We start from the raw sequence: 84,934 nt of genomic DNA on the forward strand, positions 1-84,934 counted from the left end.
CAAGGTTGTCAAGTCTATATCCAGACCTGATTTTTTAATTGAATTATCCAGCCTTAACAAGTTATCATTCAAGAAAATGACATTGCCTCTAAAAACTCGGCAGACTTCATATATACTTAATCCGTGATTTAAAATATCTTCGGAATATTCTTTATTATCTATCGGTCGGTTGTTAAATAGCATCATAATTTATCTCCTTAATTATTGCGGTGCAAATTTATGGTTTAAAACGATTATATAGACAGAAATGTTTATAAAAATCATATTTGTAACTTTCGATTATTTGCGCTACTTTTGACTATGATATGGAAGCAGAAGAACAAATAGAAAGAAGCGAGCATTTTTTGCGTGAAGTGGTTGAAAAAGAAATTGCTAAATTACAAGGTGTCGGGCTGTCATACATGCAGTTTGTCATCATGGGGCAGGCTATTGAGGTGTTGGGGAGTTTTTTGGATAACAAACCTATGAAGGCCAAGGGACAATCGGCCAAACGTTTTTCTCTTGCCGTGAAGAAATTGTTCGGGGGACGTTACCGCCAATTGAATGACAATTCTTTCCTGTATGATAAACTACGCAACCAAATGACTCACACGTTTATTCCCGGTGGGGATTTGATTCTATTGAATCAATCGGAAAATACCAACGGGTATAAGCATTTGCAAATGACCAACGGGAAATTGGTGTTGATATCAGAGATTTTTTACGAGGATATATGCAAAGCATGCGAACGCTTGCTGGAAGCGTTGAAAAGTGGGGTTTTACCACCTAAAAATATTGCTTATTAGTTATGGAACAAGAGAGAATCATATTGATTGGAGCGGGAAACGTGGCACATCATTTAGCGGCAGCCTTATTAAAAGCAGGGGAGAATTTATGTCAGATATACAGCCGCACGCTTGAATCCGCCCGCCTGCTGGGAATGAAAACGGGAATAGCCTACACGGCAGAAATGAGCGAGATTTATCCCGATGGAGATATTTATATATTTTGTGTAAGTGATGATTCGTTAGCGTCTTTGTTAAAGACAATTAGAATTAAAGAAGAAGCGTTGTTACTACATACTTCCGGAAGTTTGCCGATGGATATACTCAAGCCTTACTCAAAGAATTACGGTGTACTATATCCGGTTCAGACTTTTTCGAAAAAAAGGGATTTGGATTTTGATGAGATTCCTTTGTGTATCGAGGGGAGTTCCCCGAATGTTTTAGGAAAAATCAAGATGTTGGCAGAGAAGTTATCCGGTAAAATATACGCGATAAATTCTATGCAGCGCAAAGAATTACACCTCGCTGCCGTTTTTGCCTGCAATTTCCCGAATTATTTGTATAGTGTGGCGGGAAAATTGCTGGAAGAACATGGATTGTCATTTGCGATGTTGCGTCCGTTGATATTCGAAACAGCGCACAAAGTGATGTTGTTGACGCCGGAAGAAGCACAAACCGGACCTGCAAGACGGGGAGACGAGGGAATTATGAATATGCACAAGAGCATGTTGAAGAATAATAAAGATTTATTGAAGATATACACGTTATTGTCGGACGGAATCAAAGAGGCGCAAGTGAAAGAGGGAACGGATGATTCGAAAGCATCTCCCGCGGAAAGCGTGGATATGCCGACATTATGGTAGATAAAATTAAAATGATATAACATGAAACTGTTCAAAGAAGAATTGAAAAAAGTGGAAGCTTTCGCATTTGACGTGGATGGTGTTTTCTCTCGTCACGAGATGAACATAACCCCGGAGGGAGATTTGGTACGGACATCTTGCACGAAAGACGGTTATGCCATGATGTATTGCGTGAAAAAAGGATATCCCGTGTGTATTATTTCCGGTGGTTATGCTCCCGGGGTAAAGGAACGTTTTAACAAGTTGGGCGTTACGGAAGTCTATTTAGGGGTGGCAAACAAGGTGGAAGCGTTGAACGAGTTTCTCGAAAAATATAATTTGAATCCTGAAAACGTGATGTATATGGGGGATGATATACCAGACTACAACGTGATGACGATAGTGGGAATGCCTGTATGTCCGGCAGATGCTTGCGAGGAAATCAAATCGATTTCACGCTATATATCAGATACCCCGGGTGGATTGGGATGCGTGCGTGATGTTGTAGCCCAAGTACTGAAAGCCAAAGGGGAATGGATGGATACCCAGTGTCACGTGAAATGCATGTAATGACAAATAACTGACGTATGTTGGAAATTTTCAAATTAATACGATTAAGAACAATCGCTTTCACGGCATTCACGATGTATGCCACGCGTTATCTGGTTGTTCTGCCTGTCTTGAACAAGGAAGGCTTCTCGTTACAAATGCCGGAACGTGATTTTTCGCTTCTGGTGATTGCCGTGTGTTGTCTGGTATCGGCTGCTTACGTGATAAACGACTATTTTGATACCAAGGCTGACCGGATTTCGGGTAGCAGGCATGTGATTGTGGGGAAAACAATCAGTCGTCGCACTGCTATCACGCTTCATACCTTGTTGAACGTGGTTGCCGTGGGGATAGCGTTTTATCTCGCGCAAAGTATTCAGCATAGTGAAATCGTATTTCTATTTTTGATTATTTCCCTTATTCTATGGTTTTATTCTTCCCGCTTCAAAAAGTATTTTATATGGGGTAATTTATGCGTTGCCTTTTTGGCGGGATTGATTCCTTTGACGGTTATCACGTTTGAAATACCGCTGTTGAGTGACGTGTACTCGGATGTTGTCGTGAAAAACCATGTCGGATTTGCTTCGGTATTCTATTGGACACTTTGTTTCTCGTATCTTTTGTTCTTTAACATGTTGATATACGAGATCAACAAGGATATTTACAGCGTGAATGGCGATCGGGCAGAAGGAATCACTACAATACCCGTGAAATGGGGAATTTCTGCCACGCGAACTTTATTGACAGGATTGACGATACTGGTAATTTCTTCCTTGATTGCGTTTTTCTTGTGGAAATTCTCGGAAAGTGTGCTTGCCGGAATATATATGGTAATATTTCTAATTTTACCTTATATCGGGTACGCGCTGGTTATCCGCCGCGAGGGATGTATGAAAGTTCAGTTACGATTGATTCGGACACTTATGGTTTTATGCATGTTGCTGAGTCTGTTTGTTCATACAACGCTTAAATAATTTATGACAGAAATGCACTCTATAAAGAATTATAAACTTGTATTAGCTTCCGCGTCTCCCCGAAGACAACAATTAATGAAAGATGCGGGGTTTACTTTCGAGGTTAGATTAAAAGATGTAGAAGAAAAATATCCGGACGGGTTGGCTTTGGAGAAAGTTCCTGAATACTTGTCACGGGTGAAAGCCGAGGCTTTTCGAGATGAATTAAAACCCGATGAAGTGTTGGTTACTGCCGATACTGTAGTTTGTATTCATGATAAAATACTGGGTAAACCTACCGGTCGGGAAGATGCCATACGTATGTTGCAGGAATTGTCCGGTGCCCGTCATTTGGTGGTGACCGGAGTTTCCGTCACGACATGTACCGAACAATTGTCTTTCTCGTCTTTTACAAATGTATTTTTCAAAGCGCTATCTATCGAAGAAATAGAATATTACGTGGATACATATAAACCTTTTGACAAAGCGGGAGCTTATGGTATACAGGAATGGATTGGTTACATCGGTATCGAACGTATCGAGGGATCGTTTTACAATGTCATGGGACTTCCGGTGCAGAAGTTGTATGAAACGTTGCGAATGTTACAATTCTAAATATATATAACTATTTAAAATACCAGTAAATGAGAAAAATTACATTATGCTTCTTGGCTTTCATTCTGATTGCCTTACCGGGTTTTGCTGATGAAGGGATGTGGATCCCGATGTTGTTGAAAAAATACAACATTGAAGACATGCAAAAGGCCGGTTTTAAACTAACTGCTGAAGATATTTACGATATCAATCAGGCTTCGTTGAAAGATGCCGTGGTTGGATTGGGAAGAGAGGGGTCGCCTTTTCAGCATTTCTGTACTGCGGAAATCGTGAGTGACCAAGGATTAATGATAACCAATCATCATTGTGCTTTCGGAATGATACAAGCTCATTCGAGTTTGGAACATAATTACTTGCGTGACGGTTTTTGGGCAAAGTCGTTACAAGAAGAGTTGATGAATCCCGGCACCACGGCTTCAATCCTTGTGCGAATGGAAGACGTGACGGATAAAATCAATGCCGCATTGAACGATAATATGTCTGAACAAGAACGGGCAGAGAAGATAAAAGAGATTAGCCGTAAGTTGGAAGCCGAAGCTGTTAAAGGCACAAATTTACAAGCAAATATCAAACCTTATTTCAACGGGAATCAATATTTCATGTCTATTTTCAAAATCTTCCGGGATGTACGTTTAGTAGGTGCTCCTAACTCGGCTATCGGCAAATTCGGCGGGGACACGGATAATTGGACATGGCCTCGTCACACGGGTGATTTTTCCGTTCTCCGTATTTATGCAGGACCGGATAATGAACCGGCAGCGGTTTCACCGAATAATGTTCCTTACAAACCGGCTAAATTTTTCAAAGTTTCTGCACGGGGTGTGAAAGAAGGTGATTTTACTATGGTATTCGGTTATCCCGGAACAACGAACGAGTACTTGACTTCTTATGCTATCGACCAGATAGCGAACGTGGAAGACCCACACAAGATCAAGATTCGGACGGCAAAACTGGACGTGATCAATGCAGCTATGGAGTCTGACGAGTTATTACGTATTAAATATGCCGCTAAAGCTGCCAACGTGGCTAACGCATGGAAGAAATGGCAAGGGGAGATTAAGGGATTAGATCGTTTCAACACGGCGGATAATAAACGTGTTCTGGAACAGAATTTCAATCAATGGGCACAAGCGAACGGGAAATCTCAGTATATCGGTTTGACCGATCGTTATAAAGAATTATATGCAGCCCGCGAGGAATATATTCTTGCCGCGGCTTACGCGATGGAAGCCGGATTAAACGGTGCTGAAGTGATAGGTCTGGCCCGGAATATAAAGGGGGCTTTGGAGTATTTTGACAAAGCTGAGGACAAGGATAAGTTCAAGCAAACGATAAAAGATTATGTGACGTCCTTTTATAAAGATTATGATCCTGCCACGGATGAACGTATTCTGGTTGAAATGCTTAAATTGTATAATAACAAGGATTTAGGAGAGCAATGGATTCCGGGAGTGATTCGTGATATCAAAGGAAATAATTACGAACGCCATGCGGCAGATGTTTTCAAAAAATCCATTTTTACTCATGAAGAGCGCTTGTTGGCCTTCGTGGATAAATTGAACGCCAAAACGGTTAAAAAGCTCGAGAAGGATCCGATTTATCAAATGATGGAAGGTATTCAAAACTTACGTTCCGAAAAAATCAATCCCGAGTTAAGTCGTATAGAACGGGAGCTGGTTACTCTGAATCGGTTGTGGATGGCCGGTTTGATGGAGATGCAACCCGATAAAGTGTTCTATCCGGATGCTAATTCCACGTTACGAATTGCTTACGGTAAAGTGTCCGGTTACAAGGCTTTGGATGCCGTCTATTACACGCCGTATACCACGTTGAAAGGGATTATGGAAAAGGATAACCCGAATATCTACGATTATGATGTACCTCAAAAATTACGGGATCTTTACAAGAATCGGGATTTCGGTCCGTACACGCAAGACGGGGAAGTACCGGTTTGTTTCATTGCTACCAATCATACGACGGGCGGTAACTCCGGTAGCCCGGTATTGGATGCCGAGGGTAACCTAATCGGTTTGAATTTTGACCGTGCATGGGAAGGTGTGATGTCGGATATGCAATACAGTCCGGAAATCTGTCGGAATATCGCGGTTGACATTCGCTTCGTGCTTTTCATCATTGACAAGTACGCCGGGGCAAAACATCTGATCGAGGAGATGGAGATCATTCGGTAGAGGTTTGCAATATACTTGCTTATAAAGTCTGTAAAATCAGTATATTTTGATTTTACGGACTTTATAGTTTTATGTAATCGGCTATAATTATTATAAGACAATAATTATCTTCGCGTATTGAGTATAAATATCGTCTTATGGTACTAATCAATAATTCCTTTGTGTTTATTGGCAGACAAGAGTTGTACTGAAAAAGATCTTTAGTTTATGATATATAAAAACGAAATCATATTACAACCTCTGTTTAATGAAGATATACCCTTGTTTAATAGTTGGCTGAACAAGGAATATATCTACAAATGGTTGTGCCCGAATGGAGAAGAACAAAGAGAGGCTTGGTTGGATGAAGTAAATAATAGAAATGGTAAGTATGATTTTATAAAACATTTTATTATTCACTATAAGGATAGGAAAATAGGGTATTGCCTTTATGCTGATTGTTTCTTTCTGAAAGATTTAGAGGAAGAAGGTTATGATTTTGAGAGCTTGTATAGAGACGTTGTCGAAGAGGACCACACTTATGAAATTGGTTATTTGATTGGTGAAGAAGAGTATCTGAATAAAGGTATCGGCAAAATAGTTATTCAGAAGTTAGAAGAAAAAATCATTGAAGTTGGTGGGCGTGAAATATCGGCAGACCCTTCTGAAGAAAACACGTTCTCGATAAAGGCTTTGTTAAGTAATGGGTTTTATAAAAAGAATGATGGAGATTATAGAAAAATAATTATCGAAAGAGATTCCGGAGAGGCTATAAAAGTCATGAGCGGAAGAAAAATTCTTCCGCTCATGACTAGGTTAAAAGTGTAGTATAGATTATCTTTTATGCCAGTCGTTTGTTTACAACGTCCCAATTGATAATATTCCAATAATTCTCGATGTATTTCGGGCGAGCGTTCTGAGTGTCCAAATAATAAGCGTGCTCCCAAACGTCGATGGTTAATATCGGTTTCTTGCCATGTTTCAATGGGGTATCGGCGTTGCTTGTTTGCATGATTTCCAATTTTCCGTCTTTGTCGACAACCAACCAGCCCCAACCCGAACCAAATAAGGTAGTGGCTGCTTTGGCAAACGCTTCTTTGAAAGCATCAAAGTTCCCGAACGATTTATCTATCAATTCTTTTATTTTTCCGGTAGGAGCAACCTTTGCCGCATTATGCGGTTGGAATGTTTCGAAATAGAAAATATGGTTGTAAGTTTGTGCGGCATTATTGAATATTCCGCCCTCTGATTTGATCACGATACCTTCCAGACACATTTTTTCAAACTCGGTTCCGGCAATCAGGTTGTTCATGTTCGTGATATAGGTAGCAAGGTGTTTACCATAGTGGTATTGAATCGTTCTCTCGCTAATATAGGGTTCTAATGCATTTTCCTTGTAGGGGAGAGCAGGTAATTGAAATTTATTATCTGCACCTCTTTTGTTGATCATATCAGATGATATCAACACGTCTAAATCTTTAAATTCTTCTGGTTTCATATCCTTATGTTTTAAATTAAACTGTCTTTAAATTTAGTAATTCTAATGGATAGAAACGATAAGTTATAAAAAAAGTTTCATTAATCGGAAGATATTTTTAGAGAATATGAAGATAAAAATGGAAAGAAACCAATAATATAGAGGGGTATCCGACGAAAATACTTAAAAACAAATAATTTAGGAGAAATGCTTAGGAATATATAAAAATGCTATGAAGCGTTTGGAATTTTAAAATTTTCCCCGGCATGTTAGTGGCCGGGGAAAAGTATGAATTAGCGTTTAAGAGTTGTTCCGATTTCGAGTGTTGTAGTTTTATTTAAAATCGTTTCAACAGCCGTAAGAATTAGTTGCTCCTCCATTGATAAATCTAAGTTAAGTCCCTTTACCAAAGATAATAGAGTCTGAATATATGTTTTATCAATATAAAGAGTCAGAGCAGCTGTTCCTATCTCGTATTTTAAACTAATGGCAGGCATCATAGCTATATCTTTTCCTACAAGCGCACTAAGTTCATCTTTATTTAGCGTAACATTAATTGTTGATTTTTGTACAACGTATGTAGCACTCAACTCTTTACTTGCTCCATCTATTTTCATCAAGACAGTAAGTTCCTTCTTAGAATCAAAACGAATTCCCATGAAATATTCTCCCATTTTTTCATTTCCCAAGTCAATAACCATATTGGTGATTTCTTCTGGAGTCATAGGATCCATTCCGGGTATTGAAATGCTCTCTTCTGAATAATCGAAAACAAAATGAGTTTTATCAAACTTCCAAGTCCCTGAAAATTCTGCGGGGATATCATCGTCATCATCATCGTTACAAGATGAGAAACTCACACACGCTGCAAATAACACAGCTACTAAATACATTAATTTGTTTTTCATACTAGATTAATTAAAAGATTTGTCATTTAAATTTTAATGGTTATCGATGCCCCGAATCGTGATGGAGCTCCGGATTGACCGGAATTCAGGTATTCGGGTAAGTTTTTGCCTACCGGACTGTTGAACATGTAGCAGAAAAAGGCTTTATTCAAGATATTTTTCCCCCACACGTGAAAGTCTATGTATTTCCCTGAAACGCCAAAATTCATATTCCACAAGAAATAAGGATTTTGTTTCAAGGTATTTGCTTCGTCGAAATATTGTTTGCCAAAACCTGTCACGGAAGTCGTTGCCATGAAAGACTGAAATAAAGGTGTTTTCACTTTCTTTTGGTAAGAGAATCCCGTGTTCAACGTAAATTCCGGAGCCATCACGATTTTATTACCCTCGTATGCTTTAGTCAAATGGTGATAGTACTCGGAATTACTGTACCCTGATGAAAGAAAATAGGTGAGGTAAGGCATGCATTCCCATGTCAGATCCATTTCCGCACCGAAACTACGTGCATCTCCGGCGTTCTTTATGATCGGTCCCATCATCTCCATCACGAAGATTTGCTGATCTTTCCAATCAATATAAAAAATAGCGGCATTCACGTTGAAACGCCCGTTTTGGCTGAAATACTTTGTCCCGATCTCGTAATTCCAAAGGGTTTCCTTATCATACTCCAATTTTACGACCTGCGAGGTCATATCATTCGCTATGATATTATAGCCTCCCGCTTTGTATCCCTTGGCTATGCTGGCATAAGCCGATAGTTGCCCGTTCCACTTTTTCAACACGGAGAATTTCGGTAGCCAAGCGCTGTACGAGTTATCTTCCTCCCAATCATGGAACCCAGAAAAGCTGTTTGCCCCGTGGAATAACAAGCTATCCCTGTAATCGAGTGATGCCTTCTCGTAATCGTATCGTAATCCCACGGTGACAAATACACCGGGAAGCAGATTTTTTAGAGTGACTTGCCCGTAACCCGCGATACCCCACGTACTCGTGTTATTGTAATACAACGTTTTATCCAAATCCAAGGGGAGCAATAAATGGCGTTCAGTCCCGAAAGTAGCCAGATAATCGTTCGTCAGATCTTTGTAGAAACCGAATGTCCCGACAGTCCAATCCAATTTTTCACTCTCGGTGGACTGGTAATTGATCTCTTGTGTAACCAAGTTCTGCTTTGATTTTTTCCCGTTTCGGAACACGTCATGGAATGTAAAATCGGCATCCAATTCCTGCTTGTCTTTTGTCCATGAATAGGAGGTAATCCAGTTTAATGCCGTTCGGTCAAAAGTTTTCCGTGCGTTCACGTGGGCGGAAGCCAAGTCCCGTTTGTAAGAAGCATCGGCATCATAATTCACCCGGTAGCGATGTACTTTCAGTGAATCAATAGCATGATAGGCGTATCCGTCATCAAAACTATGATTATAATTTATGCCTAAAGCCACTTGCCAAGTATCATTCGTGTGTAATTGTCCTTGATAGCGCAAGTTGTAAGAATCAGATTTATTGGTTTTTCCTCCCGTGAAATCGTTCTTGAAATACCCGTCTGTCCGGTTGTAAGAAAAAGACAATTTATTGTATATTACATTCCGGACGGGCAGATTTGCCGTTACCATGTAGTTCTGGGAGTTATAACTCGAAACCCCGGCTTTTGCCTGCAGGGTGAATTTCGAGGCGGGGGGATTGGTTCTGATATTTATCAATCCGATAATACTATTTCTCCCGTACAGAGTGGTTTGCGGACCTCTCAGTACCTCGATCTGTTTAATATCATATAGATCGAAAATAAAGGCGTTCTTGTCAAAGACCGGAACTCCGTCCACGTATAAGCCCACGGGCGGCGTTCCCGAAACGGTTCCTATTCCGCGCACGTAAAGCGGGGTGGAGAGTTTTAACCCACCTTCCTGCATGTAAAAATTGGGAATCATACCCGACAGATTACGCAAATCCGGTGTATTTTCATTCAGCAGATTTTTTCCCGAAATAACACTAAGCGCAACGGGAATCTCGCTGATAGACAATTCTCTTTTCTCGGCGGTGATAGTCACTTCCTGCAATTGTTTGATAGCGCTGAAAGTGGTATCATCCGACTGCATTACCTGTGAACGTTGGGCTGATAAAGAACCGCAAATTGTCATAAATAGCAAAGAGCTATATAATTTTCGCATATTTTTATCAATGATTAAATTGTTTGACGTGTCAATCATTTGTCCTAAGTTAAATACATACGGACACAATAAAATACAGACACGTCGGGGGTGCCCTTAACGTTTTCAAGGTTAGACACGGAGCCTTGGATTCCGCGGGGGGAGTATAATATAGTCGCTCCGGACTATCAATATGCGGGATAAATATTTTCTTGACTTCGGTTTTTGTTTGTTTTTCGTGTACCTCCTGATAATGGAGTACGTGATTACCGGTTAAATTATAAAAATGAACAGTGTTCCCCGGAAGCGCTTCCGGGAGCTTTGTTTGGTCTTTCGGGTAGAAACACACCACGAAAAAAGCTGAAACAAGCAAGTAGACAAATATATTGACCGATGGTCCTATGAAAAACATGATGCAAATCTATAAAAATATTTCAAGTGTAATACAAAAAGTTGAATATTTCAATGTATTCGTAATAAGTATTGTTTCTAGTGTTTATCAATAGTTATTTCGGGGTTATCCTTGCTCAACTTACTTACAAATCAGTTTTAATACCCTTACAAGTACCCCGCTTAGTGGTGTTGTAAGCGGGGTATAAGTATTTTGTAAAGGGTGTGAGGTTTTATTACCCGGGGATAACCCTAGATTAAGGTTGGATAATCCATTGGTAAGCAATATACTTATTTATCTCTGTTGAACAGAAGCGTGAAACGTTAAAATTGGAATGGTTCTAAATTATAGTAAAATCAACAAGAAGATGTTGCGATTATAAAAAAGATGACGATATTTGCACTCGATATAATTTTGTAACAATTACAAATTAGCAATGAGTACAATTCAAGACACGAGAGAGTACATGCTACAATATGATATTAAACCGTCCGTACAACGAATGGCTATCATGGAATATCTCATGAAGAATAGGGTGCATCCCACGGCTGACGAGATATACGGGGCTTTGTACCCGATGATGCCTACTTTGTCGAAAACGACCGTGTACAATACTATGCGGTTGTTCATGGAGCAAGGTGCGATAAAAGCTCTCGTGATTGATGAAAAGAATGTTCGGTTTGACGTAGACACGAGCGATCATGCTCATTTCATGTGTTTAGGATGCGGGTGCGTGTACGACATCCCGATCGAGAACCGGGAAGCAATCGTGTTGGACGGGGTAGGAGAATTGCTCATCACGGAAACACACCTTTATTATAAAGGGTATTGCAAAAAATGCGCGGAAGAAAAAGGAAAAATCATATAATTAATTCATTAAAAAGAGTGCGTTATGAAAAAATTTATTTGTACAGTATGTGGCTATGTTCACGAGGGAGATGAAGCTCCGGAATTTTGTCCTCAATGTAAACAACCGAAGAGCAAATTTAAAGAATTGGTAGAAACCGAGGGAGCGTTGACTTTTGTTGACGAGCATCGTTTAGGCGTTGCCAAAGGCGTTGATCCGGAAGTTTTGGAAGGATTAAGGGCTCACTTTAACGGGGAGTGTTCTGAAGTCGGGATGTACTTGGCAATGAGTCGTCAAGCTGATCGTGAAGGTTACCCGGAGATCGCTGAAGCATTCAAACGTTACGCGTGGGAAGAAGCAGAACATGCTGCCAAATTTGCCGAGTTGTTGGGAGAATGTGTGTGGGATACCAAAACGAACTTGAAAAAACGTATGGAAGCTGAGGCAGGAGCCTGCGAGGATAAAAAACGGATCGCTACTTTAGCTAAAAAGTTGGACTTAGACGCAATCCACGATACCGTTCACGAGATGTGTAAAGACGAGGCGCGCCACGGGAAAGGGTTTGAAGGACTTTACAACCGGTATTTTAAATAATCAAGGCAAAGCCTTGACGTTGCAGGTTACAGGTTCACAAGTTACAAGTTGTCTTATAAAACTTTTAATTTGTTGATTTGTAATTCATAACAAAAATCTATTTGGTAACTCGAATAGATTTTTGTTTTTTTTATACTTTGCTAGTGTAACTTTGCTTATTCACTCTCCGTATCACAAAGCAAATTCACTTAACATGGAAATTGTATGAGAACTTATAGATGCGAAGACGTCACTTTAACAGATAAAGGCATAGACAGCAAAGGATGGTTGTGTAACCCACAAGAAAAAGGGAGAAAACCGGCAATCATAGTTTTAGGACCCAAAAATACGTCAAATACCCCGGTATCATTACAATATGCCACTAGACTGGCAAATTACGGTTACGTTGTATTGGGGTTGGAAGAAACTCAAAACGTGAGAGCCGCTATTGATTACTTGAGTTTAAAGGACGAGGTTGATCCGGATAAATTATACGCTATCGGTATTTGTAACGGTACCAACGAGGTGTTGGCAGGTACGGAAGCGGATAAACGATTAAAAGCGATAGCCCTCGTGTCCGGTTGTTACAAGCGGAAAGAGGCTTCCAAAGTAAAAATACCTACCATTGTTATTCATGGCGGTGAAAACGAGAAAGAATATCAAGCGGCTCAACGCGTGTATGACACGATTCGAGCGGAAGAGAAGCTAGCGATTTGGGAAGGTTCTGTGACTCATGCCCAATATTTTGATGATCCGCTCGTGCTGGACAAAACTGTCCGTAATGTATTCCGTTGGTTTAAAACACATTGACAACCACACTATATATTTCGAGGGGCTGCAATTGCGGCGCCTCGATTTCATTCCCACCACTTGTAAAAATGATGAACAGCCCCGTGTCCATGCCCGATCCGGTAATTCGCGGCAGCTTCTATTGCCCCATGCAAGTAATTAATAGCAGCTTGCACGGCCTCTTCCATGGAGTAATCGTGAGCGAGATACGCGGCAACGGCGGATGATAGTGAACATCCCGTACCATGCGTGTTCACCGTATTGATTTTTTTCATGGTGTAACGGTATTCCCGATCGTTCTTGTAATCAACCAGCACATCGGTTATTTCTTCGCATTCCAGATGTCCTGCTTTCAAGAGAATATTGCTGGCTCCGATATTCTTCATTTTAGGGATGGAAGCGTACAGGTCTTCCTGCGTGTTAATCTTCATTCCGGACAGTATTTCAATCTCGAACGTGTTCGGGGTAATCACGGAGGCAAGCGGGAAAAGTTCCTGTTGAAGCACTGCAATGGCCTCCCGTTGCACGAGAAGATCGCCGGAAGTGGCTACCATAACCGGATCGACCACGATATGTTTTACAGGATAATCCTGCAATACTTTTACTATCGCGCGAATGACATCAACAGAATGTAACATACCGATTTTCACTGCATCAGCACCGATATCATCCAGACAAGCCCGTATCTGTGCTTCAATAACATGAACGGGGAGAGGCTCTATCGCTTTCACTCCCACGGTATTTTGAGCGGTTACGGCAGTTATGGCAGTCATGGCAAAACAACCACAAGCGGAGATCGCTTTCAAGTCGGCTTGAATTCCGGCTCCGCCACCGCTATCCGAACCGGCTATGGATAAAACTCTTTTATAAGTCTTCATCGTAATTTGAATAATTAGAATGGTCTGGCGTACAGGATAAAGATAGCCGGACGTTTGTTGATGTCCGGTTTAACATGTTTCCAGTCCTTGATTTGCATTGTTTTTATATACTCGTTTTCTGTCGTGATATCACAAGCTACCGTGAGGCGTGTCACGGGAGAGAGAGAAGACACGATATCCTCGAATAGTTGCAGGTTGCGATAGGGTGTTTCAATAAATATCTGGGTACGGTTTTCTGCCGCGGATTGCTTCTCGTAAGTTTTCAGACTTTTTACTCGTTCCGAACGATTGACGGGAAGATAGCCGTTGAAAGAAAAATTCTGACCGTTACACCCGGAAGCAATAAGCGCGAGCAGGATGGAGGAGGGACCGACAAGCGGCACCACTTGGTAGTTGTGGCGATGTGCCAGCGCTACCAGTTCTGCCCCCGGATCAGCGATACCGGGACATCCGGCCTCTGATATAATACCCACGTCGTTGTCTTTCAAATAAGGTATATACGCCTCAATATCCTTGATGTCCGAATGTTCGTTCAAATCCAGAAAAGTCAGTTCATCGATGTGAATTGTTTTGTCTATTTTTTTCAAGTATCGACGGGTGTTTTTGACATTTTCCGTGGCAAAAATCCGGATACTTTTGATCGTGTCGATCACATCACGGGGAATAACCCCCTCGACTGTTGTTTCCCCTAGCAAATTAGGAAGCAAATATAATTTTCCCATAAATAAAATGTTTGCGGCAAATATACGGGATTATTCCGAATCTTATTAATTTCGCGATAAATAGTTGTGAACGGATGAAAGTTACGATACTAGGAAGTGGAACTTCGCAGGGCGTGCCTGTTATCGCTTGCGAATGTGATGTTTGTCGCTCGACCGACGAACACGATAAACGATTGCGGAGTTCCGTAATGATTGATATAGAGGACAAGAAATTAATCATTGATGCCGGACCCGATTTCCGGACCCAAATGCTGCAAGCGCAAGTGAAGGACGTGAGGGCATTACTGCTGACACATGAACACAAGGATCATATCGGGGGATTGGATGATATACGGGCATTTAACTGGGTGAAACAAGGTGGGGTTGACGTCTATTGTAATTATTTGACCATGAAAGCTGTTCGTAAAGATTACGATTACGCTTTCGCTAAATTCAAGTACCCGGGAGTCCCGGAAATGAATATACACGTGGTGGACGAGGAACCTTTTCTGATTGACGATATCGAGGTTATTCCGATCACGGTCATGCATTACAAACTGCCGGTCACGGCGTTTCGTATCGCTAACTTCGCGTATGTTACCGATGCCAATTATATCCCGGAGGAAAGTATGAAGAAACTGGAAGGGGTAGAATATCTTGTAATCAACGCCCTGCGGAAAGAGCCGCATCTATCGCATTTTACCTTGGGACAAGCTTTGGAGGTGGTGAAACGACTGAACGTGAAGCAGGCATACATCACGCATATCGGACATCAAATGGGGTTACACGGTGACGTTTCGGGTGAATTACCGGATAACGTGAAGCTGGCACACGATATGTTAGTTTTTGAATTGTGAATATTGCGGGGAAAAAATTTCCTTTAATTCATCGTTTTTATTACATTTGTGGGATTTTGGGAATAATGAATTAAAAGAGTAATTTAATATTATAAATGGAAAACGTCGGAGAAAAAATTATTAAGATCAACATCGAGGAGGAGATGAAATCTTCGTACATTGACTATTCAATGTCGGTGATCGTGTCGCGTGCATTGCCTGATGTTAGGGACGGTTTGAAACCGGTACAAAGAAGGGTATTGTTTGGAATGAGCGAATTAGGTGTAACATCCGGTAAGCCATTCAAAAAGTCAGCGAGAATCGTGGGAGAGGTACTCGGAAAGTATCATCCTCACGGGGATAGCTCGGTGTACATGGCAATGGTGCGTATGGCTCAAAGATGGTCTTTGCGTTACCCGTTAGTAGACGGGCAAGGTAACTTCGGGTCAGTGGACGGGGATAGCCCTGCTGCCATGCGTTACACGGAGGCTCGCTTAATGAAGATTTCTGAAGATATTCTGGCTGATTTGGATAAGGATACGGTAAACATGATACCGAACTTTGACGAATCGTTGAAAGAACCGAGTGTTATGCCGACCAAGATACCTTTATTATTAGTGAACGGAGCTTCCGGTATCGCGGTGGGTATGGCAACGAATATGGCACCTCATAACGTAGGTGACACGGTGGACGCTATTTGTGCTTATATAGATGATAACGATATCGAAATTGATGACCTGATACGGATAATCAAAGCCCCGGATTTCCCCACGGGAGGAACGATTTACGGGTACAGCGGGGTACGGGAGTCCTACCACACGGGAAGAGGACGTATTATCGTGCGTTCCAAAACATCTATTGAAACGACTCCCCACGGACGGGAAAAAATCATTGTGCATGAAATCCCTTACATGGTGAATAAAGCCGAATTGATTTCCCGTATTGCCGATTTGGTAAATGAAAAGAAGATTGACGGTATTTCGAATATCAACGACGAATCTGACCGGAGTGGTATGCGTATCGTGATTGACTTGAAAAAAGACGCAATAGCCAACGTGGTATTGAATACCTTGTTAAAACATACAGCTCTTCAAACTTCTTTTGGGGTAAATAATATTGCTTTGGTTGGAGGACGACCCCGACTATTAAACTTGAAAGATTTGATACGTTTGTTCGTGGAGCATCGCCATGAAGTGGTAATTCGCCGTACGCAATTTGAATTGAAACAAGCGGAAGACCGGGCTCATATTCTGGAAGGATTAATTATAGCCAGTGACCATATAGATGAAGTTATCCGTATTATTCGCGCATCCAAAACGCCGGATGAGGCGAGAAATACTTTAATGGAAACTTTCTCTTTAACGGAAATTCAGGCACGGGCCATAGTGGAAATGAGATTGCGCCAATTAACAGGGCTTGAACAGGACAAACTGAGAGCGGAATACAATGATCTACTCAAGTTAATCGAGCACTTGAAGGAAATTTTGGCTAGCGTGGAACTGAGAATGCAAATCATTAAAGATGAACTTTTACAAGTAAAGGCTCAGTATAATGACGAGCGTAGAACCGATATCGTGTACGCATCCGAGGAGTTTAACCCGGAAGATTTCTATGCAGATGAAGCAGTGGTTATCACGATTTCTCACATGGGATATATCAAGCGTACCCCGCTTTCCGAGTACAAGGTACAAAATAGAGGAGGGGTAGGGTCCAAAGGTTCTGCGACTCGTGACGAGGATTTCCTCGAACACATGATTATGGCGACAATGCATAATACCATGTTGTTCTTTACCGAAAAAGGAAAGTGTTTCTGGCTGAAAGTTTGGGAAATCCCGGAAGGCTCGAAACAATCGAAAGGTCGGGCAATACAGAATCTGTTGAATATAGAGCCGGACGATAAAGTAAAAGCATATATCAACACGCTGGATTTAAAAGAAAACGACTATATTAATAGCAATTACATCGTGTTATGTTCCAAGCGGGGTATTGTCAAGAAAACCACGCTGGAAGCCTATTCTCGTCCGAGAGCAAACGGTGTGAACGCGATCACGATTAAAGACGGGGATCAACTATTAGATGCCAAGTTGACTAACGGTGAAAATGATATCATGATAGCCGTGAAATCTGGTAAAGCGATTCGTTTCCCGGAAGCAAAAGTGCGTCCCATGGGTAGAACGGCATCCGGGGTAAGAGGTATCACTCTGGATAGTGAAAAAGATGAAGTGATTGGCATGATTTGTGTTGAACCTGACAAAGCAGACGTGTTGGTTGTTTCAGAAAACGGATATGGAAAACGCTCTAGCATAGAAGACTATCGAATCACGAATCGAGGTGGCAAGGGTGTGAAAACCATTAACATGACAGATAAAACGGGAGAATTAATCGCACTATTGGATGTTACGGATGAAGATAACTTGATGATCATTAATAAATCCGGCTTGACTATCCGACTTGACGTGAGTACGCTGCGAGTTATGGGACGTAACACTCAAGGAGTGAGATTGATTAATTTGCGGAACGATGACGCTATAGCCGCTGTCGCTAAGGTTTCAGCTTCAAAAGAAGAAGAGGGACAGGAAGAAGGGCAGGAGAGTACGAATGTAGAGGAAGCCGGAGAAAACAATGAGGAATAATTATTTACAAATAATATCTAATTGGAACACAAATTTTAAACGTATGAGAAAACTAACTTTTATCATTGCCCTTCTGCTTTGCGTGAATGTGTCTTTCGCGCAAATGGGAAAAGTGACATCTGCTGTTAGCTTTTACACGCAGGGAAAGCTAGATAAAGCAAAAGAGCTAATCGATGAAGCTATCGGACATGAGAAATGTGTAAACAACCCGAAAGCACACTTCGTGAGAGGACAGATCTATCAAGGTATCTTCGAGAGCCAAGATGAAAACTACAAGAAATTATCTAAAGACCCGCTTCCGATTGTTTGGGAATCTTTCCAAAAGGTAATACAATTGGATGATAAGAAGAAATTTGAAAAAGACTTGAAGGCTCAATTTGCCAATCTTGTTGTTGACTTCACTAATCAAGGTATCATATGTTATAACGAAGGTACCAAAGTGGAAGAAGCACAAGGAGCTGAAGCGGCTAAAAGTTATTTCCAAGCAGCCTTCGATAATTTCAAAAAGACTTTGGAGCTCAATGTTTCTCCTTATGGAACACAGAAAGTGGATACTGCCGTGATCTATAACGCGGGTGTTGCCGCTCATAAAGCCGGTAATGTGGATGAAGCTATCGAGTATTACAAAAAGTCTATGGAATTGGGTTACGAGGCAAACAGAATTTATGCCATGTTAGCCAGTATCTATTTAGGCAGAAGCCGCGAAGCCAAAGAAGCCGGGGATTCAATTACCGCTAAAGCAATTCAAGAAGAAGCAGTCAAGTATTTGCAAGAGGGGCACAAATTATTCCCGAATGACGAATACATGTTGATAGAGCTTATCAATTATTATCTGATGGGAGATACCCCCGCAAAAGCTGAAGAATTTTTGGATGCAGCAATCAGACTGGAGCCGAATAAACCTGATTATTACCGTGCTAAAGGTCAATTATACGAGAAAATAAACCAACCTGATAAAGCAGAACAAATGTATATCAAGACGTTGGAATTGAAACCGGATGATTTCTTTGCACAGTATAACTTGGGAAATATCCAGTTGAACCGCGTAATCGAAGCACACAAGGTTGTTATGGATATCGTTGATGTTAAGGAATATAACGCAGAACTTGCCAAGATTATGGATCAATACGAGGCTGTGGTTCCTTATTTTGAAAGAGCTTTAGAATTACAACCGAACGACAAAAATACTTTGATTACTTTGAAAGAATTGTATTATCGTTTGCAAGCTAGTAAAAAGCAATATGAAAGCAAGTACAACGATACAATGTCTAAGCTTAACAACATGTAATACAGCTATATAAAAGAAGAGGGAAAACATCCCTTTTCTTTTTTATACATATCGCTTATCATAATGTCAATTATAAAACTATTATATAATAATCTTTTTTTCTTATTTGGGTTCTTCATTCTTCAAACTTGTTATTATATTTGTAAGTTAAAATGAGGAAATTCTAAATACCTAAGAAACAAGATTCATGCAAAACAAAGTGGTGATTATTACAGGTGCATCTTCCGGTATTGGTAAAGCGTTGGTTTATGAATTTGCCAGATGCGGAGCCAAAATTTCCATGGGTGCCAGAAATACAGAGGAATTGAAAAAGATTGAGGATGACCTGAAAGCAAGCGGAACGGAAATTATTTCCGTACAGACGGACGTCACCCGTGAAACGGATTGTAAAAATCTGATAGAGAAAACTCACGAGCGTTTTGGCAGAATTGATGTCCTTGTGAATAACGCGGGAATTTCCATGCGTGCTCTATTTGAAGACTTGGAAATAGATGTTATACGTCGTTTAATGGATGTCAATTTTTGGGGAACCGTGTATTGTACGAAATATGCATTACCTTATTTATTACAGACAAAAGGCAGTTTGGTAGGTATTATCTCCGTGGCAGGCTTCCTCGGTTTACCGGGAAGAACCGGATATTCAGCCAGTAAATTTGCTGTCCGCGGGTTCTTGAATACGTTACGTGTCGAGAACTTGAAAAAAGGTTTGCACGTACTTGTTGCCGCCCCGGGATTTACGGCATCCAATATTCGTAAAACCGCTTTAGTTGCTGACGGTAGTCAACAAGGTGACAGTCCAAGAGCCGAAAGTAAAATGATGAGTGCTGAACGATGCGCTCAAATCATTGTAAATGGAGTTGTTAAGCGGAAACGTGAAATTATTATGACATTGGTTGAAGGAAAAATATCCGTGTTTTTGAGTAAATGGTTCCCTAGCTTGCTGGATAAACTTGCTTATGGTCATATGGCAAAGGAGCCGAACTCTCCGTTCAAATAACAAGTTAATTATCTCATGAGGTTTGTTGTTGTTGTAATTATTATTTTTGCCCTATCCCAGAATACACTTTTTGCACAGGAAAAGACGGACTCTCGGGTTATAACGGTACGTCCATCGTATATTTTACCGGTCAAACATACTCGAGCAGACTCTCTTTATCACACAAAACCTCAGATAAGATACGCGTATAAACAATTGAAAAACACTCATATAGGTAATCCTGCGACTCGATACGCTCTGGAGAATCTAAAGAAAGAGCGATTAAAGTACTATGAACTCAACCGGGCAATTAATACGTTGAGAGATTATGCTGAAAACGAGCATATTAAATATATGCTCGATTACGTGAGGAGTTATTTCAAAACAGTACAGGCAAAGGAAGAAGCTATCAAAAGAATACAGGAACGCATATCGAAAGATAGTATTGATTTTTACAAACAACATCCGGACTTGGATTCATTACGCTTGTTGGACTCAGCCCGGTATGATATATTTCTAAACCCGAATTTGGAAGCGCTTGTAGCATTTATGGAACAGGATGAAAACTACCAATGGATGAAAGAGAGAAGTCGTGATTCTGTTCTGGTTTCCGTGTTGGGTGTATCCAATCGTTCTAAAAATATTTGGTTGAACACGGGACGTACGGAGTATCATCGTTTAATGACAGAAAATTTCCGTGGGGATACGATTAGCGGTTGGATAAAAACCCTACCTGATGGTAAACAGATGAAGTTCTTTTTGGATGGAGATGTTTATCAAACCAAGAAATTTGCCATATTGCAAGAACCGCGCGAGGAACCGTTACTCGTGGCATCCGATTCGAGCTATTTTGTTCTCGCCGAGATGAAGATCGGGACACTCGAAAGACGGCATTGGACTTATTATTCCGATGTCACGTTGTCTTTCGGACAAGGTTTTATTAGTGACAATTGGGCAAGTGGAGGTGAAAGTTCTCTTTCTATTCTCTCTGATTTAAAGTATTTTATTAATTATAAAAAGAAAACCACGACATGGGAAAATTCATTCCGTTACCGTTTGGGGGCGCTGAAAAGCGGAAGCGAGGAATTGAGTAAAAATGAAGATAAATTAGAGATACAATCAAAAGTCGGTGTAAAAGCTTTCAGACATTGGAATTATGCCACGCAGTTTGATCTGAATACTGTTCTGTTTAATTCTTACAATGCTTCGGATCGGGAAACCGTGATTGCCAATTTTTTGTCACCTTGTAATTTTACGTTATCTTTGGGTTTGGACTTTAAACCCAAGGATAATATTTCATTGTATCTCTCTCCTATTGCCGGACAATGGGTATATGTACGGGATACAAGTAAAGTGGATGTAACCCGGTATGGTATTGAAGCCGGGAAAAGATATAAAAGTGATGCCGGTGCCAAGATAGAATTGAAGAACAAACATTCTCTCTTCAATTTTCTTGACATAGATAATCACTTGATGTTATTCTCAAGTTATTACGAGCAGCCGGAAAAACTGACGGTTGACTGGCGTCTGACATTGAAATTCAAGATAAATTATTTCATGCAGACTTCGATATATGCCAACGCGGTGTATAATCAAAACGATTCGAAAAAAATACAGTTTAAAGAAACATTGAATTTAGGAGTACATTTTAGATTTTAGCATTATGATGAACTTTGATACTTGTGAGATAAATAATATCGTGATTCACGATATCGGTAATAAATACGAGGATGGTCAAATACGCCTTTCCGAGTCATGTTTTCTGCCGGATGATGCGGACGTACACAACCTATTGAAAAGTTATTTCCTCTCCCCTTTCAAGAAAGACGCTTATTATCGTTTTGCACCCGTGGAGGACGACTTGTATAATAACTTGGTATATAGTACTGTAAGTTCTGTTTTTGAAGATGAATCCAATCTATATGAGGCTTCCGTGAATATCGCGCAACATTTGTTTGACCAATCCAATCATCCGAATATCAAGGCGGGAGAACTCTATATGGTGCATTTCAAAAACTGTGTGTTGGAAGAAGGTCCTTGTGATGCCGTTGGTATCTTCAAGTCCGAAACAAAAGATACTTTCTTGAAAATTATTCTTAATGAAAATAGTTACCAGCTTGAAAGCGAACGAGGAATTAATATCAAGAAATTGGATAAAGCCTGTCTGGTATTCAATGTTGACGGGGAAAACGGTTATCGGGTAAGCATTCTCGATAAAACGAACTCCTCGGAAGCTGTTTATTGGACAACGGATTTCTTGGGGTTGGAACAGTGTGATGATAACTATTTCCAGACATCCAACTACTTGAAACTTTGCAAAGATTTCGTGCAAGAGGTTTATAATCAAGAAAATGATATCCCGAAAGCAGACCAGATTGATATGTTGAATCGCTCGATAGATTATTTTAAAAAGGCGGACGTGTTTAACGAGAACCTTTTCAAGGATGAAGTTGTCAATGATCCACAGATAATCAATGCTTTCGAAGATTTCAAAAATTATTACGAGGAAAAGAACGAATTGTCTTTAAAAGACCAGTTCGATGTTTCCAACAGTGCGGTTAAAGATGAAAAGAGATTCTTCAAGCATATATTGAAATTGGATAAGAATTTTCACGTGTATATACACGGGCAAAAGAAATATATTGAAAAAGGATATGATTCCGCCCGTGATATGAATTACTATAAATTATATTTCAGGGAAGAAAACTAATTATGAGTAAGATAGTAAAAAGAATTCTTGTATTTGTTATAATAATCATGGCGTTAGTGGCTGTCATGGGTGGAATCGGTTATTATTACGTGTTCTCCCCTAATACTGTCGTGACAGATGATGGAATTCTTTATATCCGGGATAGTAATTCTGTCGTTCAAGTGTTTGAAACACTGCAAAGCCGGGGATACATCAAGAATCCCAACACCCTCAGTAGCGTGGCGAAACTGAAGAAGTTTTCTTCTTCTGTAAAATCCGGAAAATATAAAATCCGTGATGGAATGAACAACAACGAACTGGTTAATATGTTTCGGGCGGGAAATCAAGTTCCGGTTCATTTTACCTTTAATAATATGCGGACTATTGAAGAGTTTGCCGATGAAGCTCAAGAAAAATTGGCTGTTTCCAAAGATGAATTAATGGCTTTACTGACAGATTCGGACGTTCTCGCGGAATTAGGGTTCAATTCGAATACCATTTTGGCGATGTTTATTCCAAATACGTACGAGATTTATTGGAATATCCCGGCCATGGATTTGCTAAAACGGATGAAAAAAGAATATGCCCGCTTCTGGAATGAAAACCGTATGGCAAAAGCCAGAGAAATAGGATTAAGTCCCGAAGAGGTGATCACGTTAGCTTCAATTATAGAAGAAGAGACTGTAAAGGCAGAAGAATACCCTGTCATCGCCGGAGTTTACATGAACAGATTAAACAAAGGAATAAAATTAGATGCTTGTCCCACGTTGAAATTCGTGCTCGGTGATTTCACGATCAGCCGTATTCTGGACCGTCATATGCAAATAGATTCTCCTTATAATACTTATATGTATGCCGGACTGCCCCCCGGCCCTATTCGTATGGCTTCAATAAAAGTTATAGATAGTGTTCTGAATTACCAGAAACACGATTATTTATTCTTTTGCGCGAAAAGTGATTTTTCCGGCTACCATAATTTCTCCCGTACACTTCGGCAACACAATGCCTATGCCCGGGAGTACCATCGAGAGTTGAATAAACGCAAGATATGGAAGTAGAAAGAAAATCTAAAATTGAGGATTTCTTTGTAAATCCAAACAAAAGTGCTAACTTTGCGGGCGATAAAATAATTTTTATTAGATTAATGTATTAATAAACAATCAGTTATGTTGAATCATTACGAAACCGTTTTCATCACAACTCCCGTTTTATCTGAAATACAGGTAAAGGAAGCGGTAGAAAAATTCAAGGCTGTTATTACCGAAAATGGAGGTAATATCGAGCATGAGGAGGCTTGGGGTCTACGCAAGCTGGCTTATCCAATCCAAAAGAAGACGACAGGTTTTTATCACTTGTTTCAATTCGAAGGAGAAGGAACTTTAGTTGATAAACTGGAGACTTCTTACAGACGAGACGAAAAAGTGATTCGTTTCTTGACGTTCAGATTAGACAAGTATGCTTACGAGTATGCATTGAAAAGAAGAGCAAAAAATCAAGTAAAACAAGAGGAGAAATAAGCCATGGCACAGAACGAAAGTGAAATTAGATATTTAACCCCCCCAACGGTTGAAATCAAAAAGAAAAAGTACTGTCGATTCAAAAAAGCAAAAATCAAATTTATCGACTACAAGGATCCGGAATTTTTAAAGAAATTCTTGAACGAACAAGGCAAGATTCTTCCCAGAAGAATTACCGGAACTTCTGTAAAGTACCAAAAGAAAGTAGCAACCGCAGTGAAGAGAGCAAGACATCTTGCTTTGTTGCCCTACTTAACCGACTTGATGAAATAATTTTAAGGAAGGAGGACACAAATGGAGATAATTTTATTGACAGATATAGCAAACTTGGGACATAAGGATGACATCGTTGATGTTAAGCAAGGTTACGGTCGTAACTATCTTATCCCTCAAGGCTATGCTATTTTAGCAACCCCTTCAGCAAGAAAAGTTGTAGCGGAAAACTTGAGACAAAGAGCTCACAAAGAAGCTAAATTAAAAGCTGAAGCAGAAGAATTAGCAGCACAATTAGCAGAAGTAAAACTTACCATCGGTGCTAAAACCAGCTCTACCGGTAAGATTTTCGGTTCTGTAAACAGTATCATGATTTCTGAAAGTCTGAAAGAGAAAGGATTCGATATCGACCGGAAGAAAATCGTACTGAAAGACGTAAAAGAAATAGGAACTTACACCGCTCTTATCAAACTTCATAGAGAAGTAAAAATTGATGTAGAGTTCGAAGTAGTTTCCGAATAAATTAAAACAAGTCATTAACAAGACTTAAACGCATTTCCAAACATATTCCAAACGCTAAAAGCACCCCTCAAAGGGTGCTTTTTTTGTGAGAAAAGTCGTATCTTTGTAGATATTTTGGAAGGACAGATATGAGTAAGCAGAGAATAGAGTTGAAAGGAATACGGGTGCATAACCTGAAAAATATAGATCTTGACATTAAATTGAACCAGTTGGTGGTTATTACCGGGGTTTCCGGTAGCGGTAAATCATCACTGGCTTTTGATACGTTATATGCCGAAGGACAGCGGCGTTACGTGGAAAGTCTTTCTTCGTATGCGCGCCAATTTCTTGGAAGATTGAATAAACCGGAATGCGATTACATTAAAGGTATCCCCCCTGCCGTTGCCATCGAGCAGAAAGTAAACACATCGAACCCGCGTTCAACGGTGGGAACATCCACGGAACTTTATGACTATATTAAACTTCTGTATGCCAGAATGGGGAAAACCTTTTCACCTGTTTCCGGTGAAGAAGTAAAACGTCATAGCGTGGATGATATAAGCCAGTATATACTGGATCAAGACATGGAACAGACCGTCATTATCATGGCAAAATCCAAAGACATGACGGACGATGGACTTCCTCTCTTGGTCAGTCAAGGATTTTCGAGAATTAAATACGGGGACGAATTTATCCGTATTTCCGATTTGATTGATAAAAATGAATCACTTGATCCCGGCAAAGAGATTTTTCTAGTGATAGACAGGCTTCGGATAAGCCATGAGAAAGATACCGTTTCAAGAATCAAAGACTCTATAGAAACCGCTTTATACGAGGGTAACGGAACTTGTTACGTGGAAATAGACGGAAAGATAAAGTCTTTTTCGAATAAGTTTGAAGCCGACGGAATCACGTTCCAAATCCCGACAATAAACACGTTCAGTTTCAATTCTCCTATCGGGGCTTGTCCCAGATGTGAGGGATACGGGAAGATTCTAGGAATTGACGAAGATCTTGTGGTACCTAATAAATCTTTAAGTGTATATGATGATGCCGTCATGTGTTGGCGGGGAGAAAAAATGAGCGAGTGGAAACACTATTTCATCAAAAACGCACACAAGGTAAATTTTCCCGTGCATACCCCCTATTATGAATTGACAGAAAAAGAAAAAGATACCCTTTGGAATAACGAGAGTGGTATATACGCGTTCTTCGAGTATCTTGAATCCAAAAAGTTCAAAATACAGAACCGCGTGATGATTGCGCGTTATACCGGTAAAACAAAATGCCCGGTATGTCATGGAACCCGATTAAAAAAAGAAGCCACTTACGTGAAAATAAACGGTAGGGCAATAACGGAACTTGTAGATATGCCTATCACGGAATTGAAAACATTCTTTGACACGTTGGTACTTTCCGAACACGATCAAGTTATTGCCGCTCGTGTGCTTCCGGATATTCATAACCGGATTAATTTCTTACTGGATGTAGGATTGGGATACTTGACTCTTAATCGGTTATCTTCTTCTCTGTCCGGTGGTGAGTCACAACGGATTAACTTGGCAACCTCTCTAGGGTCGGCCTTGGTCGGTTCTTTGTATATTTTGGACGAACCGAGTATCGGACTTCACTCTCGCGACACGGATCGCTTGATCAACGTGTTGCATCGTCTTCGGGACTTGGGAAACACGGTCGTTGTCGTGGAGCATGATGAAGATATTATAAAATCTGCCGATGAAATTATTGACGTGGGACCATTGGCCGGACGTTTAGGCGGTGAAATTATTTTCCAAGGTTCGTTGAAGGAACTAAAAAAAGCGAATACATTAACGTCAGACTATATTTACGGGGAAAAAACGATTCCTGTGCCTGCCGTCAGAAAGAAATCGGAGCGCAAAATTGTACTTACTGGGGCAACAGAAAACAACTTGAAGAATATTGATGTCACGATTCCTTTGGGCGTGATGACCGCGGTAACCGGAGTAAGTGGTTCCGGGAAAAGTACATTGATTAAAACGATCCTCGTTCCCGCCCTGAAAAAATACTACGGTGATTATTCCGATCGTACCGGGAGTTTTAATAAATTATCCGGTGATATTGATATGATACGCGGGGTTGAATTTATAGATCAAAATCCGATTGGTAAATCCTCTCGTTCCAATCCGGTGACTTACTTGAAAGCATGGGATGATATCCGGAAAATATACGCGGACGAGAAACTTTCAAAATTAAACGGTTTCAAACCGGCACACTTTTCTTTTAACGTACCGGGAGGACGATGTGAAGAGTGTCAAGGAGAAGGTATTATTAAAGTTGAAATGCAATTCATGGCGGACGTTTACCTTGAATGCGAGCATTGCAAAGGGAAGCGTTTCAAGGATGAAGTGTTGGAAATCAAGTACAAAGACAAGAACATCTACGATATATTGGAAATGACGGTAAACCAAGCTGTCGAGTTTTTCTCTTCCGGGACAAGCCATAGCGAACGGAGTATCGTGGCGAAACTGCAAAAATTAGTCGATGTCGGGCTTGGGTATATCAAGTTGGGACAAGCTTCCAGTACATTAAGTGGTGGAGAAAGTCAGCGGGTAAAATTAGCTTATCATTTGAGCCAAGAGAATGCTGATCCTACCCTTTTCGTGTTTGACGAACCCACGACAGGTCTACACTTTCATGATATCCACAAACTGATGGACTCGTTGAATGCCTTGATAGACAGGGGGCACACGGTACTGATTATCGAGCATAACATGGACGTGATCAAATGCGCTGACAACATTATTGACCTTGGTCCCGAGGGAGGAAGTGAAGGCGGATACCTCGTGTTCGAGGGGACTCCCGAAGAATTGGTGAAATGCCAAAATTCGTACACGGGTAAATATTTAGCAGAGAAATTACAAGAGAAATGATTATAAATGAAAATTACTGGGAAATATTGAGTAAATGAAAAAGATTATAGATTTCACGGTCAAAGAAAACCAAAGGTTGAACGATGATACCATCTTATTGGTATTACATTCACCGGAACTCCCGGAGATAAAACCGGGACAATTTGTCAATGTCCGGGTAGACCATTCTCCGTCAACCTTTTTAAGAAGACCGATATCCGTACATGATGTAGATAAAGAGCAGGGATTACTTTATCTTTTCATCAAGATCGTGGGATGCGGCACTTCAACCATGGGAGAATTGCAACCCGGAGAGAAGTTGAATGTTATACTGCCTTTGGGTAATAGCTTCACTATACCTTCTTCTGGTAGACCATTATTAATTGGTGGCGGTTGTGGAGTAGCTCCTATGTTACATCTTTCTCGGGAAATGAAAGCCCGGGGATTATCTCCGGTAGTTTTAATCGGGACTCGCACTAGTAAAGATATTCTTCGTAAGGAGGAATTTGAAAAATACGCCACGGTTTATTACACGACCGAGGATGGTTCTTTCGGGGAAAAAGGATACGTGACACAACATTCAATATTGAATGAAACATTTGACAGTATCTTTTGTTGTGGTCCCGAAGTGATGATGAAAGCAGTTGCCGCTTATGCTAATTCCAAAAATATAGAGTGTGAGGTGTCTTTGGAAAACACGATGGCATGTGGCATCGGGGCTTGTTTATGTTGTGTGACAGACACGAAAGAAGGCAACAAATGCGTGTGTACGGAAGGTCCTATTTTTAATATAAAAGACTTGAAATGGCAGATTTAAGCATCAATATCAACGGTTTATCTTTAAAGAATCCCGTGCTTACGGCATCCGGGACTTTCGGCTACGGAACAGAATTTCAAGATTTTATTGATCTTGAACGTTTGGGAGGATTTATCGTGAAGGGTACAACTCTCAAGCATCGTGAAGGAAATCCTTATCCCCGTATGGCGGAAACTCCTTCCGGAATGTTAAATGCCGTGGGATTGCAAAACAAAGGTGTCGATTATTTTATAGAACATATTTACCCGACTATCAAAGATATCAAGAGTAATATTCTTGTTAACGTTTCCGGCTCTACTGTCAGCGATTACGTGGCAACGGCAGAGAAAATCAATGAATTGGAAAATATTCCCGGGATAGAATTGAATATCTCTTGCCCGAACGTGAAAGAAGGCGGAATGGCTTTCGGTACCTCGTGTGCATCTGCATCCGAAGTGGTGAAGGAAGTTCGTAAGGTTTATAAAAAACACTTGATGGTGAAATTGTCACCCAACGTGACTAGTATTCAAGAAATTGCCCTCGCGGCGGAGAGCGCCGGAGCGGATTCCGTTTCTTTGATCAACACGCTTATGGGGATGGCAATAAATGCCAAAACGAGAAAACCGGTTTTGAGTACGATAACCGGGGGATTAAGCGGACCATGCGTGAAACCCGTGGCACTCCGGATGGTATGGCAAGTTGCCAAAGCTGTTAAAATTCCGGTGATAGGTTTAGGTGGAATTTGTAGTGCAACCGATGCCATCGAATTTCTACTTGCCGGAGCATCCGCAATACAAATCGGAACGGCGAATTTTATTGACCCGACTGTGACAATCAAAGTGATTGATGGGATTAATGAATACCTCGACCAGAACGGTTTCAAATGCTTGAGAGATATTATCGGTTTAATTTAACTTGACTCTCTTACATCTAAGTTGATTTCTGTAACGCTTAGATGTAAGAGAAGTCTTTATTTCTCGTAATCTTCAAAACTCCCGTCTTCAAAAAAGAGAACAATCCGTTTAATTTTCTTTGTCGGAGATTTGGCAATCGCTTTACCGATAATTTCTATTTCTGTTTTCTTTTCTTTTTCTTGAATCGGGGTGTCTGTTTGTTTTTTAGGCTCATCCAAATCAAATAAGGTAGGTTCCTCGGAAAAATGATTATTCTCTTTTTTAGAGGAGGAAGTATACATGGAGCCATTCCCGGTTATCAACCAACCTAAATCTATATCCGGAAAAGTTTTTGCAATATTATTGATAATATCAAATCCCGGTTTATTTCTTCCGGCTAGAATATGAGAGATCGTGGAGGCATTCACTCCAATCAGAGCGGCAAATTTAGTTGCGGTTAATCCTCTTTGCTCTATAATTTGATTTAATCGTTCTTGCATAACTCCCTCCTTTTGTAAAATTCCACATTACAAATGTAATGCTTCTTGTTGAGTTTTCAAAATTACATTTGTAATGGAGTGTATTTACAAATGTATTACATAGAATGAGGAGTAAGAATGTAATAACTGGATTATATTTATATTACTCTAATAAACAATTAGTTCGATTGTATTTATAACATTACAGATTTAACGCTACTTCAAATAATTGATATATCATTAATATTCAACTACTTAATAACAATAGATGTCTTGTTTTTATATTCGAGTAAAACTTCGTAAAAACAGTATAACATATTGGTAAATAGATGTATAACTTATATTGTTTACATTTATTCACAAGAACTTAAGGATCGGGATAGAGAAAATAAAGGTTTTCACTTGAATCATCACAATAGAATAGATGAATATACATATTGGTTTTCAGTATATTAAATTCAATTGTATATAGATGTTAATACATCATTTCGCCTTTATGGATCATATCTCCTATCTTTCTGACATGATTAAATTCTGTTTTTTCCTAGAACTTGATGGCATTACAAATGTAATCACAAGTATCAATAATATTTTATTTACAAATGTAACATTCGTGTGCTTTGTTATCTGCTTTAAAATCTTTACATTTGAAAAAATAAAAAATCAAGTCATGACGATACAAGAGAAACTTACAGAATTAAGAAGGATTATGCGACGTGAGAATATTTCCGCTTATATTATATCCGGTACAGATCCTCACAATAGTGAATATCTTCCCGCTCCTTGGCAACAAAGAAAATGGATATCCGGTTTTACCGGCTCGTTCGGAACCGTAGTGGTAACAAACGACGATGCCGGATTGTGGACAGATACCAGATATTTTATTCAAGCAGAACAGGAATTAGCGGGTTCTGGTATCGCATTGCATAAACTTCGGATACCGGGTGCCGTGGATTACCCGCAATGGTTGTCCGAAGTGTTGGAAGCTGACTCTAAAGTAGGTATAGATGGATTTTGTATGTCTGTTAGCGATGTGCGCAATCTAAAGAACGTGTTGTCCCCCAAGAATATCACTGTACAAGAACAGATTGATTTACTTGGAGAAATGTGGTTAGACCGTCCTGCTTTCCCTATGGGAGAATTAATGCGATTGGATTTGAAATATGTCGGAGAATCGGCAAGTGAACGCGTTGCACGTGTACGACAATTTATTTCGGCTCAAGGCAGTGATGTCATGTTGTTTAGCTGTTTGGACGAAATCGCTTGGATGTACAATATTCGTTGTAATGATATATCTTACAATCCTCTGGCGATAGCCTATGCCATAGTGGAGAAGGAAAAAGCCCATTTATTTATTAAATTGGATAAAGTAACCCCGGAAGTTCAACAACAGTTACAGGCAGATGGTATTGAATTGCATGATTATCACCATTTATTCTTATTTCTGGATGAACAGGACAAAGAGAAGAAGTATTTGGTAGACACGAATACTTGTAATTATGCCGTGTACTATCATTTAGCAAAACGGTTCGAAACGAAGGAAGTGGAATCACCTGTACCGTTAATGAAATCAGTGAAAAACGAAACAGAACTGGAAGGCTTCCGGTTGGCTTGTAAAAAAGACGGTGTGGCATTGACAAAATTCTTCTACTGGTTGGAAAAGAATTTGACGAAGAGAACGATTACGGAACTTGAAGCCGCGGAGCAATTAGGTAAATTCAGGGCAGAGAACGAGGGCTATATGTCGGATAGTTTCGGATGTATTTCAGCGTATGGAAAAAACGCCGCTCTACCGCATTATTCCGCTACACCGGAACAACAGTCCGAATTACAGCCGAAAGGTTTATATCTGGTGGATTCGGGGGCACAATATATACACGGTACAACGGATGTTACAAGAACGATGCCGTTAGGTGAATTAACTCGTTTGGAGAAAGAAGATTACACCTTGGTTTTGAAAGGAATGATTGACCTTAGTCGGCTATATTTCCCTAAAGGCTCAAAAGGATGTAATATTGACATAGTTGCAAGGCTGCCTTTATATATGAATTTAAGGAATTTCGGGCATGGAACCGGACACGGTGTCGGGTATTTCCTAAATGTTCACGAGGGACCGCAATCCATACGCCCTGATCTTAAAAATCAAGAAATACTTCCCGGAATGGTTACTTCCAATGAACCGGGTTTATATCGAGAAGGTTTACATGGTATCCGCCACGAGAATTTGATTGTTTGTCAACCGAAAGCGGAGAACGAATTTGGCGAATTTTATCAGTTTGAAACCATCACACTCTGCTATTTTGATACATCCGCCCTTTTAGTTGAATTGTTGACTAAAGAGGAAATCGAATGGCTAAATGAATATAATGAGCGGGTTTATAAAGAGATTTCGCCTTATTTGACGAATGAGGAAAAGGAATGGTTGAAAGAAAAAACTCACAATATTTAAGTGATAAAAAAAACGCCTTTTTCAAGGCGTTTTTTATTGAGATTATATTTGTTTATTCTTTTGTATAAGGCGTAGATTTTCCTTTTTGATATACGACAATACCTAATATACCATAACTGGATACATTAATAACAGCAGCTGTTTCAAGTATATAACTTCCAACTTCTAAGTTTTTAGCAAAGGTCGCTTCATTTATTGTAAGTTCTCTCGTATTAGTTAAATCTGATTCCGTAAACTCAGCAACAATTGTTGCTCCATCATATAGAGTTTCGGAAGTTGTTTTTTTAGCTAAAACCATATATGCCGTCGCATTTTTCACCTTATTAAATTCAACAGTCAATCCCTTTCCTCCTTCAAAACTTATAGTACTTTCAAATTTACTCTCCATTACTTTATCTAAACTCTGGTACGATACTGTTGTTGAAGCTGATTCACCACTTGCGTTAGAGGCTATGATAGAGTATGATATTTTTGAATAGTCAGGGGTAGATGTGGAACTTCTAGTTTGATATGCATAAGGAGTGATTTGTTGCATGGACATGATTCCACTAGAACCTGTTGCTTTGCAATCAGTCATTGCCTCACTAGATTGAACTAAACAATAAGGAGTAAACTCGTAACTTACTGTTATTGTTGGTTCTTCCCCCTCTTGACCGGGATTACTCGTTTCATTTACAACTTGTTGTAGATACCCTCCTGCTACAATCTGAAAATCTGGATCGTCACTCTTCAAGCAGGATGTCAAGGAGAACACCGCTGCGAATAAAATTAAGCATTGTTTCAAATTTAAAAATGTTTTCATTTTAGCTGTTTTTTATAGTTTAAAATATTCGTAATCGCATTTGATTTTTGAAATTACACTGCGAATATTCGCAAAAAAACGATAGGATGCAAAAAAAACGGCAGCTTTTTAGTTGGTAATGAATTTTTTTTATTTTTTCGCGTAACGAACGCAACCATTTGCGCAAAACCGCATCTAAGAAATAAGTTATCAATGTGTAATTTGGACAAAATAGTAGAGCGATGCAAGAAAGGAGACAGAAAAGCGGGAGAACAACTATATAATATGTTCTCTGCTAAAATGTTTGCTATATGCATTCAATACTCCAAATCACGCGAAGAGGCTGAAGATAACTTACAGGATGGTTTTATAAAGATACTGGAGTCTATCAGGCAATACACGGGCAAAGGCTCCTTTGAGGGATGGATGAAACGTATATTTATTAATACCGCGTTGGAAAAATACAGGAAAAACCGTTCTCTGCAAGTTGTCGAAGAAGTCCCGGAAGTAATGGATGAAGACGATATTGATGATAATTTGAGCATTCCGTCGGACGTGTTGTTCGAGTTTGTCAATCAATTACCGGAAAAGTATCGGTTGGTGTTCAACTTGTATGTCATGGAGAACATGCAACATAAGGAAATCGCCGCGATGTTGGGTATTTCTGACGGTACGTCAAAATCCAATCTGGCACGGGCAAAAGATATTTTGAAAAAGAAGATAAATGCATATTTGAGAGATGAGTGAGAATTTAGAGAAATTGTTTAAAAATGCCATGGAACAGGTTTCCGTCGAGCCTCCGGCACGAATATGGGAAAGGATTGATTCCCACTTCGTGATGAAGCAACGACGCTTGAAACGCATATATACATATAGCGGAATTGCGGCTGCTGTTATTTTACTGCTGTGCATTACTTTTGTTATTCCCAATCAACAAAACACTCTCTACTCTCCCACTCCTATTGCTGCTATACAACCAATTGATAACTCTCAGGATGAAAACCGAATACTAGCATTTACTTCAACTCCTCATTCAATTCCGGCAGTTACCCGTAAACGGGAAACAAGACAGTCCGGTATGGATTCGGGGACAATCACTCCCGTGCAACTCGCGATTCAATCTTCAAGCGGTCTGGAAGTGGAGCAGCCCGAGAGTGAATTGAAAAAAACAAGTGTTCGTGCGGAATTTATCCCGTTGGTAAACGGGAATGCCCTGCAAAATCAAAAGGAGTATATGGCTTTGTTGGATGGTCGAGCACCTGTTGCAAGTACTCCTAAAGAGAAAAAACTTTCCAAGGAAGAGAAAATATTTATGGTTGGAGGTTATATCTCCCCCGGGTATTCATCGGGAAATTACCATGTAAATAATCAAGCTGCTCGTTCCGCTCAATTTGATAACAGTTCGATGAGTGGTATATTCAATTTAGGTGGAGGGTTGACCTTTGCGGTGAAACCTAGCAAACGTATATCTATTGAAACCGGATTGGGATATTCCAGAATGGGACAAAAGACATCAGATGCACAGGTTTTCGTGCCTCGCGGTGATATGGTAAGTTATACTGCTAATACACATGCCTATACTCCACTTGGTAACGTGAAGAATCAAGCAAAAGCGACAGTTTCCAATTCAGAGAATTATTTGTCCTTAAAAGGAGAACAAGATGAAGAAGGAAGTATCGAGCAGCAATTTGATGCCATCGAGATCCCGTTAGCATTCCGTTTCCATTTGAACGATAACAAGATTCGTTTCAGTATATTGGGTGGTCTTGGTGCAAGTTTCCTCGTGCGTAATCATACTTACGTGAATTATAGCGGTAAAAAAGAATTAATGGGAGAAGCTGAAAATATCCGGACGTTTAATATCAGCACGAATGTCGGTTTCGGTATTGAATACCCGTTATCTAAATCCATTCGCCTTAAATTGGAGCCGGGATTCAAATATTATCTACAATCGCTTAGTAAGAATAGTGATATTGACTTCAAACCTTATTCTTTCACTTTCTCTACCGGTATCGGGATTAATTTCTAATATTTCCGGTTCAAGATTTCACTAGCGATGATGGCTTGACGGATGTCCAGTTCGAAATGCTTATTTTGGATTTCCGTTTGTTGCTCGTTAGACGGTTCCTCTTCTTCCTCTTTAAATAAAGTCGTGATTCGTTTCCCTCGAACTTTTCGGGCTTCTTGTTGCATTCTTTCCAACATGGCATAGCGTTCTTCATCCGTTCTCCCGAAACCCGTGATACTTTCCTCTTTTTCTTTTTCCAGTTTTTCGGAAAGTTCCTCGTCTTGCCATACAGGTTGAAATATTTCTTGGGGTTTAAAAATTTCCGGTTGCTGCGTTATGACTACCGTGTCATCATCCGATTCATCAAAAAATTCTTCCGGCTGCTGTACAACCGGACGTGCATTTTTGGCTTTCTTTTCTCTGGAGGACTTTATTAAACCCACGGCTCCTGCCCCTAAGGTCAACGCCAAGTAAACAATCAAATCAAGTGCGCTATCACTCATAATATCAATATATAAATGGCTTTAAAAGCCTTTCGTGAAACCTAAAATTTTATCAAATATACGTATTTTTCAAACACATGGAAACGATATCGAGAAAAATATTACACGAAACCATTTTTTATTTAAAGAAATACTATTCTTTTTTTTTACCTTTGTCAGCAAAGTAATATTACGTTCATACAAAAAAATAGAATATCCGGATGAGAACGAAAAGAGCATTAATCAGTGTATTTGACAAAAGTGGGATTGTTGATTTTGCTAAATCGCTAAATTCTATGGGTTGGGAAATCATTTCTACCGGAGGCACATCCAAGAAGCTAAAGGAAGAAGGAATTAACGTGAAAGATATTTCCGACATAACCCGATTCCCAGAGTGTTTTGACGGTAGAGTAAAAACTCTTCACCCGAATGTAGAAGGAGGAATTTTAGCGATCAGGGACAACGAGAAGCATAAACAGCAAATGACCGAATTGGGGATTGAACCTATTGATATGGTCGTTTGTAATCTATATCCGTTCAAGGAAACCATTTTAAAAGCAGGAGTTTCACACGAGGAAATTATTGAAAATATTGATATCGGCGGACCGACGATGATTCGGGCAGCCGCGAAGAATTATCCTTTCGTGACGGTAATTACCGATCCGGAAGATTATAGTAAGGTGATAGAAGAAATTCAAGCAAACGGGGATACTTCTGTCGAAACCAAGGAATTATTAGCAGCGAAAGTGTTTATTCACACATCTCATTATGATGCTCTAATAGCCAACTATTTTTCAAAGAGATTGAATATCCAATCTCCGAAGACACTGACTCTGACTTACGAGAAGAAACAAGATCTTCGTTACGGGGAAAATCCCCATCAAGCTGCCACTTTCTACACGCAAGTGCAGGAAACAGAGGGAACTTTACCGGGAGCCGTTCAATTGCAAGGAAAAGAATTATCTTATAATAATATAGGTGATACCGACGGTGCGCTGGAAGCATTGAAAGAATTCGACGAACCGACAATCGTGGCAGCCAAACATGCCAATCCTTGCGGGGTCGGAAGTGCCGCTACATTAGCAGAGGCATTCAAAAAAGCGTATGATGCGGATCCGGTATCTATTTACGGCGGTATTGTTGCTGCGAACCGGGAAATAGACAAGGCCACGGCAGAAGTTATGGCACCCGTTTTCCTTGAGGTCGTTGTAGCACCCTCCTTCTCGGAAGAAGCACGTGCTATATTCGCGAAGAAAAAGAATTTAAGATTATTACAATTATCCGATATTACCAAGAGAGATTACACGTGTTCGAAAGCGAAAACTGTGCTCGGGGGATTGTTGATTCAAGACATGGATTTGCAACTTCTGGGCGGTGAATTACAATACGTGACCAATCGTCGTCCGACAGAAAAAGAACTGGAAGATATGCTATTCGCGTGGAAAGTGGTAAAACACACGAAATCCAACGCTATCGCTATCGCGAAAGATAAATGCACGACAGGGGTCGGTCCGGGACAAGTCAGCCGGATATGGGCTTTGGAGAATGCAATCCGTCAAGGCGGCGAACGTATTCCGGGTAGCGTGATGGCATCCGATGCCTTCTTCCCGTTTGCCGATTGCGTGGAAGCCGCTCACAAGGCCGGTATCACGGCTATTATTCAACCGGGCGGGTCTATCCATGACCAAGATTCGATTGACGCGGCAAACAAGTATGATATTGCGATGATTTTTACAGGAATGAGACACTTCAAACATTAATAGAATTATGGGTTTGTTTTCTTTTTTAACACAAGATATAGCGATAGACTTGGGAACGGCAAACACTATCATTATCATGAATGATAAGATGGTTGTAAACGAGCCTTCCATCGTGGCTATCGACAAAAAGACGGAAAAAGTGATTGCTATCGGCGAGAGAGCACGCCAGATGCAGGGTAAGACACACGAGTATATCAAGACCATTCGCCCTCTTCGCGATGGTGTGATTGCAGATTTTAACGCCGCTGAACAGATGATTCGGGGAATGATTAAAATGGCGAACGGGAAAAGCAAGTTCTTCTCCCCGTCCCTGCGTATCGTGGTATGTATCCCTTCGGGAAGTACCGAAGTGGAATTACGTGCCGTTCGCGACTCTGCCGAGCATGCCGGGGGACGTGACGTGTACATGATTTACGAGCCGATGGCTGCCGCCTTGGGTATAGGGTTGGATGTTGAAGCCCCGGAAGGAAACATGATCGTGGATATAGGTGGTGGTACCACCGAGATCGCGGTGATTTCTTTAGGGGGTATCGTGACCAACAAATCTATCCGTATTGCCGGTGATGACTTGACGGATGATATTCAAGAGTACATGAGGCATCAGCACAATATCAAAATCGGTGAGCGTACTGCCGAGGAAATCAAGATTCATGTAGGCTCCGCGCTTTCCGAGTTGGACGAACCGCCGGCCGATTTCGTGGTACAAGGTCCTAATCAAATGACCTCGCTCCCGGTTGAAGTGCCCGTGTCTTATCAAGAAATAGCACACTGTATCGAGAAATCCATTTCCAAGATCGAGATTGCTATTCTCGCGGCGTTGGAACAGACGCCACCGGAATTGTATGCCGATATCGTGAACAAGGGTATTTATCTCGCCGGTGGTGGAGCGTTGCTTCGCGGGCTCGACAAACGTTTGACCGACAAATTGAATATTCCGTTCCATATTGCCGAGGATCCGCTTCGCGCCGTGGCACGAGGTACGGGTATTGCGCTAAAGAATGTAGATAGGTTCTCATTCCTTATAAGATAGTGATGTGAAAGAGATTATAAAACTTATATTAAAGTACCATTTTACTATAATTTTTATACTTCTGGAAATCGTAAGTTTCTCTCTGATTATTCGTCATAACGAGTATCAGAGAGCAATTTTCTCTCAACACGCCTCTACTCTATTCGGGAATATCTCGTCGGTGACTACTGACGTGAAAGATTATTTCCGGTTAAAGGAGATTAATGAAGCTCTTGCAGACGAGAACATTCAATTAAAGAAACGTCTGGAAGGATTCGAAGTATTGAGGGATACGGTTGTCAGGGGAATAGTTGTACAGGATAGTATACCCGTTTACGATTACACGGGGGCTAGGGTTGTGAACGCAACTTTCAACCGGGTGAAGAATTACATCACGATTGACCGGGGGCGTAAAAACTTCATCGAGAAAGAGATGGGCGTGGCCTCCCCGGAAGGAATTGTAGGTCTGATTCAAGACCTGAGTGACAACTACTCTATCGTTATTCCCTTGATTAACATCGATACCAGAATCTCAGCCAAGATAAAGAAGAATAATTATTACGGTTCTTTACAATGGGACGGTGACAATTATCGCTATTCTTACTTGAAAGATATCCCCTATCATGTTGATGTTGTAGAGGGTGACACGATCGTGACCTCCGGACTTTCCAAGATTTTTCCGGAAGGTATTATCGTGGGATACGTGGAAGCGGTAGATCGTGAAACGGCTAATTTCTTGAAGATAAAAGTCAGATTAGCGGTTGATTTCAAGCGATTGAATCACGTGTACGTGATCGAGAACAAAAAGAAGAACGAGCAAAACCTGTTAGAAGCCATAAACTATCATGAGTAATGTAAATTATCTTATCCATTTCGTGATTTTAGCCATTCTCCAGATCGTGATCGTGGATAATATCCATATTGGCTCCTATTTCTATATCAATATATATATTCTGGCCATTTTCATCCTGCCCTACAAGGTGAAAGGTATACCGTTACTTTTGTTCGGGTTCCTTTTGGGCTTTTTGATGGACTTGGCAGATAACACTGTTGGTATTCACGCGGCGGCTTCCACCTTTCTGGCCTATCTCCGCCCCCGACTGTTATTGCTGACTTCCACGCGGGAAGAATTGGATGAAGCCCACGGGACGCTACGGTTGGATGACTTCAGGTGGTTTTTCAAATATTCTTTTTTATCCACGTTGTTTTTCAATATAGTCCTGATTTTCGCGGAAGCGTTCACGTTTAACGACATCACGATCACGCTTATACGGATTATTTTGAGTACCTTTATCTCCATGCTGTTTATCCTGCTTTACTATTTTATAGGAATCAAGAAAGTACAGCAATAGAGAATAGTGTGTTTCAATTGACTTAGTAACAGACTTTTGATATGAATAAATTCGGATACAGGAAAGGGATCATATCAGGTATTATCATAGCGGTATGCGCCATATATATGTTTCGCTTGTTTTCTTATCAAGTGATAGATGACACCTATAAAGTCATGGCGGACAACAATTCGCAGCGTACGGAAACTCAATATCCCGCGCGCGGGTTGATTTATGACCGTAACGGTAAACTTTTGGTGGATAACCAAGCCGCCTATGATTTGATGATTATTCCCCGGCAGGTAAAACAGTTTGATACATTGGAACTGATTTCGATTTTAGGTATATCCAGAGAATATTTAGAACGAAAGATTCAAGAATGTAAGGATTATTCAACATGGAAAGCATCTCCCCTGATCTCTCAGATCACGGGGCCTAAATATGCCGTACTTCAAGAAAAGCTATACCGTTACCCGGGTTTCTATATTCAGACCAGAACGTTACGCAAATATAACGTGAATCACTCGGCTGACGTGTTCGGGTACATCAGCGAGGTTACAAAAGAACAAATCGGTAAAGATACTTCTTATTCCCGCGGTGACTATGTCGGCGCGAACGGGTTGGAATATACATATGAAAAACATTTGAGAGGAACCAAGGGGAAAAAGATTTTATTAGTCGACCGTTTTAACCGGGTGAAAGGTTCCTTCGCGGACGGGGAATACGACCACGAGGCTGTCGTGGGAGAAGATTTACATACCACGTTAGATATCGACCTGCAAGAATACGCTTATCAATTAATGCAAAACAAAAAGGGCGGTATCGTGGCAATAGAACCCAACACGGGCGAGATACTGGTAAAAATGTCCAGTCCGGGGTATGATCCGCAATTAATGGTCGGGCTAGACCGGGGGAACAATTACTCGAAGTTAATTCAAGACCCGCTAAGACCTCTCTTTGACAGAACGACCATGGCGCAGTATCCCCCCGGCTCTATTTTTAAAACTGTGCAAGCTCTTATCGGGTTGCAAACAAAGGCGATCACGACGAATACGCGGGTTTCATGCCACGGCGGAGCTCCTATTGTCGGCGGGCGGTTTATGAAATGCCATAACCACAGCTCTCCCGTCGATCTGGTGCAATCGATAGAGAACTCGTGCAATCCTTATTACGTGACCGTTTTCAAACAGATACTGGAATTACCGGAGTACGGGAACGTGCGTAACGCTTACAATGAATGGCGAAAATACGTGACTTCCTTCGGGTTCGGGAGTAAGCTATGTCCCGACTTCACCAATGAAGTATCCGGTTCCATTCCCACGCAGGGTTACTATGACAAAGTGCTAAAAACCCAAAAATGGTTCCCGTCGTACATTATCTCCCTTTCTATCGGTCAAGGTGAGTTATTAATTACTCCGATACAAATGGCAAACCTTGCAACTATACTGGCGAACCGAGGATATTACATGACTCCCCATGTCGTGCGTCCCACGGATGACGTTGCCAGACATATCGAAAAACACGAAATCCCGATAGACCGAAAGCATTTCGAGCCCATTATCGAGGGGATGAAAATGGTTATCACTAAAGGCACAGGACGACGGGCGCAAGTGGATTCCGTCACGATAGCCGGGAAAACGGGAACGGTACAAAACCCGGAAGGTGACGACCATTCCGTGTTTATCGCTTTTGCCCCGGTAGAGAACCCCAAAATAGCGTTAATCGTGTATGTCGAAAATGGCGTGTGGGGTTCGCGCTATGCCGCCCCGATTGCCGGCTTATTGATAGAAAAATACTTGAAAGGCAAGATATCGGACAAGAAGAAACCACTGGAAAAAGAGATGTTCGAGGGAAATCTTATCAAAAACCTAACCATTAAAAGCAACGAGAAAAGTGATGAATAGCAGGTCTAATAAATTATTGGCGAATATTGACTGGGTGTCTATTTTGCTGTATATCTTGCTCGTCTTCATCGGTTGGCTGAATATATACGCGGCTGTTTATGACGAAGAACATAGTAGTATTTTCGATATAACCCAAAGGTACGGCAAGCAATTGCTATGGATCGGGGCTTCTTTCGTGTTGGCTTTCCTCGTGCTATTGACAGACAGTAAATTTTTCACGAGTTTCTCGCTCGTGATATACGGGTTTATGGTGTTCCTGTTGGTCGCCGTGCTTTTGTTCGGTACGGAAGCAAAAGGAGCCCGTTCATGGTTTGAAATCAAGGATATACGAATACAACCGGCAGAGTTTGCCAAGTTCGCCACCAATCTGGCTATCGCTTATGTTATGAGTCGTCACAATTTCAAGATGATGCGTTTTTCCAGCCTGCTCACGATCGGTGTCATACTTGCCATTCCGGCAGGATTGATTATTTTGCAGAACGATACGGGTTCGGCACTCGTGTACAGTAGTTTTATTCTCGTGCTGTTCCGGGAAGGGTTGCATGGCTCAATACTGTTGCTCTGCTTTATCGTACCCGTTATATTTATCATCTCCTTGCTTTATTCTCCTTTCGCGGTTTTGATAATTATCATTATCGGGACGTTGATAGCCTTCTATTATTACAGGCATAATATGCGGGAATTATTACAGATTGTAGCTTTTATCGCGGGTGGTTTCGGGTTATTCGTTCTGGTTGATTGGGTGTTCCACCTGTCTATCCCGTTCTATTATATGTTATTGAGCGTGTACATTGTAACGACAATCGCGGCCTTGTTCCCGATTTACCAGCGGAAGATGAAATACATGATCGCGTTGCTTCTTGTATCTTGGCTATGCGTGGGAGCCGCGCTTTCCGTTGATTATGCTTTTGACCATCTTCAACCTCACCAGCAAGATCGTATAAACGAACTTCTGGGTATAAAGGTTGATCCCAAAGGTTCGGGCTATAACGTGATTCAGTCTAAAATAGCCATCGGCTCCGGCGGGTTTTTCGGGAAAGGTTTTTTGCAGGGAACACAGACGAAATTCAATTTCGTACCGGAGCAAAGTACTGACTTTATTTTCTGTACCGTGGGTGAGGAATGGGGATTCCTTGGTAGTTCCGTCGTGATTTTATTATTAATGGCGTTCATTTTGCGAATGATAAAACTGGCAGAACGACAGCGTTCCGCTTTTTCGCGCGTATACGGGTATGGGGTAGCTTCTATCCTATTCTTCCATGTTGCGGTGAATATCGGAATGACGATAGGTCTTGTACCCGTGATCGGGATTCCGCTCCCGTTTTTCAGTTACGGGGGCTCCTCCTTATGGGCATTTACCATACTTATTTTCATCTTCTTAAGATTAGATGCGAACAGATTGCAAGTATTCAGGTAAAAACCTTGCGGATATTCAAGGTTTTTAATACTTTCGTTCCCAAATGATATAAACACGAAAAGGATGAAAACATTAATTATCAACATAAAGCAACTCGTTCAGGTTGAGGAAGAACCGCGTAAATGGGTTGCGGGTGCCGATATGGCGAAATTAGGCATGATTGATGATGCCTACCTTCTAATCGATGATGATCGTATCGAGGCTTTCGGGAAAATGAGCGAATTGAATCAAGACGCTATTTACGAGAATACCGACACGGTACAGGAAGTTGATGCGACCGGTCGTCTTGTGTTGCCCGCTTATTGCGATTCACACACGCATCTCGTGTACGCGGGAAGTCGCGAGATCGAATATATAGACAAAATCAAAGGACTCTCTTACGAGGAAATCGCTAAAAGAGGCGGTGGTATATTAAATTCTGCCGAGCGTATCCGCAAGGCTTCCGAGCAGGAATTATTTGATTCCGCTTACGCCCGTTTGCAAGAAATCGCTTCACTGGGAACCGGAGCCGTGGAAATCAAGAGTGGTTACGGGTTGGATACCGAGAGTGAACTCAAGATGTTGAGAGTGATAAAACGCCTGAAAGAAGAAACTCCTTTAACTATAAAATCCACGTTCTTGGGGGCTCATGCCGTGCCGTTGGAATACAAAGGACGACAGACCGAATACGTGGATTTGATTATTAACGAAATGATTCCGGCAGTGGCGGCAGAAGATTTGGCCGATTATATCGATGTGTTCTGTGACAAAGGATTCTTTACCGTGGAAGACACGGACAGAATGTTGAATGCCGGAATGAAGTACGGAATGCGGGCGAAGATACACGCCAACGAACTGGACTACTCGGGTGGTATCCAAGTCGGGGTAAAATATAACGCCCTTTCAGTCGATCACCTCGAATACGTGGGTGAAGAGGAAATAGCCGCGCTGAAAGGAAGTGAAACCATGCCGACCGTGTTACCGGGTGCCGCGTTCTTTTTGAATATGCCCTACTCTCCCGTTCGGGCGATGATAAACGCGGGGTTGCCGGTAGCCTTGGCTTCTGATTTTAACCCGGGCTCCTCTCCTTCCGGAAACATGAAATTCGTGATGTCACTCGGGTGTGTCAACTACAAGATGCTTCCCGAAGAGGTGATAAACGCTACAACCATAAATTCGGCTTATGCCATGGGAGTTGAAGACGAACTCGGCAGTATCGCCGTGGGTAAAAAAGCCAATTTCTATATCACTGCCCCGATCACGGGAATCGAGTATCTCCCCTACGCTTACGGAAGCGACTTGGTGGAAGCCGTGTTCTTGAACGGGGAACAAATCTGACGCGTTATGCCGTATTCACATTACAAGAAAGTATGGATTCGGAAAGCGTACAGGATACGTTACCCGTAGTCGATTATATGATTTCCGATTTTGTGATTAGGTGATTCTGAATATTTTATAAATAGTAATTTTCAATTTAAACAAGGATATGAAAAAGTTAATAGAATGCGTTCCGAATTTCAGTGAAGGGAACGATATGCACATTATTGACCAGATTACGGCAGAGATCAAGGCTGTTGAAGGTGTTAGTCTGATTGACGTGGACCCCGGTAAGGCAACCAATCGCACGGTAGTGACCATGGTAGGTACGCCGGAAGAAGTTTGCGAAGCCGCTTTCCGCGCGGTAAAGAAAGCCTCTGAACTGATTGATATGAAAAAACATAAAGGAGCGCATCCTCGTTTCGGGGCTACTGACGTGTGTCCTTTAGTGCCCGTGTCCAATATTACCATGGAAGAAACCGTGGAATACGCTCGCGCTTTGGCAAAACGTATCGGGGAAGAATTGAATATTCCGGTATATTGCTACGAGAATGCCGCTTTTACCCCGGAAAGAAGAAATCTGGCTACTTGCCGTGCTGGGGAATACGAGGCTTTGGGCGAACGTTTGAGCAGCGAGCAATGGCATCCTGATTTTGGTCCCCGCGAATTGAACGAATGGACGGCAAAAACTGGGGCAACAGCCGTGGGAGCACGTAATTTCCTAGTTGCTTACAACGTGAACCTGAACACGACTTCTACCCGTCGTGCCAACGCTATCGCTTTTGACGTGCGCGAACGCGGACGTGCCAAGAGAGAAGGCAACCCTATCACCGGGAAAATCGTGAAAGACGAGAAAGGTAAAAACGTGATGATTCCCGGAACATTAAAATCCGTGAAAGCCATCGGCTGGTTTATCGAGGAATACGGTATCGCCCAAATTTCCATGAACCTGACCGATATTTCCGTGACTTCCGTGCACGAGGCATTTGACGAAGTATGCCGGAAAGCACAGGATCGCGGTATTCGTGTAACGGGTTCCGAGTTGGTAGGTGTAATTCCGTTGAAAGCCATGTTGGATGCCGGACGTTATTTCCTGCGCAAACAACAACGCTCTACCGGAGTTTCCGACAAGGAGTTAATCAAGATTGCCGTGAAGTCTTTGGGTTTGGATGAACTTTATCCTTTCGAACCGAGAAAGAAAATTATCGAATATATTCTGGAAGACGAGATGAATCAAGGAAAGAAATTCCTGATTGATATGAACCTTCGTGAATTTGCTGACGAAACGGCTTCCGAATCTCCCGCTCCCGGTGGTGGTTCTATTTCCGCTTACATGGGTGCTCTGGCTTCTTCATTGGCTACCATGGTGGCTAACCTCTCCTCTCACAAACGCGGTTGGGATGAACGTTGGGAAGAATTCAGCAATTGGGCAGAAAGAGGAAAGGCTTATCAAGTTGAGTTAATCAAAATGGTTGACGAGGATACCAACGCTTTCAACCGTATCATGGATGCCTTCGGGTTACCCAAGAAATCGGAGGAAGAAAAAGCCGCTCGCCATCAAGCTATCCAAGACGCAACCAAATTCGCTACTGAAGTTCCTTTCAAGACGATGATGCTTTGCTTCGAGTGCATGGAAGTCGTGAAAGCTATGGCTGAAATCGGTAACCCTAATTCAGTAACAGATGCCGGAGTTGGAGCTTTGGCTGCCCGCTCCGGGGTAATCGGCGCTTTCCTCAACGTGAAGATCAACGCTGCCGGATTGGATGATAAAGAATATGCTAACGACATCATTTCCAGAGGTGAAAGAGTGGTCGAACTGGCAAAACAAATGGAAACTGATATTCTGAATATCGTGAACTCCAAGATTTGATTTCAATCGAATTTATTACATACAAAACAGCTATCTCACGTGGAGATAGCTGTTTTTATTTTAGATTTTCATCGGATTGATTTAACCGATTGAAGAATAAACTTTTAGCGGAGTTTTTGAGATTCAGAGATAACGAGTTAGTAACCATAAGGCAAGGCTTTTACCGGAAAGATATGAGAATAGAAAATTTCTGGTAAAATTCATTTCAGCCTTGACGTTTTATTCTTGGAATATACCTTTGTGTTCAGATAAATAAAGGATTATAGGTCAAATAGTTCTCTATTTGCCTTTGTGTCAGAATATATATGCCATGCCCCAACCTTATTTTTTATAATTTCTGCAATCCAAATCGCATGAATATTATTAAGTATCTCATCAGAACAAATCGAATAACCTTGCATAATAACAGTAGAACCTCTTACTACAATATTTTCAAATATATTCTGGTATCCAGGATAGCGATTGAAGAATGGCTGCCATGCCTGAACTATATTATTATCCTTTCCTTTAATTCGATTATTTGCAGTATCAATAAATATATGATCTTCTGTCATTAAATTCGACAAGCCATTCAGGTCTGCATTTGTAATGCATTCGTTGAATTGTAGGGCAATGCTTTTAGGGTCTATAGCTACCATGCTACTATATTTTTGTTTTCATTGCTAAAACGTATATCTGTTTTTCTGAATTATCGTTAAATATTTCTTCTTCAAAACTGCCAAACTTATGAATAACATAAAATCCAGCCCATTCCAGATATGCATCCAATTCTTGAGGGAAAAACATTCTCATATCCAAATTTTGAACAGAATTAAACTCGCCATTGATATAATAATGCCATTCTATGCGATTAATTTGGGTTGCTGTTTCGTATCGCATTGTCTGCTTTATCAATACATCTCTCCCATCGTCAGTTGTATATGCAGCAATTTTCTTCTGTTCTTTTTCACTTTCAACTATATACTGAATATTGGGGTTAAAGCAATCTAACAGAAATAGACCTCCGTCTTTAAGGTGATTCTTAACGACATTAAACGCCTTAAACAAATCTTCATTCTTATACAAATGATGGATTGAATTAAATGGAATAAAAATGAGGTCGAATTTTTCCTGCAAGCTTAATGTTCTAATATCGGCCTCAATGAAATTAATCTCTAATCCTGCTTCCGAAGCTTTCACCTTTGCTTGTTCAAGCATTGATGAAGTGTAATCCACGCCACAAATATTGTATCCATCCTTTGCTAATGGAAGCGTAAGCCTGCCTGTACCACAACAAAGTTCAAGTATTTTAGCATCCTTATTTTTCGGCAGCCACTTTTTGTAAAATTGCAAATCGAATAAAAAGGTATTTAATCCATCATAAATATTTGCATCATAAATTAAATCGCCAACCTTGTAATCAGTATTCATTTTGTTCTTTGAATTCATTGTACAATCTTATTTAAGTGTGTACTTGGGTGATACACTATTTCTTGTTCCACTTGCGAAAATACGTTTCGTCTGTATTAATTCCAAAAGATGTTGTTAGTAAATATTCCAATTATTTTGTTGCGGACTTTTTTACTAATTCTCTTTTGATTGGTATCCGTTAATCAAAATGAAAACCGATTTTCTGAATATAGTGAACTCTAAGATTTGATTCAAGTAAATATACATATAAAGATAGCTAGTTCGTTATGAACTAGCTATCTTTATATGCTCTTATCAGGGAAATACCCAAAGAATCCCAAAGTATTCGGTAAGAAATAAGGGACGAGGATATTGTCCGTTATTCCCGAATGAAAAATTGTTTACTCAAATCATCTGCCGAGATATAGCCTTCATGACGATAATATTCTTTCCCATTTTTGTCAAGTAATATTTGAGCCGGAATAGTCACGATTCCAAAATGTTTCACGATATCTTTATTTGCGGGAAGAGTCACGTTGATAAACACGGTATTTACTTTGCTCGAATAGCGTTCTCGCACTTCCTCCATGACTTTCTCCATTAGTTTGCAAGAATGACAGGTAGTTGCCCCGAATTCTAAAAAAGTGACTTGATAATCACTGTCATTCCGGTTGTAATTGTATCGTTTGATGATTGTATTGGCTATCGCTTCATGTTTTATATCCGTACTATTTTTCGTTTGTATCCCCGATAGAAAACGACTAATATTTCCCCTTAGAAGAAATAAACTTCCCAATAACACGAGAACGCTGATAATATATATATAACTTTGAATACGTGATTTCATTATTGATTCATTTAATGTGAACTTGGCATACATTGCTCTGCCTTTACTCTATACTTTCTCTACACCATAGACGTAGCATGAACGAAGCATGAACGAAGCATCTTCGCTGATTTGCCTTCATGGTATGTTTCAACAGTGTTTCTACTCTAAAGATAGTCGGGACAAGCCATAGCCCGCCGCTTGCGTGCGGGTAAACTAATGATACTCCTCTCTTGTTCATATCTTGATCGTGTTACTCCCTAGCGCAGGGAACCACTTTTTAGTTCAGTTTGCCATTCGTACCAAAGCAAGCATAACCAGCACTTCGACAAGTACGCCGACAACGGCCACTAAAGCCGCACCCGATTACACTCGCAAAAGAAATTCGCGAATAATCTACTTGCTAAAGCCCAATTCTCCCGGTTGATACAATACTTCACCTTGGGAGTTTCAATTTCTCCTTGTATTAAACCCGCTTCTTTCAGTTCTTTCAAGTGCTGAGAAACAGTCGCTTTCGCGATAGGTAATTCCTCGTGAATATCTCCAAAATAGCAATTCTCCTGTCCTGCAAGGAAATCAAGAATCGCCATTCTTGCCGGATGCCCCATTGCCTTGGCAAAACGGGCTACCTGTATTTGTTCGTCAGAGTATTTCTTATCTTCCATTCTTTAGATTGTTTGTTATTCGTAAATCTACGAACAATACGTGAAAACTCCAAATAAAATCAATAAATATCGTATATGTACGATAGTCTGAAAATCTCATGCGTAAAGGTTACCTTTCTCCCCAAGTAGGCTCCTTCATTCGATGTTCTACCATTGTTCATCCGTTGCAGATATACCCCGAAGCGTTTCTACACTGTATCTACAACAAACGTGCAACCACATTACAACTCAAGTATTACCCGTTTGCATCACGATATTACCGGGATTACTCTAGGACAAACGCGTGAAAACGTTTTTTACCTTGAATTTATCCCCTCTTCATAAACGTATCGAAAAATGAATCCCGGTACGTGTTGCCTATCGCTATTTCGTAATTCCCGATAAAGATGTCGTTATTGTCGAAAGAGTCAATATGATTCGTGTTCACGATATATGATTTATTTACCCGTAGGAAGTCTTTTTTAGGCAGGAGTTCATATGTCGTTTTCAAGTTCATCCGGGTAATAATACGCTGGTCTGCCAGTTGGATAATCACGTAATCTTTCAGTCCCTCGATAAAAAGTATATCTTTGAAATTCACTTTGAAATAACGGCGATCGGACTTCACGAAGAAAAATTCATTATCTACCGGTTCGATATTCTCTTTTTCTTCCTGCAACAAGAGTGCATGGTATATCATCGCTTTTTCCACGGCTTTTTGGAAACGTTCTGCCTCCACGGGTTTCACCAGATAATCAATAGCATCCACCTCGTAGCTGTCCAAGGCATACTCCGTGTACGCGGTCGTGAAAATGACCAGAGTCCTCCGGGGAATCGCCCGGGCAAATTCAATCCCCGTGATGCCCGGCATTTGGATATCCAGAAATACCAGATCAACGGGTTTGTCCTCCATAAACCGGGAAGCGGACAATGCATTATTAAATGTCCCCGTCAATTTCAATCGCGTGTTCTCCCCTGTCAATAATTCTATGGCTTCTCTTGCCAACGGTTCATCATCTACAATAATACAATTCATAATATCAGGTGTAAATTTACAGTGTATGTTTTTTCGTCTTCTTGAATTTCCAAAGAATGGTTACCCGGGAATAACAATTCCAACCGACGTTTTATATTTTTCAATCCCAACCCTCCCACTTCAGCGCGTTCCGGTGCTATTGCAGGCTTTGAATTTTGGCAGCGGAATATCAAACGCTCGTCCGTCACTTCAAAAGAAAGGTAGACGAACGACTTGTTTTCCGTGTCCGGATTATGCTTCACGGCATTTTCCACGAAAGGGATAAACAACAATGGCGGTAGCCAAAACTGCTCCATTTTTCCCTCTTTCATAATCAGGTATTCGAAATTATCCCGCCGCACTTTCTCCAAATTCAGGAAATCACTCAAGAATTGAATCTCCGAGTTCAATGATACTTTCTCTTTGGTACTGTCATTTATCTGGTAACGCAGCAAGTCTTTCAAACGAAACAGTACGCGGGAAGCCTCTTTCGGGTTCTTGCGGAGCAGCACGTTGGCATTATTCAGCATATTGAACAAGAAATGAGGGTTGATTTGTTTCTTCAGAAATTTCAGTTCCGACTGCAAAGTGGAAGAAGCCAATTCATCCACTCTCTGATTATATTCTATCCAGTATTTTATAAGTAGCAAGGTTGACGAACCGAATGTAATAAGCCCGATTGATATCATTGAAGAAACAAGATTCAACACGATATACCGGTTATACACGGGATCTGTTTGATAGAGATTATAAAAACTGGATTGCAAAACGGATATAATCAGGATAGCAAACAGTATCATACCGACAACGGATAATATATAGCTGGAAATACGATCTCTCATAAGGAAACGGGGTGCAAGGAGATAAAGATTGCAATACACGTCCAAATTAAGCACGAGATAGAACCCGATAAAACAGTAGAGCCGTTCCCGCGTGGCAAGTACCTCTCCCGACAGGTCGGCAAAAACACTCGACGATATGCAGATAAGTGTCAACTGCAATAACAGATGCCTGTGTACCCGGAACTTGGGGGATGACAGGAAATCAGGTATACTTCGGTCTATGTCTTTTATCATGATTCCGGCTGTTTTAACGTTAAATGAATGGAATTTTCAGCGAGGGCTAACGAATAATCGGTTTTGTACAAGAAAGCCAAGCGTTGTTTTATTCTTGAAAGATCGCCTTCCCCGGGAATTGTTTCGCGATCGTGTTCGCAAACAAATTCAACCTGTTTCTTATCCGCTTTAAAATCCAAGTGAAGCACTCCCTGTTGGTTCCCTTTGTATATTTGCATCACGCACCACTGCACGAAAGGGATAAATAATAAAGGTGGGATAAACACCCGCCTGACCTCTCCTTCCGATGAAATCCGGTATTCGAATTGCCGTGAATATATTTGCTCCAGTGACAGGTAATTGCCTAGAAAACGAATTTCAGCATCCAGCAATACCGTGCCGCGGCTACAATCATACAACTGGTATCTCAGGAGTTGACTCAATTTGAATAGCATACGGGAAGATTCCTCCGGCTCCGTGTTTGCCAAACGTCCGGTTTTATCCAGAATGTTGAACAATAATTGCGGGTTCACCTGTTCTTTCAATTGCTCCACTTCCGATTGAATATGCATCTTCTCCAACCGGCTCACGTGTTGGTTTTCCAGCATCCAATATTTCAGCAGCACGGTGATAGACCCACCCACCAAACAGAGAGAGATGGTGGTAAAAGAAGATATATTGTTTATCAAGGATACCGGACTGAGATAGTTCATTCCCGCTTCTCCCAAGTATGAACGGGTAATATCCTCGATCAAGTTCTGCCCGCACAGAAGCAATATCACCGAGATAGCAACTCCTATACCGTACAACGTGTATTTCTTTTTTATCAGATACTTGGGAATCAGCACGTAAATATTGTAATAGACAACGACCAGATACGATAAGGCTGCAAACAAGGCTATCAGGTATAGTTTATCGCGCAACACGGGAATCCCGTGTTGAAAAACTATATACGTCTGGTTGAAAGAAACCGAAGCGATAGCCACGATCAGGAGAGCGTGCCACCAAACCTTAGCCTTCGGGTTTATCAATATATGATGCAGCAGCTTCTGCCCTTTCGTGTTCAAATTCATGATTCGATATTTGTTTATTTCCACGCGTACAAATGTAATACCTTATCTCTATAAATTTTTAAAATTCTAACTTATAACTAATGTTCGGCAAAGCGGTTGCACTTCTCAACGGCTTGATCTCTCCCGTATTAAAGTTATACTCGTGACCGTAATATTCTTTACAACCCGTTGCATTCAAGCCTTTCAAGGCAAATTCATGAGAAACTTTTTTCTTGTTTATCTTGTAACTGATCGTGTAATTGACGATAAACATCGGCGAGAATTGTTTCGTGAATGCTTTCGTTTCATCATGTTGTACCACTTTATCGGGATCGTCAAGCGTTGCCACCCTGTCAACCGGACTATAACGATCCCCTCCCTGCATGGTCATTTTCAGATTGATTCCCAGTATATTCTGCTTGTCTTGTCCTAACATCCACTCTTTGCCGCCCAGACAATTGATAATAAATTGCCGATTATATTTCGTGTTCCGCCATTTGCCGTCCCCTCCCTTGTATTTGGAACTGAAAAGCGAACCGGATATCATGTAGTAAACACCGTCATTCAAGTATCTTTCCAAGGTTACGTCTACCCCGAAGTTACGTCCCTTTCCCTTGTTCTTCAAGGCTTCCTCCACGTAGAAGTCCACACGGTTCAGCACGGAATAGGAACTATCGGCAATCACGGGAATATCAAATAGATGTTGGAAGTAAGGTTCAATCTTTAAATTCAAGTTATCGGATAACCTGCAACCATACGAAAGCATCACGTGATGCGCCTTCGAAAAATCCAAATCCTTGTTCACGGGTTCCGTACCCGTGCTTCGGGTACGCACGAAATAAACATCCATTTTTTCCATCCGGCTATGAAGCCCGTAAGCCAAGGCAAACGAGGCTTTCGGGGTAGCCTGCCATTTTATTCCGGCACGAGGCTCTACCGTCCAATGATTATTCAGCGTGAGTACCTGCGCGTTAAGTCCCACGCTTAGGGTTACCCGGTCGCTCAGTCCGATGTATGAACTCGTGTACCCGGAGATCAGATTCGTGTTGCCTTCACCCTTGGATATCAATTCCAATGGTTGCATCGTGTACGGGGACAGGTTCATTTCCATGTCGTAGTACATCTTCGTGAAAGTAAAACCCGTTTTGTTGGTAAATTTTGCACTGAATTTCCGGTTCAATATGGCGGAGAAAATCAAGTTCGTGTTATTACGTACCAAATCCAGATTCGGGTACTTGTTCAAATCGAAATCATAGAAGTCAACAAATCCTTTATGCCTGAAATAAGTAGCGGCAACAATGGTTTTCAATCGCGTGTTATCGTTGAAGAAATAGCTGTGAGAGATGCCTCCCGCCACCATGTACTGACTTGTTTCGCTCTCCATCTGTTCGCCGAGATATTCCCATTCTTCGGGGTTCTTCTCGAATTCACTTTCGGATTTATCGATCAGTCCGGTTCCCCAGACGGAAAATGTTCCCGCTTTCCGCGTGGGAATGTTAAATTTGAAATTCAAGTCCTGATAATCCAGTATACCCCCGAAGTCAACAATACCCGCTTTCTCGAGTATCCCCGTCGTGGAATAGCGGTAATTGAATATATAAGAGGAATTATGTTTCTTCGTCAACGGGCCTTCCGAGGCAAAGTCCATACCGAGCAATCCGATTTGTATCGTGTTCTCCACTCGACGGTTATTCCCGTTTCTCAATTTCATGTCGAAAACACCGGACACGGCATTACTAAATTCGGCGGGAAAAGCCCCGGAAAAGAAATCCGAATTTCCCAACACGTGACTGCTTAACCCCGAAAGAATACCTCCCCCGAGAATTGATAAATCGGCAAAATGATTCGGGTTCGGTATCTCCACGTCCTCCAATCTCCATTGCAACAAGTGAGGAGCATTCCCGTGAATGGAAATCCCGTTCGTTGACATGGCAGGTGATACCCCGGCAAAAGAACTGACCAGACGCGCGGGATCGTCCATTCCCCCCGCGTATCGGCTTGCCTCTTCCACGCTCAGCATCCTCGCTCCCGTCGTTGCCATTTTATTTAACGGTTGCTCTTTATTCAAACTCGGACGCACCGTGACTTCGTCCAGTTCCCGTATAGCCTCTTTCAACGGAATGTTCAGAAACACTTCTTTAGAGGAAGTGACAAGTATTTCTTTAAAAATAGCGGATTCATATCCCACGAACGATGCCTGTATATCGTGACGCCCGACAGGTACATTTTTTATAATAAAATGTCCCGAACTATCCGTGATCGCTCCCGTTCCCGGTCTTCCCTGCAGAGCAACCGAAGCGTAAGCAATCGGATAACCCGAAGCCGCGTCCACCACGGTTCCCCGTATCGACCGCGTCAAGACTTTTCGATTGTCTTGCCCGTTGAGCATTACCGGTGTTACCGCGAATAAAAAGAGTATGACTAATTTTGAAACTCGTGTAATAACTTCTGTCTTTTCCATAATCGGTTTTAATTAATTATGCTCCAAAAATAGATACAAGACAGAAGTCTTTCCGGAAGAATATACAAAGTACCCCGGTTTGTATACCAAACCGGGGTACTTTGTATAGATTCTGAAATTTGTTATTTAAAGATACGAACCCTTTCTTCCAACGGATTAAACTCTTTTTTCCCGGGTTCTTGCAACGGAATACCGAAAGGCATCTGTGCAACTAATTCCCAATTCTCGGGTAGTCCCCATTCCGCGATAACGGCTTCATCAATTAAAGGATTGTAATGTTGCAACGAAGCACCGAAGCCGGCATCCTCCAACATTGTCCAAATAGCTAACTGATGCATGGCAGAAGTATGTTGCGACCATATAGGGAATTTTTCATGATAGGTCGGGAATGCTTTTTGTAATCCCTCGACCACGGTACGGTCTTCAAAAAAGAGCACGGAACCATACCCCGCGGCAAATGATGTATCTACTTTCTTCTCGGTTGCCTTAAATGCTTCTTCTGAAACGATTTTACGCAATGTATCTTTCACGATATTCCATAATTTCAGGTGCTGTTCTCCTAATAATAAAACAACTCGTGTTGTTTGGGAGTTAAATGCGGAAGGGATATTCTTCACGGCAAACTTTACAATATCTTCTATCTCGCTATCAGTAATTAATGATTTATTTGTAATAGCGTAATAACTTCTTCTATGTGCTAAAGCTTCTTTTAATGTACTCATATCTCTTTCTTTTATTTTTTTACAAGATACGATTATTTTTCAAAAAAGTTAAGCCTTTCATGGTTTATCTTTTATCTGAAGTAAACGGACATAAAAATTGCCCAAGTATATTCATCACGTATACTTGGGCAAACACCAACTACTTGGATAGATAGTCGGAACTTAGAGAAGGCTATATGCACAAGTCACTCCTGCCATAACAATAGCGACCATACTCATCAATTTTATCAAAATATTCAAACTCGGTCCGGAAGTATCCTTAAACGGATCACCCACGGTATCTCCGATCACGGTAGCTTTGTGGTTATCGGAACCTTTACCCCCTAGATTGCCTTCTTCAATATACTTTTTAGCGTTATCCCATGCACCACCGGAGTTTGCCATAAAGATAGCGAGCACGAATCCGCTTCCCAAGCCCCCGGCCAACAAACCGATTACACCTGCAACACCGAAGATAAGTCCCATAGCCACGGGAATAATGATAGCCAGCAATGACGGGAAGATCATCTCGTGTTGGGCGCCTTTAGTCGAAATCTCCACGCATTTAGCGTAATCCGGTTCTGCTTCTCCGGTCATGATACCCTTGATTTCACGGAATTGGCGACGTACTTCGTTTACCATTTTTTGTGCAGCCCGTCCGACGGCATTCATCGTCAGTCCACAGAATACAAATGCCATCATGGAACCGATAAAAATACCTGCCAACACGTTCGGGTTCATTAAAGTAACATCATAATGAATCATAAAATCCTGTAACGTTGCATCAGCCGTTCTTACCGTGTTTTCCCCGACTGTCAGAATCTCCTCTCCCATACGTAACAATCCAATTTTTATTTCCTCGATATAAGAGGCAATCAATGCTAATCCGGTCAAAGCCGCGGAACCGATAGCAAATCCTTTGCCTGTCGCCGCGGTTGTATTGCCTAAAGCATCCAATGCATCCGTACGATGACGAACTTCCTCGCCCAAATGACTCATTTCGGCATTCCCCCCCGCGTTATCGGCTATCGGTCCGTAAGCATCCGTTGCCAACGTGATACCCAAGGTAGAAAGCATTCCGACAGCGGCAATACCCACTCCGTACAATCCCATGGACATATTGGAGAAGTCGAATTGTGACGCGAACAAAAATGAAAGTACAATACCCACCACGATCGTGAAAACCGGGATAGCCGTCGAAATCATACCCGTACCGATACCTTTAATAATCACGGTTGCGGGTCCGGTTTCCGAACTCTTGGCAATATCCTGCGTCGGTTTATAGGCATGTGAAGTATAATATTCTGTTCCTTTACCGATAATGATTCCCGTTATCAACCCGACAATCACGGATCCGCAAATCCAATAACTCAATCCCAATAAATAGATCACCAAGAAACTGGCGCCCACGATAAGAATTGAACTTACATTTATCCCCCGGTCAAGCGCTCTCAGTAATTGTTGTTGAGAAGCACCCTCTTTTGTTTTTACCATAAATATACCTAGCAACGATAAGATAACTCCAAAAGCGGCAATCAGCATCGGGGCCAGTATGGCGTTAAATTGCATATCCGCTTCCAGTCGGAACGCCGCGGCACCTAAAGCAGCCGTGGCAAGAATAGAACCGCAATACGATTCGTAAAGGTCTGCCCCCATACCAGCAACGTCCCCCACGTTATCCCCCACGTTATCTGCGATGGTCGCGGGATTACGAGGATCATCTTCCGGAATACCCGCTTCAACCTTACCCACGAGATCAGCACCCACGTCGGCCGCTTTCGTGAAGATACCTCCCCCCACTCTGGCGAACAGCGCCTGCGTCGATGCCCCCATACCAAAGGTCAACATGGTTGTCGTGATCACTATCGCTTTCTCCGTGGATGTAGCCTCTTCCACGAAATAATCGAGCAATAACCACCATAACGAAATATCAAGCAGAGCCAAGCCGACCACTACTAATCCCATTACCGCACCCGAACGAAAAGCAACTTTCAATCCATCGTTCAAACTTCTGCGTGCAGCATTTGCCGTCCTCGCCGAAGCATAAGTTGCGGTTTTCATCCCGATATAGCCTGCCAGACCGGAAAAGAAACCTCCGGTAAGAAAAGCAAACCATACCCACGGGTTTTGCAGCCCGGGACCGTACGCCATCCAAGCAAACAGAATACACAACACGAGGAACACCATAGCCACGATCCGGTATTGTTGTCGCAAATAAGCCATAGCTCCCCTGCGGACATGTCCGGCAATACGTTTCATCGTGTCGGTTCCTTCCGACTCTTTCATCATCCCTTTAAAGAAAATCCTCGCGAACAGAAGTGCGATAACGGCACATGCCGGTACTATCCAAAATAGATTATTCAACATGGTATTTATATTTGTAGTTAGTAAAAAGTCATACAAAAAAATACTCATCAAAATTTCAATGAACCTCGATGAGTAAAAGTACGAATAAAAACGAAAAATTATTCTCCGTTTCTATATTTTTTTTGCTAAAATAGAAAGAAATTTTGCAACCACTCTTCCGAAAATTAATTAAAATATTCAAGTATAATTTAATCCTTTTTAGGATAGGTCGTGTATTAATCTATAAAGATTGCGAAGGGGAGAAATTACATTATTATTAAATTTAAAACGATTTACAATGAAAACATTTTACATTTTTACAATTTTGAGTTTAGCGATTTGTCTAAATTCATCTTTCACTGCAAGTGGTGCTAGCGTAAAAGTTTATTACACAGCACCCGCTAATAATGGTGGAAGTCCGATAACAAGCTATATAATTGAAAAACAAGTTTATGGCAGTCCCAAGTGGATAAAAGTGATGCAAGTATATGGTAATGTATTAAATTGTACAGTAGATAATCTAGAAGAAACATTATATAGATTTAGAGTTAAAGCGGTCAATGCTTTTGGAGAAAGTGAGCCAAGTGAGCCAAGTGATTATGTTGACTTAATTGAAAAGCCACATTATGCAGAAGTTTATTTACGATGTAAAGATGGACGTAATAGAAAAGCGGCATATTCGAATATATCATTATTTGAAATACCTAACTTTCTAGAACTACCAGAAAAACCAATTATTAATATACCTTTTAGATCAGAAGAATAAACACATGATTCAAAACGATATGGTTAATCAAGATCTCAAACAGTTTATGAAATACGAAATGAAACTCCTTATGAGAGATTGGGGGTATCAGATCATTTTATTAATCGGTTTTATTTTGGTCATTTTCCTTCAACTTTTTTCGCAAGGAAATATAAGAAAAGTAGAGTGGATAGCCATATCACTCCCTTCCGCAATCCCTTATGCAAATGCCTATTTGATAAATTTTTTACAAGTATTTATTGCCATTTTCTGGTTTGGAAAATTTATTAATAATAGAAAAACTTGTCGTTCAAACGAAATAATTTCTATACATCCTTTCTCAAATAGTACTTATTTTTGGGGAAAATCATTAGCTTTCATATACCTTATGCTTATCTATAACATAATTTTAGTGTTAGTAGCTATATTCATAAATATTTTTGCCAGTGATTCTCCACTTTTCTTGTATACTTATTTATTCTATTTCTTGACATTAACGATACCTACACTTTTTTTCGTTACAGGACTTGTGATTTGTGTTAAAAGTATTATACGGAATAATGCTTTGTCACTTATGCTTCTACTCGGATTAATTTGTCTGGATATTTTATATGCACCTTATTTCTTTCACGGAGCTTTAGATTTATTCAGTTCTACTCTTTCTAATGTCTTTTCCGAAGTAACAGGATTTTATGGGATTGGCTTTTATTTACTTCACCGTGGAACATTTTTTTTATGGGGATGTGGACTACTTGTTTTAGGGAGTCTTTCTATAAATAGAATTCCAAATAAAATAAAAATGAAACAACCAATACTTGCAAAAGGAATTATATTTATAATTTTAGGTTGCATTTCTATAAGTTTATATTTAAATGGTTTTAGCAAAGAACAATATAAGCGGGAATCTATATATGCGCTTTTTCTTAAATACGAGTCTGCACTAAAAGCAAGGATAACAAATCATTATATTCAATTTAAACAACATGGATATCAATTGGACGCAATAAGTAAGTTGCACATATATAATCCCAATAGTCAAAATTTGTCTTCAATCATTTTCTATCTTAATCCCGGATTAAGTGTTGTAGAAACCACGATTGAAGGAAAATCTGTAAATTTTAAAAGAGAAGGACAGATTCTTATGGTTGAACATATCTTACAACCACAAGACAGCACATTCATTGAAATTCATTATACTGGCTCTATTGTTCCTGAAGTTTTTTATCCTGAAGTAAAAAATTTAAACTCATACCATACAGCAAGATGTTACTCTATATTCAATTTAGGAAAAGATTATTATTACCTTAATCCCGATTATACAATTCTTACACCGGAATGTTTATGGTATCCAACTTGTTTACCTCCGGTAAATATTTCATCTCCTTATTCTACATTAGAAAATTACACTCGTTTTTATTTAACCGTCATCGGAGAAAAGAACCGGATATCTATCTCACAAGGAAGAGCACAAATGAATGGGGATACCACCCGTTTCATTAATCATCAAGATCTAACAGGAATTTCACTCTGTATTGGAAAATATACTCGTAAAGCGATATCGCATAACAAGAAGTTGTATGAAATTTATGTATTCAAGGGACACGAATATTTAGTAGAACAATTCTCGGATCCTGTAGAAATCATTAATTATTGTAATAATCTTTATCAATCCGGAGATGAGAAATATGTATTTCACAAATTAGCACTTGTTGAAACACCCATCCATTTTTGTGCATATAGCCGACCATGGAAAAATAAAACAGAATACGTTCAACCTGAATTAATTTTCAGACCAGAACGAGAAGCATTAACTCGGACTTCATTTAAAGTTCAAAAAGAAATTAATAACGAGGGAATTTCTCCTCAACTTGAATGTTGGACTTATTATTTATGGAACTTTGAAGAAACAAGGAAACTTATACAAGGAAACATTTTCTTTGGTAAATTGAATCTAAAAGACCACAAAAATGAGTATGACATATCGTCAATTACCCGGAAAAATCACTATTTTATTTATTCGATGGAATTTCCCGGTATAGATATGCTATTTCAAGAATCTATAAATTCATGGGAATCAGCTATTAATAGTTATAAAAACTATGTAACATTAAATTTAGCTATACAGTATTTTAATGCTCATAACTTATCAGATGCCTTACAAGATTCAATTAACATCAATCAATTAAAACAAATCATTTGGAGTAAAAGTAATTATTATTTAAAATATTTACTTTGCCATATTTCTTCTGAGGAATTATATAAATTCCAACAAGCTTTTATATCACAACATTTATTTCAAGATATTTCATATGAGCAATATTGTAAAGAAATCCAAGAAAAATACAATATAGATCTCCTAGCTTTTACTAGACAATTATATGAAGAAAAACAACTAGCCTCATTTAGAGTGAGAGATGCTCAAATTGAGCTAGTTACAAATGCAACAGGCAAAAAAGGATACATAGAAAGCGTAAAAGTCTGGAACAAAGGTAATGTAGATGGAATAATCACCTTGGCTGCACCAAATAGGACAAATACTCATTATCTTATTCCCGCGGGTACATGTAAAGAAATCAAGAACTATTTTGAAGGAGAACCAGATGAATTTAACCTTGAAGTTCAAACCAATTTAGCCGATAACATTCCAGCATGTTACAGTTTTGAAAAGATAAAACCGAAAGAAACTAATCTGAAGTATTTTCATTCAGGTGTTTTCGACACGGATACCTCTTTGTTTTTGCCTCTTTCTAATGAATATGTTGTTGATAATATGAGTTCTAATTTCCATCTTATTGAAGATAAACATATTCTCAATAATCCAGAACAATGGAAATATATTCCTTATGAAGGAGCATACGGGGAACCAGTAGCCGGATTGCATTCAAAATTAGCAGGTAATGGTAGCTCGAAGATAGAATGGGAAATAATGTTACCGGAAGATGGTATATATGAACTATTCATCTATATTGCAGAAAAAGCGATAAAGAGTGCTGCACGTTCTTTAAAATTTATCGGAACAACAAAAGTGGAGAAAAAAGAACCCACACAAACTTACTATTTTAAACATGCAGATGGAGAAGAAAAAATGACATTAGAAGTTCTTCATTTAGGGAATGGATGGGTGTCCCTCGGAAAGTACCATTTCACAGCAGGACATACATCATTAATATTGACAGACGAAGGTGCCGATCAGTATCAAAAAATATTTGCAGATGCGGTGAAATGGGTGAAATACACGAAATAACAACTATTTAACAGTACCGTATAGTTCGAACGGTTCCGCGCTCGTGATTTCCACTTCATAGAACTCTCCGATTTGTAAAGGACGGTCGGTTGTTACAAATACTTCCTGATCCACTTCCGGCGAATCGTATTGCGTGCGTCCCACGAAAAACTCGCCTTCCGTCCTATCTATCAATACGGTAAGTTTCTTCCCGATCCAACTTTGATTCAACGCCGCCGCCACTTCCAACTGTCTTTCCATTAATTCTTCCGCCCGCTTATTTTTTATTTCTTCAGCAACATCATCTTTATAATTCTTGTCGCAATAAGTATCATCCTCGTGCGAGTACGGGAATACCCCCAGACGTTCGAATTTCATCGTTTCCACGAAATCAATCAATTCCCGGTAGTCCTCTTCCGTTTCTCCCGGGTGTCCCACCATTAACGTGGTTCGCAAGGCTATTCCGGGTACTTCTTCCCGAATTTTATTGATGAGGTCTATGGTCTGTTGTTTTGTTACACCTCTTCGCATCTGTTTCAGCATGTGATCACTACAATGCTGCAAAGCAATATCCAGATATTTGCATACATTTTCGCGCTCCCGCATCACGGGCAGCAACTCCATCGGGAACCCCGCCGGATAAGCGTAATGCAATTTTATCCACTTGATTCCCTTGATATCTGCAATTCGCTCCACCAACTCGGCAAGTCGATTTTTCCCGTACTTATCAATCCCGTAATAAGTAATATCCTGTGCCAACACCAATAGTTCCTTTACCCCTTGTTTAGCCAAACGCTCCGCTTCATCAACGATTTCCTCGAAAGGACGGGATTTGTATTCTCCCGTCATGATCGGAATGGCACAATAAGAGCATTTACGGTTGCATCCTTCCGATATCTTTAAATAGGCGTAATGCGGCGGTGTCGTCAAATGGCGTTCATTCCGAAGCTTTTCATCGTACTCTTTCCCAAGCTCCGCTAAAATACCCTTCCAGTCAAATTTCCCGAAATAAGCATCCACTTCCGGGATCTCTTTCTGTAATTCCGGCTCGTAACGTTGGGACAAACATCCCATAACAAATATCTTGTCCACCTTTCCCTCTTTCTTCAACTCCACCTGTTCCAGTATCGTGTTCACCGATTCTTCTTTCGCGTCCCCGATAAACCCGCAAGTATTGATTACAACAATCTTAGCCTTGGAATTCTCAACATCAACTTCAACACTATACCCTACTTTCTCCAATTGCTTCATCAACAACTCCGTATCCACGAGATTCTTGGAACACCCAAGACTTATAATATTTACTTTCTTCATTCTGCTTTCAAAATTTGCCGACAAAGGTAATATTTTTCATTTTCAATTTCTAATTCTGTATTTTAATTGACTTTCCGTATCTTTGTTAAATTCACCAGCTAATTTAAAGCTAACCGACATGAAGAATATAATAGAATCCATTATAAAAAAGTATCCTGTATCCCATGAAACGATAGAGGCATTGACTTCCCGTTTTGAAAAACACTTATTTCCCCGTAAATCCCATATAATAAAGGCAGACAAGTCTGACCGGAAAGTGTTTTTTATTGAATCGGGACTCACGAGGTCTTATATCCTGTCTGACGGTAAAGAAATAACCACGTGGTTTTCCAAAGAGGGGGACTGGACTTACGGATCGTTGGACTTTCTAAAGAACAAGGTTGGTTTCGAGTATGTGCAGACTCTTGAAGAAACAATAGCATATTCCATTCCGATAGATACACTTAATGAGTTGTTCCGAACCAATGTCGAATTAGCTAATTGGGCTCGCGTTTCTCATCAAGATGCATTTCTGCTATTACAAGATTTGCGTATCGAAAGGCTTACACTCCCCGCTAAAGAACGGTATGAAAAACTACTCCGGGATCTTCCCGGCTTGTGCAACAGGGTTAATTTAGGTTATATTTCCTCCTATCTCGGTATTACATTACCCACTCTAAGTAGAATACGAGGAGAATAAAGGTACGATTTTAATCTATCACAAATTTTTTCCGGTTTCTCGTTCCTATTTTTGCTTTTATAAACTATAAAAAGTAACGAGTATGAAAGAAATAAGAAAATTTGCTGACACGTGTAATGTTGTTATCTTTGATTTCGGTGGTGTCATTATGGATGTCGATGTTAATAAAACAGTTAAATCTTTTGAAGAACTCAATATCGACGGACTCGCTTATAATGACATTATAGCCGAGAACGGGTCGTTTTTCCGTGATCTCGAACTCGGGTTAATAACTCCTGCCGAATTCATTGATGAATTTCACGTGAATTTTCCGGCATCAAAAAACGTATCGGACGAGGATATTTGGAAGGCTTGGAACAATATGCTTCAGCCCTACAATAAAGAAAGAATAGAGTTGATTAAAACAATAAGAAAGCGTTATACAACCTGTATTTTCAGTAATACCAACTATCCTCACCGGAAAACATATAAAGCCATGTTCCGGGAGCAATTCGGGTATGATTTTGAAGACCTGTTCGACAAATACTTCTATTCAGATGAATTACATTTACGGAAACCCGATCCAAAAGCATACGAGCGGATCACGAAAGAACTTGCAATAGCCCCTCGCGAAATATTATTCATTGATGATAATCAAGCCAATATAGAACAAGCCAAGGCAAACGGATGGCAGGCTCATCTCTTGAAGAAGGGAGAAACGATTTCGGATATTTTTTATTTTGACAACCAAGAAGAAACAAACGAAATATAATTATTACAGAGACTTTCCGTATCTTTGCAACGAATTTCAAGCAAATGACTAAAGTTCGTGAAGAAATAACTTTATGAACTTTACAAACTTTATGAACCTTATGAACTACAACATACAGCAATGGTTACCGACAACCAAAAAAGAAGTTGAACAGCGGGGTTGGAATAGTATCGATGTAATTCTCTTTTCCGGAGATGCTTACGTGGATCATCCCTCTTTTGGGGCAGCAGTTATCGGACGCCTGTTGGAATCATTGGGTTTGAAAGTGGCTATCGTCCCCCAACCCAACTGGCAAGACGATTTACGGGATTTCAAGAAATTAGGGAAACCCAATTTGTTTTTCGGTATTAGTCCGGGATGCATGGATTCCATGGTCAATCATTACACGGCAGCCAAGCGTCGCCGTTCGGATGACGCCTACACGCCCGGTAATCGTAGCGGGGCACGTCCCGATATGCCCACCATCGTTTATACCCGTATATTAAAAGAGTTATTCCCGGATACTCCCGTCATTATCGGGGGAATTGAAGCATCATTGCGTCGCTTCACGCATTACGATTATTGGAAAGATACACTTAAACCCTCTATCCTCTTTGAAAGTCAAGCAGATATGCTCGTGTATGGCATGGGAGAAAAACCGCTTACCGAGCTTTGTCAAATGTTACGGAGAGGGATTCCTTTCCACAGTCTGACAAATATCCCACAAACCTGCGTGCTACGGGATAAGGAAGAAAAATACGCCACGAATAAAAGATGGCAAACCATTACTTTAGCGTCACACGAGGAATGCTTGACGGATAAAAAGAAATACGCCACGAATTTCCGGTATATCGAAGAAGAATCCAATAGTATTCACGCCGCCAAATTGATACAACCGATTGAGGACAAACTTATCATCGTGAACCCGCCCTATCCTCCCATGACCACGGACGAGATAGATGCCGTTTACGATCTCCCGTTCACCCGATTGCCTCACCCGAAATACAAGGACAAGGAAATACCGGCATACAACATGATCCGACATTCCATCACCCTGCATCGCGGATGTTTCGGGGGATGTGCCTTTTGCACGATCTCGGCTCATCAGGGAAAATTTATTGCTTCCCGTTCCGAACAATCCGTCTTGCGTGAAGTACAGCACGTGTGCGAGATGCCCGATTTCAAGGGAACCATATCCGACTTGGGGGGACCCTCTGCCAATATGTACGCGATGCGAGGCAAAGACTTGAACATTTGCGGACTGTGCAAACGTCCCTCCTGTCTGCACCCTACCGTGTGTAAAAATCTGAATACCGACCATTCGCACCTGTTACAGTTATATAATAAGGTGCGGCAAGAACCGCGAGTGAAACACTGTTTTATAGGTTCGGGCATCCGCTATGATCTGGTTATGCACCGCACGGGTAACAGAGAAGTAGACTTGACAAACCGGGAATACCTCGAAACGGTCATTAAACACCATGTTTCCGGGCGCTTTAAAGTCGCACCGGAACATAGTTCTGACAACGTGTTGCATCTGATGCGCAAACCCTCGTTCAAATTATTTCATGAATTGACAGCCCGCTTCAACGCGATCAATAAAAAAGAGCATTTAAAGCAACAAATCATACCTTATTTTATATCTTCTCACCCGGGATGTAATCTCGTGGATATGGCAGAATTGGCCATCCTGACAAAAGAACTGGATTTCCGTTTGGAACAGGTGCAGGATTTTACACCCACGCCCATGACATTAGCCACGGATATGTATTATTCCGGACTTCACCCCTACTCCTCGCGTAAGATTCAGTCTGCCAAGACAGAAACAGAGAAAAAACGTCAGAATATCTTCTTCTTCTGGTATAAAAGGGAATTCAAGGATGAAATTATCGGTATCTTGACGAAACTGAAAAGAAATGATATCGTAAAACGGTTATATTCAAATAAAAATAGATAATTATTTATTATTTCACGATTAATCATTAACTTTGAATCACGTAATTATAAAAACAAATATGCGCCACTATATCTGGATAATGTTATTTTTCATACTCACCTCGTGCTCACATCATCAAGCGGTGAAGAGTAACCGACGGGGTATGGATTACATTACCCGGGAACAACCCGGAAAGGCCTTACAGGAATTCAATAACGCCATCGCATTGGATCCGAATCTCTTTTCGGCTTACTATAACCGGGCTATTGCATTGGCAAACCTGAAACAACCCAAAGAAGCGCTGAAAGACATGAATTACGTGATTGCCAACGTACCCAATCATGCCATGGCATATTACAACCGGGGAATTATTCACGAGAATTTGGGCGAGGCTACTTTAGCGATACAGGATTACAGTCATGCCATTAACCTGCAACCCGATTTACTGGAAGCTTACCATTACCGGGGGATTGTACGTTACGGGATGAAAGATTTGGACGGCGCATTGGCAGACTACGAGAAAGCGATCTCGTTAGGACTAAAATCCAGTGCCGTATTCTTTAACCGGGGTGTCATCTTCCACCAAAAAGGACAATTAAGCAACGCTATTGAAAGTTACTCCCGTTCCATACAAATAGACCCCTCGAACGCGAAAGCCTATTACAACCGGGCTATATCCAAGCTAGTCGTTGATAATTACAAAGAAGCCCTCGAAGATCTCGAAATCTCGAAACGCCTCGGGTATCCTAAGGCGGCAGAAGTAATATCCCAATATTACCACTGATCGTATCGTTTCATCAGTAATTCACTAAATGCTTTGTTAGCGTGTTTACACAGCTTGTCCCGATCAAGGTCCCAACACATATGAAATTCAGCATACCAAGACTTTTTCTTTTCTTGGAGTACTTCTATCCACATATCAGCGAATTCTTCTTCTGTAATATCGGCTATTTCTACAACCTCTTCATTCTCTTTGAAAGATTTAAAAAAATTGTCTGCCCATAATAGTATGAAATATTGTATGATCCCTCTCCTTTTCCCGCGTGTTTGGCGCAAATACAAATAGAGTATCTTCCCTATCCTGTCAAACACCGGTTCGTATTCAATATATTGTAAAGAAAACAAAAGCATCACTTGGACGCCCCTCGTCAATGGCTCGTCCCATTTTTCCTTTTGCAGATAATCCGGGACATTGCAATATTGCATACAGTCCATCACACCCAACTCGGTCATTTCCAGTCTTTGATATCCATATCTGATACACCATTCTATCGTGTCTTCTTGTTCCGAATTCGAGAGTAAATATCGCAAGCATAGTAATTTCCCGTGACCACTTAACGGTTCTATCAGTTTGATAAGAGTAACCTCCCATTCAGGTGTCATATTAAACAGTGCTATCCCGACATAGAATGTGAATTCTTCATGCTGGCTGAGCGTGGTCAGTAAATTCAAATCTTTCTTATTACGAAGCATACCCACAAAAAGAATACCCAGCTTCACCACTTCCCGGTCCGGTGCTTTTCGAACCATCCAGTAAATTAATTCTATAGCATTATATTCAATCCTTATCTTTCTATCAGACAATTTTTCAAAAAACTCATCCATGTACCCTATGATGTGATGATCTTTCACCATATTATAGAACTCGACCTTATCCTCAAGACGCGCATGTTTTGAATAATTATCGAATAAATAAATCAACCGGTCAATAAACTTTGAGTTTATCTTAGGGTCCTCTCTATCTATCAACGAGTAATCATTATATCCCGGGGTATAATCCTTCCAATGTAGGTTATTCTCGCTAACATCCGGTAAATATCTATCCTTCTCATTCTTGTCTTTCAAATGGGCTTTTACATGCTCGAAAATAGGCGGTCGTCCCTCCCATGGTAACTTACCGCTAAAAGAATCTGTTTTCATATCATTGAATTTTAAAATTCCTCACCAATTTGTTCAAAATTACAAAAAAAACGGCATAAAAAAAAGAAGGCTAAGTAAATCTTAGCCCTCTTCCTCTTTAGCAAGACTATCTTTAACTTTGAGGAGTTGTCAATTTTGTCATGGCGTCCTTTACTTCCTTTAGAACCTCAGGAGCTTCCACGTTCTTCGGGTCAGCACTCATGGCTTCAACCAAGAACCCTTGGGCTTTTTTAAACTCTGCCATTGCTTTTGCTTTTCCTGCTTCGTATTTATCATTTTCCTTGTTAGCGAAAGGAGTCGCTTCTTGAAGAATAGCGGCACCGTTATTAAAATACAAAGTACCTAAACTAACCAATCCTTGAGCTTTAAAACCTTTGTCACTCATGTTGGCTATTTTCTGGTAATTCTCGGCAGCCTTGGCAATATTATTCGCCTTTTGGAATTTCTGCCCTTCTTTCAAGAAATACACGGCATATGTTCTCATCAAAGCGGAATTCTGTCCCGGAGTCGCCTTGATACCTTCTTCCAGTGTTTTAATCATCTGGTCTGTTTTCTTCAAGTTCTTCTCGGCATCTGCTTTGCCGGCATAGGAATCTTTTAATTTGTATTTATTCGCGATAGACATCGTGAAATACTTCTCGGCAGCCACGTAATCTTTCAGTTTATTAGCACAAACAGCCACGTTGTAAACACTGGCGTCATCTTTAAAATCTATTGCTTTTAAATAATTCTCCCAATTGGTAAATGCTTCCTTGTAATTTTTTGCTTTCCATGCGGCATTTCCCGCATTCTTTAATTTACCTGCTTCTTCTTCCGTCGTTTGTGCTGCAAGTGTTCCCACAAAAAAGCTTACTAGAACAAATAAAAGTAGTTTTTTCATAATCCTCTGAGTTTTGTATTTTACGTGATAAATTTCATTATTCATGCCCCTAAGATAACACACTCTTAAGAAAAATCAAAAGCCTCTTAACTTATTTTTCACATTTATGAGTTCATTTTACGCTATCTGACTGATAAAGAAGTGACAAAATTTTCTTCAACCCAATCTCGTCTTCCTTGTCAAATGCCGATAAATGATCGCTATCCACGTCTAAACAACCGAAAATAACCCCTTTTTGATCTCTTAACGGGATTACAATTTCACTTTTTGAAGCCGCATTACACGCGATATGTCCGGGAAACTCTTCCACATTATCCACGATAACGGTTTCTCCCGAATTAATAGCCGCCCAACAAACACCCCCGTTACGCAATTTCTGACAAGCCACGGGACCTTGGTATGAACGCACGATCAATTCTCCGTCTATCAACACGTACACCCCCGTCCAAAAAAAAGATTGCATCTTGTGATGCAACACCGCCTCCATGGTCGCCAGTCGAGCCCAAACATCTTCCGTCGACTGAATGTACTGCTTGATTTGTTCGTACAAACGATCGTATTTGGCTAGTTTCTTAGATTGATCCATATATTAATTTCTGATTTGCGAATTACGATTTATGATTCCGGAGAGCTACATCGCAAATCTGAAATCATAAATCGTAAATTAGAGCGTTATTAAAGTTTTTCCAAAATATCAACCAAATGCTGCCACCACATTTCCACAGTCTTGATATTTATCTTTTCGTCCGGCGAGTGTACGCCCCGTAAAGTCGGTCCGAAAGAAACCATATCCATGTTCGGGTATTTCTCGAGGAACAAACCACACTCCAACCCGGCATGGATAGAACGCACGATAGGTGCTTTGCCGAACAAACGTTTGTATGACTCCACAGCCACTTTTACCACGGGAGAATCCGGATTCGGAGCCCAACCGGGATAACCTTCTCCATGTTCTACCTTGGCTCCTGCCAGCGTGAATACGGACTCAACCATATTCGCGATATTGAATTTCTCCGAATTTACATCACTGCGCTGGGAAGTCGTGATTAAAATGTTGTTCGGTTCATTAAACCGGACTGCTGCCAGATTCGTGGATGTTTCCACCAATCCCGGCATACGATAACTCATGGAGAAAACCCCGTGCGGACATGCATACAATGAATTAAGCAATGCATTAGTGCTTTTTGCCGTCAGCACTTCCGCGGGAACATCATCAGATTCCAATGCCAACTGTAAACCCGACTCGGTAATCTTCCACACGTTTTCCATTTCCGCCGCGTAAACATTAAAATCCGCTCTCACGTTTTCACGATATTGATCTTTAAAGGTGATCACGGCAGAAGCCTCGCGAGCGATAGCGTTACGCAAATTTCCTCCCTCGAGAACAGAAACCCGTACTCCATACTTCCGGTTCAGATCCCACACGAACCGATTCAGTATTTTAATGGCATTTCCTCTACCTTTATTAATATCGTCACCGGAGTGACCTCCTTGTAATCCTTTTACCTGTATTTTCACGGCGAAAGAATTTGCCGGAGTCTTTTCCGTTTCATATCCCATATTAATAACGGTATCGATACCTCCCGCGCAACCGATGAACATCTCTCCTTCATCTTCCGAATCAAGATTTAAAAGGATATTACCACTCAGGAAACCCGGTTGCAAAGCAAATGCACCTGTCAATCCGGTTTCCTCATCCACGGTAAACAAACATTCGATAGGACCATGAGCAATATCCGTAGAGGTCAACACGGCCATTTGCGCAGCCATACCGATTCCGTCGTCCGCACCCAAAGTAGTTCCTTTAGCACGTACCCACTCCCCATCCACGTAAGGTAATATAGGATCTTTATCGAAATCATGTATCGTATCGGAATTTTTCTCGCATACCATATCCATATGTGCTTGCAATATCACGGTCGGGGCATTCTCCCGTCCTTTTGTTGCCGGCTTCTTGATCAACACGTTTCCGGCATCATCTCTTTTTGCCTCTAAACCATGCTTGCTTGCCCAATCCAACATGTAAGCAATAATCTTTTCTTCTTTTTTAGAAGGGCGGGGAACTTGACAAATTTCTTCAAAATATCCCCAAACAGCTTCTGGTTTTAATCCTTGAAAAACACCCATAGTGATTTTAAATTTATGATTTTAGATTTATGATTTTTGTTCGCCTTCGGCGAGTTACAAGTTACATTTGCCTTCTGCAAGTTGGTTACTCGCATTTCATTTTCAATTTTCAATTCTCCATTTTCAATTGTTTCATTATACATTCAGTTTCTTCAACACCCAAATGGCAGACTTCAACTCTTGCGAAGACAGGGTGAAACTCATGTCCGTGTGCACCTGCTCTTCTATCTGCTCCAATGCGTGACGGGAATCAATTCCTTTTTCCGTCAGAACGACAAAATTATTCCGCTTGTCCTCTTTGCACATTTTTCGTTGAACGTATCCTCTTTTCTGTAAGGTGTTCAACAATTTAGTGACATTATATTTGTCCTTTTGAAGTTGTTTGGAAATGGTTTGTTGGTTCACGTTATCTTTTGCCCACAACACTTGCAAAAGCTCGTATTGCTCCCGGCTGATATCATAACCGGCATTTTGAAAACTACGATTCAGCATTTTCGTGTAACCTCTTTCCGCCTTGCTCAAAAGGGCTACCAGTTCACTTAGTTCGGTCATAGTCGTTGCATTTTATACTATGCACAAACTTAATTATTTTTTCCGAAAATAAATACTTCAAGCAAGATTATTTCTCTCGAAAATTACTTGATAATCTCCCCGTTCTCGTAATATCGCTCCGGTGACAAGAAAGAAAAATAGACATCACTCTCCGGATATCCGGCTTCTTGTAAACTCTGGTACACGATCTTAGCTAAAGCATCCTGTTGTTCTTTCGGGCGTTCGAAATACTCGATCTCCACGAACGGATACGCCTGCAAATGATCCTCCCCGGACACAAAAGAGGAATGCACCACCTCCAATACAACCGTTTCCCGGGGACATCCCAAGGTACTTACAATCTCGGAAATCAACCGCTCGCCTACCCGAGCCAATTTCTCTTTTTCTATGGCATGAAATCTCAAAAAAGGCATAACTATTAATTGAAAATGCAGAATTGAAAATTGAAAATGATCCTCTATCCTGCAAGATTAAACATTTTAACTTCAATGGAATATTTTCATTATATCTCCCGTAAAGAAATAATTCTCCACTTTCAATTTTCAATTTTCAATTGTTTGAAAAACCATTCAGATGTTTCCCGTACTTTCTGTACTACATCGTTTAACGGTAACGGCATTTGTCCCCCCGCGGCATTCAAGTGTCCTCCCCCGTTAAAATATTCCTTCGCCCACAAATTCACGGGTATATTTCCTTTTGAACGGAATGATAATTTCACTTTATCCTTACGTTCCGTGATCTGCACGGAAACCAATATCTCTTCTATTGACAGCGGGATATTCACCAGACCTTCCAAATCCCCGTCCTTGTAATTATAGACATCCAATTCCTGCAAAGTAATCGGAATAACGGCAACCGGAAAATGTTCATCTATCGTGAGTTTATTCAAAAGACAATTTCCCGTCAATCTCAATCGAGAGAGCGTGTTACGCTGGTAAAGTTGCTCATGCACGTAATCCTTGTCCAGCCCCAAGGCTAATAAATCGGCAATCACCCGGTAGGTTTCTGGATGAGAAGAATTATGACTCAAACCGCCCGTATCCGTTGAAATCCCGGCATATATGGCATTGGCTATATCCGTATCAATGATCTCTTTTCCCCATATCCCGGAAATCACGTTGTACAACAATTCGCACGTGGAAGAAACACTGGTATCGGAAATCCGATAAGTCACCTCGTCCGGATCGGGATGATGATCTATCATGATCGTTTCCCCCTTGAATTCCCTCACGAAAGGCTCCAAATCCCCTTCTCTCGCTATGGTATTATGATCCAGCATAAACAATACATCCGCTTTTCTCAACCACTGTTTACACTCTTTCTGTCTATTCTGGAAAGAAATGGCATCCGGTATACGTTTCAACCACTTCAAATAATCCGGTATATAATCACACGTCATCAATTGCGCGTTGATCCCGACTTTATCCAACACTTGCCACAAGGCTGAACACGATCCCGCCGCATCCCCGTCAGGTGAAATATGAGGTATAATAACAACATTCAAATTTTTGACTGCCAGTCTTTCTTTTATCTTCTCGATGATTTCTTCGTACATTCTATCTAATTTTCGAATTCCCGCAAAAATAGGAAAAAACTACATTTATAACGTGTAATCTCAAAGATAAAAATACAAACACTGATTATTCTACACCTGAATTATCCCTAAATCAAGTGAATGACAATTCCAAACATGGAATTTTGAGGATTAAATAGTCCATTTGAATTTAAATAAACCAACGTTTTATTATATTACAAATATAAGCTATTTATTGGGAATCTCGAAGATTTTTTTCATCTGTTTAAATTTTTCATTTTCAACATGAAAAGAAAAAAATGAATCTTTAAAAGGACATATTCAGAATCCTAAATTTTGAATATTATCAAACGTTCCTTTTATGATTACATAAAACAACAGTTAAACACCTAATATACAGCAAATAAAATATTTGTTTTAAAAATCTATTAACCACGAGTGGACGCTACTATTATTATGCAAGATAATCTGATAATAAATCTCTTAGGGAAAGATCAAGAAAAATCTTTTCGTTACCTGTATGAAAAATATGTAGTTCAATTACGTTATTTTGCAGCCAAATACATTGACGATAAAATGGCTGTTGCAGATATCGTACAAGACGCATTTGTTCGGCTATGGGAAAAAAAATCTCAATTCCAAGATGAGAATACTATCAAAGCATTTTTGTATAGGGTAGTTCAAAATGCTTGTATTGACCTCATTCGTCATCACGAGGCAGCCCAAAATTACACGAAACACGTCATAGCAGAAAATGAAGAAGATTCCTTTCTGGACAATATACTTGAAACAGAAATATTTCAAGCTTTGCGAACTGTATTCAACGAACTTCCCCCCGCTTGCAAGGAAGTTTATCTATTAAGCCTCAACGGCAAATCCCATGAACAGATCTCCCAACTGTTAGATATCTCGATAAACACCATAAAGAAGCACAAGAACAATGCCAATCATTATATGCGTGAAAGATTAAAACACATATTATCCATATTACTATAAAGATACATTACAATATTAATTTAATAAAAAATTCTCCTCAAGATTCAGCAAGAATACATGAGGAGAATAAATTAAGACACAACACATTCAGGCACCAACTTAATCACTCGCTCTGCTTCAAACCTTGTTTCACTTTTTCCACGAAAACATCCGGAGATTGAGCTCCCACGATTTGAAAAAGCACCTCTCCTTCCGCATTCAATAAAAACATTGTCGGAAACGCTTTAACTCCATATCTCTTGCCCAACTCTCTCCCTTCCTCTGTTTCCATATCAATTTTCACGTTCACGAAACGTGCATTCATGAAATCCCCAACAGTCTTAAGCGGGAAAACTTGATTACTCATTTTCTTGCAAGGACCACACCAAGTCGTGTAACAATCCAAGAACACAAGCTTATTCTCCTGCTTTGCCTTTTTCAGTACTTCAGCAAAAGACAAATTCTCGAACTTCATTCCCTCCTTGTTCACGAGTTTATTCAAAGCTCCTTGATAATAATCTCGAGCCGTCCCCTTCATTTTGTCCATTTTTTCCTTCAAATAAGCGATAATAAGCCCCTCCTCGGCTGTGGACAAATCTGGTAAATTCACTAAACCTAAATCAACATTTACAACAAGTTGTGGATGTAAACCGCTAGATTTATGTTTTAAAATATTCAAAATTTTATTCAGGTCCCGATCCGTGTGCGCTTTGACGATATCGTACACCGTATAAACCGTGCTTGTATCCGGTAAACCATTATTTTGCATAGAGATATAAAGATCTAATAACTTCTCGCTATTGTAAATCTTCTCTCCGGTTGTATAAGGATATAATTCACCTATATACCCCTTCTCTATTAATTCATTTACTGATTTCAAACCATTCTGCTTCACGAAATCTTTCTTGTGCTCCACTACGAAACGGAACATTTCATCATCCAAGCCACGTACTTTTTTACAGTATAAATCCCAATTCTCTGCTTTACACCATTCGGATTTCTTCAATTTCATGAAAAATTCATCTGTTACCAGTTTCGCTTTTTCCCTTTCATCCGCTACATCCAATACTTTGGCATAATCCCTTAAAAACTTCACTCCCCGTTCACCACTTTCATACCTTCTATTCATCTCCGGCAAAGTCGTTTTCGGGTTCAACGCTTGAGCCAATAACTGCTGGAATTCAGGTAATTTTACACCACCGACAATCCGGTAAAGAATTTCACCGTTACTATCCAATACCAGATAATGGGCTTGAAACTTCACGTCATATTTTTTTGCGAAAGGCTTCCCCTCTTTCGTGGTCACGTCAATAAAGAAATTCACGAAATGCTTATCCATCCAATCGGCAAACTTTTGATCACTAAACACCAATTTATTCATGGCATGGCAAGGTACTGCCCAATCGGCAAAACAATTAAAGAAGATTGGTTTTTTCTCTTCTTTAGCCCTTTTCAAAGCCTCTTCAAAAGAATAAACGTACTTCATCCTTACATCTGCTTTCACTTCATCCCCGTACATGCTTTGGGCAGAAACGCCCAAAGCAATAAATAACATACTTACAAACAATACAATCTTTTTCATCATAATTTACTTTAATTATTTTTTAATACAACGTACACTATAAGCTGCTGTCAAATCGGAAGTTCCACGCATAATTTGATCATTTTCCATGGAAAGCAACCGGATAATCCCGTGATTAATCGTATCATTCTCCACAACCTTTGAAGACGACCAGAAATAAGCCCGACTTCCCTTATTAATGAAATTTGTTCCATACATAAAAGTACCGAAAACCCGAGCCCCGCTAAATAAAGCATCAAAACCGCATCCATCTTTTCCGGCTTTCAACAAGCGTCCCTCTTCTCCACCTCTCCAAACATCCAATTTATCAAGTTCCGAAAGCGACATTCCTAAATTCTCTTCTAACTTTTTCCAATCCTCATCCGTGGGCAATCGCCATCCCTCGGGCACAGCTTTCACTGCCCCATCATAAGAATAAAGAAAACCGTTTACCGATGAATAATTCCCATTCTTAGCTTCCGTATCCTTTAAATTATTTTCTACAAGCTCTGCAAGAGCAAACGGCAAAAGATTATTATACATCCTTTTAATAGCCTTCACTCCATTAGGACAAGTAACTTCACACGTTCTCTCCACCATACTTATTGCCTCAGAAACAGGCATCTGATAATCCACCACATATGCCTTTAATAAATCACCTACGGAAAAAATATCATTATATCGCTCGGATAACTCTCCCCGTTCCATGGCAGCATTCATAGAATCTGTAAAAAGTTCTACACTAACCTTTGCATCATATTCCCTTACAGCTCCTTCTTTAAACGTGTAACACCCATCTATACTTCCCAATGGCAAACGATATTTCAAATTCTCTGCCATCCATGTCTGTTCGCCAATGGTCACGCATTTATACACTTTCATATCACGTGGGTCCGTGAATTCGGAAAAAGCAACCTCCGGCTTTACCACGTGATCATCATTATTACATGCATAATAAACAATCACGCTCAACAGTATTATCATTATCTTTTTCATCTTCTGTTTACTTTATAATTCAACACCCAATTCATTGACAACAATTTCATACAGAATATTATATTTCTGCATTACCAAGGGAGAATCTCCCCATTTTTCTTCAAATTCTTCCGGTGACCACCTCAACATTTCCGTGATATACCCGACTAAATCGTCCTCTTTCTTTCGCGGTGTCCAAGTATTAGCTAACCCGCAAGAAACAAACCCCCATGCTCCTATCTTTTCCCGAACACACTTTCGAAAGTTTTCCAAACCTTCAGGGGTAAACCATTGAGCAGTCCCCCAATTATCATCAAAACACTGAGGCCCAAAAGAAGATTGTCCCGGAATATAATTCCAGCTACCGGTAAACCCAAAATCATTAGGAAACACCAAGTATTCATAATAATCGGGATCCAAAGAAGAAAAAGGAGTATCAAACCATTCCGGCTTGGAAAAACTGTAAAATTGTGTCAATAACGTCTTGTAATTCAATATTTTACTCTTCACCATTTCCTTCATCATCTCCGTGGGCAAATCACGTATCACCCCGTCACTTTTCCAATCACCTGTCATCAAAAGTGTTCGTAAATAAATTTGATACGCACCTTCACCCAAAACTTGAATATTATCATAGTTATCTTGTGCTCTAACAGATTTCACTACAAAAAAATTATACGGGTAAAGTGCTTTATTAACAAGGGCCAAATAATTCTCAATAATATTTAAAGCCTTTAATTGTTCTTCCGGTTCTACAAGGTATTCATACCGATATGCAAATTGAGAATAAGAAGAAAAATTCCATGCCAAATCCAAGGTTTCATATCGATAGATAGGATTTCCATTTATATCTTCCTTCAGGAAAGATTTCTTGATCGTATCGTTAAAGTAAATCGGAACATTATACTTCTTGTAAATCTCGTATACCCGATGTTTCACGGGATCTGACGGGTCGTCTTCAATCACGTAAAAATTCTCGTACTCGATTTTCTGTGTTAAAGCACCTTCTTTCGAGCAACCGAACATAAAAATAATCAATACAATGTACAATATTGTCTTCATACTCGTGTGGTTAATTATTTTATTCATTTTATTTTTCATCACCGGCTCCACCAGCAGACCTATAGATTAAATGAGAATACTCCCTTTGCTCCCTTGGATTATCCCGCATACCGGTATCAAATTCCAACACGGACTTTGGAATAGCAAACGTGTATGCCAAATCGTTTTCTTGCAGAGAATAAACTTCCCCATGTTTAAACTCACGTCTATTATCCCAATCATAAACAGAAAACATATGTTCTATGACCTTTTTAAAAGGAGCTTTACGGCATACGGCATATCGGCGTAAATCAAACCAACGGTGCCCCTCGAAACACAACTCCTTTCTTCTTTCCTCTCTCACGGCTTCCGTTATATCTGCTGCAGAATATTCAATATCCCTGTATTCAGCTATCCTATTTCTCCTCAAACGATTCAAGTATTCGGAAGCCGTACCGGGATCATCAGACATGGCACACGCTTCTGCCATATTCAAATACCCCTCCGCTGTTCTTAACAACCAAAAATCAGAAACATTCGAGCGATAAACACCTCTTTTGTATTTTCTTCCCAACCCTATACTATCTATCTCCGAAGCATTAGAAAAATATAAATCACGTCGACAATCAGCCTCCTCGTATAAACGGTACAAATCTTTAGTCACGCAAAAATTTCCCCCTAATCCCGTGATATCATTCTGTAAACTCAAAGAGCCTTGTGAAAATAAAACTTCAACACTATTTTCAGATATTGCGACCGCTTCCGGGTCCGTGAGTGAATTAAAATTATACAAGTCACGTCTTAACTTCAAAAAATCCTCGGCGGCTACTCGTGCATTTTTCCAATCTTGCATATACAAGTACACCCGACTTAACAACAAACGTGCGGCTGCCTCAGAAGCCCGATAAAAAGAGCGAGTCTGGGGACTTTGTTGAAAACACTTCACGGACACCTTCAAGTCATCCACGATCTGCGCGTAAACCTCAGCGACGGACGCTCTTTCGAATTGCGTGTTTTTATCTTTATCATGTTCCACGTAATGCGTCAACTTCAAGGGAACTCCTAAGGTGGATGCCGCAGTTTCCGGAGCATAGGCATTAGCATACACATTCACCAGTACCAGATAGAATTGGGCACGCAAAAACAAACATTCGCCTTGAAGTGTCAATGCATCCAATTTTTCTTGTGGTGAAGCCTGACTCACGTTTTTCAACTCGTTCAAGATAATATTAGTGGTATTTATGCGACTATATAACTCATCCCACAAGGCATTATCTCCGGATAAATTTTTTTGGTCATAATCTCTTCCCACCTCGTATTGCCAAGTATAGTAACCGTAATAAGTAGTATTCAAGTACACGTATTCGTTACTCGTGTTAGCCGTGTGCATTATCACAGTATTAACGTCATCATCTAAAATATGTAACCACCATCCGACAGTACCTCGGGCTAAATCCTTCACCTCGCTACTTGGTAAGTATCCGCTTCCTAAAATTACCTCGTTTAAATCGGACACTGTTTTGGGTATAACCAAATCTTGCGAATAATCTTCCAAAAAATCAGAACATCCGGCAAACAGCACCACGATAATACTATATATAAAATATTTCATCTTAATTTCTATTTAAAAAGTTACATTAAATTGAAATGTATACGACGGTCGAACAGACAGATTCGGTTTCGCAAATCCCGATTGCGAGGGATCTTGACCTTTCAATTCTTTCGCCGACAGGGTAAACAAGTTCATCGCGTTCAAACTCACTTGGATTGCCTCAAAAGGAGTGTACGACAAAATATCCTTACCGAACGTGTAGCGCAAAGACATCGAATTACATCTAAGATAATTACCGCTTACAACCCGAAGGTTGGATTTATCGTACATATCCCACGTGCTACGGGCAAATTTCTGAATATGCGTTGCATTATTCAGGCTACTTGAAAAATGAGCATAATAGTGCATGTAATCAGCATCCGCCGGACTCAATATAGCGGGAATATTTGTTTTCGTTTCGTCACCGGGAACTTGCCAACGATTTAAAAACTCCTTTCTAACATTAGCTTCCGCACTCACCCCGGATACAATAGGCTCGTAAAGAGCAAATAAACGCACCTTTGAACCTAACCCGTAAGCCATATTCATCGTCAACGTGAAATTCTTATAGGTGAAAGTATTGGCAAAATTTCCACTGAACTTCGGTTCTCGCTGCCCACTCTTTTCCATGATCATCAAAACGGTTTCTTCCAACGATTTATATTTCAAAAGGTGTTGACGATCAGCATAATCATCAAATACCGGAGTTCCATTTTCAGGACTCAATCCTAAAAATTTATACGAATAGAAAGAACCTATCGCCGTACCGTTAATAATTGCTGTTCCATTCAAATAATCGTCTATAGTATAAACCTCAACTGTTTCCGATTCCACCTTATTCATATTTCCGGAATATTGAGTAGAAAACAACCACTGGAAATCTTTTGTTTTTATAGGTTTCACTTGCAAAGCGATCGAATAACCGTCATTTTTTAAATCACCGCTATTCATCGTGTAATTGGAAAGTCCATTAACTGTTGATACTCTTACCGAAGTGAAACAATCTTCTGTCTTTTTAAAATAAAGAGAACCTTCTATATTCACGCGAGATTTAAAAAATGACAAATCCAACCCGAGGTCGAAAGAGTGAGTCTCCTCCCACTTCAGATTCGGGTTCGGGTAACGGGCGATAACCGATACATTTTCATTATACATCGGGTCTATCGTTCCTTGTTTAATCGTCAAGTTCGGACTTTGATCATCCAACATATTACCCTGATAACCGTATGAAGTCCTAAATCTTGCTTCATTTACAAAATTCCAGTTTCTTAGAATATTTTCTTTCAAATTCCAACTCCCGGAAATTGCCCAAATAGGCAAGAATTTATCATTACTTTGACTACCGAATTTATTAGAAAAATCACAACGCGCATTAGCATACAGCGTGAAATGATTACCGTAACTATAACTTAAAGTCAAATATCCGGACACCTGATGTGAAATTCCATGTTTCAGTGTTCTGTGATTTTCGTTCAACCATTTGGCATAGCGAGTATACAAGGTAAGATCAACTTCATCAATAAATTGCATTCCCCGATCTTTTACATATCCCCGGTTTTCATCACTGATACTCCGTGAAGTCGAGCCATTCATCTCGAACCCTCCGGTAGACATAATCATATGTTGATCATCACTACCGAACGGTTTACGAAAATCGTATTGTACACGGAATACATAACTTTCGTTTATCGTGTTGGTCGTTTTCAAGATACCACCGTAAGGCAAATAACACTCCCCGTCATCTCCCGGCATAGGAACTTCCTCGTATTCGGCATTTTTCCAACGAGCCGCGTAATGTGACTTTTCACCCCACCACTGTTCTTGCAAAGTACTACTTCGATTATAATTTCCGGCTACAGTAACATCCAACTCCCTCCACGGTGAATATTTCAAATTCAAGCGAGCACCTAGCGTGTTTCCATCATAGGAGTTTGAACTATTGTCAATCTCGTTCAAAATATTATACCTAAACAGACTGGCCCACCTATTCATCCCATTGTAAGCCGATTTCTCGTAATAATACAAAGTACCATCCGGGTTATAGCAAGGCAAGGCACGTGTTGTATTGTAAGCGTAGTCCATCGCATCAATTTCCGGCATCAAATGATTCTTCTTTTGCACGTTCCCGTCTAAAGAAAAACTAGCTTTTACTTTCTCTGAAAAAGTCATATCCATATTTATTCTCGCCGTGTATCTTTCTGTGTATGTCGTTTTAGATACTCCATCCTCGTAATTATACCCTAGGGAAGCATAGTAACGTACACTCTCGGTACCCCCCGAAACACTCAAAGTATGATCGTGAGAATAAGTATCTTGTGTCAAAATATCGAACCAGTCGGTATTCACTGTTTCATATCTCTTCACTTCATCTAAAAACTCGTCGTAATTCGTTTGTCCCGTGTAAAGACGATATGCGGCACCTTCATACCCCACCATCGGCATATTACTTGGGAACGGATAATGCAATTCCGTCAAATCCTTTCCGAACTGTACACGTTGCTGTGAATTCATCAAATTGATATTACGGTCAGAATAACGGGGACGGCGTGTGTATTTTGACGAATGATTATAAGAAACACGTGCAGGCCCTATCGCCCCTTTCTTTGTTGTTACCACAATCACACCGTTCGCCGCACGGGTACCGTAAAGAGCTGTCGCGGAAGCGTCTTTCAACACGTCAATACGCTCAATATCCTGAGGATTAATTCCGGCGATAGCATTCCCGATAATATTAATATAATCAGGATTGTTCAAATCGTCATTACTCACGTCTACCGGATCATCCAAAATAAAACCGTCCAAAACCCACAGGGGTTCCCGGTTACCCAACAACGTGGAGGTTCCTCTTACGCGAATACGCGGAGTTGCCCCAACCTCTCCCGAGTTAGTCATCAACAATAACTCCGGTATTCTCCCTTCCAACGCTTGATCAATACTCGTCATACCCGGCACCAACACGTCTGCCGCGTTCACGGTAGTAATCGCACTTGTCAAATGCTTCTTGTCAATCGTTTGATAACCCGTGATTACCACTTCATCCATCTCGGCGACATCTTCCTCCATCTTAACATTGATGTTCAGTTTCTCTTTCACGGTAATATATTGAGTTTTCATACCGATAAAAGAAAACATCAATATAACCTCCCCGGTTGTCGGGACACCAAGTTTGTAATTACCATTCACATCTGAAACAGTACCGACGGTCAACCCCTTGATTAAAATCGTAACCCCGGGTAAGGGACTTCCGTTCATGTCTGAAACTTTTCCCGTGACCACTTTCGTCTGTTCCGCCTTTGTCTCTTCTCGCCGAATGACAATAGTCTGCCCGTTAATAGCATAAATCAATCCTGTACCCTTCAAACAATCAGAGAGAACTGCATCAATCGTCGCATCCTTGTACGAAACATCCCTCTGCTTAAAAGCGGATAAGTAGGAATCGCTATAAACGAAATCATACGCCGAGATACGTTTAATCTCGTTGATGACCTCTTTTAAAGTAGCATTTTTCAGACTAAAGGTCATTTTTACCTCCTGACAATAAGCTCGTTGGCTTAATTGAGTCGTGAAAACAAGGAAAAGCAGGAATAAAAACCACCTTTTCCTCACAACATTAAAATTTTTCTTCATAGATTTGTATTTGAATTTAATAATCATTCTGCCCCTGTTCGCATCAGAGGTAGTTTTTAAGTAGCGTTACCAGCGCTACTTTTTATTTTACAATCACGGTATTATCCTCTATTTCAAATTTCACGCATCCTGTTTCTTCCAGCAAATCAAGCACCTCTGCGAATACCTCGTGTTTTTTGATATTCAAAGAGAAGGGTAACACACGCGACTCTTCCCGTTCGAAAACCACGTTAAAAGCGTACCACCGTCCCAAATCTTTCAGAACCCGTTCCAAGGGGCAATTGTCAAAAATCAGACGTCCGTCTTTCCAACCGATATATAAATTGACATTAACCTCTTTCGCATCCAGCCGTCCATCCGATCTATTGAACGTAGCCTGCAAGTCCGGAATCAGGATAACACTGCGCTCCTCGGATTCCACGCTCACTTTCCCTTGTTTTAAAGTCGTTTTGATACATTCTTCGTCACTGTAAGCCCTTACCCCAAATTCTGTACCCATAACTTGAACCCGCAGGGGATCGACATCCACGATAAAGGGTTTGGTCGCATCTTTTCGTACTTCAAAATAAGCCTCTCCTTTCAAACGAACTCTTCTCTCTTGCCCCGTAAAATGCGCCGGATAAGATAATTCCGATTCGGCATTCAGATATACTGTCGAGCCATCGGACAAAACCAACACGTATTCGCCTCCCCGGGGAATCCGCAACGTATGATATTCGACTATCGTATCCACGTTTCCCGATGAATAAGTCAACATCTCACTATCGGCAGATAAAGTAACCCTATGATTGGTCAATGCCTCCAAATCCTCTTCGTTCTTTAAATCGAACTCCCTCCCGTCGGACAAAACCAAAATAGCCCTAGACTCCAATTCTTGGATTGCATTCCTTTTGGCTACCACGACCTCTTTTTCCGGAATATATTTCTCGTTACTAAAGTATAGCACTCCACCGACAGACAATAACATAACGGCTATCGCGGCGTATTGCAAAACTCTTCTTAACCCGATTCGACGGCTCCCTATCGTTCTCGTGTAAATTTGTTTCCACTCGGCATCCATCTCCTCTCCCGTCATTTCATGAGCCGTCAGGCTCTCCTCGAAATGTCGACGGGAAATCATCCGTTGAAAAATCTCCTCGTTCTTGGAAGATTCCATACGCCACGCATCCAAATCCTCCATTTCCCGCTTATTTAAGTTGCCTTGCACGTAGCGGGCGATCAATTGAACTATATACTCTCGTGTTTTTTGTGTCATATTCTTTGCTTGTTTCTCCTAAAACGGAACCCTACCCGTTTGGTGTAATATGAAATATGACCTTTTTTCAAAAATATTTCACAATTCACTTATTTGCAATATTTTAGGTATTTATATACCACCTTGCAGTGAATAATCACCATAGATATTTAGTAATAATCCCGTGCG

74 protein-coding genes (1 of these 74 running past the window's edge) are annotated in these 84,934 nt (G+C 40.6%); 41 read left to right on the forward strand and 33 right to left on the reverse strand.

Annotation, left to right across the window (positions count from 1 at the left end; genetic code table 11):
- A protein-coding gene (locus ACK8P8_RS20505) for an aminotransferase class IV (RefSeq protein WP_410026231.1) crosses the window boundary here: on the reverse strand, window positions 1–186 show its 5' portion. 603 nt of this gene lie to the left of the window's left edge; 186 of the gene's 789 nt are visible here — the first part of the coding sequence; the start codon lies at window positions 184–186; its stop codon lies beyond the left edge, outside the window.
- A 119-nt stretch (window positions 187–305) separates the two neighbouring features.
- On the opposite strand from ACK8P8_RS20505, the gene ACK8P8_RS20510 reads away from it, so the two are divergent.
- The 7 genes from ACK8P8_RS20510 (at window position 306) to ACK8P8_RS20540 (ending at window position 6,719) form a co-directional block, all read left to right on the forward strand.
- Window positions 306–785 carry a hypothetical protein gene (locus tag ACK8P8_RS20510; protein WP_099292481.1) on the forward strand — a complete coding sequence of 160 codons (480 nt, stop codon included), beginning with the start codon at window positions 306–308 and terminating at the stop codon, window positions 783–785.
- Between the two features lie 2 nt (window positions 786–787).
- Window positions 788–1,627 carry a Rossmann-like and DUF2520 domain-containing protein gene (locus ACK8P8_RS20515; RefSeq protein WP_099292480.1) on the forward strand — a complete coding sequence of 280 codons (840 nt, stop codon included), beginning with the start codon at window positions 788–790 and terminating at the stop codon, window positions 1,625–1,627.
- Window positions 1,628–1,648: 21 nt separating this feature from the next.
- Window positions 1,649–2,176: a KdsC family phosphatase gene (locus tag ACK8P8_RS20520; RefSeq protein WP_099292479.1), complete on the forward strand. Its 528-nt coding sequence runs from the start codon at window positions 1,649–1,651 to the stop codon at window positions 2,174–2,176.
- Window positions 2,177–2,193: 17 nt separating this feature from the next.
- Window positions 2,194–3,129, forward strand: coding sequence for a geranylgeranylglycerol-phosphate geranylgeranyltransferase (locus ACK8P8_RS20525; RefSeq protein WP_369861079.1), 936 nt, complete (start codon window positions 2,194–2,196; stop codon window positions 3,127–3,129).
- A gap of 3 nt (window positions 3,130–3,132) precedes the next feature.
- A complete protein-coding gene (locus tag ACK8P8_RS20530) occupies window positions 3,133–3,723 on the forward strand; it encodes a Maf family nucleotide pyrophosphatase (RefSeq protein WP_369861078.1) in 591 nt (196 codons plus the stop codon).
- A 29-nt stretch (window positions 3,724–3,752) separates the two neighbouring features.
- On the forward strand, window positions 3,753–5,912 hold the full coding sequence (locus ACK8P8_RS20535; protein WP_410026232.1) for a S46 family peptidase: 2,160 nt from the start codon (window positions 3,753–3,755) through the stop codon (window positions 5,910–5,912).
- A gap of 207 nt (window positions 5,913–6,119) precedes the next feature.
- The gene (locus ACK8P8_RS20540; protein WP_410026233.1) at window positions 6,120–6,719 is read left to right on the forward strand and encodes a GNAT family N-acetyltransferase; all 600 of its coding nucleotides are present in this window, start codon (window positions 6,120–6,122) and stop codon (window positions 6,717–6,719) included.
- Between the two features lie 13 nt (window positions 6,720–6,732).
- Here the strand turns inward: ACK8P8_RS20540 and ACK8P8_RS20545 are convergent, their stop codons facing one another.
- The 3 genes from ACK8P8_RS20545 to ACK8P8_RS20555 all read right to left on the reverse strand — a co-directional run bounded on the left by ACK8P8_RS20545 (window position 6,733) and on the right by ACK8P8_RS20555 (window position 10,438).
- Window positions 6,733–7,341: a superoxide dismutase gene (locus ACK8P8_RS20545; protein ID WP_099294551.1), complete on the reverse strand. Its 609-nt coding sequence runs from the start codon at window positions 7,339–7,341 to the stop codon at window positions 6,733–6,735.
- A gap of 320 nt (window positions 7,342–7,661) precedes the next feature.
- A complete protein-coding gene (locus tag ACK8P8_RS20550; RefSeq protein ID WP_410026234.1) occupies window positions 7,662–8,276 on the reverse strand; it encodes a hypothetical protein in 615 nt (204 codons plus the stop codon).
- 26 nt (window positions 8,277–8,302) lie between these two features.
- Complete coding sequence (locus ACK8P8_RS20555; RefSeq protein WP_410026235.1) at window positions 8,303–10,438, reverse strand: TonB-dependent receptor; 2,136 nt, start codon at window positions 10,436–10,438, stop codon at window positions 8,303–8,305.
- A gap of 806 nt (window positions 10,439–11,244) precedes the next feature.
- Here ACK8P8_RS20555 and ACK8P8_RS20560 point away from each other — a divergent pair.
- The 3 genes from ACK8P8_RS20560 (at window position 11,245) to ACK8P8_RS20570 (ending at window position 13,038) form a co-directional block, all read left to right on the forward strand.
- Window positions 11,245–11,676 carry a Fur family transcriptional regulator gene (locus ACK8P8_RS20560; protein ID WP_410026237.1) on the forward strand — a complete coding sequence of 144 codons (432 nt, stop codon included), beginning with the start codon at window positions 11,245–11,247 and terminating at the stop codon, window positions 11,674–11,676.
- 24 nt (window positions 11,677–11,700) lie between these two features.
- On the forward strand, window positions 11,701–12,249 hold the full coding sequence (locus ACK8P8_RS20565) for an NADH peroxidase (protein ID WP_027202454.1): 549 nt from the start codon (window positions 11,701–11,703) through the stop codon (window positions 12,247–12,249).
- Window positions 12,250–12,453: 204 nt separating this feature from the next.
- Window positions 12,454–13,038 carry an alpha/beta hydrolase gene (locus ACK8P8_RS20570; RefSeq protein ID WP_099292470.1) on the forward strand — a complete coding sequence of 195 codons (585 nt, stop codon included), beginning with the start codon at window positions 12,454–12,456 and terminating at the stop codon, window positions 13,036–13,038.
- A 47-nt stretch (window positions 13,039–13,085) separates the two neighbouring features.
- Here ACK8P8_RS20570 and thiD read toward each other — a convergent pair whose 3' ends face one another.
- Window positions 13,086–13,895 (reverse strand): bifunctional hydroxymethylpyrimidine kinase/phosphomethylpyrimidine kinase, encoded by an 810-nt coding sequence (gene thiD / locus ACK8P8_RS20575; protein WP_099292469.1) that lies wholly within the window; start codon window positions 13,893–13,895, stop codon window positions 13,086–13,088.
- A gap of 14 nt (window positions 13,896–13,909) precedes the next feature.
- The gene (locus ACK8P8_RS20580; protein ID WP_410026238.1) at window positions 13,910–14,617 is read right to left on the reverse strand and encodes an SAM-dependent methyltransferase; all 708 of its coding nucleotides are present in this window, start codon (window positions 14,615–14,617) and stop codon (window positions 13,910–13,912) included.
- Between the two features lie 74 nt (window positions 14,618–14,691).
- Between ACK8P8_RS20580 and ACK8P8_RS20585 the strand changes: the two genes are divergently transcribed.
- From ACK8P8_RS20585 to ACK8P8_RS20645, 13 genes are all read left to right on the forward strand, one after another.
- Window positions 14,692–15,453 carry an MBL fold metallo-hydrolase gene (locus ACK8P8_RS20585; protein ID WP_099294549.1) on the forward strand — a complete coding sequence of 254 codons (762 nt, stop codon included), beginning with the start codon at window positions 14,692–14,694 and terminating at the stop codon, window positions 15,451–15,453.
- Between the two features lie 95 nt (window positions 15,454–15,548).
- Window positions 15,549–18,065: a DNA gyrase subunit A gene (gene gyrA / locus ACK8P8_RS20590; RefSeq protein ID WP_303181583.1), complete on the forward strand. Its 2,517-nt coding sequence runs from the start codon at window positions 15,549–15,551 to the stop codon at window positions 18,063–18,065.
- A 43-nt stretch (window positions 18,066–18,108) separates the two neighbouring features.
- Window positions 18,109–19,353 (forward strand): tetratricopeptide repeat protein, encoded by a 1,245-nt coding sequence (locus tag ACK8P8_RS20595; protein WP_410026239.1) that lies wholly within the window; start codon window positions 18,109–18,111, stop codon window positions 19,351–19,353.
- 187 nt (window positions 19,354–19,540) lie between these two features.
- On the forward strand, window positions 19,541–20,350 hold the full coding sequence (locus tag ACK8P8_RS20600) for an SDR family oxidoreductase (protein WP_410026240.1): 810 nt from the start codon (window positions 19,541–19,543) through the stop codon (window positions 20,348–20,350).
- A gap of 195 nt (window positions 20,351–20,545) precedes the next feature.
- Window positions 20,546–21,988, forward strand: a complete 1,443-nt coding sequence (locus ACK8P8_RS20605; protein WP_410026241.1) for a DUF3078 domain-containing protein — start codon at window positions 20,546–20,548, stop codon at window positions 21,986–21,988.
- Between the two features lie 4 nt (window positions 21,989–21,992).
- Entirely contained in the window at window positions 21,993–23,039 is a 1,047-nt protein-coding gene (locus ACK8P8_RS20610) for a nucleoid-associated protein (protein ID WP_186975382.1), read from the forward strand.
- A gap of 2 nt (window positions 23,040–23,041) precedes the next feature.
- A complete protein-coding gene (mltG, locus tag ACK8P8_RS20615) occupies window positions 23,042–24,076 on the forward strand; it encodes an endolytic transglycosylase MltG (protein ID WP_410026242.1) in 1,035 nt (344 codons plus the stop codon).
- 111 nt (window positions 24,077–24,187) lie between these two features.
- Entirely contained in the window at window positions 24,188–24,535 is a 348-nt protein-coding gene (gene rpsF, locus ACK8P8_RS20620; protein WP_199691956.1) for a 30S ribosomal protein S6, read from the forward strand.
- 3 nt (window positions 24,536–24,538) lie between these two features.
- On the forward strand, window positions 24,539–24,808 hold the full coding sequence (gene rpsR, locus ACK8P8_RS20625) for a 30S ribosomal protein S18 (RefSeq protein WP_018336357.1): 270 nt from the start codon (window positions 24,539–24,541) through the stop codon (window positions 24,806–24,808).
- Window positions 24,809–24,829: 21 nt separating this feature from the next.
- A complete protein-coding gene (gene rplI / locus ACK8P8_RS20630; RefSeq protein ID WP_186975380.1) occupies window positions 24,830–25,270 on the forward strand; it encodes a 50S ribosomal protein L9 in 441 nt (146 codons plus the stop codon).
- Window positions 25,271–25,398: 128 nt separating this feature from the next.
- The gene (uvrA, locus tag ACK8P8_RS20635) at window positions 25,399–28,158 is read left to right on the forward strand and encodes an excinuclease ABC subunit UvrA (RefSeq protein WP_410026243.1); all 2,760 of its coding nucleotides are present in this window, start codon (window positions 25,399–25,401) and stop codon (window positions 28,156–28,158) included.
- A 34-nt stretch (window positions 28,159–28,192) separates the two neighbouring features.
- Window positions 28,193–28,954, forward strand: coding sequence for a dihydroorotate dehydrogenase electron transfer subunit (locus ACK8P8_RS20640; RefSeq protein ID WP_099292459.1), 762 nt, complete (start codon window positions 28,193–28,195; stop codon window positions 28,952–28,954).
- Window positions 28,942–29,847, forward strand: a complete 906-nt coding sequence (locus tag ACK8P8_RS20645; RefSeq protein WP_099292458.1) for a dihydroorotate dehydrogenase — start codon at window positions 28,942–28,944, stop codon at window positions 29,845–29,847. The genes ACK8P8_RS20640 and ACK8P8_RS20645 overlap by 13 nt, the downstream gene beginning before the upstream one ends.
- 56 nt (window positions 29,848–29,903) lie before the next feature.
- Here ACK8P8_RS20645 and ACK8P8_RS20650 read toward each other — a convergent pair whose 3' ends face one another.
- Entirely contained in the window at window positions 29,904–30,326 is a 423-nt protein-coding gene (locus tag ACK8P8_RS20650; RefSeq protein ID WP_099292457.1) for a helix-turn-helix domain-containing protein, read from the reverse strand.
- Between the two features lie 649 nt (window positions 30,327–30,975).
- Between ACK8P8_RS20650 and ACK8P8_RS20655 the strand changes: the two genes are divergently transcribed.
- Window positions 30,976–32,754, forward strand: a complete 1,779-nt coding sequence (locus ACK8P8_RS20655) for an aminopeptidase P family protein (protein ID WP_369861060.1) — start codon at window positions 30,976–30,978, stop codon at window positions 32,752–32,754.
- Between the two features lie 52 nt (window positions 32,755–32,806).
- On the opposite strand, the gene ACK8P8_RS20660 is transcribed toward ACK8P8_RS20655, so the two are convergent.
- Window positions 32,807–33,556, reverse strand: a complete 750-nt coding sequence (locus ACK8P8_RS20660) for a hypothetical protein (protein WP_369861059.1) — start codon at window positions 33,554–33,556, stop codon at window positions 32,807–32,809.
- Between the two features lie 192 nt (window positions 33,557–33,748).
- On the opposite strand from ACK8P8_RS20660, the gene ACK8P8_RS20665 reads away from it, so the two are divergent.
- Window positions 33,749–34,282 carry an RNA polymerase sigma factor gene (locus ACK8P8_RS20665; protein ID WP_099292454.1) on the forward strand — a complete coding sequence of 178 codons (534 nt, stop codon included), beginning with the start codon at window positions 33,749–33,751 and terminating at the stop codon, window positions 34,280–34,282.
- Window positions 34,275–35,564 carry a porin family protein gene (locus tag ACK8P8_RS20670; RefSeq protein WP_227214702.1) on the forward strand — a complete coding sequence of 430 codons (1,290 nt, stop codon included), beginning with the start codon at window positions 34,275–34,277 and terminating at the stop codon, window positions 35,562–35,564. Before ACK8P8_RS20665 ends, ACK8P8_RS20670 begins: the two co-directional genes overlap by 8 nt.
- On the opposite strand, the gene ACK8P8_RS20675 is transcribed toward ACK8P8_RS20670, so the two are convergent.
- Complete coding sequence (locus tag ACK8P8_RS20675) at window positions 35,561–36,046, reverse strand: hypothetical protein (RefSeq protein WP_303180998.1); 486 nt, start codon at window positions 36,044–36,046, stop codon at window positions 35,561–35,563. The two genes, ACK8P8_RS20670 and ACK8P8_RS20675, sit on opposite strands and share 4 nt — an antisense overlap.
- Window positions 36,047–36,246: 200 nt before the next feature.
- Here ACK8P8_RS20675 and purH point away from each other — a divergent pair, with 200 nt between their 5' ends.
- The 8 genes from purH (at window position 36,247) to ftcD (ending at window position 46,612) form a co-directional block, all read left to right on the forward strand.
- The gene (purH, locus tag ACK8P8_RS20680) at window positions 36,247–37,785 is read left to right on the forward strand and encodes a bifunctional phosphoribosylaminoimidazolecarboxamide formyltransferase/IMP cyclohydrolase (RefSeq protein ID WP_099292451.1); all 1,539 of its coding nucleotides are present in this window, start codon (window positions 36,247–36,249) and stop codon (window positions 37,783–37,785) included.
- Between the two features lie 7 nt (window positions 37,786–37,792).
- Window positions 37,793–38,815, forward strand: a complete 1,023-nt coding sequence (locus tag ACK8P8_RS20685; protein WP_018336345.1) for a rod shape-determining protein — start codon at window positions 37,793–37,795, stop codon at window positions 38,813–38,815.
- Between the two features lie 4 nt (window positions 38,816–38,819).
- Entirely contained in the window at window positions 38,820–39,647 is an 828-nt protein-coding gene (gene mreC / locus ACK8P8_RS20690; protein WP_186975372.1) for a rod shape-determining protein MreC, read from the forward strand.
- Entirely contained in the window at window positions 39,640–40,146 is a 507-nt protein-coding gene (locus ACK8P8_RS20695) for a rod shape-determining protein MreD (RefSeq protein WP_099292449.1), read from the forward strand. Before mreC ends, ACK8P8_RS20695 begins: the two co-directional genes overlap by 8 nt.
- A gap of 41 nt (window positions 40,147–40,187) precedes the next feature.
- Window positions 40,188–42,029 carry a penicillin-binding protein 2 gene (gene mrdA, locus ACK8P8_RS20700; protein WP_410026245.1) on the forward strand — a complete coding sequence of 614 codons (1,842 nt, stop codon included), beginning with the start codon at window positions 40,188–40,190 and terminating at the stop codon, window positions 42,027–42,029.
- Window positions 42,022–43,446, forward strand: coding sequence for a rod shape-determining protein RodA (rodA, locus tag ACK8P8_RS20705; RefSeq protein ID WP_099292447.1), 1,425 nt, complete (start codon window positions 42,022–42,024; stop codon window positions 43,444–43,446). Before mrdA ends, rodA begins: the two co-directional genes overlap by 8 nt.
- A 63-nt stretch (window positions 43,447–43,509) precedes the next feature.
- Window positions 43,510–44,763 carry an imidazolonepropionase gene (gene hutI / locus ACK8P8_RS20710; protein ID WP_303181001.1) on the forward strand — a complete coding sequence of 418 codons (1,254 nt, stop codon included), beginning with the start codon at window positions 43,510–43,512 and terminating at the stop codon, window positions 44,761–44,763.
- A 148-nt stretch (window positions 44,764–44,911) separates the two neighbouring features.
- Window positions 44,912–46,612 carry a glutamate formimidoyltransferase gene (ftcD, locus tag ACK8P8_RS20715; protein ID WP_099292445.1) on the forward strand — a complete coding sequence of 567 codons (1,701 nt, stop codon included), beginning with the start codon at window positions 44,912–44,914 and terminating at the stop codon, window positions 46,610–46,612.
- Between the two features lie 260 nt (window positions 46,613–46,872).
- Here the strand turns inward: ftcD and ACK8P8_RS20720 are convergent, their stop codons facing one another.
- From ACK8P8_RS20720 to ACK8P8_RS20765, 10 genes are all read right to left on the reverse strand, one after another.
- The gene (locus ACK8P8_RS20720; RefSeq protein WP_099292444.1) at window positions 46,873–47,250 is read right to left on the reverse strand and encodes a nuclear transport factor 2 family protein; all 378 of its coding nucleotides are present in this window, start codon (window positions 47,248–47,250) and stop codon (window positions 46,873–46,875) included.
- Window positions 47,251–47,254: 4 nt separating this feature from the next.
- Entirely contained in the window at window positions 47,255–48,022 is a 768-nt protein-coding gene (locus ACK8P8_RS20725) for a class I SAM-dependent methyltransferase (protein ID WP_099294545.1), read from the reverse strand.
- Window positions 48,023–48,380: 358 nt separating this feature from the next.
- The gene (locus tag ACK8P8_RS20730) at window positions 48,381–48,848 is read right to left on the reverse strand and encodes a thioredoxin family protein (RefSeq protein ID WP_410026246.1); all 468 of its coding nucleotides are present in this window, start codon (window positions 48,846–48,848) and stop codon (window positions 48,381–48,383) included.
- 329 nt (window positions 48,849–49,177) lie between these two features.
- Window positions 49,178–49,492: an ArsR/SmtB family transcription factor gene (locus ACK8P8_RS20735; protein ID WP_262905167.1), complete on the reverse strand. Its 315-nt coding sequence runs from the start codon at window positions 49,490–49,492 to the stop codon at window positions 49,178–49,180.
- Between the two features lie 307 nt (window positions 49,493–49,799).
- Window positions 49,800–50,507, reverse strand: coding sequence for a LytR/AlgR family response regulator transcription factor (locus tag ACK8P8_RS20740; RefSeq protein ID WP_410026247.1), 708 nt, complete (start codon window positions 50,505–50,507; stop codon window positions 49,800–49,802).
- The gene (locus ACK8P8_RS20745; RefSeq protein WP_410026248.1) at window positions 50,504–51,562 is read right to left on the reverse strand and encodes a sensor histidine kinase; all 1,059 of its coding nucleotides are present in this window, start codon (window positions 51,560–51,562) and stop codon (window positions 50,504–50,506) included. Before ACK8P8_RS20745 ends, ACK8P8_RS20740 begins: the two co-directional genes overlap by 4 nt.
- Window positions 51,559–52,614 (reverse strand): sensor histidine kinase, encoded by a 1,056-nt coding sequence (locus tag ACK8P8_RS20750; RefSeq protein ID WP_410026249.1) that lies wholly within the window; start codon window positions 52,612–52,614, stop codon window positions 51,559–51,561. Before ACK8P8_RS20750 ends, ACK8P8_RS20745 begins: the two co-directional genes overlap by 4 nt.
- Before the next feature lie 58 nt (window positions 52,615–52,672).
- Window positions 52,673–55,054, reverse strand: a complete 2,382-nt coding sequence (locus ACK8P8_RS20755; protein WP_410026250.1) for a TonB-dependent receptor — start codon at window positions 55,052–55,054, stop codon at window positions 52,673–52,675.
- Window positions 55,055–55,176: 122 nt separating this feature from the next.
- Window positions 55,177–55,776 carry a nitroreductase family protein gene (locus ACK8P8_RS20760; RefSeq protein ID WP_099292437.1) on the reverse strand — a complete coding sequence of 200 codons (600 nt, stop codon included), beginning with the start codon at window positions 55,774–55,776 and terminating at the stop codon, window positions 55,177–55,179.
- Window positions 55,777–55,938: 162 nt separating this feature from the next.
- Complete coding sequence (locus tag ACK8P8_RS20765; protein ID WP_303181019.1) at window positions 55,939–58,122, reverse strand: sodium-translocating pyrophosphatase; 2,184 nt, start codon at window positions 58,120–58,122, stop codon at window positions 55,939–55,941.
- A 277-nt stretch (window positions 58,123–58,399) separates the two neighbouring features.
- Between ACK8P8_RS20765 and ACK8P8_RS20770 the strand changes: the two genes are divergently transcribed.
- Together ACK8P8_RS20770 and ACK8P8_RS20775 are read left to right on the forward strand one after the other, a co-directional pair.
- A complete protein-coding gene (locus ACK8P8_RS20770; protein ID WP_410026251.1) occupies window positions 58,400–58,867 on the forward strand; it encodes a fibronectin type III domain-containing protein in 468 nt (155 codons plus the stop codon).
- A 70-nt stretch (window positions 58,868–58,937) separates the two neighbouring features.
- Window positions 58,938–62,090 carry a golvesin C-terminal-like domain-containing protein gene (locus ACK8P8_RS20775; RefSeq protein ID WP_410026252.1) on the forward strand — a complete coding sequence of 1,051 codons (3,153 nt, stop codon included), beginning with the start codon at window positions 58,938–58,940 and terminating at the stop codon, window positions 62,088–62,090.
- A gap of 3 nt (window positions 62,091–62,093) precedes the next feature.
- Here the strand turns inward: ACK8P8_RS20775 and rimO are convergent, their stop codons facing one another.
- Window positions 62,094–63,383 (reverse strand): 30S ribosomal protein S12 methylthiotransferase RimO, encoded by a 1,290-nt coding sequence (gene rimO / locus ACK8P8_RS20780; RefSeq protein WP_410026253.1) that lies wholly within the window; start codon window positions 63,381–63,383, stop codon window positions 62,094–62,096.
- A gap of 118 nt (window positions 63,384–63,501) precedes the next feature.
- Here rimO and ACK8P8_RS20785 point away from each other — a divergent pair, with 118 nt between their 5' ends.
- From ACK8P8_RS20785 to ACK8P8_RS20800, 4 genes are all read left to right on the forward strand, one after another.
- Window positions 63,502–64,062, forward strand: a complete 561-nt coding sequence (locus ACK8P8_RS20785) for a Crp/Fnr family transcriptional regulator (protein ID WP_410026255.1) — start codon at window positions 63,502–63,504, stop codon at window positions 64,060–64,062.
- Between the two features lie 82 nt (window positions 64,063–64,144).
- Window positions 64,145–64,813 carry an HAD family hydrolase gene (locus ACK8P8_RS20790; protein WP_099292433.1) on the forward strand — a complete coding sequence of 223 codons (669 nt, stop codon included), beginning with the start codon at window positions 64,145–64,147 and terminating at the stop codon, window positions 64,811–64,813.
- Window positions 64,814–64,913: 100 nt separating this feature from the next.
- Window positions 64,914–66,749, forward strand: a complete 1,836-nt coding sequence (locus ACK8P8_RS20795; RefSeq protein ID WP_410026256.1) for a YgiQ family radical SAM protein — start codon at window positions 64,914–64,916, stop codon at window positions 66,747–66,749.
- A gap of 142 nt (window positions 66,750–66,891) precedes the next feature.
- On the forward strand, window positions 66,892–67,512 hold the full coding sequence (locus ACK8P8_RS20800; RefSeq protein WP_410026257.1) for a tetratricopeptide repeat protein: 621 nt from the start codon (window positions 66,892–66,894) through the stop codon (window positions 67,510–67,512).
- On the opposite strand, the gene ACK8P8_RS20805 is transcribed toward ACK8P8_RS20800, so the two are convergent.
- The 7 genes from ACK8P8_RS20805 to ACK8P8_RS20835 form a co-directional block, all read right to left on the reverse strand.
- Window positions 67,503–68,648 (reverse strand): hypothetical protein, encoded by a 1,146-nt coding sequence (locus ACK8P8_RS20805; RefSeq protein WP_186975360.1) that lies wholly within the window; start codon window positions 68,646–68,648, stop codon window positions 67,503–67,505. The genes ACK8P8_RS20800 and ACK8P8_RS20805 overlap by 10 nt on opposite strands.
- A gap of 112 nt (window positions 68,649–68,760) precedes the next feature.
- Window positions 68,761–69,528 carry a tetratricopeptide repeat protein gene (locus ACK8P8_RS20810; RefSeq protein ID WP_410026258.1) on the reverse strand — a complete coding sequence of 256 codons (768 nt, stop codon included), beginning with the start codon at window positions 69,526–69,528 and terminating at the stop codon, window positions 68,761–68,763.
- A 112-nt stretch (window positions 69,529–69,640) separates the two neighbouring features.
- Window positions 69,641–70,114, reverse strand: coding sequence for a free L-methionine (R)-S-oxide reductase MsrC (msrC, locus tag ACK8P8_RS20815; protein ID WP_099292430.1), 474 nt, complete (start codon window positions 70,112–70,114; stop codon window positions 69,641–69,643).
- Between the two features lie 89 nt (window positions 70,115–70,203).
- Window positions 70,204–71,655 (reverse strand): aminoacyl-histidine dipeptidase, encoded by a 1,452-nt coding sequence (locus ACK8P8_RS20820; RefSeq protein ID WP_410026259.1) that lies wholly within the window; start codon window positions 71,653–71,655, stop codon window positions 70,204–70,206.
- 135 nt (window positions 71,656–71,790) lie between these two features.
- The gene (locus tag ACK8P8_RS20825; RefSeq protein ID WP_292267577.1) at window positions 71,791–72,207 is read right to left on the reverse strand and encodes a MarR family winged helix-turn-helix transcriptional regulator; all 417 of its coding nucleotides are present in this window, start codon (window positions 72,205–72,207) and stop codon (window positions 71,791–71,793) included.
- A gap of 83 nt (window positions 72,208–72,290) precedes the next feature.
- On the reverse strand, window positions 72,291–72,620 hold the full coding sequence (locus ACK8P8_RS20830; RefSeq protein WP_369861035.1) for a DUF1904 family protein: 330 nt from the start codon (window positions 72,618–72,620) through the stop codon (window positions 72,291–72,293).
- A gap of 122 nt (window positions 72,621–72,742) precedes the next feature.
- On the reverse strand, window positions 72,743–73,762 hold the full coding sequence (locus tag ACK8P8_RS20835; RefSeq protein ID WP_099292426.1) for a DHH family phosphoesterase: 1,020 nt from the start codon (window positions 73,760–73,762) through the stop codon (window positions 72,743–72,745).
- Window positions 73,763–74,179: 417 nt separating this feature from the next.
- On the opposite strand from ACK8P8_RS20835, the gene ACK8P8_RS20840 reads away from it, so the two are divergent.
- A complete protein-coding gene (locus tag ACK8P8_RS20840) occupies window positions 74,180–74,737 on the forward strand; it encodes an RNA polymerase sigma factor (protein WP_410026260.1) in 558 nt (185 codons plus the stop codon).
- A gap of 103 nt (window positions 74,738–74,840) precedes the next feature.
- Here the strand turns inward: ACK8P8_RS20840 and ACK8P8_RS20845 are convergent, their stop codons facing one another.
- The 6 genes from ACK8P8_RS20845 to ACK8P8_RS20870 form a co-directional block, all read right to left on the reverse strand.
- A complete protein-coding gene (locus ACK8P8_RS20845) occupies window positions 74,841–76,301 on the reverse strand; it encodes a thioredoxin family protein (RefSeq protein ID WP_410026261.1) in 1,461 nt (486 codons plus the stop codon).
- Window positions 76,302–76,313: 12 nt separating this feature from the next.
- Window positions 76,314–77,273: an FISUMP domain-containing protein gene (locus tag ACK8P8_RS20850; protein ID WP_410026262.1), complete on the reverse strand. Its 960-nt coding sequence runs from the start codon at window positions 77,271–77,273 to the stop codon at window positions 76,314–76,316.
- Between the two features lie 12 nt (window positions 77,274–77,285).
- Complete coding sequence (locus ACK8P8_RS20855; protein WP_410026263.1) at window positions 77,286–78,314, reverse strand: hypothetical protein; 1,029 nt, start codon at window positions 78,312–78,314, stop codon at window positions 77,286–77,288.
- A gap of 28 nt (window positions 78,315–78,342) precedes the next feature.
- Complete coding sequence (locus ACK8P8_RS20860) at window positions 78,343–79,905, reverse strand: RagB/SusD family nutrient uptake outer membrane protein (RefSeq protein WP_410026264.1); 1,563 nt, start codon at window positions 79,903–79,905, stop codon at window positions 78,343–78,345.
- A 12-nt stretch (window positions 79,906–79,917) separates the two neighbouring features.
- Window positions 79,918–83,511 (reverse strand): SusC/RagA family TonB-linked outer membrane protein, encoded by a 3,594-nt coding sequence (locus ACK8P8_RS20865; protein ID WP_410026265.1) that lies wholly within the window; start codon window positions 83,509–83,511, stop codon window positions 79,918–79,920.
- A gap of 82 nt (window positions 83,512–83,593) precedes the next feature.
- Complete coding sequence (locus ACK8P8_RS20870; protein ID WP_410026266.1) at window positions 83,594–84,766, reverse strand: FecR family protein; 1,173 nt, start codon at window positions 84,764–84,766, stop codon at window positions 83,594–83,596.
- Window positions 84,767–84,934 lie beyond the last annotated feature (168 nt).

It is taken from the genome of Butyricimonas muris (assembly GCF_046365375.1).
GTDB classification, from domain to species: Bacteria; Bacteroidota; Bacteroidia; order Bacteroidales; family Marinifilaceae; genus Butyricimonas; species Butyricimonas muris.

What these genes read in the sequence shown, in the direction of transcription:
- rimO (WP_410026253.1), bottom strand. Translation starts at nt 63,383, where the DNA reads ATGAAGAAAGTAAATATTATAAGTCTTGGGTGTTCCAAGAATCTCGTG.
- ACK8P8_RS20825 (WP_292267577.1), bottom strand. Translation starts at nt 72,207, where the DNA reads ATGACCGAACTAAGTGAACTGGTAGCCCTTTTGAGCAAGGCGGAAAGA.
- ACK8P8_RS20670 (WP_227214702.1), top strand. Translation starts at nt 34,275, where the DNA reads ATGAGTGAGAATTTAGAGAAATTGTTTAAAAATGCCATGGAACAGGTT.
- ACK8P8_RS20765 (WP_303181019.1), bottom strand. Translation starts at nt 58,122, where the DNA reads ATGTTGAATAATCTATTTTGGATAGTACCGGCATGTGCCGTTATCGCA.
- rodA (WP_099292447.1), top strand. Translation starts at nt 42,022, where the DNA reads ATGAATAGCAGGTCTAATAAATTATTGGCGAATATTGACTGGGTGTCT.
- ACK8P8_RS20565 (WP_027202454.1), top strand. Translation starts at nt 11,701, where the DNA reads ATGAAAAAATTTATTTGTACAGTATGTGGCTATGTTCACGAGGGAGAT.
- ACK8P8_RS20850 (WP_410026262.1), bottom strand. Translation starts at nt 77,273, where the DNA reads ATGAAAAAGATAATGATAATACTGTTGAGCGTGATTGTTTATTATGCA.
- ACK8P8_RS20610 (WP_186975382.1), top strand. Translation starts at nt 21,993, where the DNA reads ATGATGAACTTTGATACTTGTGAGATAAATAATATCGTGATTCACGAT.
- ACK8P8_RS20790 (WP_099292433.1), top strand. Translation starts at nt 64,145, where the DNA reads ATGAAAGAAATAAGAAAATTTGCTGACACGTGTAATGTTGTTATCTTT.
- ACK8P8_RS20665 (WP_099292454.1), top strand. Translation starts at nt 33,749, where the DNA reads ATGTGTAATTTGGACAAAATAGTAGAGCGATGCAAGAAAGGAGACAGA.
- ACK8P8_RS20525 (WP_369861079.1), top strand. Translation starts at nt 2,194, where the DNA reads ATGTTGGAAATTTTCAAATTAATACGATTAAGAACAATCGCTTTCACG.
- ACK8P8_RS20775 (WP_410026252.1), top strand. Translation starts at nt 58,938, where the DNA reads ATGAGAGATTGGGGGTATCAGATCATTTTATTAATCGGTTTTATTTTG.
- ftcD (WP_099292445.1), top strand. Translation starts at nt 44,912, where the DNA reads ATGAAAAAGTTAATAGAATGCGTTCCGAATTTCAGTGAAGGGAACGAT.
- gyrA (WP_303181583.1), top strand. Translation starts at nt 15,549, where the DNA reads ATGGAAAACGTCGGAGAAAAAATTATTAAGATCAACATCGAGGAGGAG.
- ACK8P8_RS20835 (WP_099292426.1), bottom strand. Translation starts at nt 73,762, where the DNA reads ATGTACGAAGAAATCATCGAGAAGATAAAAGAAAGACTGGCAGTCAAA.
- ACK8P8_RS20820 (WP_410026259.1), bottom strand. Translation starts at nt 71,655, where the DNA reads ATGGGTGTTTTTCAAGGATTAAAACCAGAAGCTGTTTGGGGATATTTT.
- ACK8P8_RS20675 (WP_303180998.1), bottom strand. Translation starts at nt 36,046, where the DNA reads ATGAGTGATAGCGCACTTGATTTGATTGTTTACTTGGCGTTGACCTTA.
- ACK8P8_RS20510 (WP_099292481.1), top strand. Translation starts at nt 306, where the DNA reads ATGGAAGCAGAAGAACAAATAGAAAGAAGCGAGCATTTTTTGCGTGAA.
- ACK8P8_RS20530 (WP_369861078.1), top strand. Translation starts at nt 3,133, where the DNA reads ATGACAGAAATGCACTCTATAAAGAATTATAAACTTGTATTAGCTTCC.
- ACK8P8_RS20515 (WP_099292480.1), top strand. Translation starts at nt 788, where the DNA reads ATGGAACAAGAGAGAATCATATTGATTGGAGCGGGAAACGTGGCACAT.
- ACK8P8_RS20810 (WP_410026258.1), bottom strand. Translation starts at nt 69,528, where the DNA reads ATGAAAAAACTACTTTTATTTGTTCTAGTAAGCTTTTTTGTGGGAACA.
- ACK8P8_RS20740 (WP_410026247.1), bottom strand. Translation starts at nt 50,507, where the DNA reads ATGAATTGTATTATTGTAGATGATGAACCGTTGGCAAGAGAAGCCATA.
- ACK8P8_RS20865 (WP_410026265.1), bottom strand. Translation starts at nt 83,511, where the DNA reads ATGAAGAAAAATTTTAATGTTGTGAGGAAAAGGTGGTTTTTATTCCTG.
- ACK8P8_RS20770 (WP_410026251.1), top strand. Translation starts at nt 58,400, where the DNA reads ATGAAAACATTTTACATTTTTACAATTTTGAGTTTAGCGATTTGTCTA.
- msrC (WP_099292430.1), bottom strand. Translation starts at nt 70,114, where the DNA reads ATGGATCAATCTAAGAAACTAGCCAAATACGATCGTTTGTACGAACAA.
- ACK8P8_RS20830 (WP_369861035.1), bottom strand. Translation starts at nt 72,620, where the DNA reads ATGCCTTTTTTGAGATTTCATGCCATAGAAAAAGAGAAATTGGCTCGG.
- ACK8P8_RS20560 (WP_410026237.1), top strand. Translation starts at nt 11,245, where the DNA reads ATGAGTACAATTCAAGACACGAGAGAGTACATGCTACAATATGATATT.
- ACK8P8_RS20735 (WP_262905167.1), bottom strand. Translation starts at nt 49,492, where the DNA reads ATGGAAGATAAGAAATACTCTGACGAACAAATACAGGTAGCCCGTTTT.
- ACK8P8_RS20730 (WP_410026246.1), bottom strand. Translation starts at nt 48,848, where the DNA reads ATGAAATCACGTATTCAAAGTTATATATATATTATCAGCGTTCTCGTG.
- ACK8P8_RS20545 (WP_099294551.1), bottom strand. Translation starts at nt 7,341, where the DNA reads ATGATCAACAAAAGAGGTGCAGATAATAAATTTCAATTACCTGCTCTC.
- hutI (WP_303181001.1), top strand. Translation starts at nt 43,510, where the DNA reads ATGAAAACATTAATTATCAACATAAAGCAACTCGTTCAGGTTGAGGAA.
- ACK8P8_RS20555 (WP_410026235.1), bottom strand. Translation starts at nt 10,438, where the DNA reads ATGCGAAAATTATATAGCTCTTTGCTATTTATGACAATTTGCGGTTCT.
- ACK8P8_RS20845 (WP_410026261.1), bottom strand. Translation starts at nt 76,301, where the DNA reads ATGATGAAAAAGATTGTATTGTTTGTAAGTATGTTATTTATTGCTTTG.
- ACK8P8_RS20870 (WP_410026266.1), bottom strand. Translation starts at nt 84,766, where the DNA reads ATGACACAAAAAACACGAGAGTATATAGTTCAATTGATCGCCCGCTAC.
- ACK8P8_RS20785 (WP_410026255.1), top strand. Translation starts at nt 63,502, where the DNA reads ATGAAGAATATAATAGAATCCATTATAAAAAAGTATCCTGTATCCCAT.
- ACK8P8_RS20585 (WP_099294549.1), top strand. Translation starts at nt 14,692, where the DNA reads ATGAAAGTTACGATACTAGGAAGTGGAACTTCGCAGGGCGTGCCTGTT.
- rpsR (WP_018336357.1), top strand. Translation starts at nt 24,539, where the DNA reads ATGGCACAGAACGAAAGTGAAATTAGATATTTAACCCCCCCAACGGTT.
- ACK8P8_RS20660 (WP_369861059.1), bottom strand. Translation starts at nt 33,556, where the DNA reads ATGAAAACATTTTTAAATTTGAAACAATGCTTAATTTTATTCGCAGCG.
- rplI (WP_186975380.1), top strand. Translation starts at nt 24,830, where the DNA reads ATGGAGATAATTTTATTGACAGATATAGCAAACTTGGGACATAAGGAT.
- mrdA (WP_410026245.1), top strand. Translation starts at nt 40,188, where the DNA reads ATGAATAAATTCGGATACAGGAAAGGGATCATATCAGGTATTATCATA.
- ACK8P8_RS20795 (WP_410026256.1), top strand. Translation starts at nt 64,914, where the DNA reads ATGAACTACAACATACAGCAATGGTTACCGACAACCAAAAAAGAAGTT.
- ACK8P8_RS20860 (WP_410026264.1), bottom strand. Translation starts at nt 79,905, where the DNA reads ATGAAATATTTTATATATAGTATTATCGTGGTGCTGTTTGCCGGATGT.
- ACK8P8_RS20600 (WP_410026240.1), top strand. Translation starts at nt 19,541, where the DNA reads ATGCAAAACAAAGTGGTGATTATTACAGGTGCATCTTCCGGTATTGGT.
- purH (WP_099292451.1), top strand. Translation starts at nt 36,247, where the DNA reads ATGAGAACGAAAAGAGCATTAATCAGTGTATTTGACAAAAGTGGGATT.
- thiD (WP_099292469.1), bottom strand. Translation starts at nt 13,895, where the DNA reads ATGAAGACTTATAAAAGAGTTTTATCCATAGCCGGTTCGGATAGCGGT.
- ACK8P8_RS20655 (WP_369861060.1), top strand. Translation starts at nt 30,976, where the DNA reads ATGACGATACAAGAGAAACTTACAGAATTAAGAAGGATTATGCGACGT.
- ACK8P8_RS20550 (WP_410026234.1), bottom strand. Translation starts at nt 8,276, where the DNA reads ATGAAAAACAAATTAATGTATTTAGTAGCTGTGTTATTTGCAGCGTGT.
- ACK8P8_RS20640 (WP_099292459.1), top strand. Translation starts at nt 28,193, where the DNA reads ATGAAAAAGATTATAGATTTCACGGTCAAAGAAAACCAAAGGTTGAAC.
- ACK8P8_RS20760 (WP_099292437.1), bottom strand. Translation starts at nt 55,776, where the DNA reads ATGAGTACATTAAAAGAAGCTTTAGCACATAGAAGAAGTTATTACGCT.
- ACK8P8_RS20595 (WP_410026239.1), top strand. Translation starts at nt 18,109, where the DNA reads ATGAGAAAACTAACTTTTATCATTGCCCTTCTGCTTTGCGTGAATGTG.
- ACK8P8_RS20800 (WP_410026257.1), top strand. Translation starts at nt 66,892, where the DNA reads ATGGATTACATTACCCGGGAACAACCCGGAAAGGCCTTACAGGAATTC.
- ACK8P8_RS20580 (WP_410026238.1), bottom strand. Translation starts at nt 14,617, where the DNA reads ATGGGAAAATTATATTTGCTTCCTAATTTGCTAGGGGAAACAACAGTC.
- ACK8P8_RS20725 (WP_099294545.1), bottom strand. Translation starts at nt 48,022, where the DNA reads ATGAATACTGATTACAAGGTTGGCGATTTAATTTATGATGCAAATATT.
- ACK8P8_RS20755 (WP_410026250.1), bottom strand. Translation starts at nt 55,054, where the DNA reads ATGGAAAAGACAGAAGTTATTACACGAGTTTCAAAATTAGTCATACTC.
- ACK8P8_RS20520 (WP_099292479.1), top strand. Translation starts at nt 1,649, where the DNA reads ATGAAACTGTTCAAAGAAGAATTGAAAAAAGTGGAAGCTTTCGCATTT.
- ACK8P8_RS20645 (WP_099292458.1), top strand. Translation starts at nt 28,942, where the DNA reads ATGGCAGATTTAAGCATCAATATCAACGGTTTATCTTTAAAGAATCCC.
- ACK8P8_RS20805 (WP_186975360.1), bottom strand. Translation starts at nt 68,648, where the DNA reads ATGAAAACAGATTCTTTTAGCGGTAAGTTACCATGGGAGGGACGACCG.
- ACK8P8_RS20535 (WP_410026232.1), top strand. Translation starts at nt 3,753, where the DNA reads ATGAGAAAAATTACATTATGCTTCTTGGCTTTCATTCTGATTGCCTTA.
- uvrA (WP_410026243.1), top strand. Translation starts at nt 25,399, where the DNA reads ATGAGTAAGCAGAGAATAGAGTTGAAAGGAATACGGGTGCATAACCTG.
- ACK8P8_RS20750 (WP_410026249.1), bottom strand. Translation starts at nt 52,614, where the DNA reads ATGAATTTGAACACGAAAGGGCAGAAGCTGCTGCATCATATATTGATA.
- ACK8P8_RS20745 (WP_410026248.1), bottom strand. Translation starts at nt 51,562, where the DNA reads ATGATAAAAGACATAGACCGAAGTATACCTGATTTCCTGTCATCCCCC.
- mltG (WP_410026242.1), top strand. Translation starts at nt 23,042, where the DNA reads ATGAGTAAGATAGTAAAAAGAATTCTTGTATTTGTTATAATAATCATG.
- ACK8P8_RS20570 (WP_099292470.1), top strand. Translation starts at nt 12,454, where the DNA reads ATGAGAACTTATAGATGCGAAGACGTCACTTTAACAGATAAAGGCATA.
- ACK8P8_RS20685 (WP_018336345.1), top strand. Translation starts at nt 37,793, where the DNA reads ATGGGTTTGTTTTCTTTTTTAACACAAGATATAGCGATAGACTTGGGA.
- ACK8P8_RS20720 (WP_099292444.1), bottom strand. Translation starts at nt 47,250, where the DNA reads ATGGTAGCTATAGACCCTAAAAGCATTGCCCTACAATTCAACGAATGC.
- ACK8P8_RS20650 (WP_099292457.1), bottom strand. Translation starts at nt 30,326, where the DNA reads ATGCAAGAACGATTAAATCAAATTATAGAGCAAAGAGGATTAACCGCA.
- ACK8P8_RS20855 (WP_410026263.1), bottom strand. Translation starts at nt 78,314, where the DNA reads ATGAAGACAATATTGTACATTGTATTGATTATTTTTATGTTCGGTTGC.
- ACK8P8_RS20695 (WP_099292449.1), top strand. Translation starts at nt 39,640, where the DNA reads ATGAGTAATGTAAATTATCTTATCCATTTCGTGATTTTAGCCATTCTC.
- ACK8P8_RS20540 (WP_410026233.1), top strand. Translation starts at nt 6,120, where the DNA reads ATGATATATAAAAACGAAATCATATTACAACCTCTGTTTAATGAAGAT.